Origin of the sequence: Streptomyces sp. NPDC093097 (assembly GCF_044754325.1) — a bacterium.
Classification (GTDB): Bacteria; Actinomycetota; Actinomycetes; order Streptomycetales; family Streptomycetaceae; genus Streptomyces.
Genome location: NZ_JBIVOW010000025.1, coordinates 1 through 115343, shown reverse-complemented (window position 1 = coordinate 115343; position 115343 = coordinate 1). Strand labels below are relative to the sequence as shown.

The window sequence follows — 115343 nt, the reverse complement described above, 5'->3', positions numbered from 1 at the left end:
GGGTCTGGCCGATGAAGTGGGACGGCCGCAGCCTGGTCTGCATGGCGCTGGCCTCGCCGGACGGGGAGGCCCTGCTGGAGGCGCCGGCCGCCGCGGTGTCGGCCTGGCTGGAGCGGACCCTGCGGCTCGTGCCGCCGGGCTCGGAGAGCGGCCACCTGGGCATCGACGCGGGGCTGAACGCGCTGCTCGCCCTGGCCTCCCGGGACGACGCCGGCCCCAACGGCCCCTGGCCGCTGGACGATTCGCCCGAACCGGGGGCGTGAGCGGTGGCCTCCTCTTCCTTACCCCCGCCCGCCCGCCGCGGCGGGGGCCGGCGCCCGGCACCGGGGCCGCACCGCCGCGCCGGGCCGCGGACCGGCTCCCGTCCGGCCGCCTCAGTCGCCGCGGTACGCCTCCAGCAGCCGCAGCCACACCTCGCTGATCGTCGGGTAGGCGGGGACCGCGTGCCAGAGGCGTTCCACGGGCACCTCCCCGGCGACCGCGACGGTCGCCGCGTGCAGCAGCTCGCCGACGCCGTGCCCGACGAAGGTGGCGCCCAGCAGCACCTCCCGGTCCAGGTCGACGACCATCCGGGCGCGGCCGCGGTAGCCGTCGGCGTACAGCGCCGCGCCGGCCACCGCGCCCAGGTCCTGGTCGACGACGCGGATCCGGTGGCCGGCGCGTTCGGCCTCCGCGGCGCTCAGGCCCACCGCCGCGGCCTCGGGGTCGGTGAAGACGACCTGCGGGACGGCGTGCCGGTCCGCGGTGGCGCTGTGCGCGCCCCAGCGGTCGGTCTCCAGGAGCGGCACCCCGCGGGCCCGGGCGGCGATCGCGGCGCCGGCGATCCGGGCCTGGTACTTGCCCTGGTGGGTCAGGAGGGCGCGGTGGTTGACGTCGCCGGCGCCGTAGAGCCAGCCGCCCGGCACGCCCGTCACCCGCAGGGTGTCGTCCACCTCCAGCCAGCTGCCCGGCGCCAGGCCGACGGTCTCCATCCCCAGGTCGTCGGTGTGCGGCGCGCGCCCCGTGGCGATCAGCAGCTCGTCGGCGACGATCTCGCCGCCCCCGCCCCCGTCCAGGACCACGGTGACCGGCCCGCCGGGCGCCTCCCGGCGCACCTCGCGCGCCGCCGTGCCCATCCGCAGCGCCACCCCCGCCTCGGCCAGCGACTCCGCCACCAGCTGCCCCACGAAGGGCTCCATACGGGGCAGCACCCCGCCCCCGCGCACCAGCAGCGTCACCGCGGCCCCCAGCGCCCGCCAGGCGGTGGCCATCTCGACGCCGACCACACCGCCGCCGATGATCACCAGCCGCCCCGGCACCGTCCCGGAGCTGGTGGCCTGGCGGCTCGTCCACGGCTTCGCCGCGGCCAGCCCGGGGACGTCCGGCAGCACCGCCCGGCTGCCGGTGCACACCGCGACCGCGTGCCGGGCGGTCAGCGTCCGTCCGCCGTCGACGGTCACCTTCCGCGGCCCGGCCAGCCGCCCCCGGCCGCGCACCAGGTCGATCCCCTTCCCCTCCAGCCAGCGGACCTGCCCGTCGTCCTTCCAGTACGAGGCGAACGCGTCACGGTGGGCGAGGACCTCGGGCGCGTCCAGCGGCCCGCCGACCGCGCCCTTCAGCCCCGGCACCCCGCGCGCCTCGGAACGGGCCGTGACCGGCCGCAGCAGCGCCTTGCTGGGCATGCAGGCCCAGTACGAGCACTCCCCGCCGACGAGTTCGTTCTCCACCAACACCGCGCTCAGGCCGGCGGCATGCACCCGGTCGGCGAGGTTCTCTCCGGTCGGCCCGCCGCCGAGCACGATCACGTCGTAGGTGTCGTCATGGCCCTCGCCCGCGGTCCCGCCGGCTCCGGTCGCTGCACTCGCTTCGTTCGCTGACATCGGCGCTCGCTCCCTGCTGCCCGTGGGGATGGGCCGGGCCGGGTCCCCGACCCCTCCCGCCATCGTCGGCCCCCGGCGGCCTCACCGCATCCGGCGTTCGACGGCCTCCTTCGCCTCCGCCAGCCCCGCACCGGTCGCCTCCCGGTAGACCTTGATCGCCGCGACAGTCTTCCCCTTGGCGAGCAGCACGTCCACCTCGGCCAGCTGCGGGTCCGCCGGCTCCTCGACCCCCAGCTGCGCCATCAGCAGGTCCACCTTCCGCTCCAGCCGGGCCAACCGCCGCTCCAGCGGCTTGGATCGGCGGTCGAAGGACGAGGCGAGCACGGCGACGGCCAGCACGAGAACGGCCAGCGAAGTGAAAGTGGTGGTGTCCATGACGGCAGCGTAGGCCGCCTGACCTGCGCGGGTCCCGCCGGCGGCGCACGCCGGTGCAGGGCGGCGACGGCGCGGCGGCCGGTCCCCGGCGGGCGCCGGAGCGCGCATCGGGGGGCGCGGACGGGCCCACACGGCGACGTCACCGCGGCGGGTGGTGTGCGCATGCCGACCGGGTGACGGCGGGCAGGGCCGCTGGCGGGTCGTGGGCCCGCTTGCTGCACTCGTCTACGGCCGCGCACGGACTCGGAAGCCGGCGCGGCCCGGAACGCAACGGCGGTGCAGTGGCGGCCAGTTGCTCACGTGCCACACCCGGAATCCGGGTCTCCGCGCCGATGCCGGAGCCCGTCGTAGCGTCCCGGCACGTCCCGTTGACCCATCTCACCACCACACCAGGAGGACTGGCATGAAGGCACGACGGGGCAGGAAGACGGCGGGCCGGCTGGCGGCGGCCGCCGCGGCAGTGCTCGTACTGGCCGGGGCGGCACCGGCGAGCGCGACGGCCGCGCAGGCACAGCCGGAACCGGAGCCCACCTATCGGTGCCTCCAACTGGAGCGGGGCCCCGAGCCGTACTCCGTCCTGGGCCAGGACTGCGAGGCGTTCCACGGCGCCCCGCTCCAAGGCCCCATCTACGGGAGGTTCCGCATCGAGAGCAACCGCGGGGCGGTCCACTGCGAAAAGCCCCCGAACCGCCGGGAGTCCGGCTTCGCGGCACTTCCGGACGAGGTCGTGGGCTGGCTCTGCGACGTCGACGAACTCCCCGGCGGGCCCGGCGACTTCCCCGGCGAGCCCGCCAGGTTCCCCCTGCGGTGACCCAGGGGCCTTGGCGTAGCGAGGGGGACGGCGGGGTGCCTGCCGTCCCCCTTGCGTGTGCCCTGGACCCGGATTCCCTTCCCGTACGGGCCGTACCCAAGGACACCAACGGCGCTCAGCGGTACGGTTCCTGATGTCCGAACCGGAACGGAGCCCGGCATGCCACGCCCTGATGACGACCACATCGGCGCCAGGATCGCGGACTATCGCAAGCTGCGTCAGCTCACACAGATCGGTCTCGCCCAGCGCGCCTTCCTCTCCCGCGGCACCATCGCCAAGATCGAGGCCGGGCTCACGCCCGCAACTCCCGGCGTGGTGGCCGCCATTGCCCGGGTCCTCGAAGTCGATCCGGCGGTGCTCAACGGTCAGCCGTATCTCTCCGAGCTGCGCCAGGACCGGCTGGACGGCATGATCGCCCCGCTGTCCGATGCCCTCGACCAGTACGATCTCGGGCCGGATCTGGACCTCGTCCCGCGCCCCCTCCACGTCGTGGCGGCCGAGGTGGAGGCGCTGTGCGCCCGTACCTGTGCCACGGAATACAAGGATGTCGGGTCCAGACTCCCCGGTCTGTTGGGCGAGTTGACGACCGCGTTCGGCGTGCTGCCGTCCGGGGGCGAGCGCCGCCGGACGGCGGCCTCGCTGGGCTGGTCGTACTGGGTCGCCTACGAGTTCGCGTACCGACTGGGCTATCAGCAGCTCGCCTCGATCGCACTGGAGCGCATGGGCTGGATGGCGGAGCAGGCCCAGGACCCCTTGTTGCTGGCGTTCCGGCTCGGCAAGCGCAGCAGCACCCTGTTGCGTAGGGGCAACAGCCAGCTGGCGCTGAAGGTGCTCGAACGCGGTCACAAGCTGATCGAGCAGCACGACGACGCGGGGTCGGTACCGGCCCTGGCGGTCTCCGGGAGCCTGCACCTCGCCGGCGCCATCGCCGCGGCGCAGGCGCGGAACGCGCCCCTCGTCGAGGGCCACATGGCGCTCGCCCGGGAGACCGCGCGCAGGATCGGCGGGGACGTACCGCACGTGTACTGGGCGTCGTTCGGCACGACCAATGTCGCCCACTTCGACGTGGCGACGGCGGTGGAGATGGGGCGGCTCGGCGAGGCGATGAAGGCGGCCCGCCGGCTCCGCTTCCCAGCTACCCACCCCCGGATGCGGGTGGGCCGCTACCATATCGAAATGGCCCGCGCCCACGCACAGATGGGGAAGCCCGAAGCGGCCGAACGGTCCCTGCACCGAGCGCGCGAAGTGGCGCCGCAGCAGGCCAGGTATCACCCGCTCATGCGCGAGACGATCGCCGTACTGGTACGCCGACAGCGCCGGGCACCGACGGGGCTGGCGTCACTGGCGGCGTGGGTCGGGATGTAGCGCGCGTCCGCCTCGGTTACGGCCGGAGTGTTCCCGAACGGGGAACACTCCGGCCGCCTTTCGTCGGCACGCTGGAAGCGGCGAAGACCCCCGCGACCGTGGTGGACGGCCTGGGGCGTGGACAACACCGAGAAGGAGCGCTGACATGACGCAAACTACCGCGAACCGCCGCCGCATCCACGGGGCGGTGGTCGCCGCATGACGGACCACACCGACCGCACGCCACGGCTGCTGCCCTGGACGACCCCGGACGGGAAGCCGTGCTATCTCATTCCCGGCAACGGCACCGGCCGCGTCTCCCGCCTCGCCGACCGGATCGAGGCCGAACAGCTCGGCTCCACCGCCGTCCTCATCGAGGAAGCGGAACGCATCCTGACCGAACGGGCCTGGACGCCCGGCGAACTTCACCTGCTGACCGTGGACTTGAAGGACTCCCTGGTCGCCACCTACCGCGTCGCCGAAAGCCGCGGAGCCCGCCTGCCGGTACCCGACGACGAACCCACCGACCCCGACGAGTTCGAAGACGGCCCCGGCAACCCTGACGAGGGGCCGGGGCGGTCGTAAGCCCTCAGCAGCAGCCTTGAAGTCGGGAACGGGCCCCTAGGGGCCCGAAGCCATGGGCACGACAGCGGCGGGCGCCCCCTTTGGGCCTAGAACAGCTTCCCCGGGTTGAGGATCCCCAGGGGGTCGAAGACCTGCTTGATGCCGCGGTGCAACTCCACGCCGTCGGGGCCGAGTTCGCGGGCGAGCCAGTCCTTCTTCAGGACGCCGACGCCGTGTTCGCCGGTGATGGTGCCGCCCAGGCGGAGGCCGAGGGCCATGATGGCGTCGAACGCCTCGCGGGCGCGGCGCTCCTCGTCGGGGTCGGCCGGGTCGAAGCAGACCAGCGGGTGGGTGTTGCCGTCGCCGGCGTGCGCGCAGACGCCGATGGTCAGGCCGTGCTCCTCGGCGACGGCGGCGGCGCCCTCCAGCATCGCGGCGAGCTGCGAGCGGGGCACGCAGACGTCGTCGATGAGCATCGCGGGCTTGATCTTCTCAAGGGCCGGGAAGGCCAACCGACGGGCCTGGAGGAGGAGTTCGGACTCCGTGGCGTTCTCGGCGGGGACGACCTCGGTGGCGCCGGCCGCCTCGCACAGCGCGCCGACCGCGGCGAGGTCGGCGGCCGGGTCCGGGGTGTCGAAGGCGGCCAGCAGCAGCACCTCGGTGGTCTCCGGCAGGCCCATCTGCGCCAGGGCGTTGACCGCGCGGACGCTGGTGCGGTCCATGAGCTCCAGCAGGGACGGGGTGTGGCCCTCGGCCATGATCCGGCAGACCGCCTCGCCGGCCGCCGTCACCGACCCGAACTCGGCGACCATGGCGAGCTGTTGGGGCGGCTCGGGCTTGAGGGCCAGGGTGGCGCGGACCACCACGCCCAGGCTGCCCTCGGAGCCGACGAAGAGGCGGGTGAGGTCGTAGCCGGCCACGCCCTTGGCGGTGCGCCGCCCGGTCCTGATCAGCCGGCCGTCGGCGAGGACGACCTCCAGGCCGAGCACGTACTCCGCGGTGACGCCGTACTTCACGCAGCACAGGCCGCCCGCGGCGGTGCCGATGTTGCCGCCGATGGTGCACATCTCCCAACTGGAGGGGTCGGGAGGGTAGGAGAGGCCGTGCTCGTTGACCGCGCGGGAGAGGACGGCGTTGACGACGCCCGGTTCGACGACCGCGACCCGGTCGACGGGGTCGATCTCCAGGATGCGGTCCATCTTGACCAGGGAGAGGACGATGCAGCCGTCGACGGCGTTGGCGGCGCCGGAGACGCCGGTGCGGGCGCCCTGCGGGACGACCGGGACGCGCAGTGCGGTGGCCGTCCGCATCACGTGCTGGACCTGCTCGACGGTGCGGGGCAGGACGACCACGGCGGGGGTGCCGGCGTCGCAGAAGTTGGCCGTGTCCCGGGCGTAGGAGCCGGTGACGTCGGGGTCGGTGAGCAGCACTTCCTCGGGGAGCCCGGCGCGCAGGCGTGCGATGAGGTCCATGCCCGTAGCCTCGCATCCGTGGGCCGTACACGGAAGATCGTGTACGGCCCACGGAAAGGCAGGGGTTGAGCGGGGGTCAATCGAGGCCGGCGCGCAGCGCCGTCTTCTGGGGGTGGAGGTCGGGTGACGGGCGGGCTACAGGTTGCCGCGGCGGTCCTGTTCGCGCTCGATGGCCTCGAAGAGCGCCTTGAAGTTGCCCTTGCCGAAGCCGAGGGAGCCGTGCCGCTCGATCATCTCGAAGAAGACGGTCGGGCGGTCCTGGACCGGCTTGGAGAAGATCTGGAGCAGATAGCCGTCCTCGTCCCGGTCGGCGAGGATCTTCAGCTCGCGCAGCTCCTCGATCGGGACGCGGGTGTCGCCGACCCACTCGCCGAGGGTGTCGTAGTAGGCGTCGGGGACGTCGAGGAACTCCACGCCGGCGGCCTTCATCTGGCGGACCGAGGCGACGATGTCGTTGGTGGCCAGCGCGATGTGCTGGACGCCGGGGCCGCCGTAGAACTCCAGGTACTCGTCGATCTGGGACTTCTTCTTGGCCAGGGCGGGCTCGTTGAGCGGGAACTTCACCTTCTTGCTGCCGTCCGCGACGACCTTGGACATCAGCGCCGAGTACTCGGTGGCGATGTCGTCGCCGACGAACTCCTTCATGTTGGTGAAGCCCATGACCTTGTTGTAGAAGGCCACCCACTCGTTCATCCTGCCGAGTTCGACGTTGCCGACGCAGTGGTCGATCGCCTGGAAGAACCGCTTGGCCGGAGGGGCGACGAGCGGCTCCACGGCGACGAAGCCCGGAAGGTAGGGGCCGTCGTAGCCGGTGCGCTCCACCAGGGTGTGCCGGGTCTGCCCGTAGGTGGCGATGGCGGCGCGGACGATCGTGCCGTGCTCGTCCTTGGTCTCGTAGGGCTCCGTGAGGCCCGTCGCGCCGTGCTCGACGGCGTAGGCGTACGCCGCGCGGGCGTCCGGCACCTCGATGGCCAGGTCGATGACGCCGTCGCCGTGCGCGGCCACGTGGTCGGCGAGGAAGCGGCCCCAGTCGGTGGTCGGCTTGATCACCGAGGTGAAGACGAAGCGGGCGCCGCCGGATTCCAGGACGTAGGAGGCCGTCTCGCGGCTACCGGTCTCCGGCCCCTGGTAGGCGACGCGCTTCATGCCGAAGGCGGTGGAGTAGTAGTGCGCGGCCTGCTTGGCGTTGCCGACGGCGAAGACGACCGCGTCCATCCCCTTGACCGGGAAGGGGTCCGCCTGCCGGGCCGTGCCGGGGGTGGTGGGCTGGGTGTGCATCGTGGTGTCTGCCATGCCCGCAGAGTCCCGCCGATCCACAAGGTGCGCAATAGTTCGTGCATTTGCTGGGCATTGTGTATAGCGCTTCGCGAGAGCGGGCGGACGATCTGTACATGATGACCATCGAAATCGGAGGTTTCAGCCATGGCGATCGATCATTTGGACGGGGCGCTGCTGGAGCTGCTCGCCCGGGAACCGCGGATCGGCGTCCTGGAGGCGTCCCGCCGGCTAGGGGTGGCCCGCGGGACGGTGCAGGCGCGGCTCGACCGGCTTCAGTCGAACGGAGTGATCAGGGGCTTCGGGCCGGACGTGGACCCGGCGGCACTGGGGTATCCGGTGACCGCGTTCGCGACCCTGGAGATCAAACAGGGCCAAGGCAACGACGTGCGGGCCCACTTGGCGGGCGTACCGGAGGTACTGGAGTTGCATACAACGACCGGACACGGGGACATGCTCTGCAGGCTCGTGGCGCGTTCGAACGCCGATCTCCAGCGGGTGATCGACCGGGTCGTGGGCTTTGATGGCATCGTGCGGGCATCTACGGCGATCGTCATGGAAAATCCGGTTCCGCTGCGCATCATCCCGTTGGTGAAACAGGCCGCGGGAGGGTAGGGCGGCGGGCGGCCGGTCCGCCGTCGGGGCGGGCCCGGGCGGTGAGGGACCGAGGAGGCGACGGATGGGCTTCTGGGACTACGTCGGCAGCCGGCACGTCCAGCTGCTGACGGACACGTATCAGCACGCCAGCGCGGTCTTCCAGTGCATGGTGATCGCGACGGTGCTGGGCGTCGCCGTCGGCGTCGCCACCTACCGCAGCGAATGGGCCGGCGCCCTCGCCACGACGACCACCGCGACGATCCTGACCATCCCGTCCCTGGCCCTGATCGGCCTGCTGATCCCGATCGTCGGCCTCGGTGTCGCGCCGACCGTCGTGGCGCTGACCCTGTACGGGCTGCTGCCGGTGGTCCGCAACGCCATCGTGGGGCTGCGCGGGGTGGACCCGGCGCTGGTGGACGCGGCCAAGGGCATCGGGATGTCGCGGGCCGCCCGGCTCTTCAGGGTCGAACTCCCGCTGGCCTGGCCGCCGATCCTCACCGGCATCCGCGTCGCCACCCAGATGCTGATGGGCATCGCGGCCATCGCCGCCTTCGCGTCGGGCCCCGGCCTCGGCAACGAGATCTTCCGCGGGATCGCCTCGCTGGGCAGCGCCAACGCGCTCAACCAGGTGCTCTCCGGGACGCTCGGGATCGTCGTCCTGGCCCTCCTCTTCGACGCCGCCTACGTCCTGATAGGGCGCCTGACCATATCCAGGGGGATCCGTGCCTGAGCCGTACCGGAGCGATCACGACGCGACGGAGGCGGCCGCGCGGCCGCCCGCCTCGACGGGTGCCGCCATCCGGCTGGAGAACCTGACGAAGGTCTACCCGGGCACTCCCGCCCCGGCGGTGGACGACGTCAGCATGGAGATCAGGGCGGGCGAGATCGTGGTCTTCGTCGGGCCGTCCGGCTGCGGGAAGTCCACCACGCTGAAGATGATCAACCGGCTGATCGAGCCGACCTCGGGACGCATACGGATCGGCGACGAGGACGTCACCACCATCGACCCGGTCCGGCTGCGCCGCAAGGTCGGCTATGCCATCCAGGCGTCCGGGCTCTTCCCGCACATGACCGTGGCGCAGAACATCGCACTGGTGCCGAAGATGACCGGCTGGTCCGCCGCCCGGACCAAGGAGCGGGTCGAGGAGATGCTCGACCTGGTGGGCCTGGACCCGGGCGAGTTCCGCCACCGCTATCCCCGCCAGCTCTCCGGCGGCCAGCAGCAGCGGGTCGGGGTGGCCCGGGCGCTCGCCGCCGACCCGCCGGTGCTCCTGATGGACGAGCCGTTCGGCGCCGTCGACCCGATCACCCGGGACCACCTCCAGGACGAACTGATCCGGCTCCAGCACGAGTTGCACAAGACCATCGTCTTCGTCACCCACGACTTCGACGAGGCGATCAAGCTCGGCGACCGGATCGCGGTGCTCCGCGAGCGCTCGCACATCGCCCAGTTCGACACCCCCGAGGCCATCCTCACCAACCCGGCGGACGACTTCGTCTCCGGCTTCGTGGGCGCCGGGGCGGCGCTCAAGCGGCTGAACCTGACCCGGGTGCGGGACGTCGAGGTGGTCGACTTCCCCACCGCGCAGGTCGACGACCCGCTCCAGTCGATCTTCGACCTGCTGCGCGACGGCGGCACCAACGAACTGCTGCTGCTGGACCGCGACCGCCGCCCGTACAAGTGGCTGCGCCGCGGCGACCTCTCGCGCGCCAAGCAGTCGCTGGCCCGGGCCGGCACCCTCGTCACCGACACCGTCACCCGGGACGCGACGCTGCGCGACGCCCTGGAGGCGGTGCTGACCGACAGCGCGGGCCGGGTGGCGGTCACCGGCCGGCGCGGTGAGTACACCGGTGTGGTCGACATGGAGACGCTGATGAACAACGTCCACGAACTGCTCGCGGCGGACCGGCTGGAGGCCCTGGAGCACCAGCACGAACTGCGGGCGCAGCGCGCCCACCGGACCCAGCTCGCCCAGGAGGGCCTGCACCGCGACGGCGGCCCGGAGGGCAGCGCCGGAGGCCGGATATGACCCCGGGCGCCTCGCCGGACGGCGGGGGCCGCAGCGGGCCGCCGGAGGGGCGCGCAGGGGTGCCGCTGCCGGGCGGCGCCCATGCCGCGGGGCGGGAGACGGCGTCGGAGGCCGCGCCCTTCCGTACCGCCGCGCCCGGCGGGCGCCGGATCAGCTGGCAGAAGTGGACGTTCATGCCCGTCTTCCTGACCGCGGCGCTGCTGACGACCTGGCTGTGGTTCCGCGGCGCCCCGCTGGACTCCATCGCCCACCAGGCCGTCGACGACGGCAAGGTGTGGCTGGCGCTGCGCCAGCACCTCCAACTGACCGCGGTCTCCACCGTCTTCGTGCTGGCGATCGCGATCCCGCTGGGCATCGCGCTGACCCGGCCGCGGCTGCGCCGGGCCACCCCGCTCGCCATGGCGCTGGCCAACCTCGGGCAGGCGATCCCCGCGCTCGGCCTGCTGGTGCTGCTGGTCATCTGGCTGGGCATCGGGGCCGGTTCGGCGATCGTCGGCATGGTGATCTACGCGGTGCTGCCGGTGCTGGCCAACACCATCGCCGGGCTGCGCGGCATCGACCCGACGCTGACCGAGGCGGCCCGCGGGATCGGCATGTCGCCGCTGGGCGTGCTGACCCGGGTCGAACTCCCGCTGGCCGTCCCGCTGATCCTGGCCGGGGTGCGCACCGCGCTGGTGCTGAACGTGGGCACCGCGACGCTGGCCACGTTCGGCGGGGGCGGCGGACTGGGCGATCTGATCTCGGCGGGGATCATCACCCAGCGGATGCCGGTGCTGGTCCTGGGGTCGGCGCTGACCGTGGCGCTGGCGCTGCTGGTCGAGTGGCTGGCCTCGCTGGCCGAACTGCTGCTGCGGCCGCGCGGGCTGGAGGTGGCGGTATGAGCACGCGGGGGCACCGCGGGCGGTGGGCGGCCGGTGCGGCGCTGCTGGCGGCCGCGCTGCTGGGGGGCTGCGGGCTGGTCAGCGGCAGCCCGCTGTCCGACGACGTCTCTCCCGGGACGGTCGGCCGGGGGCAGCCCCTCAAGGGCGCCCAGCTCACCGTCACGTCCAAGGAGTTCACCGAGAACATCATCCTGGGCCAGATCATGGGGCTGGTCTTCAAGGCGTCCGGCGCCACGGTCATCGACAAGACCAACATCCAGGGCACCATCGGCGCCCGCGAGGCGGTCCGCACCGGCACCGCGGACGGGATGTACGAGTACACCGGCACCGGCTGGATCACCCACCTCGGGCACACCACGCCGATCCCGGACCCGCAGAAGCAGTGGGAGGCGGTGCGGGACGCCGACCGCCGCAACGGCATCGAGTGGCTGCCGAAGTCCCGGCTGAACAACACCTACGCCCTGGCGCTGAACGCCGCCAACGAGCGGAAGTACGGGGTGCGCACCCTCTCCGACGTCGCCGCGCTGCTGCAGCGGAAGCCCGGCGCGGTCACCCTGTGCGTGGAGAACGAGTTCGCCACCCGCAACGACGGGCTGCCCGGGATGGCGAAGGCGTACGGCATGGACATCCCGTCCGGCAACGTCCGGCGGATGACCGGCGGCGTGGTCTACACCGAGGTGGCCAAGGGGACGTCCTGCACGTTCGGCGAGGTCTTCACCACCGACGGCCGGATCAAGGCGATGGGGCTGAGCGTCCTGAAGGACGACCGGCGCTTCTTCCCCAACTACAACGCCGCACCGGAGATCAACGCCGCCGCGCTGCGCAGGCACCCGCAGATCGCCGACGTCCTCGCCCCGGTCACCGCCGCGCTGGACAACGCCGTCGCCCAGAAGCTCAACGCCGAGGTCGACGTCGAGGGCCGGGATCCGCACGACGTCGCCAGGGAGTGGCTGATCCGGGAGGGCTTCATCAAGGAGGGCGGCGGCTAGGGCGTGTCGTCGAACCGGCGCCTGCCGTGCGACGCCTGGCACGCGCCCTCGGCTCAGTCGCCGCAGCTGGGCACCTTGCCGCCGGAGTTGAGGGCCTTGAGGGCGTCCACCGCGCCGCCCAGGGTGGTGACGGGGATCAGCCGCATCCCCTTGGGGAGCTCGGCGCGGGCGTCGGTGCACTCCTGGCGGGGGACGAGGAAGACCGTCGCGCCGTCGCGGTGCGAGGCCTGGGTCTTCAGCGCCACCCCGCCGACCGCGCCGACCGTGCCGTCGGCCTCGATGGTGCCGGTCCCCGAGACGACCCGGCCGCCGGTGAGGTCGTGCCCGGCGCCGTCGCCGACCATCTTGTCGACGATGCCCAGCGCGAACAGCAGGCCGGCGCTGGGCCCGCCGACGTCGGCCAGGCTCAGGTCGACCTTGACGTCCTTGGGGGACTTCCCGAGCCGGTTCAGCGCGGCCTGGGTGGCACTGTCCTGCGACTGCTTCATCTGCGCCGCGTTGTGCTCGGCGATCTCCTCGGTGTTCTTGCCCGGCGGGTAGACCGAGTCGCGCGGCATCACCGCCTCGTCGGTGCGGAACCAGGCCCGGACCACGTCCGGCAGGCGGATGGAGGCATCCGGCCCGGTGGCGGTGATCGAGGTCATCCGCAGCTGCCCGCTGGTGGCGCGGGTGGGCGCCCCGGAGATGGTGATCACCGGCTTGCCCTTGTCGTCGCCGAGGACGTTGGCCGTGACCCCCGGATACGCGAGGGCGTACGGCAGCGGAGCCAGGGCGGCGGTCACGAGCAGGGCAAGGACGAGGACGGTGCAGGCCAGCAGGGCGCGGGTGCGTGAGGACACCCCGCCAGCCTAATTGACCCCCGTCCCGTCCGTCCCGTGCGGCGCCTGAGGCACACGGCAGCGCCACAGGGCCCCCACACCGGGTACGTGAACGCCCGCGGGCCGCGACCGCCGGCGGCCGTCAGCGCAGCGCCTCGGCGACCTCCCGGGCCGCGTCCACCACCCGCGGACCGACCCGCTCCGCGACGGACTCCGTCAGTAACACCACACCGACGCTGCCCTCTATGCCGCTGACCCCGAGGAGCGGCGCCGCGGCACCGCTGGCGCCGGCCTCCAACTCCCCGTGCGTCAGGGCCAGTCCGGCGTCGTGGAGGCGGCCCTGGCGGGCCTTGAGGATGGCCCGGCCGGCGGCGCCGCGGTCCAGCGGATGGCGGAAGCCGGCGCGGTAGGCGACGTGGTAGTCGGTCCAGGTCGGCTCGACGACCGCGACCGCCAGCGCCTCGGTGCCGTCGACGAGGGTGAGGTGCGCGGTGGCGCCGACGTCCTCGGCGAGCGAGCGCAGCGCGGGCAGCGCGGCCTCCCTGACCAGCGGGTGGACCTGGCGGCCCAGGCGCAGCACGCCGAGGCCGACCCGGGCCCGGCCGCCGGCGTCCCGGCGCACCAGGGCATGCTGCTCCAGCGTGGCCAGCAGGCGGTAGACCACCGTGCGGTTGACACCGAGCTTGTGCGAGAGCTCGGTCACGGTCAGCCCGTGGTCGGTGTCGGCGAGCAGTTTGAGGACGCGCAGTCCCCGGTCGAGCGTCTGGGAGGTCTCCGCGGTCACGACGCCCCCTCCTGAAGTGAGTTGGCGGCGTCCGTACCCGGCGCGCTGCTCGTCCCGGAACAGCGCCCAAGAGCCGCCGGCCCTGTGCACCGGCTGCGCTCCGCGGCGGCGCTGCCACGGGGCGTGTGCGTGACCGGGACAGTAGCGAGCCGACTCCGGTCAGCGGAAGAGCGCGTCCAGAATCCGGTCCCTGGCGACCGGAACATCCACTTTCCTCCGCACCGCGAGAGCCTCCGGCAGGGGTTCGGATGCGCCACCGCGACCGGGGCGCACGCCCTCGGCCGCGGCTACCGGGCCGCCCGCCGGCGGCAGCCCTCCGACCGCCCCCGGGGCACGCCCCTCAGCGCATCCGGGTCGCCCACTCCCGCACCTTCTTGATGCGCTCGTTGAGCTGCCCGGCGGTGGCCTCCGCGCTCGGCGGGCCGCCGCACGTCCGGCGCAGCTCGGTGTGGATCACCCCGTGCGGTTTGCCGCTCTGGTGGACATAGGCGCCCACCAGCGTGTTGAGCTGCTTGCGGAGCTCCAGCAGCTCCTTGTGCGTGACCACCGGCCGCCGCTCGGCGGGGATTTCGAGCAGGTCCGCCTCGGTGTCCGGCCGCTTCCGGCTGTGCGCGATCTGCCGGGCCTGCCGCTTCTGGAGCAGCAGCTGCACCTGGTCGGGCTCCAGCAGCCCGGGGATGCCGAGGTAGTCCTGCTCCTCCTCGCTGCCCGCGTGCGCCTGCATGCCGAACTCGGCGCCGTCGTAGAGCACCCGGTCGAAGACCGCCTCCGACTCCAGCGCCTCGAACGAGAACTGCTCCTGCTCGCCGGTGTCCTCGTCCTGCTGCTTGTTCGCCTCGTCCAGCTCCTTCTCGGACTCGGCGTACGGGTCCTCCTCGCCGTCCTTCTTCGGCTTGTCGAGCACGTGGTCGCGCTCGACCTCCATCTCGTTGGCGAAGCCGAGGAGCGAGGGGACGGTGGGCAGGAAGACGGACGCGGTCTCGCCGCGCTTGCGGGACCGCACGAAGCGGCCCACGGCCTGCGCGAAGAACAGCGGGGTGGAGATCGTGGTGGCGTACACCCCGACCGCGAGGCGGGGCACGTCGACGCCCTCGGACACCATCCGAACCGCGACCATCCAGCGGTCGTCGGAATGCGAGAAGTCGTCGATGCGCTGCGAGGCGCCCGCGTCGTCGGAGAGCACCAGGGTCGCGCCCTGGCCGGTGATCTCCCGGATCAGCTTGGCGTACGCCCGGGCCTGCTCCTGGTCGGAGGCGATGACCAGCGCGCCGGCGTCGGGGATGCCCTTGCGGACCTCGGTCAGCCGCCGGTCGGCGGCCCGCAGCACGTTCGGCATCCACTCGCCGCGCGGGTCCAGCGCGGTGCGCCACGCCTGGGAGACGGCGTCCTTGGTCATCGGCTCGCCCAGCCGCGCCGCGATCTCGTCGCCGGCCTTGGTCCGCCAGCGCATGTTGCCGCTGTACGAGAGGAAGATCACCGGCCGGACGACGCCGTCGGACAGCGCGTTCCCGTAGCCGTAGGTGTAGTCGGCGGACGACCGGCGGATGCCGTCGTTGCCCTCCTCGTACGACACGAACGGGATCGGGTTGGTGTCGGAGCGGAACGGGGTGCCGGTCAGCGCCAGCCGCCGGGTCGCCGGCTCGAACGCCTCCAGGCACGCCTCGCCCCACGACTTGGAGTCGCCGGCGTGGTGGATCTCGTCCAGGATGACCAGCGTCTTGCGCTGCTCGATGCGGTTGCGGTGCAGCATCGGGCGGACCCCGACACCGGCGTAGGTGATCGCGATGCCGTGGTACTCGCGGCCCAACGGCCCGGCGCTGTACTCCGGGTCGAGCTTGATCCCGACCCGGGCCGCGGCCTCCGCCCACTGCTTCTTCAGGTGCTCGGTCGGCGCGACCACCGTCACCTGCTGCACGACGTGGTGGTGCAGCAGCCACGAGGCGAGGGTGAGCGCGAAGGTGGTCTTGCCGGCGCCGGGCGTGGCCACGGCGAGGAAGTCCCTGGGCTGGGTCTGGATGTACCGGTCCATGGCGCCCTGCTGCCAGGCACGCAGCTTGTTCGCGGTACCCCAGGGGGCCCGCCCCGGGAAGGCCGGGGACAGGTGATGGCTGTTGGTGGGGCTGGTGGTAGTCACGGTCTCCGTCGGCTGAGGTCGGCGATCGGCAACCGCGTCAGCCTACCGGTGACCCGCTTTCGGTCCGGCGCCGAACGCCCGCTCCCGGCCGGGGGTGGGAGCGAGGTCACATCGCGCGGACGCGGCCCCGGGCGCCGTTGCCGGGGCGCGTCCGACGGAGCGGCGCGGGCCCGGCTCCGGTCGCCACCGTGCCGCCGTCCGCCCGGCGGTCGCCGTGCCGTCGTCCGCCCGGCGGTCGCCCTCCCGTCGTCCGCCCAGCTGGTCACCGTCCCGTCGTCCGCCCAGCGGTCGCCCTGCCGTCGTCCGTCCAGCCCGTCAGCTTCCCGTCGTCCGCCCGGCAGACGGGAGCGTGCCGACGGGGCCCGGCTGGTCGGCGGCCTTCGGGCGCAGCCGGGCGGAGACCGCCACCCCCGCGGCCGCCACCGCCGCCATCGCCACGAAGACGGCCAGGAACGCCGCCGGGTGGCTCACCGCACCGGCGCCCGCGGGGGCGGCCGAGGCGGCGCCGGCCGCGGCGATCGAACCGCCGCCGAAGGCCACGAACAGCACCCCGCTGATGCCGACGAAGGTCACGTTGCCCAGCGCGTCGGACATCTGGAGGGACGAGGAGTTGCTGCCCGCCTCCTCCGGGCGGGAGAGCTTCAGCAGCAGTACGCCGCCGCTGGAGATGTTCAGCCCCATGCCGAACCCGCCGATCGTCCACGCCACGGCCACCGCCCAGACCGGCACCCCCTCGATCAGCACCAGCGGCACCAGCAGGATCGCCGTCCCCAGCAGGGCCATGCCCAGGCCCATCAGCCGCTCGCGGTGCGGATCCATCCGTGGCCGGCTCTGGACGTAGGAGCCGAGCGCCCAGGTCAGGCCGCCGCCGGTGAGCGAGAGCCCGGCCAGGGTGGCGGACAGCCCGCGCTGGGTGACCAGCAGCAGCGGGATGAAGCTCTCGGCGGCGACCAGCGCCCCGGCCGCCAGGCCCCGTATCAGCACCACCGACGGCAGCCCGCGGCCGGCCCGGAACGTGCCGCGGGGCAGCAGCCGCACGATGGCCGGGGCCAGCAGCGCCAGCCCGGCCGCGGCCGGCAGCAGCGCGAACCAGCTCGGATGCTGACCGGCGTACTGGAGCAGCGACGCGCCCACCGCGACCGCCAGCGCCAGCAGGCAGCGGCGGCTGCCGAGGATCTGCCGGACGCCGCCAGCCTGCTCCGGCGCGGTGCGCGGCAGCTTGCGCAGCGCCGGCAGCATCACCGCGAGCGGCAGGAGTATCAGCACCGGTATGGAGAGGAACACCCAGCGCCAGCCGGCCTGCTCGGTGATCGTCCCGGCGACCAGCGGCCCGACGATCACCGGCACCACCCAGGCCGCCGAGAAGGCCGCCATGACCGACGGCTGCAGCCGCTCGGGATAGCCGCGGCCGACGACCACGTACAGCGCCACGATCGCCAGGCCGCCGCCCAGCCCCTGGACGCCCCGCCCGGCGATGAACACGCCCATGGTCGGCGCCCCGCCGGCGATCAGCAGCCCGGCGCCGAACGCGGCGATCCCGCTGAACAGCGGCGCCAGCGGCCCGCGCCGGTCGCTCCACACGCCGGAGAGCGCCATCGCGAACAGGCTGGCCGTGAAGAACGCCGAGAAGGCGAAGGCGTACAGCCCGATGCCGTCGAGGGCGCGGGCGGCCACCGGCATCGCGGTGTTCACCGCGCTGGCCTCGAAGGCGATCAGGGAGACGACGGAGATGATGCCGAGGGTCAGGGCGCGGTGCTCCCGGCCGAGGACGCCGCCGGAACCGTCCGGCGGCGGGGCGCAGGCTCCGGGACCTGTGGCATCGGGGGCGGCGGAGCTGCCCGTCGTGGCGGGGGCGGCCGCGGCTGCGGGGCTCGTAGGGTCAGCGGTCATCGGGCCAGCGTAAGGGCCGTCGGCGGCTTGCGCCCCTGTCCAAGGTCGGGGGTCCCCTCGGCCGTCGGTCCTACGCCGCGGGCCGGCCCCGGCTCCCGCCGCGCCGCCCGGACCGCCGCGCCGCCCCGGACCGTCCGGCAAGCTGTCCGTATGCCGTACTTCCGCACCGCCGACGACGCCGAGCTGCACTACCGCGTGCTCGGGCCCGCCGGCTCCGCGCTGCCGCCCCTGCTGTGCCTGGCCGGCGGCCCCGGCCGGGACGCCGCCTACCTGGGGGACCTGGGCGGTCTGGCCGGCGGGCGGCAGCTGATCGTCCCGGACAGCCGCGGCACCGGCGCCTCCCCGGCCGCCACCGACCCGAGCCGGTACGCCTTCCCGCACCTGGCCGAGGACGTCGAGGCGCTCCGCGCCCACCTGGGCCTGGCCCGCTTCGCCCTGCTCGGCCACAACGCGGGGGCCACCGTGGCCCAGGCGTACGCCGCGGCCCACCCGGAGCGGCTGACCCACCTGGTGCTGGTCTGCCCCGGTTCCCGCCTCCAGGGCGAACTCCCCGACGACGCCCGGGAGATCTTCACCTCCCGGATGCACGAGGAGTGGTGGCCGCGGGCCGCGGTGGCGGTGCAGGAGCTGGCCGAGGCATCGGACCTGGCGGAGGTGCGCGAGCTGCTGTACACCGCGGCGCCGCTGGCCTACGCGCGATGGGAGGCGCCGCAGCGGGCCCACGCCGCCGCCGAGGGCGGGCAGTTGGGCCCCGTGCCGCGGGCCGGCTTCTGGCAGGGCGTGGCCGAGACGACCCGCGAGGCGGTGCTGGCGGGGCTGCGGCGGGTCGGCTGCCCGGTCCTGGTGGTCACCGGCGACCGGGACGCGGTCGCCGGGATGCGCGCCGGCGAACTCGTCGCCGCCGCCTTCCCCGACGCCCGGGTGCGCCCGCTGCACCTCGTCGGCCACTACCCCTGGGTGGACGAGCCGGACCTCTTCCGCCCACTGGTCGAGGAGTTCCTCCACACCTCCTGAGGCCGGCCGCCCGCCCATCTCCCCTCCATGAACCGCGTGTTGCAGCCTCATGGCAACCCGCCCGCACCTCTTGCCCGACCCCCCACCCGGCGCCCTAGAGTCGACAACGCACCGCACACCGGCCGTGTGCCCGAGTGGTTGAGGGACTCGCCTGCAAAGCGAGTTACGCGGGTTCGATTCCCGCCACGGCCTCCCTACGCGCAACGCCCCGACGCGCAGCGCGCGGGCGCTTCGGCGCAGCCACCCGGCGGCGGCCCCCACGGCCACGGGGACCGCCGCCGGGCGCACGGCCGCCCCGACTCGCCCGCCCCGCAGGGCCGTTCGCCGCCCTTCGCGCTCTCCCCCGTGCATATTGCTCGCCTCCGGCCCGCTCCCCCGCGACGGCGCTCTGCCGCCGATCGGACGTCCCGCCGGCCATCGGACCGGCGCCACGCGCGGATTCACGCGCTGGAAAACACCGTAGGTGACGGCACTGACAACGGCCGTGACGGAGAGTGAAAGCGCAGGTGGGGCGGCCGGGAAGGCCGGGGCCGGCGCATCGGGCGTGCCGCCGTGCGGACCGAGCGGCCCGCACGGCGCGGCGTCAGCGCGACGGCATCGTCACTGCGGCACCTGCGACATCTGCGGCATCTGCACCGGCTGCGCCACCGCCGCCTGCGGCCGGATCGGCAGCCGGCCGATCGGCCGGCCGGTCGCGGCGCGGACCGCCGACGCCACCGCGGCCGGCGCGGTCACCACCGGCACCGCACTGACCGGCTTGGCGCCGAACGGGGCGACCACGTCACGCTCCTCGACCAGCTTGACGATCCGGATGTCCGGGGCGTCCAGCGCGGTCGGCAGCGCATAGCCGGTCAGGTCGGGGTGGCGGACCTGACCGCGGCTGGTGCGGAGGTTCTCCATCAGCGCCGCCCCCAGGCCCTGGGTGACCCCGGCCTCGATCCGGGCCCGCAGCTGGCGCGGGTTGAGCACCCGGCCCACGTCCTGCGCCACGGTCATCTCCACCACCCGGACGGTGCCCAACTCGATGTCCACATCGGCGACACAGCGGATGGCGCAGAAGGCGAGCCCGACGAACGCGTCGCCCTGGCCGGTCTCGTCCAGCGGCTCGGTGGGGTGCGGCCGGCACTGCGCGGTGGCCCACAGCTCCTTGCCGTCCAGCGCCTCGGCGACGGTCGTGCTCAGCACCCCGTCGTACGAGGTGATCTTGCCGTCGGCGATCTGCAGCAGCTCGGTGGACATCCCGAACGTGTGGGCCAGCGGCTGGAGGAGCTGGGTGCGGACCATCTTCGCGGCCCGCTCGACGGCCCCGCCGGAGACCCAGGTGTGCCGGCCGTGGCAGGCCCGGCCGGCCGGCGGCTGGTCGGTGTCCACGCCCGCGACGTGCACCTCGTCGATGCCCAGGGTCTCCTGGACGATCTGCCGCGCCAGCGTGGCGAACCCCGAACCGGTCTCCACGGCGGCGCAGATGACGGTGGCGACCGAGCCGCTGACCTTGACGGTGGCGGTGGACACCTCGTCGGCGCCCTCCGCGCCGAGCATGTGCACCATGCCCAGCGCGTAGCCGACGCCGCGCCGGACCGCGCCCGGCTCGCCGGCGCCCTCCGGGCCGCCCGGCAGCAGCCACTCCGCCTCGGGGGTGTCCTTGGGCAGCTCGGGCAGCGGCGCCTCGGTGACGGCGCTCAGGAGCTCGGCGACCGGGGCGGGGCAGGTGACGGTCTGCCCGGTGGGCAGCAGATCGCCGGTGGCCATGAGGTTGCGCCGGCGGATCTCGTCCGGCTCCAGGCCCAGGTGCGCGGCGAGCTTGTCCATCTGGCCCTCGTAGGCGGCGCAGACCTGGAGCGCGCCCTCGCCGCGCAGATGGCCGGAGGGCGGGTTGTTGGTGCGTACCGCCCAGCCCTCGACGACGGCGTGCGGGACGACGTAGGGGCCGCAGGAGAACGAGACCGCGGCGGCCAGCGCCTCGGCGGAGGTGTCCGCGTAGGCCCCGGCGTCCATCAGGATCTGCGCCTCCACCTTGACCAACGTGCCCTCGGCGTCGGCGTGGTGCCGGTAGCGCAGCAGCGTGGGGTGGCGGTGGGCGTGCGTGAGGAAGGACTCCTCCCGGGTGGCAACCAGCTTCACCGGGCATCCCGTACGGAGCGCCAGCAGCCCCAGGGACAGCCCGACGCTGGGGTCCTCGCGGTCGGCGGTGGCCCCGGGCACGCCCGTCACCACGAGCTTGACCTGCTCCGGTGCCAGCCCGAGGGAGGCGGCGGCCAGATCGCGGTCGCCGTGCGGGTCGGTGGAGGCGGAGTAGATCTCCACCCCGCCGTCGGGGCGCGGCACCGCGAGCCCGGCCTCGGCCCCGATGGGCGCCGGGTCCTGGCGGCCGATGCGGTAGAAGCCCTCCACCATCACCTCGCCGATCGCCTCGGGGTCGCCGAAGCGGAGCGGGATGTGCCGGATGAGGTTGCCGTCCGGGTGCAACGGCTCGGCCTCGAAGGCGAGTTGGGGGTCGGTGACGGCCTCCAGGACCTCGTACTCGACGACGATCGCGGCGGCCGCCAGCCGGGCCGTGTCGGGGTGGTCGGCGGCCACCGCGGCGATCGGCTCGCCGTGGTAGCGGACCTCGTCCTTGGCGAACACCGGCCGGTCGGCCAGGCCCCGGCCGTACGCCTTGTCGCCGGGCACGTCCTCGTGCGTGACGACCGCGCGCACACCGGGCAGCTCCGTGGCGTGCCGGGTGTCCACGGACCGGATGCGCGCCCGGGGGTGCGGGGAGCGCAGCACCGCCGCCCACAACAGGCCCTCGGCCCACAGGTCGGAGGCGTAGGGGAAGGTTCCCTGGGTCTTGGCCGCCGCGTCGGCGGGCGTCAGCGAGACGCCCAGCCCGTGCGGCGGCCGTTCGTCGGGGACCTGGACGCCCGCCGCGGGCGTCGCGGTGGCGGCACCGGCGCCGTCAGTCGTACCACTCATGCCGAGACCTCGCTCCGCTCACTCATCCGGCGCCTCCCGGCTGCTGCTCCTGGTGGTGCGATGCCCCGTCCATCGGGTCGGAGGGACCCGCCTGGTGGGGGATGCGGGCGGTGTCGGCCGGCTCCTCCTCGGCAGCCGGCTCGGCGGCCTCGGCACGGGCCTCGACGACCTCGGCGACGGCGTCCAGGACGCCCCGGTAGCCGGAGCAGCGGCAGAGGTTGCCGCAGAGCGCCTTGCGGACCTCCAGCTCCGTGGGGGCGTGGTTGCCCTCCAGCAGGTCGTGGACGGTCATCGCCATGCCCGGTACGCAGAAGCCGCACTGCACGGCCCCTGAGGAGGCGAGCGCCTGCTGGACGTCGGAGGGGACGCCGTCGCGCGCGAGCCCCTCGACGGTGCGGACCTCGCTGCCGGCCGTGGTGGCGGCGGGCACCAGGCAGGAGGCGACCAGCCGCCCGTCCACCTGGACCGAGCAGGCCCCGCACTCCCCTTGGGAGCAGCCGTCCTTGGCCCCGGCCAGACCGAGCCGTTCGCGCAGCACGTACAGCAGCGACTCGCCGATCCAGGCGTCGGTCACCGGGCGGTCGGCGCCGTTGACGCGCAACACGTAGGAGACGGCGGGGTGTTCGTCGTGGGCGTCGTGGGCGTCGTGCGCGTCGTGGCCGTCGGGGACGGCCGGGGCGGCGGCGACGGGCTCCGGTTCGGGCGCCGGGTGCGCCGCGGCGGCCTCGGTATCGGGGGCGGCCGGCTCCACCGGCGACGGGTCCGCGGCGGGCGCCGGCTCAGCGGCGGCCGACTCGACAGGCGCCGACTCGGCGGGGACCGGTTCGGCAGGCGCCGGCTCGGCGGGGACCGGCTCGGCGAAGTCCGCGGCGGGCGCCTCCGGGAGACCGGGTTCCGCGGCGTCCGGGACGGCGGCCCCGGCGGCCTCCGGAGCGTCCTGCGGCGCCGCCGGCGCGGGCTCGGCATCCACGGCCTCGGCAGGCGCCACGGGGGCCGCTGAGGCCGCCGCAGCGGCGTGCTCGGCGTGCTCGACGGCCGCAGCAGGCGCGTTGGCGAGGTGCTCGGCGGGCGCCACGGGCTCGTGGGCACCATGCTCCGCGGGCGCCGCGGGCTCGTAGGCGACGTGCTCGCCAGGCGCCACGGGCTCATGGGGGACGTGCTCGCCAGGCGCCACCGGGCCGTTGGCCACGTGCTCGGCGAACTCGGCAGGCGCCGCGGACCCGTTGGCTGCGTGCTCGGCGGGCGCCACGGGCTCGTGGACGACAGGCTCGCCGGACGCCACCGGCTCGTGGGGGACGTGCTCGGCAGGCGCCACCGGGCCGTTGGCCGCGTGCTCACCGGGCGCCATGGACTCGTAGACGACGTGGTCGACGTGGCCCACGTGGTCGGCATGCCCGGCAGGCACTGCCGCCCCGTCGGCGACGTGCCCACCACCCGGCAGGCCGGGCCCGGCATCAGGAGCGACGCCGGCACCGACGCCGGCACCCGCTCCGGCGTCGACTGCGCCCCCCTGGCCCGTACCGACCGCGAACTCCCCCGTGGTGTCGGGCTGTTCGCCCTCCAGCACCGGGATCGACCATCCTTCGGCGGCCCCCGGGGCGGACGCCTCCGTGACGCCTTCCTGGCCGGCGGCCGCGTCCTCCTGGCGAGGGGCCGGCTCGGCCGGCGGCCACTGGGCCAGTGCGTCGGCGGGCAGCGACCAGTGGCCGGTCGCCCCGCCCGCGGCGGCGCCCTGCGCATACGGGTCGGCGGCGGGCGCCGGGTAGGGCCCGCCGGCCACGCCGCCCTCGCCGGGGCCGGCCGGCACGCCCGCGTCGGCGCCCCCGCTCGTGGCGGTCAGCCCGGCGGTGAAGTTCCAGTGGCCGGTGGCGCCGGTGTCCCCGGTGCCGCCCTGGTGCGCGGTCCCGTCGCCCTGGTACGGCGCGCCGGTGTAGCCGCCGTCCTGGTAGAACGCGGCGCCGCCGTGGCCGGTCAGCCGGTCGTCGCCGACGAGGTACTCGCCGGACTCCTCCAGGGTGTCGTCGCCCGCCGGGACCGTCCACGCGCCACCGGCCGCCTCCGGGCTGCCGGCGACCGGCCAGTGCACCTGCTCGCCGGCCCACGACTGCGTGCCCTGGGGCGCGTTGGCGTGATAGCCGGCGGACGGGTCCTGATGCTGTGCCGCCGGGTCGGCGTACCCGGCCGCGTGGTCGACGTAGCCGGCGGAGGGATCGGCGAACGGCATCGTCCAGTGCCCGGTCGCCGCGGGGTCGGTGCCCGCGGACGGCACCGGGGGCACGGGCGGGTGCGCGGGGAACGAGGCCGGCGGGGTGTAGCCGTGGCCGGGGGCGGCCAGCGGGTCCGTGCCCGGAGTGCGGTAACCGGCGCCGTACGCCTCGGTGGTGAAGCCTTCCGGCAGCTGGACGAAGGCGGTCGCCTCCGACTCGTACTCGCCGCCCGGCTGCAGCGGCTGCCAGCCGTGCTCCGGGTGCGGCTGCTGCGGATGCGGCTGCTGCGGGTGGCGGTTGTCTGCTTCGCTCACGAGAGCGCCCTCCCAAGTGCGCGGCGGGCCAGGGCTGCCACCGTACGGCGCAGGTGCAGTGCGGCCGGCGGCAGGGCCGCCGGTTCGGAGCCGTCCTGCGGCGGCACCGGGTCGGGGATGCAGGCGGCCGCCACGTAGTCGCCGAAGGCGGTCAGCGCCTCGGGGACCAGGCCGCGTTCGCCGTCCCAGTCGATGAGCGAGGCCACCCACTGCTCGGCCTCCAGGGGCCGCAGCGGCATGGCGGCGACCGCGCCGACCGCGCAGCGCACCGAGCGCCGGGCCGGGTCCAGGACCAGCGCGACGGAGGCGGTGGCGCGGCCGGGGCCGGTGCGGCCGGTGGCCTTGAGGAAGGTCTGCGGGGCGTGCAGCAGCGGCACCCGTACGAAGCCGACGAGTTCGCCGGGGCCGAGCATCTCGCGGCCGGTGAGCAGGTGGCTGACCGGGATCTCGCGGCGGGCGCCCCCGGGGCCGGCGACGATGACCGTGGCCTCCAGGGCGGCGAGCACCGGGAGGGTGTCGCCCGTGGGGGCGCTGGTGACGATGTTGCCGCCGAGGGTCCCGGCGTTGCGGATCTGCGGCGGGCCCGCCGCGCGGGCCGCCGCGGCCAACCCCGGGATCAGGGCGGCGAAGTCGGGGCGTCCCATACGGGCGTGGGTGAGGCCGGCGCCGAGCAGCGCATGCCCGTCCAGGTACTGCCAGCCGCGGATCTCGCTGATCCGGCCGAGGCCCACCAGACCCGCGGGTCTGAGGAGTCCGGCGTTGACCGCCGCCATCAAGTCCGTGCCGCCCGCGACGGGTACGGCGGCAGGCATGGCGGTCAGTGCCGCCACCGCCTCGTCGAGCGAGGCCGGCAACGTCACCGATTGCGACGCGTGCGGTGCGTGCGTGGTCAACCCAGCTGCCCCTTCCCCGGTGTCCCGGCAGTTCCGCTCCGCCGTACGGTACGTGCTCACAGCCCGGACGTGGCAACTCTGGCACATCTTCGCGAGCCCGGTGCGCGAGGGTCCGCGCAGGGGCGCACCGTCCGCGAGAGGGCGCTGGTCCGGTTTCGTCCGCCGGTTCCGGTGAACGGGCACCACCGTCCCAGGGTCCGGCCGGCCGGGCGCCCTCCTTGCCCGAGGGCTCACACGTTTGGGGGCGCCCCGTCGAAGGGGCGTCCGAGGATGCCGGGCCGCTGCTGCCAGGGGAGGGGGCCGCCGGGCGGGCGGTAGCCGACGCCGAGGGCGTCGAGGCGGGCGTAGTGGTCGGTCATCCGGTGGGTGAAGTCCTGGTAGTCGCGGGCCGGCGGGGCCGGCAACCGGGACCAGGCCACCTCGGCGAGCGCGGCCAGCCGCGGGAAGACCTGGTAGTCGAGGCGCTGCTGACTGTCCATCGCCTCGGTCCAGGCGTTGGCCTGGGTGCCCAGGACCCGCGCGGCCTGCTCGCGCGTCAACTCCGGCGGCACCGGCTCGAACCGGTAGACGTCCTCCAGGGTCCGCACGTAGCCGATCGGCACCGGTTCGTCGGGCGAGGCGTGCTGGCGGTGGTCCAGATACACCTGCTGCTCGGGGCACATGACGACGTCGTGGCCGGCCTTGGCGGCGGCGATACCGCCCGCGTACCCGCGCCAGGAGGAGACCACCGCCCCCTCCGCCAGGCCCCCTTCGAGAATCTCGTCCCACCCCACGAGCCGGCGGCCGCGTGCGGTCAGCCAGCGGTCGAAGTGGCGGACGAACCAGCTCTGCAACCCGTCCTCGCCGTCCAGCGACAGGGCCGCGATCCGGGCCTGGGCGGTGGGCGAGGCCCGCCACTGCTCCTTGGGGCACTCGTCGCCGCCCAGGTGGACGAAGCGGGACGGGAAGAGGTCGAGCACCTCCTCCAGCACGTGCTCGTAGAACCGCAGGGTGGTGTCAGTGGGCGCCAGTACGTTGGGATTCACGCCCCAGGTGTCCCAGACCTTCAGGGAGGTGGTGTCGATGACGTCGGTGTTGCCCAGCTCCGGGTAGGCCGCGATGGCGGCCTGCGAGTGCCCGGGGACGTCGATCTCGGGGACGACGGTGATCTGCCGCTCGGCGGCGTAGGCGACGATCTCGCGGAGGTCGTCCTGGGTGTAGTGGCCGCCGTGCGGGCGCGGGTCCCACAGCGGCGAGTGGCGGTGGCCCAGGCGGCTGCGCTCGCGCCAGGCGCCGGTCGCGGTCAGCCGCGGGTAGCGGCGGATCTCGATCCGCCAGCCCTGGTCGTCGGTGAGGTGGAGGTGCAGGACGTTCAGCTTGTGGGCGGCCATCAGGTCGAGGTAGCGCAGCACCCCCTCCTTGGGGAGGAAGTGCCGGGCGACGTCCAGCATCAGGCCGCGCCAGGCGAAGCGGGGGGCGTCCTCGATGCTCTGCTCGGGCAGGCCGGGGGCCCGCCCCGGGTCGAGCGGGGCGCGCCGGAAGGCGGCGGGGCCCAGGAGTTGACGGAGCGTCTGCGCGCCCCAGAAGACGCCGGCCGGACCGCCGCCGGTGAGGCGCACGCCCCAGCGGGCGTCGGCGTCGAGCCGGTAGCCCTCCGCCGGCAGGGTCTCGTCCAGGGCCAGCGCGAGGGTGTCCGGTGCCTCGGCGGAGCCGGGCGGCAGCGGGAGGGCGAAGGCGGCGCCGAGGGTGGCGCGCAGCCAGCGGGCGGTGTCCTCGGTGCCGGGGGCGGCGGCCAGCGCGGTCTGCGTGCCGAACCGCACGGTCCTGGGGCGGGTGCCGCCCGCGCCCAGGTCGCGGCTGAGCGGCGCCGGCACCAGACCCGTGGGGGAAGCGGTCTCCAGATCTGTCACGACGTCAGTCTTCACCGCGCCGCCGCGGGCGGAAACCAGACGACTGCGGGCGTTCCCCGGGCCGGTGCGCGCCGAGGCGGCGGGCCGGGCGGGCACGGCGACGGGCTCGGGCCCCTGCAAGGGACCCGAGCCCGTAAGGACCGCCGGCGCGGGGCCGCGGCGGCGACGCCGCATCGGCGCCGGGCCACCGGGGCGGCCGCGGCGCCCGGGGCGGTTACTTCTTGCCGCCGTCCTTGTCCTTGTCGCCACCGGCGCCCATGGACTCGAAGATCTCCTTGCACAGCGGGCAGACCGGGTACTTCTTCGGGTCGCGGCCCGGGACCCAGACCTTGCCGCAGAGCGCCACGACGGGGGTGCCGTCGAGCGCGCTCGCCATGATCTTGTCCTTCTGGACGTAGTGCGCGAAGCGCTCGTGGTCGCCGTCGCCGTGCGACACCTGCGGTGTCGGCTCTACGAGGGTCCCCGTACCTGCCCCGCGCTCGGGCTCAAGAGTGCTCATAACTGCCAAGGGTACTCACGCGCGCGCCGCCCCGGGAGCGTCGGCCCGTCACCAGGTGCACCACCAGCCCCAGGGCCGCGACCCCGGCCGCCGCCCAGGGCAGCGCGTCCGCCGCCAGCCCCGCCGCCAGGGCCAGCCCGCCGAGTGCGGAGCCGACCGCGCTGCCCAGATAGAGCGCCGAGTTGTTCAGCGCGAGGGCGACGGTGCCGCGCTCCGCGCCCACCTGGAGCAGCCGGTGCTGCTGGGGCACCTGGAACGCCCAGCCGGCCGCGCCCCAGAGCACCAGCGCGACCAGCGCGCCGGGCAGCGCCGCGCCCGCCAGCACCGGCAGCAGCGCCTGGGCCGCGACGATCACCAGCAGCACCCCGCCGGCCAGCATCCGCACCCGCCCGGTCCGGTCCACCAGCGGCCCGGCCAGCGCGCTCCCCAGCACCCCGCCGGCGCCCCACGCCCACAGGTACGGGGTGACCTCATGGACGCCGCCGGCCGCGGCCAGCACCGGCGCGAGGTAGGTGTAGAGGCCGAGGCTGGCCACCGCGCCGAGGAAGGAGACCGTGACGACCGGCGCCACCGCGCGGTCGGTGAGGGCCGCCAGCCGGGCCCGTACCGGGACGGCGGGGCCGGCGGGCACCTGCGGCAGCAGCGCGGCCAGGCCGCCGAGCGCGAGGGCGCCCAGCCCGGTGACGAGCCAGAGCGTGGCCCGCCAGCCGGTGTGCTCGGCCAGCAACACGCCGACCGGCACGCCCAGCACGGTGCCCGCGCTCATCCCGCCCATCACCAGGGCCAGCGCCCGGCCGCGCTGCTCCTCGGGCACCAGCGCGGCGGCGGCCGCGGTGGACAGCGCGGAGTAGACCCCGGCGCCGGCGCCCGCGACGATCCGGGCGGCCAGCAGCGTCCCCAGCGACGGGGCCAGCGCGGTCAGCGCGTTGCCGAGGGTGAAGACCGCCAGCGCGGCCAGGATCAGCAGCCGGGGCCGCGCCCCGGAGAGCAGTCCGGCGACCAGCGGCGCGCAGACCGCGTAGGCGAGCGTGAAGGCCGTCACCAGTTGGCCGGCCAGGGACAGCCGGGTGCCGACGTCCGCGGCGAGGACCGGCAGCAGCCCCGCCATCACATACGCGTCCAGGCCGAGGGTGAACGCCCCCAGCGTCAGCAGCCAGACCTTGCGCATCGCGCTCAACTCCCCTGGTCGGACCGGGGCCGGGGACCGTCCCCGGTCTCCGGGCGGACCGCTGCGGGGAAACGTAGGCAGTCTCCGGATGTCCGGGAAATGCCCGGCCGGAGCACTTATGCTCGGGCGGCATGAATGATGTCCGCGGCATCCAGGACGGCGAGGGGACCGCAGCGGGGCCCGCCCCCGGCGACGCCCGCCACGACGTCCACGCGCCCGCCGCCCGAGACGCCGACCCGCTCGCCGACCCGGCCCTCGACGGCGTCGAACTGCGGCATCTGCGCGGCTTCCTCGCCGTCGCCGAGGAGCGCAGCTTCACCCACGCCGCGGACCGGTTGCGGACCGGCCAGCCCGCCCTGACCCGCGCCGTCCGCGCCCTGGAGACCGCCCTCGGCGTCCGGCTGCTGGACCGGACGACCCGGCGGGTCGCCCTCACCGACGCCGGCCGCCGCCTCTACGCCGACCTCGCGCCGCTCCTCCCCCGGCTCGCCGCCGCGCTGCGCTCCCCGGCCGGGCCGGCGGTGCTGCGGCTGGGCTTCACCTCGCTGCTGCCGACCGCCTGCCACGCGCTGATCGCGGACTTCAGGGCGGCGACCGGGGCCGGGGTCGGGCTCGTCCGCCGGGACTCCCCGCTGGCCGGGCTGGAGACCGGGGAGTCGGACGTGGCGGTGCTGCGCGGCGAGGTGCCGCGCGAGGCCGGGCTGCGCACCGTCCTGCTGCTGACGGAGCCGCGGGTGGCCGCCGTGCCGCGCGCCGCCGCCCCGGGCGGGCTGGCCCACCGCCGGGTCCTGGACTGGGCCGAGCTGGCGGAGCTCCCCCTGGTGGTCAACACCGTCGCCGGCACCACCCGGCCCGAGCTGTGGCCCGCCGGCCGGCGCCCCCAACTCGCCTGCACCGCGGGCAACTTCGACGAGTGGCTGGAGGCGGTGGCGGCCGGGCACGGGGTCGGGGTGGCCCCGGAGCCGGTCGCCGAGCGGCATCCGCACCCCGGGATCCGCTACGTCCGGCTGAAGAACGCACCGCCGGTGCCCGTGCACCTCGCCCTGCCGGCCCGCGACGCCCACCCGCTGGCCGCGCGGTTCCTCACCCTGAGCGGCGCGCCCCGCCGCTGACCCGCGTCCCCGCCGCTACGACGCCACCGCCGGCACCCCGCCGCGGTCCCCGGCGCTCAGCCCCAGCTCCGCGGCGAGCGCCAGCGCCGCCTCCGGGCGGACCTCGTACCAGCAGTCCGGGCCGCAGACCGCGTCCAGCAGCGCGGCGACCTCCGGTGCGCCGACCCTGCGGGCCGTGGCGGCCTCGATGAACGCGCGGACCGCCGCGACGGGGTGCACCTCGGTCTCCATCAGGGCCACCAGATGCCCGGTGATCTCCTCGACCGCCGCGTCGTCGGGCGCCGCCCACCGCATCGCCATCGCCAGCCCGTCGTCCGGCATCTCGGCGGGATACGGGGCGCGGGCCCAGACACCGTCCTCGTACCAGTAGACGAAGCCGAGGAGGTTGCCCCGGGCGTCGTCGTGCAGCTGCGCCCAGGGCAGCCAGGCGGGGCCGCCGGCCAGGAGGTCGATCTGCCGGTCGCCGCTGTGGGTGTAGCTGCCGTCCGCGTCGTGGCCGCAGAGCAGCGCGCGGCCGTCCTCGTACACCCGCAGGCGCCACCAGTACGCGCCGCCGCCGTTCCAGCAGTGCAGCCCCTGCGGCCCGACGGTGTACTCGTCGCCGTCGTCGATGGCCGCGGCGGCCACCGCCAGCGTCGCGGCCCGTGCCCACACCTGTTCCGGATGGTCCAGGTCCCCGGGCACGCTCGGCCTGTGCATGGTGCTCTCCCCCGTCCGTTCGGCGCGGCCGCGATGGGGTGTCCCTCGCCCACCCGGAACCAAGGGCCCGGGAAGCGTCCGCGCAGCGTTCGTGCTAGGGGGAACGATAGCGACGAGGTCCGACAATCCCCCATGACAAAGCCGTCACAGAATGCTCCGGCAAGTGCCCGGGTGCACCACCCGGCGCGCGAGTACGGACACACGCCGCACGGCGGCGCCCCGAACGGTCCGCCGGCTCAGTTCAGCGACGGGTCGTCGGGGTAGGTCGCCACCATCGCCAGCTCGTTGCGCTGCCGGCGCAGCACGGCCCGCCACAGCTGCTCGGGGTCGGGCGAGGAGACGTCGCCCGGCTCGGACTCGACGACGTACCAGGCCCCCTCCACCAGCTCGTCCTCCAGCTGGCCGGGCCCCCAGCCGGCGTACCCGGCGAAGATCCGCAGGCTGCCGAGGACCGTGGCGAGGAGCTCCGGCGGCGCCTCCAGGTCCACCAGGCCGATCGCGCCGTGCACCCGGCGCCAGCCCAGCGGCCCACCCCCGGTGCCGGCGCCGTCCGCCGCGTCCGCGGCCTGCGGGAAGCCGCCGCCCGCGGAGTCCGGGGCCGCACCGCCGGCCCGGGTGCCGCTCCCGCCGGACGGGGCGCCCTCACTGGAGGCCCCACCGGGCACCACGGCCACCCCGAGTGCGGAGTCCAGAGAGACCGGGCCGCCCTGGAAGACCACCCCGGGCTCCCCGGCCAGCCCGGCCCAGGGGGCGAGGATGTCGGCGACGTCGACCGGTGTGGGGCGGTTCAGGATCACGCCGAGGGACCCCTCCGCGTCATGGTCGAGGAGGAGCACCACCGCGCGGTCGAAGTTCGGGTCGGCGAGCGCGGGGGTGGCGACGAGCAGCCGCCCTGTGAGCGAGGACACCTCGGTCATGGCCACATGATCCCGCACTTCCGGCCCGAAGGGGGAGCCGACGCCCGGACCCGCCGGGAGAGCAGGGCGGGCGTACGGCGGCAGGCCCCGGCGCACGAGACCCCGCCCCGGATGCCCCATTCGCGACATCCAACACGTTTGACGCAAAAGGCGATTACGAATCAAAGGCGGATCGTAGCGGAGCGTGTTGTGACAAAGCCATTACATGCCGCGGACCGGGAGACCGCCGCGGGCACCCCCTCGGCCGCCCTTACCATTTCCCGTGGCCCTGTCCGACTCCAGGAACGCGAGATCCATGACCGTCTCTACTGACGACGTACTGCTTGTCCACGGCGGCACCCCGCTGGAGGGCGAGATCCGGGTTCGCGGTGCGAAGAACCTCGTCCCGAAGGCCATGGTCGCCGCCCTGCTCGGCAGCGGCCCGAGCCGGCTGCGCAACGTCCCCGACATCCGGGACGTCCGCGTGGTGCGTGGACTGCTCCAGCTGCACGGCGTCACGGTCCGCCCCGGTGACGAGCCCGGCGAGCTGGTCCTCGATCCCTCGCACGTGGAGAGCGCCAACGTCGCGGACATCGACGCGCACGCCGGCTCCTCGCGGATCCCGATCCTGTTCTGCGGCCCGCTGCTGCACCGGCTGGGGCACGCCTTCATCCCCGGGCTCGGCGGCTGCGACATCGGCGGCCGTCCGGTGGACTTCCACTTCGACGTGCTGCGCCAGTTCGGCGCCAAGATCGAGAAGCGCGCCGACGGACAGTACCTGGAGGCCCCGCAGCGGCTCCGCGGCACCAAGATCCGGCTGCCGTACCCGTCGGTCGGCTCGACCGAGCAGGTGCTGCTGACGGCCGTCCTGGCCGAGGGCGTCACCGAGCTGTCGAACGCCGCGGTGGAGCCGGAGATCGAGGACCTGATCTGCGTGCTCCAGAAGATGGGCGCGATCATCTCCATGGACACCGACCGGACGATCCGGATCACCGGTGTCGACAAGCTCGACGGCTACACCCACCGCGCCCTCCCGGACCGCCTGGAGGCCGCCTCCTGGGCGTCCGCCGCGCTGGCCACCGAGGGCAACATCTACGTCCGCGGCGCGCACCAGCGGTCGATGATGACCTTCCTGAACACCTTCCGCAAGGTCGGCGGCGCCTTCGAGATCGACGACGAGGGCATCCGCTTCTGGCACCCGGGCGGCTCGCTCAAGGCCATCGCCCTGGAGACCGACGTCCACCCCGGTTTCCAGACCGACTGGCAGCAGCCCCTGGTGGTCGCCCTGACCCAGGCGTCGGGCCTGTCGATCGTCCACGAGACGGTCTACGAGTCCCGGCTGGGCTTCACCGAGGCGCTCAACCAGATGGGCGCGCACATCCAGCTCTACCGCGAGTGCCTGGGCGGCTCCGCCTGCCGCTTCGGCCAGCGCAACTTCCTGCACTCCGCGGTCGTCTCCGGCCCCACCAAGCTGGAGGGCGCCGACCTGGTCATCCCGGACCTGCGCGGCGGCTTCTCGTACCTGATCGCGGCGCTGGCCGCGCAGGGCACCTCCCGGGTGCACGGCATCGACCTGATCAACCGCGGCTACGAGAACTTCATGGAGAAGCTCGTGGAACTGGGCGCGAAGGTGGAGCTGCCCAACGGCGCCCTCCAGGACTGACCTCGCTCACAGGCTCCGGTCCGGGCCGCCGTCCCGGACGGCCAGGCTGACGGCCAGGCGCCGCAACGGTCGCGACTGCGAAGACCGTGCGGCGCCTTCGCCGTATCCGGGCCCCTTCCGCACGCCCCTGGGGCGCACCTGGAGGGCGTGCGGAAACGATGCCGGCATCCCCTCCGGACCGCCCCCCGGGGGCGACCCCATAGGCCCGTTCGCGAAACCCGTCCCGACCGTCGGATTTGCGGGTGCGAGGCGGCGTGAGAACGGCGCACGGGCGGGGCCCCGGGGCGCGGCGACCGCGGGCGGGGCCCGCTCGGCCCGCGGTCGAGCCCCTGAGCGCGGCATGGACGGGCATACGAGAAGGCGGCCACCCTCCAGGGAGGGTGGCCGCCTTCTATGCCGTGGGAAGGGCCTTACTTGCCCTTGGCGGCTTCCTTGAGCTTGGAGCCCGCGGAGACCTTCACGCTGTAGCCGGCCGCGATCTGGATCGGCTCACCGGTCTGCGGGTTGCGGGCGGTGCGAGCGGCACGGTGGGTGCGCTCGAAGGTCAGGAAGCCGGGGATGGTGACCTTCTCGTCACCCTTGGCGACGACCTCGCCGACGGTCTCGGCGAGCGCGGCCAGAACGGCGTCGGCGTCCTTGCGGGTCACCTCGGCGCGATCGGCCAGAGCGGCCACCAGCTCACTGCGGTTCATGTATGTACTCCCGTGTTCTTCTTGCCAATGCGGCGTGAGATCGAAGCCGATGCTGCCAGGGCCCTCGAACGGACCACGGAACGGGGTCCGTCCTTCAGCTCCCTCGCGCCTGAGGTCCCCCTGGACAATGTCCCTGGGAGAGCATCCTGCCCTCACCTGCGGCGGTAAAGCCAATCCGGCACCCCTGGAGGGTCATCCGCCACCCTATGGGTGGCGCACTGGGGGCCGATCCCGCGACGCGCCGTCTCAGGCACCCGTGGCGGCTGTCACAGCACCGCCCGCGGCCTTCGCCGCGTCCCGCACCGCGCCGGCCACCGCGCCAGCGACCTTCTCGTTGAAGACGCTGGGGATGATGTAGTTCGCGTTGAGCTCGTCATCCAGCACGACGTCGGCGAGCGCGCCGGCCGCGGCCAGCATCATCTCGGTGTTCACCGTACGCGACGCCGCGTCGAGCAGACCGCGGAAGACGCCGGGGAAGACCAGCACGTTGTTGATCTGGTTGGGGAAGTCGGAGCGGCCGGTGGCGACGACGGCGGCGGTCTGCCGGGCGAGAGCCGGGTCGACCTCCGGGTCCGGGTTGGCGAGTGCGAACACGATCGCGCCGTCGGCCATCTTGGCCACGTCGTCGCCGTCGAGGACGTTGGGGGCGGAGACGCCGATGAAGACGTCGGCGTCGACCACGGCCTCCTTGAGGGTGCCGGTGACGCCCTCGGGGTTGGTGTTGTCGGCGATCCAGCGCAGCGCCGAGTCGGGGTCGGCGTCGACCAGGTCGGGGCGGCCGGCGTGCACCACGCCGTGGATGTCCGCGACGACGGCGTGCTTGACGCCGGCGGCCAGCAGCAGCTTGAGGATGGCGGTGCCGGCCGCGCCGGCGCCGGACATCACGACCCGGACGTCCTCGATCTTCTTACCGACCACCCGCAGCGCGTTGGTGAGCGCGGCGAGCACCACGATGGCGGTGCCGTGCTGGTCGTCGTGGAAGACCGGGATGTCCAGGGCCTCGCGCAGCCGGGCCTCGATCTCGAAGCAGCGGGGCGCGGAGATGTCCTCCAGGTTGATGCCCGCGAAGCCGGGGGCGATGGCCTTGACGATCTCGACGATCGCGTCGCTGTCCTGGGTGTCCAGGCAGATCGGCCAGGCGTCGATGCCGGCGAAGCGCTTGAAGAGGGCCGCCTTGCCCTCCATGACGGGCAGCGCGGCCTTGGGGCCGATGTTGCCGAGACCGAGGACGGCGGACCCGTCGGTGACCACCGCGACGCTGTTGCGCTTGATGGTGAGCCGGCGGGCGTCCTCGGGGTTGTCGGCGATCGCCTGGCAGACCCGGGCGACGCCGGGGGTGTAGACCATGGAGAGGTCGTCGCGGTTCCGGATGGGGTGCTTGGACGACATCTCGATCTTGCCGCCGAGGTGCATCAGGAAGGTCCGGTCGGAGACCTTGCCGAGCGAGACGCCCTCGATGTTGCGCAGCTCGGAGACGATCTCCTGGGCGTGCGCGGTGGAGGTCGCGGCGATCGTGACGTCGATCCGGAGCTTCTCGTGGCCGGACGCGGTCACGTCGAGGCCGGTGACCGACCCGCCGGAGGACTCCACGGCCGTGGTGAGCTGGCTGACGGCGGTGCCGCTCGCGGGAACTTCCAGTCGCACCGTCATCGAATACGAGACGCTAGGCGCCGTTGCCATGACCGACTTCCTCTGCTTTCCCTGTTCTGGCTCTAAGCGGCTCCGGGTCCCAGGGGTGCCCGAGCCCGGAGCGTGTTGTCCGATCGTCCCACCTACCAGCCGGTACGCGTTAACCAGCGGGGCGACCAGCTACGTATTGCGGAAATTTCCTTCCACCATACGAGAGTTGGCCGGTTGAGCGGAACCCCTCCGCCACCCCGCACCGGTGCCGGGCGGGAAACGACCGCGGGCGCCTCTCCCGAAGGAGAGACGCCCGCGCCGTGTGGCTTATGACACCGACCCGCCATGCTCGCCTCGCGGCAAGTGGTCGCTCGTAGCGACGATGGTTGGGCCCGGGGGCTTGGATCGAGCCGGTGCCGTCACCAAGGCTAACAAACCATCCCGGCAAGCGAATCCCGTCCCGCGCGACCGATTTCACCACCGCTCGGATGGCAGCGCATCGCCGGTGGCGGCCGGCGGGACGGGACCCCGTGACCCCTAGTCGCGCAGCAGGTCCGGGACGCCGTCCTCGTCCGGGTCGTCCGGGGCGGCGGCGAGGACGGTCAGCTGCTGGGTGGCGCGGGTCAGGGCGACGTAGAGCACCCGCAGCCCGGCCGGGGACTCGTCGGCGATCTCGGCGGGCGAGACGACCAGGGTGGCGTCGTACTCCAGGCCCTTGGCCTCCAGGGAGCCGAGGGCCACCACGCGGTCGCCGAGCCCGGCCAGCCAGCCGCGCGCCTGCTCGCGGCGGCGCATCGCGACCACGACGCCGACCGTGCCCTCGACCTCGGCCAGCAGCCGCTCGGCCTCGGCGACCGTGGCCCGGGCCAGCGCGGCGTCGCCGTCCGCGCCGCCGACGACGCCGAAGCGCGGCTCCAGGCCCGTCGAGCGGACCGCCCGCGGCGCCGGGGTGCCGGGCATGGCGAGCGCCAGCACCTTGGAGGCCAGCTCGGCGATCTCGGCCGGGTTGCGGTAGTTCACGGTGAGCGTGAAGCGGCGGCGGGGACGGGTGCCGAGCGCCTCGTCGCGGGCCTCGGCGGCCTCGTCCGGGTCCGACCAGGACGACTGCGCCGGGTCGCCGACCACGGTCCAGGTGGCGTGCCGGCCGCGGCGGCCGACCATCCGCCACTGCATGGGTGTCAGGTCCTGGGCCTCGTCGACGATGACATGGGCGTAGTCGGCGCGTTCCTCCTCCAGCCGCTCCCGGCGGCTGCGGCCGGACGAGAAGCGGTCGGCGTAGGTGGTGAGCTCCTCCAGGCCGGTCAGCTGGTCCAGCGGATCGGCCTCGCGGGGGCGGGCCGGCCGGGCCGGGGCGCCCAGGATCTGCTGGAGCTCGTCCAGCAGCGCGACGTCGTGGACCGACAGCGGGCCGCGCCCGTCCTCGCCCGACCGCCGCAGCGAGCGGGCGAGTTGGCGGACCTCGCGGGGGTTGAGCACCCGGCGGGCCCAGCGGCCGAGGCGGCGCTCGTCGGCCATCGCGGCCAGTACACCGCGCGGGGTGAGCTCCGGCCACCAGGCGTCGAGGAACGCCTGGAAGTCCGGCTCGGTCAGGAGGTCCTCGTCGAAGCCCTGGCGGGCCTCGGCGACCAGCTCGGGGTCCGAGTAGCGGCGGGCGGCGCCGGACTTGGCCCACAGGGCGTCCAGGATGAGCCGGCGGGCGCGCGGGCGCAGCAGGTTGACCGGGGCGGTGCCGCCCAGGGCGGACTGGCGGATGGCGCGCAGCTCGGCCTCGTCCAGTTCGAGCCGGGCGCCGAACGCGACCACCCTGAGGCGGGTCGGCGTGGCCGGGGCGGCGGCCGGGGTGAGGTCGTCCAGGGACAGCTGGGCGTCCTCGGCGGGGCGGGCGCGCGGCGGGGCGGGCGGGGCCGCCGCCTCCAGCGCCCCGCGGGCCGCCTTGCGCAGCAGCTTGACCATCCGTGCCGAGCCCTTGACGCGGGAGACCGCCGGGGGATCGTAGGCGGTCGCCTCGGCGCCCTCGACGAGCGAGCCGAGCGCTCGGATGGCGACCTGCCCCTCCTCGCCGAGCGAGGGCAGCACGCCCTCGGTGTAGGAGACCAGCAGCGGGGTCGGGGAGACGATCAGGATGCCGCCGGCGTAGCGGCGGCGGTCCTGGTAGAGGAGGTAGGCGGCGCGGTGCAGGGCGACCGCGGTCTTGCCGGTGCCGGGGCCGCCCTCGACCTCGGTGACGGAGGCCGCGGGGGCCCGGATCACCATGTCCTGCTCGGCCTGGATGGAGGAGACGATGTCCCGCATGGTGTGGCTGCGGGCCCGGCCGAGGGCTGCCATCAGCGCGCCGTCGCCGACCGCCGGCAGCTCCTCGCCGTTCAGCGTCGCGGCGACCTCCGGGCGCATCAGGTCGTCCTCGACGCCCAGCACCTTGCGGCCCTTGGAGCGGATCACCCGGCGGCGGACGACCCGGCCGGGGGCGACCGGGGTGGCGCGGTAGAACGGCGCGGCGGCCGGCGCCCGCCAGTCGATGACCAGCGGCGAGTAGTCCGCGTCCAGCACCCCGAGGCGCCCGATGTGCAGCGTCTCGGCGATGGCGGCGCGGCCGTCCTCGATGGCGCCGTCGGCGGGCTCGACGGAGGTGAACGCGCCGTCCGGGCCCTTCTTGCCGTCCTTGCCCAGGAGCAGGTCGATCCGGCCGAAGAGGAAGTCCTCGTACTCGGAGTTGAGCCGGTGGAGATGGACGCCGGCCTGGAAGACCTGGGCGTCGCGCTCGGCGAGTGCGCCGGGCGTGCCGACCTGGCCGCGCTTGGCGGCGTCGTCCATCAGGAACTCGGCCTCGTGGATCTTCTCCTCAAGGCGCCGGTAGACGCGGTCGAGATGCGTCTGCTCGGCCTCGATCTCGCGGTCCCGAACGGAATCCGGCGCGTGGTCCGGTGCGTGCGTGGCGTTGTGCGCGGCCACCCAGGCCCCCTTCTGCTGTGCGTAGGGCAGCCGTCAACCGTACGCGAACCCGGGACGCTGCGCACCTGGTGGGACGCACAAAACTGCAGGGAGCGGGTCGGATGCCCGCGCACGCCGCGCTCCGGGCGGGTCCGGTCACGCGGAGCGCCCGGTCCGCCGCCGGTGCCGGGCCACCCGGGCGCGGTTGCCGCAGACCTCGCTGGAGCACCAGCGGCGGCGCCGGCCGCGCGAGGTGTCCAGGTAGACCAGCGAGCAGCCCGCGCACTGCCGGAGCCGGCCGCGCGCCACCGGGTCGGCGAGCAGCGCGACGGCGTCCCGGGCCACCGCCGCCAGCAGCCCGGCGCAGTCCGGCGGCGCGGCCAGGGCGCCGGCCAGCGCTCCGTCCGGGCCGCGGACGAGGTGCACCGCGGGCGGCGGGGCGGCGGCCGCGGAGTTCAGCTCGGCCAGGTCGGACGCGGCGGCCCGGCCGAGCAGTTCGGCGCGGACCACCCGGCCCAGCAGCTCGCGCAGCGCCCGGAAGCGGGCTACCCAGCGGGCGTCGACGCCGTCGAGCGGGGCGCCGGGCGGCACCACCGCGGCGCCGGCCAGCCAGGCGGCCAGCGGCGCGGGGCCGGTGAGCAGTTCGCCGGCGGCCGGCCCGGCGCCGGCGGTGGCCACCAGGTCCAGGCAGGTCCGCCCGCAGTCGAACCGGAAACCGTAGGGGACTGCCATGTGCCTGTCACTCCTCGGGAACGGACGCGGGGCCGCGGGAAAGAGGGCGGAGGGGGCGTACGGGAGCGTTCCCAGGGTGCCCGGCCGCGCCGCCCGCCGGAACCCCGCGTTGCCGGGCCGCACCGCGCACCGGCCGCCCGCACTCCGCCGCTCCTCCCGGACCCGCCTCGTCGGGAATGACTAGAAACGCGCTGTAGACCACGCGCGTAGACACCGCGCGTATACATCTGCTGTATAGTCCGGCGCCATGTCCTCTCCCCTGCTCAAGAACCGCGCCAGCCTGACCCACAAGCTCGGTTACGCGGTCCGCAACCCGGCCCGGATCGCCCCCTACGTCAAGCGCACCGCGCGCGACACCTGGCTGCGCCTGAAGCACCCCGACCACGTCGCGTACTACCGCGCGGTGATGGCCTCCGACGCCGGGCGCAGCCCGGAGGCCGCGGTCGGCAGCCGCAGCCACGAACGCTGGCTGGCCCTGGGCGAGATGCAGTTCGACTACCTCGTGGAGCACGGGCTGCAGCCCGAGCACCGGATGCTCGACATCGGCTGCGGCAACCTCCGCGCCGGCTGGCGCTTCATCGCCCACCTGGACGCCGGCAACTACTACGGCATCGACATCTCGCCGGACATCCTGATAGCCGCCAAGCAGACCCTGACGAGGTACGAACTCCAGGACAAGCTCCCGCATCTGACGATCACTCAGGATCTGAAGCTGGAGTTCCTGCCGACCGGACACTTCGACGTCGTCCACGCGCACAGCGTCTTCTCGCACTCGCCGCTGACCGTGATCGACGAGTGCCTGGCGCACGTCGGCCGGATCCTGGCGCCGGGCGGGTTCTTCGACTTCACCTTCGACCGCACCGAGGGCGCCGAGCACCAGGTGCTGCGGGAGGACTTCTACTACCGGACCGAGACGCTGCTGCGACTGGCCCGCAAGCACGGGCTGGAGGCGCGGTTCATGGAGGACTGGGAGACCCGGCCGCACGGCCAGTCCAAGATCCGGGTCAGCAATCCGGCGTGAGCAGGCGGCAGCCGGCACGCGAGCGGCGGGCGGCGGGCGGGCGGCGGGCGGCGGGCGGCACGCGAGCGACCGGCGGCCGCCCCGTAGGAGCGCGCGCCCCTCACGAAACCTCCGGCCGGCGCGGTACGGAGGCATGCGCCGAGTCACCGCGGCACACCCTCGGCGTACGAGGCGGGGGTGATGCGCCGCCATGCACCACGCGCCCCCCTCTTCACCCGTACGGGGTAGTGGCACGTGCCCCGGACACTGCCAGCCTTTTTATCCGACGCACGGAGTAACCAGCCCACCACACTCCGTCGCTGGTGCGGAGCCTCCTCCCGCACCGGTGGCGGCCGTTCGCCTCTGCCAGGGCGCCTCACCCGCCCCCGCAGGGATGCCGGGCTCCCCGGACAACCGGAAGGAAAGGGATGCGATGCACCGACCACCGCAGCGGATCACCGGCGGACGGTACGGCTCCTGACCTCCCCCAGCCACCCACTGGGCGGGGCGCCCCCAGCGGCAGCCGGGAGTGCCCCGACCGCCGCGCGATCCCCGCCGGGGCGCCTCCCCTGCCCCGGCGCCGAGGGCCGGTCCGGCCCCCCTGACGGCCGGCCGGCCCCGGGCCCGCCCACCCCGAGGCCAAGGAGCGGTACCCCGTGGATTTCCTGGTGTTCCCCGACCACCCCGTCGGCGACCGGCTCGCGGCCGGTCTGCCCCGGACCTCGGCCACCCGCACCGTCGCCCACCTCTCCGGCCGCCCCTGGATCGTCGGCCACTGGCGGCGCGAGGAGGTGGTGACCGCCCGGGTCGGCCCGCGCTGCGCGGTGCTCCTGGGCACCACCTCGGCCACCCCGGGCGCGCTGGCCCGGCTGCTGCACCGGCTGCGCGATCTGGACGACCTCGCCGAGCTCCGCCACGAACTCCCCGGCAGCTTCTTCCTGTTGGCCTGCATGGGCGCCGAGATCCGCAGCCGGGGCAGCCTCTCCGCGGTCCGCCGGCTGCACCGCACGGACCTCGGCGGCATCACGGTCCTGGGCAGCCGCCCGCAGGACCTGGCCGCGCTGGCCCGTACGGCGGCCGCCGCCGGGCTGCCCGGCGCGCCGCGCACCGGCGCGCTCGACGAGGAGGCGTTGGCCGTCCGGCTGCTCGCCCCCGGCGCCCCGCTGCCGCTCGCGCAGCGCACCCCCTGGCGGGCGGTGCACGCGGTACCGCCCGGCCACTGCGCCGCCCACGACCCCGCCGGCCGCTACCGCGAGCTGCGCTGGTGGCGCCCACCAGAGCCGGAGCTGCCGCTTCCGGACGCCGCCGAGGCGGTCCGGCAGGCCCTCAGCGCTGCGGTGCACGCCCGGACGGACCGGGCGGTCCTCAGCGCCGACCTCACCGGCGGCCTGGACTCCACCAGCGTCTGCTTCCTGGCCGCCCGCGACTCCACCGAGCTGATCACCACCGCCTGGGAGGGCCGCGATCCGGCCGACGACGACCCCTTGTGGAGCGCCCACAGCGCCTACCGCCTCAGCCGGGTCCGCCGGGCCGGCCGCCACCTCCCCCTCCCGTACACCGACGCCCCCACCTGGTACACCCCGCCCGAGCAGCCGGCGGACACCGATCCGGCCGGTCCGCTCGGCGCCGTCCGGGAAGCGGCCCGGCTGGTCCACCAGGCGCGGCTGGTCGCCGCCTTCGGCTCCCGGATGCACCTGGCCGGCACCGGCGGCGACGCACTGTTCACACCCCGGCCGCTGGCGCTCAACTCCCTCGCCCGCGGCGACGTCCGCGCCGCCCTCCGGCTGGCCCGCCGCGCCCGGCGGCTCGCCCCCTGGTCGCTGCCGGCCACCGTGCGCACCCTCCTCGGCGGCCGCTCCTACCCCCGCTGGCTGGCCGCCGGCGCCGACCGGATCGCCCCCGGCGCGCGCCGCCGCCCCGGCGGTGCGGACTGGGAGGACGTCCCGGCGATGCCGCCCTGGGCGCACCCGGACGCGGTCGCCACGGTCCGCCGGCTGCTGCGCGAGGCCGCCGCCGCGGCGCCCGAGCCGCTGGACCCGCTGCGCGCCCAGCACGAGGTGGCCGCCGCGGCGGTCCGTGCCGGCGCACGGGTGCGCGGCATCGACGCGCTGATGTCGGCGCACGGTGTGGCGTACGAGGCGCCGTTCCTGGACGACGCGGTGATCGAGGCGGCGCTGGCCGTCCGGCTCGCGGACCGGGTACCGGGCGGCGGCGAGCCGGTGCTGACCGCGGCGATGCGCGGCACCGTGCCGGGCCCGGTCCTGGGCCGTGGCGGCCGGCGCGCGCACAGCGCGGAGCTGCACGCGGGGCTGCGCCGCAACCGCCGGGCGCTGGCCGCACTGTGCGCCGACTCCCGACTGGCGGCGCTGGGCCTGATCCGCCCGGAGGCGCTGCGCCCGGTGCTGACGTCCCTGCAGCCGGACACCGGCGCACTGCGTCCGCTGGACCCGACCCTGGCCGCCGAGTTCTGGCTGCGCGCACTGCCGCCCCCGCAGGCGTACGACGCGCTGCCGGCGCCCGCCGCGCGGATGTCCGCCCCGGCCGCCGAGAACGGCTGAGCCGGGCCCGCGCCTGCCGGGCCGCGCCGGCTCAGCCGTTGGGCTCGGCGGGCGGGCCCATCCAGATCGTCGGCTCGCAGATGTTCATCCGGGTCTTCTTGCCCTTCTCGTCCCGGACCTTTATCACCTTCTGGTGGCGGTCCCGCGGCGCGCCCACCAGCACCTCGTCATTGCTGACCAGGCAGTCGGCGGGCGTGATGCCCGGCGCGTGGTCCTTGTAGCGCAGGTTGGTGGTGACGGTGCCGCCGCGCGCGAGGTCTATCGGCATGGTGTGGCCCTGCCCCTTGCCGTCCGACTCCGGCCCCTTGCCGACGTGGACCGCGAAGGTGGGGAAGCCGTTGAAGACACACGGCTGCGAGCCCTTGTTGACGACCGACAGCCGGGCCTCCCGATGGGTGCTGTGCGGCGCCGCCTTGAGGACGGTGACCTTCCAACCCAGGCTCTTGGTCCGGCAGTTGGCGTGCAGCGCCGCCATCCGCCCCGAACCGCAGCCGGTCAGTCCCAGCCCGGCGGTCACGGTCAAGGCGAGTGCGGCCATCGTCGTCGCGAGCACGGAACGTCGCTGCACGACTCCCCCCTGTTCCATCCGTTCGTCCTGTTCGCACACATCGTTCGCTCACGATGTCCTTCCGTAAGGAAGGTTTTTCGGCGCCTTTGGTTGCCTGCAACCCGAGGAGAGATATGCGTCACGTAAAGAGATCCGCTCAAGCGACGGCCGCGGACGGCCCGGCGCGCTCCCGGCGCACCGCGGATCTTACGGCCCCTCAGCGCCCGCAGCCGCCACGCCCATCGCCGCGGCGTCCGCCGCCGGCAGCCACCAGCCGCCGCGGGGCGGCGTCCGCCAGCCCTCCCGGGCCCCCAGGTCCCGGGCGGCGGCCCGCAGCGCGTCCAGCCCGGGATGCCGCAGCCCCCGCCGCCACACCATCCCCACCGGCGACAGCGGCACCGGCTCGACCACCGGCCGCAGCACCATCCCCGACACCTCGATGAACTCCATGCTCGCCAGCACCGACCAGCCGCGCTTGCGCACCACCCGCACGAACTCCTCCGCCCCCTCGATCTCCGGGAACGGCGCCGCCATCGCGATCCCCCGCCCCGCGAAGAGCCGCGCCGCCAGCTCCGTCCACTCCGCGGTGTGCGGATTCCCGGCGGCCGCGTAGAGCGTCTCGCCGGCCAGCCGGTGCAGCGGTACGGAGCCGGCGGCGGCCAACGGATGGTCCGCGGCCAGCAGCACCGCCATCGGCTCCAGCCGGACCGGCTGATGGCGGAGCCCGGCCCGGACCTCGGCCGGCAGCCCCGCGAACCGCCCGAACGAGACGTCCAGCCGCCCGGCCGCCAACTCCGCGGCGGCCCCGGCCAGTCCGCTGTGGAAGCGGGCGACCAGTTCAAGGCTGTCCGGCAGCCGCCGCCGGGCCTCCGCCAGCACCCGGTAGGCGGTGCCGACCGGCGCCCGCACGTCCACCACCAGCGGCCGCTCCGGCTCCGCCCGGAAGGCCGCGGCCAGTTCCTCGTGAGCCGCCAACACCCGGCGCGCGTACGGCAGCAGCCGCTCGCCCTGGGCGGTCAGCGCCACCTGCCGGGTGGTCCGGACGAACAGCTGCGCCCCCAACTCCCGCTCCAGCCGCCGGACATCGCGGCTGAGTGCCTGCTGGGCGACGTACAGCCGGGCGGCGGCCCGGGTGAAGTGCAGCTCTTCGGCGACGGCGGTGAACGCCCGCAGCAGCCGGGGGTCGGTGTCGTAGGGCACCGGCCCATCCTCACACCGGACACCGGCCGGCCACACCGCGTTTGCGCACTTCACGGACCCGGTCCCGGCACTCACACCACAGGTGCGTCAATCGTCCCGCGCAGGTGTTGGACGGCCGGCGGCCACCACCGCGACCGTGGACGGCATGATCCTCTTCCTGGCCGCCCGCCCCGTCACGCCGCCCGCCCGGCCCGCCCGCCGCCGCTCGCCCTACGCCCGGCTCTTCGCCGTCCCCGGCGCCCGCGCCTTCACCGCGGCCAACCTCCTGGCCCGGCTGCCGATGGGGATGCTGAGCGTCAGCGCGGTCCTGATGATCGCCGGCAGCCGCGGCTCCTACGCCCTGGCCGGGGCGGTCACCGCCACCGGACTCGCCGCGACCGCACTGGTCGGCCCCTTGACCGCCCGGCTCATCGACCGCCACGGCCAGGCCAGGATCGCCGTCCCCGCCACCGCCGTCGCGATCCTCGGCTCGCTCTCCCTGCTCCTGTGCGTCCGCTCCGGCGCCCCCGACTGGACCCTCTTCGCCTCCTACGCCGCCACCGCCACCACCCCCAACACCGGTGGGATGTCCCGCGCCCGCTGGGCGCACCTCCTCCGCGACGACCCGGCCGCCCGGCACACCGCCAACTCCTTCGAGCAGGCCGTCGACGAACTGTGCTTCCTGCTCGGCCCGGTCCTCGCGACGCTGCTGTGCACCTCCGTCGCCCCGGAGGCCGGCACCGCCACGGCGGCCGCCCTGCTGCTCACCGGCGTGCTGCTCTTCGCGGCCCAGCGCCGTACCGAACCGCCCGTTCTCCCGCCCGCCCCGGGACGCCCCCGCTCCCCGCTGCGCACCCGCGGCCTGCCGCCCCTCCTGCTCACCTTCCTCGCCACCGGCGCGGTGTTCGGCTCCCTGGAGGTCGTCACGCTCGCCTACGCCGACGCGCACGGCTTCCGCCCAGCGGCCGGCGGTCTGCTCGCCCTCCAGGCGGCCGGCTCCGGCGCGACCGGGCTGCTGCTCGGCCTGCTGCCCCCGGCGGCCCGGCCGGCCCGGCGCTTCCTGCTCTGCGTCGCCGCGATGGCCGCACTGCTGACGCTGCCGCTGCTGGCCGCCGCCGCGGCCGTCCCGGTGCTGCTCGCCGCGGCCCTGCTCACCGCCGGGACCGCCACCGCCCCGACCATGGTCACCGGCATGGGCCTGATCCAGTCCCGCACCCCGCCCGGCCGGTTGAACGAGGGGATGACGCTGGCGGTGACCGCGCTGCTGGCCGGGATCGCGGCCGGCTCGGCGACCGGCGGCTGGGCCGCGGAGCACCTGCCCTCCCCCACCTTCGGCTACGCCGTACCGACCGCGGCCGCCGCGCTGGCCCTCGCCATCACGGCGACGACCACGGCAATGGCTGCCCGGCGAACCTGAAGGACGGGCGGCCCCGAGTCCCATGGGGGTGCGGGTGGCAAGGCCCCCGCTACGCGCGGCAAAGCCGCGCAAAAACAACGAAGGCGACGCGGCCCGCGCTTTACGCGGGCACACGTCGCCTGTCGTCTTCGTGGAGATGGCGGGAATCGAACCCGCGTCCAACGGTGCGGAATCAGGGCTTCTCCGAGTGCAGTCCGCTGCGCTTTTCTCGGCCCCGGAGATCACACGGACAAGTCTCCGACGGGCCCAGTCACTGTTTGATTTCCTTCTGCACCCCGTGACCGGGTACAGAAGTGGAGTCCCCTAGCTGATGCCAGGATCCGGGTCGGGAACAGCCCCGGGCTGACACTTCGCAGGTCGCTACTTAGGCAGCGAGGGCGAAGGAATCGCGCTTGGTGTTGGCGATTATAGGTTTCGGCATGTGGTTTACGAGATCATTGCCGCTTCCTCGACTCGCTTCCCCTGCTTCGACATCCGCTGTCGAAACCGATCATCCCCATGTTTTCTTTTCAAGGTGGTGCCACACCCTCGCGGGGTGTGCACCCATCGTACGTGACCAACGCACGACGGTGCCAGCAGATTCCCGGCGGCCTTCCGCGAACCCGGTCCGGCCGCCGGTATGTCAGGCCCGCTGCCGGCGCCGGACCGCCGAGATCGCCCGATCCGTCTCGCGGCGGTCCTGCTTCTCACGCAGCGTCTGCCGCTTGTCGTACTCCTTCTTGCCCTTGGCCAGCGCGATCTCGACCTTGGCCCGGCCGCCCTTGAAATACAGGGCCAGCGGCACGATCGTGTGGCCCGTCTCCTCGGACTTGACCTCCAGCTTGTCGATCTCGACGCGGTGCAGCAGCAGCTTCCGCTTCCGCCGCGCACTGTGATTCGTCCAGGTGCCCTGTGCGTATTCCGGGATATGGACGTTGTGCAGCCAGGCTTCTCCGCCGTCGATCTGGACAAATCCATCCACGAGCGACGCCCGGCCCTGGCGCAGCGACTTCACCTCGGTGCCGCTCAGGACCAGACCGCACTCATAGGTGTCCAGAATGTGGTAGTCGTGCCGCGCCTTCTTGTGCTGCGCGACGAGCTTGCGCCCGTCGTCCTTCTCTTTGCCCTTGCCCTTGGTAGCCATAGTGCGGCCATTTTCGCACTACGTACCGGCCCCGAGGCCACTCAATACTGTGCGGGCCTGCTTTTCGGCGTGCTCCTCGACGAGGAGGTCCGGGGTGATGCCGGCGCCGTCCACCGCCCGGCCGGACGGGGTGCGGTAGTGGCCGACGGTCAGTTCCGCGACCGAACCGCCCGGGAGCCGGCTGGGCATCTGGACCGAGCCCTTGCCGAACGTCGGGGTGCCCACCACCACCGCCCGGCCGCGGTCCTGGAGGGCCCCGGAGAGCAGTTCGGCGGCGCTCATCGTGCCGCCGTCCACCAGCACCACCAAGGGGGTCCGGGTGTCGCCGGTGCCCTCGGCGTACAGGGCGCGCTGGTTGCCGTGCACGTCGTAGGTGGCGACCAGGCCGCCGTCGAGGAAGGCCGACGCGGTGGCGACGGCCTCGCTCACCAGGCCGCCGGTGTTGCCGCGCAGGTCCAGCAGCAGCCCGTCCCGCAGGTCCGCACCGGGCAGCGCGCGGCGGACCGCGGCCCCGGTGCCCTTGGCGAACGAGGTGATCTTGATGCGGGTCGGACCGCCGCCCGGGCGGTCCACGGTGACGTTCTCGGTGTGCAGCCGGGTGCGGCGCAGGGTCGCGCTCCAGTGGCGGGCGCCGCGCCGCAGTTCCAGTCGGACGGGGGTGCCGGCGGCGGAGCCCGCGACGTCCTCGCCGCGCAGCCGGCCGACGGTCTCGGTGACCGGCCGCCCCCGGACGGGCCGGCCGTCGACGGCGTCGAGCCGGTCGCCGACGGCGATCCCGGAGCGGGCGGCGGGGCCGCCGGGCTGCACCCGGGACACCGTGATCCGGCCGTCGTCCCGCTGCCGCACCCACAGCCCGACGCCGACGTAGGCGCCGTCCAACTGGTCCTGGAAATCCTCGAATTCACCGGGGGTGTAGACCGTCGACCAGCGGTCACCGCTGCGGCTGACGGCCTCGGCGGCGGCCTGCGCACCGGACTTGCCGTCCGCGACGGCCTGGGCGGCGGCCCGTTGGACGGCCGCCCGGTCGGCGACCGCGCCGCCGGCGGCGTACTCGTCGCCGCCGCCCCACGTGCCGGTGGCCGCGCCCGCGGCGAGCACTCCGGCGAGGAACAACGTCAGGGCCGCCCCGCGGCGGATGCGGCGGAGCCGGTCGTACGACCACGGGCCCGACATGCCGGTGAGTCTAGGCGACGAAAGGGCGCCGTACGGCGAGTTGACCGTACGGCGCCCTTGGCGAAGCTCACACCTTGAGGTACTTGCGCAGCGCGAAGAACGCGGCGAGCGCGGGCATCAGCAGCCCGATGAGCAGGACCAGCGGCAGCACCGCCAGGACGGAGTCCCAGCCGATGAAGTTGATCACCTGGATCTGCTTGGCCAACCACTGGTTGATCATGACGTACTTGCCGCCGACGAGCAGCACGCAGGCGAACACCGCGCCGATCAGGCCGGCGATCGCGGCCTCCATGATGAACGGCAGCTGGATGTAGAAGCTGGACGCACCGACCAGCCGCATGATGCCGGTCTCCCGGCGGCGGCTGAACGCCGACACCCGCACGGTGTTGACGATCAGCATCAACGCCACCACCAGCATCAGGCCCATGACACCCAGGGCCGCGTACCGCATACCGTCCAGGAGACGGAACAGCGGCTCGACGGTGTCCCGTTGGTCCTGGACCTGCTCGACACCGGGCCGCTCGGAGAACGCGGACTTGATGACGTCGAACTTCGTCGGGTCCTTGAGCTTGACCCGGAAGGACTCCGGCAGCTGGTCGGGCGTCACCAGACCGGCCACGGGGGTGTCCCCGAACTGCTCCTTGTAGTGCTTGTACGCCTGGTCGCTCGTCTCGTGCTCCACGTTCTGCACCAGCGGGAGCCGGTGCAGTTCGGCGAGGATGTCCTTCTTCTGCTGCTCGGTCGCCGCGCCCTTGGCGCAGTTGGCGGCCGACTCGGCGTCGTTCTTGTTGCAGAAGAAGATGGAGACGTTGACCTTGTCGTACCAGTAGCCCTTCATCGTGTTGACCTGATCGCGCATCAACAGCGAGGCGCCGAACAGGCTGAGCGAGAGGGCTACCGAGACGATGACGGCGAAGGTCATCGTGAGATTTCGGCGGAGACCGACGCCGATCTCCGACAGGACGAACTGGGCGCGCATCGCGTCCTTTCAGTGCTGGTAGCCGTACACGCCGCGCGACTGGTCGCGTACGAGCCGGCCCTTCTCAAGTTCCATGACCCGCTTGCGCATCTGGTCGACGATCTGCTGGTCGTGGGTGGCCATGACCACCGTCGTACCGGTGCGGTTGATCCGGTCCAGCAGCTTCATGATGCCGACGGAGGTCTGCGGGTCGAGGTTGCCGGTGGGCTCGTCGGCGATGAGCAGCAGCGGGCGGTTGACGAAGGCCCGCGCGATGGCGACGCGCTGCTGTTCACCACCGGACAGCTCGCCGGGCATGCGGTCCTCCTTGCCGCCGAGGCCGACGAGTTCGAGGACTTCGGGCACCGTCTTGCGGATCTGTCCGCGCGGCTTGCCGATGACTTCCAGGGCGAAGGCGACGTTCTGTCCCACCGTCTTGTTGGGGAGCAGGCGGAAGTCCTGGAAGACCGTCCCCACCTGGCGGCGCATCTGCGGCACCTTCCAGTTGGAGAGCTTGGCCAGGTCCTTCCCCAGAACGTGGACGGCGCCATGGCTGGCGCGCTCCTCGCGCAGGAGCAGTCGCAGGAAGGTGGACTTACCGGAGCCCGAGGAGCCCACCAGGAAGACGAACTCGCCACGCTCGATCTCCAGGGAGACGTCCCTGAGGGCGGGGCGGTTCTGCTTCGGGTAGGTCTTTGAGACGTTGTCGAATCGGATCACAGATGCACCACGGTCGACCTGGGTAGGGGCACGGGTTGCCGGTTACGGCTCCCGTCGGTGTGCGAGACCCTACGCGAACCTCGGGTGGGGACGAAGCCGCCGGCGGGGGTTGGTGGGTTTCTTCACGGCTCCTCCGGGACAAAAGGCGCACAATGCCGGGCGGGCAGCCGGACGCGATCGGCGGGGCGCGCCGTACCGCGGCGGACCTGGCACAGTGGTAGGGGGAACCCACCCGCCTCCTGGCGCGTTGGTCCAGTGAAGTAAGGAGGTCGCATGACGTACGACCGATTGGTGTGCGCCAACTGCGCGGCCCCTGTGAGCGAGGGCCGCTGCCCTGTGTGCCGGGCCAGCAGGGAACGGCTCCAGCAGCAAGCGGGCTTTTTCGGCCAGCTCAATCCCGTGGTGCTGGCGGCCCTGCTGGTCGCGCTGATCGCGCTCGCGGTGCTGCTCCGCCAGGCCGTCTGAGGGGCGCCGCCCTCCCGCGGCTCCGCTGAGTGACGGTGCCGCCGCGCAGGGTGCCGCCGCGGGCGCCCCACTCCCATGAACGCCCGAGGGGCCCGGGACGCCATGCGTCCCGGGCCCCTCGTCGTGTGCCGCGTCGGCGTCAGGCAGCCGCCGCGCCGCCACCGTTCTTGTTGATCAGACGGGGCAGGACCCGGAAGCCCACACCGCCGGCGATCATCGTCGCCGCGCCGATCAGCAGGAAGGTCGTGCCGGACGAACCGGTCTCGGCCAGCTGACCGCCCTTGGCCTGCTGCTTGGCCTGGCCCGGGGTGTCGACGACCTGCTCCTTGCCCTGGCCCGGCTGCTCGACCGGCTTGGAGCCCTCATTGTCGGTGCCGGTACCGGTGCTGTCGCCGCCGGTGCTGCCGCCACCGGTGGTGCTGCCACCGGAGTGGCCACCGGAGTTGCCGCCGCCGGTGGTGCTGCCACCGGAGTGACCGCCGGTGCTGCTGCCGCCGTTGGACTGGCCGCCGGAGTTCTGGCCGCCGTTGGACTCGCCGCCCGTGGACTGACCACCGGAGTTCTGACCGCCGTTGGACTGGCCACCGTTGGACTGACCGCCGGAGTTCTGGCCGCCGTTGGACTGACCACCGGAGTTCTGGCCACCGTTGGACTCGCCACCGGAGTTGTGGCCACCGGTGGTCTCACCGCCGTTGGACTCACCGCCCGTGGACTGACCACCGGAGTTGTGACCGCCCGTGGTCTCGCCACCGGTGGTCTCACCGCCCGTGGTCTCGCCGCCGGAGGTCTGGCTGCCGATCTCGCCACCGGTGGACTCGCCGCCGGTCGACTCACCGCCGGTGCTCTCGCCACCGGTGGAGTTGCCGCCGCCGGTCTCGTCGCAGAACAGGTGCAGCGGGTCGAGAATGTTGCAGTTGTCGCCGCCGCTCCGGGTCTGACCGGTCTCGGCGGCCGATGCCGCACCGGCCGCGGTGAGCGACGCACCGGCCGCGATCACCGCTCCGGCCGCAATGCGTGCCACGCGCAGCCGCGTCTTCTTCGTCATGTACTGCTACCCCCAGTAGCCGAACTCGTCATTGGAGCACCGCCGCACGGGGCAACGACCGATAGGGGCGTGCAGCCACGGCCCGCGACTGCGGGCGGGCCATTCGTCTCCCCGTTCCTACACGCGCCCCATGACACACGCATGCCGCATTCAGCCTTCCCAGTTCTCGGAACATCGTCAAGGGCGAATAAAGGCTCGACGCCCGAATTGCCATGAGCTGGGCGATACATGGACGTACGACTGTGACCTAACCGCCACAACAAAAGACAACTGCCTCCCCGAGGGAGGCAGTTGTCCGGGAACCGCGCGGGCCACCGCCCGCTTGCCGCCTACTTGGCCTGCTGCTCCTGCTGCTTGCGCCAGCGGATGCCGGCCTCCAGGAAGCCGTCGATGTCGCCGTCCAGCACACCCTGCGGGTTGCCGACCTCGAAGTCGGTCCGCAGGTCCTTGACCATCTGGTAGGGGTGCAGGACGTACGAACGCATCTGGTTGCCCCAGGAGTTGCCGCCGTCGCCCTTGAGGGCGTCCATCTTGGCCTGCTCCTCCTGGCGGCGCCGCTCCAGCAGCTTCGCCTGGAGAACGTTCATGGCGGTGGCCTTGTTCTGGATCTGCGAGCGCTCGTTCTGGCAGGAGACCACGATGCCGGTGGGGAGGTGCGTCAGCCGGACCGCGGAGTCGGTGGTGTTGACGCCCTGGCCGCCGGGGCCGGAGGAGCGGTAGACATCCACCCGCAGATCGCTCTCGTCGATCTCGATGTGGTCGGTCTGCTCGACGACCGGCAGCACCTCGACGCCCGCGAAGGAGGTCTGGCGGCGGCCCTGGTTGTCGAACGGCGAGATGCGCACCAGGCGGTGCGTGCCCTGTTCCACGGAGAGCGTGCCGTAGGCGTAGGGCACCTGGACGGCGAAGGTGGTCGACTTGATGCCGGCCTCTTCGGCGTACGAGGTCTCGTACAGCTCGGTCTTGTAGCCGTGGCGCTCGGCCCAGCGCAGGTACATCCGCTGGAGCTTCTCGGCGAAGTCGGCGGCGTCCACCCCGCCGGCCTCGGCGCGGACGCTCACCACGGCCTCACGGGCGTCGTACTCGCCGGACAGCAGGGTGCGGACCTCCAGCTCGTCCACCGCCTTGCGGACGTCGGTCAGCTCGCGCTCGGCCTCGGCGCGGGCGTCCTCGTCGTCCTCGGCCTCGGCGAGCTCGAAGAGCACCTCAAGGTCGTCGACGCGGCTGCGCAGCTCCTCGGCGCGGCGCAGCTGGCCCTGGAGGAAGGACAGCTGGCTGGTGATCTTCTGCGCGTTCGCCGGGTCGTCCCACAGGGACGGCGCCGCGGCCTGCTCCTCGAGCACGGCGACATCGGCCCTCATCTTGTCGAGGTCCAGGACGGCCTCGATCGACCCCATGGTCGAGGAGAGGGACTTCAGCTCTTCGGATACATCGACGACTGCCACGCACCCAGCCTAACGGCTACCACCGACAATCTGTCCCGGACCGGCTCCGGCGCCGGGGGCGCGGGCCGGCCCGGAGCGGACCCGCGCCGGCGCCCGCACGGGGTCCGGCGCAGGTCACCGGCCTATCGGGGCTGCTGCACGCCCGGGGTGGCGTGGTGCGGTTCGTCCTCGCCGCCCGAGGCCAGCAGCCCGCCGACCGCGAGCGCCACCACGACCGCGGCGGCCGCCACGCCCAGCTTGATCCGCCGGCGGCGCACCGCCTCCGGCGAGGAGCGGTGCCGGGCCGAACCCGCCCGGCGCTCCCCCGCGGCCCGCGGGGCGCGGGCGGTGCCGTGCGCGCCGCCGGCCAGCTCGTCCGGCGCGGGGACCCGCATGCTGGTGTGCGTCTCCCGGTTGGAGTCCGGCGTGGAGCCCTGCACCAGGGGGACGGCGCCGCGCGGCGGGCCCTCGGGGGCCGCCGGATAGCGCGCCTCCTGATGGGCCCCGGCGGGAGCGCTCTCCGGGTCGTCCGCCGGCTGCTCGTCATCGGGCTCGTCGATGTCCAGCGGCGGGATGCCGGCCAGGCCGGGCAGGATCTCGCGCAGCCGGGCGGCCAGCTCCGGGGCGCGCAGCCGGGAGGCGGGCGCCTTGGCCAGGCACTGGAGCAGCAGCTGCCACAGCTCGTCCGGGATGCCGGGCAGCGGGGCGACGCTCTCGGTGACGTGGCGGCGCAGCACCGCGCCCGGGTGGCCGCCCCCGAAGGGCGTGAAGCCGGCGAGCATCTCGTACAGGACGGTCGCCAGCGCGTAGACGTCCACCGAGGCGCGCGGCGGCAGCCCCTCGATGATCTCCGGGGCGAGGTAGTCGGGGGTGCCGATGACCTTGGTCGCCTTGGTGCGGCGGGGCGAGTCGACCAGGCGCGCGATGCCGAAGTCGGTGAGCAGCGCGGGGTGCGCGCCACCGGGGCCGAGCGGTCCCTGCATGTCCAGCAGGACGTTCTCCGGCTTGACGTCGCGGTGCACGATCCGGGCGGCGTGCGCGGCGGCGAGGCCGTCGGCGACGTCGGCGGCGATGGCGACGGCGGCCTCCGGGGCCAGTCGCCGCTCGCGCTCCAGACGGGTGCGCAGGTCGGTGCCGCGGACCAGGTCCATGACGAGCGCGAGGTCGGCGCCGTCGACGACGAGGTCGCGGACGCCGACGACGTGCGGGTGTTCCAGGCTCAGCAGCGCCGCCCGCTCCTGTACGAAGCGGCCGACGAGCTCCTGGTCGGAGGCGAGGTCCTCGCGCAACAGCTTGATGGCCACGGCCCCTTCGGGACCCTCGCCCAGCCATACCGTGCCGGCACTGCCGCGCCCCAGGATCTGGTGGGCGGTGTACCGGCTGCCGATCTTCCGTGCCAAGACTGCTCCGACGGGTCGGGCCCCCTAGCGTCCTGCGGGGGCTGAGGTTGGCGTCAAAGCTACGCGGGCACCGGAGAGTTCGGTGCCCCCCATGACGGCAACGTCACTTCTGTACGGGAATTCACCAGCCGGATGTCGACAAATCCATGATGTCGCCGGCGATCCCCCGTACGGACCGTCAGCCGCCGAGCTGCTGTACGAAGTCCTGGATCTGGCTGAAGACGTGCCCGACCTGCCCGAAGAAGCTCCGGCCCGTGCCGATCCACTGCTGGAGCGGGGTGAACTCCCAGACCAGCCAGCCCCCCACGAACAGCAGCAGCACCATGAACAGGCAGCCCTTCAGGCAGCCCAGACCGGGGATCCGCATCGGGTTGGCGCTGCGCCGGCGCGGCTCACGCGGGGGCCGGGGCTCCCGCGCGGGCGGCGGGGCCGGCTCGTAGCGCTGCGGCGGCGGCTCCTGGCGGCGCTGCGGGGCCGGTGGACGCTGCGGGGCCGGCGGCCGCTGCGGCGCGTACCCGGGCTGCTGCCCGGCGTACGGGGCCGGAGCCGGGGGCGGGGCCTGGCGGCGCTGCGGACGGCGGCGCAGCGGGTCGTCCTGCGGGTCCAGGTACTGCACCTGGGTCTGGTCGTTGCGGTCGCGGGCGGCCCGCAGCTGGGACTCCCACGGGTGCGGACCCTCGGGCTCCTGGGGGCCGACGGGCGAGCCCGCCGGCATCGGGGGCACCGGCGGCATGGCCCGGGTGGGGGCGGGGCCACCGGGGCCGCCGGGGCCGCCGGTGGACGGCAGCACGCTGGTCGGGGCGCCCGGGTCGTAGGAGGAGGCGTTGGTCGGCAGCACCTGGGTGGGCGCCGCGGCGCCCGTCTCCTGGGAGCCTTCGGTGCCCGGGACCGTGGCCGGGTCCGGGTCGGGGGCGAGCAGCGCGGCGACGCCCAGCGCCGCCTCGGCCTGCTCCGGGGTGGCCTGCGCACCGATGCCGGCCGCGACGGCGCGCAGCCCGCGCGCGAGGTTCTCGGCGCTCGGGCGCTCCTCGGGCCGCTTGCGCAGACAGCGCTCGATGATCGTCCACAGCGGTTCGGGGACCGAGGCGGGGCGCTGCGGCTCCTCGGCGAGGTGCCTGTGCAGCACCTCCAGGGCGGTCGCGCCGGCGAACGGCGGGCGGCCGGTCACCAGCTCGAAGAGCAGGATGCCGGCGCCGTAGATGTCCACCGCGGAGGTCTGCGGCTGGCCCTCGGCGGACTCCGGCGCCACGTAGGCGGGGGTGCCGACGAACTCGTGTGTACGGGTCAGCCCCGGGGAGTCGGCCAGCCGGGCGATGCCGAAGTCGGTCAGCATCGGGTGCATCTCGCCGCTGCCGTCCGAGCCGGAGAGCAGCACGTTGGCCGGCTTGAGGTCGCGGTGGACGACGCCGTCGGCGTGGCTGGCGGCCAGCGCGTCGGCGATCTGCGCGGTGAGCAGGGCGGCCGCCACCGGGCTGAACGGACCGCTGTCGCGGAGGTAGCGGTGCAGGTCGGGGCCGTCGACCAGGTCCATCACCAGCGCCAGCAGGTCGCCCTCGACGACCAGGTCGCGGGTGCGGACGATGTTGGGGTGGGTCAGCCGCAGCAGGACCGAGCGCTCCCGGAGGAAGCGCATCACCACATCGGCGTCGGACGCCAGCTCCTCCTTGAGGACCTTGATCGCGACCGTTTCGCCGGGCTCTCCCGGGACGGCGGCCTCGGCGCCGGCCGCCTCCCTCTGGCGGGCACGCCAGACGGTGCCCGTGGCGCCGCGTCCCAGCGGCTCCTCAAGCAGGTACTTGCTGCCTACCGGCCGCACGTCATGCGCTCCCTGATCGTGGTGGTCCTTGCTCTGGCCCGCTGGGTCGGCTCGCGGTCCGTCCGCCCCACTGTAGTGCCGTCGCACAAACCTCTCGGTTCGCCGGACGGAGCGGGCTTCTCGGGTAGACGCAGGGCGCGGACCGTTGGTTGCCCGGATTCCGGATGTGTCCCGGGCAAGGCCGGTACGGGGCGGCCGGCATCCGCCGCGGCGCGCCGGGAGCCGGCGGCCGGGGCCCGGGGACCGTCCGTCGGCGACCGCTTCCCTGGCGCCCGGTGAGCGAAATCGGCCGGTTCGCTGCGCGTAAGCAGGCGGTTTTGCGCCGGGCACCGACCAATCAAGATCATTAATGGGCGGTCGGCGGGCGTGTTGTCAGCGGCAGGTGCGAGGATGCATCCCAGCACGCACGCGGCGGGGGCGCGCGGTCACCGTCGCGACGTGCGTGGGACATGTCCGTGCCGACGTGCCCGGGGTGCGGTGGGGGGTGAGCGGAGCTCCTGCCGGATTCCCGGCAGAAGGGACCGTTGACGGCGATGCAGATCCGGCTGACCGTCCTCGGGCCGCGCAGCGGCCACACCACGCGGGCCTGCGACGTGCTCGTGACGGCCCCCGCCGGCACCGCCCTGGCGACGGTGGCCGGCTCGCTCGCGGCGGCCGTGGCCGGTTCCGGCGCGGACGTCGGCACCGCGAGCAGCAGCGCCGCGGTCGTGCTCTACGCCGGCACCGAGCGGCTCGACCCGCAGCGCGCGGCGCTCGGCGAGCCGCCCCTGATCGACGGCGCGGTGCTCTCCCTCCAGGGCCCCGGCCCCTCCCCGGCGCACGGCCTGCCGCACGGCTCCGCCCGGCTGCGCGTGGTCTCCGGCCCCGACGCCGGCGGGGTGCACCTGCTGCACGGCGGCCAGATCCGCATCGGCCGCTCCGCCGACGCCGACGTCCCCCTGGACGACCCGGACGTCTCCCGCCTGCACTGCGCGGTCACGGTCGAGCCCGACGGCTCGGTGTACGTGGCCGACCTGCGCTCCACCAACGGCACCGCCGTCGACGGCGTCGAGCTCGGCGACCGGGCCGTCCCGCTGCCGCCCGGCGCCCTGCTGCGCATCGGCGAGTCCGCCCTGCGCCTCCAGGCCCCGCCGCGCACCCCGGACCCGGCGCTGACCGCCGCCCCCGACGGGGAGGGCCATCTCCGGGTCGCCCCCGGACAACTCGCCCCCGGCGCCTCGCCCACCGGGGAGACCGCGGCGGGCGTGCTGTACGCCGGCGCCGACCACGCCCCCGCCGGCGGCTCGTACGCAGCCGGTGACGTCCCCCACCCGAGGACCGGCGGCAGCGGGCACGCCCCGGCGGCCCCCGGCAGCGGCAGACACCCCGCGGCCGCGCCGCCGGCCGGCCCGCCGACAGCCGGCCCGGACGATCGCGACGGCCGTTTCACCGGCGGTTCCGGCCGGCGGGACACCCCCCTGCGCGGCGTCCCCGACCCCGCGGCCCGTGCGCACGCCCCGGAGGGCACCGGACTCCCCGCCTCCGGGCCGGCCGCGGACGGCCTGTTCCCGCCCGCCGCCCCGCCCAGGCCGCTCCAGGACCCCAACCCCGCCGCCTACGGGCCGGCGCACGGATACGCGGCAGCCGAAGCGGAATACGGGGCGCGGACCGGGCACGAGGCCGCGGCCGGTCACGGCACCGCGCCCGCCGACGGACAGACCCACGGCGGGCAGCAGTCCCTGGTCCCGGCCGACCCGATGGCCCGTAAGGCGGGCCGGCGCGGCGGCATCGGCGCCTGGGCGCGCCGACTGGCCGGCGGCCGCCCCGTAGAAGAGGAGCAGGACCCGGCAGCGCAGTCCGCGGACGACGACGGGGCGGCCCCCGGGGACGCTCCGGCACCCCGGGCCGCCGGCGGCACCACGCCCCTCTCCGGCCCGGCCGCGGACCGGCGTTGGCCGGACGCCGCCGGCATCCTGCTCACCGCGCTCTGCCCCGGCCCCCTGCTCTGGGAGCGCGGCCCGGACCACCCGGACCTGCTCACCGTCCGCCTGGGGACGGCCGAGCGGGACGGCGGCCGCACCGCCGCCCCGGTCACCGTCGAGCTGCGCCGGGCCGGCGCCCTCGGGCTGGCCGGGCCGCGGGGGCGGCTCATCGGGCTGGCCCGGTCCGCGGCCGCGCAGCTGGCCGCGCTGCACTCCCCCGGGACGCTGGAGATCGTGCTGGTCAGCACCGACCGGGCGCGCCCCGTCGAGGAGCGGGTGGACGACTGGTCCTGGCTGGGCTGGCTGCCGCACGTCCGCCCGGCCCGCGGCCAGGACTGCCGGCTGCTGCTCGCCTACGACATGGAGCAGGCCGCCTCCCGTACGGCCGAGCTGGTGCGGCGGTTGGACGACGGCCCGCTGGGCCCCGGCTGGCCCAGCGCCGAGCGCGCCGAGGTGGCCGCGGTCGCCGCCCGCCACCGCGGGCCGTACACCCTGCTGATCGTGGACGGCGATCCCGGTTCGTCGGCGCTGCGCGAGACCACCGCCCGGCTCGCGGCGGGCGGCCCGGCAGCCGGTGTCCACGTCCTCTGCCTGGCCGAGACCCCGGCCGCCTCCCCCGCCTTCCCGCTGGCCGCGACGTACGAGGCGGCGCGCGTCGCCTCGCCCGCGTTCGGCGAGTGCGGGGCGGTGGCGGTGCTCAGCGGCGACGTCGCCACGGCGCTGCGGGTGGTCCAGCCGGGCTCCGGGCCGAACGGCACGGTCGCGACCGTGGACGCGGTCTCCGCCGCCTGGGCCGAGCGGTTCGCCCGGGCGCTGGCGCCCCTGCGGGAGACCGAGGCGCCCGGTCGGCCGGGCGGGTCCGCGGCGCCGCGCGCCGCCGTACCGCTGCCCGAATCGGCGCGTCTGCTGGACGAGTTGGGGCTGGCCCGCGCCACCCCCGCTTCCCTGATGGCCCGTTGGGCGGCCGCGCAGGACACCGACCGGCCCGGCGCCGCCGCGGTGCTCGGCGCCGGGCCGCACGGCCCCGTGGTCGCCGACCTCGCGGCCGACGGCACGCATCTGCTCGTCGAGGGCGCGGCGGCCACCGGCAAGACGGAACTGCTGCGTTCCCTCGCCGCGTCGCTGGCCGCTGCGGACCGCCCGGACCGGCTGTCGCTGGTCCTGGTGGACGGCACCGGCAGCGAGCGCGGCGAGGGCCTGCGGGCCTGTACGGATCTGCCGCACGTCACCACGCATCTGGCCGCCTCGGACCCGCTGCGGATGCGGGAGTTCGCCCAGGCGCTCTCCTCCGAGCTGAAGCGGCGCGCCGAAATACTGGCCGGCACCCCCTTCTCCGAGTGGCGCACCAAGCACCTCCCGGCCCCGCGCATCGTCGCCCCGCGCCGCTCCGCCGAGGGCAACCGCATCGCCGGGAGCAGCCGCGCCACCGAGGGCGGCTCCGCATCCACCCCCGCCCCCCACGTCCCGTCTGTCACCTCAGCCCCCTCCCCCTCATTCACAACGAGTAACGAATCACAGGAACAAACTACTCTCCGTAATCGTTGCCGTAATAAGGAAGAAGGCGGCGGCACCCCGGCAGACCTCGCGGCGGACCCCTCCCGCACGGGCACCCTGCGCCTGCGCCCCTCGCAGGACCACACCGCCCACCCCCCGCACCAAGCCCCGCACACTCGCCCCGGACGCCCCGGCCACCCCGCCGAGTCGCCCGACTCCCCGGCCACCGGCGCCGCGACCACCGGCCAGACGCCGGCCCACCGGCCGCCCGGCGCGACGTCGGCCCCGCCCGCGGCCGTGCCGGACGCCCCCGCGGCGGCCCCGATGCCCCGCCTCTTCGTCCTGGTCGACGACTTCGACGCCCTGGTCTCGCCGGCGCTGGGCAGCATGGGCCGGCCGGCCGCCGGTTCCGTGGTGCGCGCCCTGGAGGCGGTGGCCCGGGAGGGCGCGGCACTGGGCGTGCACCTGATAGCCGCGACCGGTCACCCGGACCGCACGGAAGGCACCGCGACCGCCGAACAGGCCGCCCTGCGCATCCAGTTGGGCACGGCCGCCGACCCGGCCGAGCCCGCGGCCCCCGGCTCCGAACCGGTACCGCCCGGGCGCGGGCGGCTGCACCGCGCGGCGGACGACACATCCGTCCCGTTCCAGGCCGGCCGGGTCACCGGCCGGATACCGCGCACGTCCACGCTCCGCCCGACCGTCGTGCCCCTGGAGTGGCCGCGGATGGGCGATCCGCCGGCCCGGCGCCCGCTCCGTGAGCTGGGCAACGGCCCGACGGACCTCGCACTGCTGGCCAGCGCGCTCCAGCGGGCGGCACAGTCCTCGGGCGCACCGGCGGGGCCGGCGCTGATGTGAGGCGTGAGCCTGAGGCGTGAGCGCGAGTCTGAGGCGTGAGCGTGGGGCGCGAGCCCGGTCCGTAACAGGCCCATCACGAAAGGGGTGTTGGCCTGGGGGGCGGTATTGCGGAGCCGGTGGTGGGGGCGTAGGACTGTCGCACGGCAGGCGCCCGCCTGTCACAGGTGCGATGGCGAACGGCGGCAGTCGGTGGCCATCGGCGGTGAGTGAGCGGCCGTGATCGTGACGATCACGGGGCAGCGCAGCGCAGTAGATACGTACAGCGCAGTAGATACGTGCAGTGCAGTAGGCACGTGCAGTGCAGTAGGCACGTGCAGCGCAGCAGGTACATGCAGTGCAGTAAGGCACGCTGTGGGGCACGTTCAGGCAGTGCGGTAGGGCACACAGGGCGCGGGAGCGCAGTAGGGCACGGCGCGGTCAGGCAGCGGTGCGGCACCGGTCGCTGCGGAGCACTCGGGATGTCGGGACGCGGCGCTCGCGCACGCGCGCACTCGCGTGGCATCGAACCATGATCATCAGCACCAGCGATATCAGTGCCACCACCAGTGAGATCCGCCATCGCGCCTTCAGTGCGGCGCACCACCAGCGACATCAGTGCAGTGCGCCGCCGGTGAGATCAGTGCCATGTGCGGGGCGGGGGTTCGTCCCGCGAGCCCGGGGTGAGGGCTCATGCGCGGAGTGACGGGGACTACGGAGGGGCTACGGGGATGCGCAGACGAGTCGACGGGACAGGCCGCGGAACCGACGGTGGGGGTACCGGCGGTGGGGGCACCGGCGCGTTCGGGCGGCGGGGTGCGCGGCCGCGGCGGGGTGCCGGGGTGTCGGCCGTCGCCGCGGTGCTGGCGCTCGGACTCGCCGGGTGTGGGAGTGGCAGTGGGGGCGGGGACAAGGGTGGTGGGGGTAAGGGCGGGGGTGGTGGGGATGCCGCGCCCACGGTGGCGTTGCCGAAGCTGAGCGGGCAGCGGTTGCAGGTGGCGGCCGTCTGGACGGGAGCGGAGCGGGACAACTTCACCAAGGTGCTGGCGGAGTTCGAGAAGCGCACCGGGGCGAAGGTCGACTTCGTGCCGAGCGGGGACGATATGGCCGGGTTCATCGGCTCCAAGATCGCCGGTGGTGGGCCGCCGGACGTGGCGCTGCTGCAACAGGTCGGGGTGCTGAACGAGTTCGCGGCGAAGGGGTGGCTCAAGCCGCTCGGGGCGGACGCCAAGGCGCAGTTGGCGAAGAACTTCAGCAAGGGGTGGCAGGATCTGGGCGCCCACAAGGGCACCGAGTACGGGGTGTACTTCAAGGCCAGCAACAAGTCGCTGGTCTGGTACAACGCCAAGGTCTTCGAGAACGCCGGGGTGTCCGAGCCGAAGACCTGGCCGGAGTTCCTCAAGGTGGCGCGGACGGTGTCCGATTCGGGCGTGGAGCCGGTCTCGGTGGGCGGGTCGGACGGCTGGACGCTGACCGACTGGTTCGAGAACGTCTATCTGTCGCAGGCGGGCCCGACGAAGTACGACCTGCTGGCGAAGCACCAACTCAAGTGGACCGATCCCTCGGTCACGCAGGCGCTGACCACGCTGGCGCAGCTCTTCGGCCACAAGGAGCTGCTGGCGGGCGGCAATGCGGGGGCGCTGCACACGGACTTCCCGACGTCGGTGACGCAGACGTTCAGCGGCGGGGACACCCCGAAGGGGGCGATGGTGTCGTCGGCCGACTACGCGGCGGCGGACATCGCGGAGACGAAGGCGAAGGTCGGGACGGACGCGAAGGTGTTCCCGTTCCCGGCGGTGGGCGCCAAGGCGCCGGTGGTGACCGGCGGGGACGTGGCGGTGGCGCTCAAGGACAACAAGGCGGCGCAGGCGCTGCTGACGTTCCTGGCGTCGACGGACGCGGCCAGGATCTGGGCGCAGGCGGGCGGTTTCGTCTCGCCCAACAAGGAGTTGGCCCCGTCGGCGTATGCCGACGACGTGATGCGGAAGATCGCCAAGGCGCTGATCGCGGCGGGCGACGGCTTCCGGTTCGACATGTCCGACCAGGCGCCCGCCTCGTTCGGCGGCAAGCCGGGGCAGGGCGAGTGGAAGGACCTCCAGGACTTCCTGAAGAACCCCAAGGACGTCGCGGGGACGCAGCAGCGGCTGGAGCAGGACGCGGCGAAGGCGTTCGGGCACTGAGCGGGGGACGCACGGCGGCGTGGCGGGCGTCGGGGCCGGGCGGGCCGGCCCGGGCGCCGCGCGCCGGCGTCGGCGGGCGTCCCGTGGAGCGGTGCGGGCCACCTCGATCGGGAGCGGGGGGATCGTCACGATGAGCGGGGCGCGGGCAGGGGCGGCGGGCGGGCCGCGGCGGCGCGGGGTGGCCGGGACGCGGCCGTGGGTCGCGGCGGTGTTCCTGCTGCCGGCGCTGGTGCTGCTGGGGGCGCTGGTGGTGTATCCCATCGGGTTCTCGGTGTACCGGAGTCTGTTCGACGCGTCCGGCAACGGCTTTGTGGGGCTGGGCAATTACGGTGCGATGTTCTCGGACGAGGGCATCCGGACGGCGTTGCGGAACAACGTGATCTGGGTGGTGGTGGCGCCGACGGTGTCCACCGCGCTGGGGTTGGTCTTCGCGGTGCTGACCGAGCGGGTGCGCTGGGGCACGGCGTTCAAGCTGGTGGTCTTCATGCCGATGGCGATCTCGATGCTGGCGGCCGGGATCATCTTCCGGTTGGTCTACGACCAGGATCCGCAGCGCGGGGTGGCGAACGCGGTGTGGGTGGCGGTGCACGACACGTTCGCCGAGCCGGCGCCGTTCCCGGGGGCGAAGCCGCGGCCGAACGGGGAGCTGCGGCCGTCCGGCGGCGGGGCGTTCACCACGCGGTCGGTGGCGCGGGTCGGGTCGCCGGTGGATCTGCCGCTGGTGGCGGTGCAGCCGCGGGACGTCCGGGACGCGAGGCCGGCGGTGGCCGCCCGGCCGCGGCCGGGGAAGGTCACGGGTACCGCGTGGCTGGATTTCACCCGTGGTGGTGGGGGGCGTCCGAACGTCATCGACCCGGGTGAGAAGGCGCTGGCGGGGCTGACGGTGGAGGCGGTGCGGGGCGGCCGGGTGGTGGCGTCGGCGGTGACGGCGGCGGACGGGACGTATGTGTTGCCGGCGGAGGCGGCCGGGGCGCGACTGCGGCTGCCGGCGGCGGACTTCGCGGCGGCGTACAACGGGGTGGACTGGCTGGGGCCGGTGCTGGTCACGCCGGCGATCATCGGCAGTTATGTGTGGATGTGGGCCGGTTTCGCGATGGTGTTGATCGCGGCGGGGCTGGCGGGGGTGCCGCGGGAGCTGCTGGAGGCGGCGCGGGTGGACGGGGCCAGCGAGTGGCAGGTGTTCCGCCGGATCACGGTGCCGCTGCTGGCGCCGGTGCTGGTGGTGGTGCTGGTCACGCTGATGATCAATGTGCTGAAGATCTTCGACCTGGTGTACATCATCGCGCCGGGCTCCAGTCTGCGGTCGGCGAATGTGCTGGCGTTGCAGTTGTTCCAGTCGTCGTTCGGGACGGATGTGGACGAGGGGCTGGGGAGTGCGATCGCCGTGTTCCTGCTGGTGCTGGTGGCACCGGTGATGTTCGTGAATCTGCGCCGGATACGGAAGGAGCGCCGTCGATGACCTCGCCGATCTCGGCCGTGGACGGGGCCGCGGTGCCGGCCGGTCGCGGGGGCCGCGGGCGGGGGCGGCCCGCGGCCGGCGGTCCGTCGCCGATGGCGCGGCTCGCGGCGCGCACCGGGGGTGGTGCGGTGCGGGTGTTCCTGGTGCTGGTGGGGCTGTTCTGGCTGATGCCGTCGGTGGGGCTGCTGATCTCGTCGTTGCGCAGTCCGGCGGAGATCGCCGAGTCGGGCTGGTGGCAGGTGTTCACCCGGCCCGCGCAGCTGACCCTCGACAACTACGGCCATCTGCTGTCGAACGGGAAGGTGATGGGGTCGCTGCTGACCACGGCGGCGATCACGGTGCCGGCGACGGTGCTGGTGGTGGTGATCGGGTCGCTGGCGGGCTATGCCTTCGCATGGCTGGACTTCCCCGGGCGGGACGGCTGGTTCATGGTGGTGGTGGGGCTGCTGGTGGTGCCGGTGCAGGTGGCGCTGATTCCGGTGGCGAAGCTGTTCGGTGCGGTGGGGCTGTTCGAGACGACGGCCGGGGTGGTGCTGTTCCACACGGCGTTCGGGCTGCCGTTCGCGGTGTTCCTGCTGCGGAACTTCTTCGCGGAGATCCCGCGGGAGCTGCTGGAGGCGGCGCGGCTGGACGGGGCGGGTGAACTGCGGCTGTTCACCCGGGTGGTGATGCCGCTGGGCGGTCCGGCGATCGCGTCGCTGGGGATCTTCCAGTTCCTGTGGGTGTGGAACGACATGCTGATCGCGTTGATCTTCGCGGACAGCGGGCATCCGCCGATCACGGTGGCGCTCCAGCAGGAGGTGCGGCAGTTCGGCAACAACATCGACGTGCTGGCGCCAGGGGCGTTCCTGTCGATGGTGGTGCCGCTGATCGTCTTCTTCGCCTTCCAACGGCAGTTCGTCTCGGGGGTGATGGCGGGCGCGGTGAAGTGACCGCGGGGCAGGGGCGGCGGTGCCGGGGCGGTGCGGGATCCGGCCGAAGCCATGACCGGAGCGGGAGACAACGCTCACCTTCCGTTCATGTTCCTCCCCCTACGATGGCGCCCGCTCCGTGAGGCGCACGGTGCGACCGGGGTTCCTCGTGGCGACCGCTTCGCCGTGCCGTGGCGGCGCCGAGGTCCGTTCCGCGTCCCCGGTGCCGCGCCGCGCCGTCGTGTCGTATCTCGCCACCGATTCCCGACCGTCTGGAGACGGAACCGCACATGACTGCCGCCACCGCAGACCAGAGTGCCGACCACCTGCCGCGTCCCACCCGGCTGTCCGAGGTCAAGGGCTGGTTCTTCACCGCCGATCAGCTGCTGTTCGACTGGTTCCTGCGCCATCAGCAGGACCGGTCGGTACCGGGCGACCTGCTCGAACTGGGCGCGTACATGGGCAAGAGCGCGATCTTCCTGGGGGCGCGGCTGCGTCCGGGCGAGCGCTTCACGGTCTGCGACCTGTTCGACTCGCCGGCCGAGGACGCGTCCAACTCCAAGGAGATGGCGAAGTCGTACGCGACCCTGACCCGGCGCGCCTTCGAGGCCAACTACCTGGCGTTCCATGAGGAGTTGCCGGTCATCGTGCAGGGGCTCAGCTCCGTGGTGAGCGAGCATGTCGCGCCGGACAGCGTGCGGTTCGCGCATATCGACGCGTCGCATCTGTACGAGCATGTGCACGGCGACATCCTGGCGGTGCGGGAGCTACTGCACGACCGCGGGGTGGTGGTGATGGACGACTACCGCGCCGAGCACTGCCCGGGGGTGGCCGCCGCGACCTGGCAGGCGGTGACGGGCCACGGGCTGCGTCCGATCTGCCTCACCGGCACCAAGTTCTACGGCACGTGGGGCGACCCGGAGCCGTACCGGAGCGCGCTCGCGGCGTGGGCGGCGGCCCGCGGCGACATCTGGCACGAGGTGCAGCAGGTCAACGGTGCGCCGCTGGTGCGGCTGAGCCCCAAGGGCGCGAAGGAGCCGGCGCATCCGGTGTCACGGCACCGGCCCGCGCCGTCGACGGAGACGGAGACGGAGACGGAGACGGAGACGGCGGCGAAGACGCGGCCGACGGCGCAGGCGCAGGCGCAGGCCGAGCGGCGGCCGGCCCCGGCGGCGCGTCCGCCGCGCGGGGTGCTGCAGCGGGTCGCGGCGGACGTGCTGCCGCCGCTGGTGACCCGGGCGCTGGTACGGGCCCGCGCGCGGTCGCGGGCGGCGCGCCGCTGAGGCGCGCGCCGGGCGGGTCGGCGGGGTGCGCCGGCCCGTCGCGGTGCGGCCCGGGGCGTCCGCGTCACCCCCGGGGCACCTGCCCTACCAGGACGAAGGAGTTGGCGCGCCAGAACCGCCCGGCGGTCCGCGGCAGCGGGTGGGAGTAGGTGCGCCGCACGGCCAGTCCGACGGCTTCGGCGAAGGCCCGCAGCAGGGTGAAGTCGGTGAAGCGGACGGGCTCGGGCCCGGCGCGGTGGCCGGCCTCCTGGGCGGTGATCAGCAGCACGCCGCCGCCGGGCCGGACGTAGGGGACGTAGGCGCGCAGCAGCTCCTCGACCTGTTCGTCGTCGAGGTGTTGCAGGACGTGGGCGGTGAGCAGCGCGTCGAAGGCGCCGGGGCGGGCGTGCGGACCGGCCAGGAAGGCGTCGGCGGTGTAGGCGGTCAGGCCGCGGGCGCGGCAGCGGGCGACGGAGTGCGGGTCGTGGTCGATGCCGACGCTGCCGGGGGCGCAGGCGGCGAGGGTGTCGCCGTCGCCGCAGCCGATCTCCAGGACGCGGCCGGGGCCGATCCGCCGCAGCTGCCGGGCGAACGGGGGCCGGGCGGCCAACAGGTGGGCCAGGCGGGCGCGTTCGGGGTGGGCGGGGAGCCGGAGGGTGGAGGCGGCCGGGGCGGTGCCGGTGGGGTGCGAGGTGTGGGCGGCGGGGGTGCCGGGGGCGGGGGCCGCGGTGTCGGGGCGGTCGGTGGCGGCGGAGCTGTCGGTTCGGCCGGGCATCGCGGGGCGGTCACCTTCCTGGTCGGCGAGCGGCGGGCGGGTGCCGGTGTCCGGGGCGCGGGCACCGGTCGCGCTGATCACGGTGTACGCCATCGCACGGTCCGGGCCGCACCGCCGCACCTTCGCCTCACCCTTTCAGCGCAGCGCCGGTGACCGGGTCGCCGATGGACGAGTTGAGGGACGAGTCGGCCGCATCGGCCTGTATGCGCCCCGGGGTTGGTCCCGTGGTCCGCCCGTCCGGAAAGGCTCGTCAAACCCATGAAGCCTCGGCTCACCGTCGTCGTCCCGGTCCCGCGCGGTGCGGGGGCCGCGCGCCATGTCCAGGAGTGTCTGGGGTCGGTGGCGGCCCAGACGCTGACGGAGCTGGACGTGCTCCTGGTGGACGACGGGCCGGCCAAGGGGCCCGAGGGGCCGCCGGCGGCGGTGCGGCGGGCCGCCGAGCGCGATCCGCGGTTCCGGGTGGTGCACCACACCGGCGGGGGCCGGGGCGGGGCGTGGAACTTCGGCGCCCGGCACGCCTTCCCGGACACCGCGTACCTGGCGTTCCTGGCGCCGGAGGACGTGCTGCTGCCGCGGGCGTACGCGGATCTGGTGGGGCTGTTGGACACCTCGGGGGCGGAGCTGGCGACCGGCAACGTCTACCGGCTGGGGCCCGGGGGCCGCAGTCAGTCGGCGGACCATCCGGCGCCCCGGGAGACGGTGCTGCGCACCCATGTCACCGAGGACCCGGCCCTGCTCGGCGACCGCCTCGTGGCGAACAAGGTGTTCCGCCGGGCGTTCTGGGACCGGCATCGCCTCGCCTTCCCCGAGGGCGAGGCGTGCGACGCGGCGGCGGTGGCGCTGCCCGCGCATGTGCTGGCGGAGGCGGTGGACGTGCTGCATGAGCACGTCTGCTACTGGCGGCTGCCGGAGGGGCCCGCGCCGCATCGGCGGCCGACGGCGCAGGCGGTGCGGGACCGGTTCGCGACGGTGGCGCGGATGCGGGCGCTGCTGGCCGATCCGGCGCGCGCGGCCTACGGCCGGCTGCGGGCGGCGTACGACCGGGCGCAGTTGACCGGGGGGCTGCTGGACCTGGTGGCGGCGGTGCCGGGGGCGGCGCCGGAGGTGCGGACGGCGTTCCTGGACTGTGCCCGGGACTTCCTGGCGCGGACCGATCCGCGGCTGCTGCGGGCGCTGCCGGTGGAGCTGCGGATGCGCTGGTATCTGGTCCGGGCGGGTCGACTGGCGGACGTGGCGGCCCTGTTGGGGCACGAGGCGCGCAATCCGGGCGGTTTCGCGGTGGCCGGGTCGCCGCTGCGCCGGCGGGCGGTGCTGCCCGAGCCGTCGCTGGAGCTGCCGGCGGGGGTGGTGCGGCTGGCCCGTACGGACTTCCCGGTGCGGGCGGAGGTGCGGGAGGCGGTGTGGCGGGGCGGGGTGCTGGTGCTGCGGGGCTGGGCGTATCTGCGGAACCTGCCGGCCGGGCGGCGGCACGGCTATCTGCGGACGGCGGTGCTGTCGTGCGGGCGGCGGCGGATCGTGCTGCCGGTGCGGACGGTGGCGATGCCGGAGGCGACCGCGGCGTCCGGGCAGGAGTTGCACTGCTACGACTGGTCGGGGTTCGAGCTGCGGGTGGATCCGGCGCGGCTGCGGCGGGGCGGACGGTCGGGGGAGGGGCCTTCGCACGGCGACGGCGACGGGCGGGCGGACGAGTGGCGGGTGGAGTTGCTGCTGGCGTCGGCCGGGGTGGTGGCGTCCGGGGAGCTGTGCGCGCCGGAGAGCGGGTCGGGGGCGGCGCCGTCCGCGTACGAGGGGGCGGACGGGACGGCGGTGGTGCCGCGGTATGCCGGCGGGCGGTTGCGGATCGCGGTGGCGCGCCGGGTGCGGCGGCTGGCGGGGCCGCCGGTGGTGGCGGGCGGGGCGCTGGAGCTGGCGGTGACCGCGCCCGGTCCGGCGCCGGTGGCGCTGCGGTTGACGCACCGCGGGACAGGGACGGTGGTGTCGTTCCCGGTGGAGGCGGCGGACGGGGATGCCGGGGGCGGGCGGTGTGTGGTGCGGGTGCGGTTGGACGCGCTGGACGCGGCCCGGCCGGCGCGGGACGGTGAGCCGGCCGCGGTTCCGCCGCCGCACACCGAGACCTGGCTGACCGAGCTGGTGCTGCCCGGCGGCGGTACCGACGCGGTGGTGTGCCCGGCGGGGATGGCGCCGGTGGCGCATCCGCTGCCGCACGGCCGGGAGGTGGTGGCGGTGGCCGCGCCGGCCGGGGAGCTGGTGCTGCAGGACCGGGTGCCGCAGGCGTCCGTGGACCGGGTGGTGTGGCGGACGGACGGGACGCTGCTGCTGGCGGGGGCGCTGCCGGATGCCGCGCCGGCCGCCTTGGAGCTGGTCCTCAAGCACGGTGCGCACGCCGCGGAGGCGGTCGTCCCGGCCGTGCACGACGAGGGGCGGTTCCACTGTGCGCTGCCGCTCGGGGCGCTGCCGTCGCTGGCCGGGGAGGTGCCGCTGCCGGAGGGCCGCTGGTCGGTGCATCTGCGGGAGCGGGGGGCGGCGGCCTCGCCCCTGGACGCGCCGGTGCGGTGCGCGCCGTCGGTGTTCGACGGGCTGCCGGCGTCGCGGACGGTGCGCGGCAAGCCGTTCACGTTGGACCGGGTGCGGCACGACGAGGTGTTCGTGGCGGCCGGTTCCGCGCTGCCGCCGGTCGACCAAGGTCCCTACCGGCGGCGGGTGCTGCGCGAGCAGCACTATCCGCTGCACCGCTCCCGTCCGCTGCGCGAGGCGGTGCTCTACAGCAGCTTCGGCGGCCGGGCGTACGGGGATTCGCCGCGGGCGGTGCATGAGGAGCTGGTGCGGCGGGGGTTGGACGCGGTGCATCTGTGGGCGGTGCGGGACGCGCAGACGCCGGTGCCGCCGTCGGCCCGGCCGGTGGTGGTGGGCAGTGCGGCGTGGCACGGGGCGCTGGCGCACAGCCACTGGATCGTCACCAACACCCATCTGCCGCGCTGGTTCGTGCGGCGGGCCGGGCAGCGGGTGATCCAGACCTGGCACGGGACGCCGTTGAAGCGGATCGGCGCGGATCTGGCGGGGACGCTGTGCGGGGGGCTGGCGCATCTGGCGCCGCGCCCGCGGCTGGGCCGCCAGTGGAGCGTGCTGCTCTCGCCGAACGCGGTGAGCACCCCGGTGCTGCGGTCGGGCCTGGGCTTCGGCGGGCGGCTGCTGGAGACGGGGCTGCCGCGGACCGATGCGCTGCACGCCGCGGACCGGGACGCGGTGGCCGCCGCGGTCCGCGCCCGCCTGGGGGTCCGGCCGGATCAGCGGGCGGTGCTGTACGCGCCGACGCCGCGGGACGATGTGGCGTACGACGCCTCGCACCACCGGCTGCATCTGCCGCTGGACCTGGACGCGGCGCGGGCGGCGCTGGGCGAGGACCATGTGCTGCTGGTGCGCAGCCATCCGCAGGTGCCGGACCGGTTGCCGGCCCACCACGCGCCGTTCGCGGTGGACGTGTCGTCGTATCCGGACGCCACCGAACTGCTGCTGGCCGCCGACGTCCTGGTCACCGACTACTCGTCGCTGGCGGCGGACTTCGCGGGCACCGGCCGTCCGATGCTGTTCCTCACGCCCGATCTGGCGCACTACCGCGACACCCTGCGGGGTTTCAGCGTGGACTTCGAGGCGCGGGTGCCGGGCCCGCTGCTGTCGTCCACGGGCGAGGTGATCGACGCGCTGGGGGACCTGCCGGCGGTGGCCCGGGCGAGCGCGCCGGCGTATGCGGAGTTCCGGCGGGCGTTCTGTCATCTGGACGACGGCGGGGCGGCGGGCCGGGTCGCGGATCTGGTCATGGAGTGAGCCGGCCGGCGGCGGGATAGGGGCGGGCCGGGCCGGTGGGCGGCGGCCGGATCGGCATCTCCCGGCGTCCGCGTCGTTACAGCTTGTATCGGCGTCCTTGCGGGGCGTCCGCGCGGGCGAACGGACAGGGGCCGACTGGTCAACAGACGGCAATGGGGCGGAAAAAGACGGTTCCCGGTGCAACCCCCTGGTGGATTTCCTCCTCCTCCCCAGAGGAACAGGGGTCCGAACCCGCTCGCGCACAGAGCTGCTGTCGACACGAAATGTAGATTTAGTGACTGTGAATGAAGCCCTTGGGTCACAGCCAGGGCCCATCCTCACGCCCACCGCTCAGGTCAGCATCGTCGTCATCGCGTTCAACGACGCCGGGCACGTGGCCGATGCGGTGCGCTCCGCGCTCGCGCAGGGCGAGGCGGTCGCCGAGGTGATCGCGGTGGACGACGCCTCCACCGACGGCACCGGCGCCGCCCTGGACGCCCTGGCCCGCACCGAACCGCGGCTGCGGGTGCTGCACCGCGGCGAGAACAGCGGCGGTTGCGGTTCCCCGCGCAACGACGGACTGCGGGCCGCCACCGGCGAGTTCGTGATGTTCCTGGACAGCGACGACGTGCTGCCGCCGGGCGCGGTGCCGGCGCTGCTGTCCGCGGCGCGGGAGCACCGGGCGCCGGTCGCCGCGGGCGCCTGTGTGCGCCGGGAGCTGCCGGCCCGCCGGGACGTGCCCTGGCAGCCCGGCCTCTACCGCGAACCGGCCGTGTACGGCAGCCCGGAGGCGGCGCCGCAGCTGGTCCGCGACACCCTCTGCGTCAACAAGCTCTACGCCCGGGAGTTCCTCACCGAGCACGGCATCGCCTTCCCCGAAGGCCGGTACCATTACGAGGACTTCGTCTTCACCGCCCGGGTCCTGGCCGCCGCCCCGAAGATCGCCACCGTCCCCGACACCGTCTACGTCTGGCACGTCCGCCGCACCGCCGCCAAGCAGTCGATCTCCCTGGACCGCAAGGACGTCGCCAACTGGCGGCAGCGCATCGAGGCGCACCGCACCGTCCTGCGCATCCTGAAGGACGCCGGGCGGTCGGGGCTGGCGCGGGCCGCCGCCACCAAGTTCCTCGACCACGACCTGCGGATGTACGTCCGCGAGTTGCACACCCGCGGCGCCGACTACCAGGGCGAGTGGTGGCGGCTGACCCGCGATCACCTGGCCTCGTTCGAGGAGGCCGAGCTGCGCGCCGCGCACGCCCCGGCCCGCTGGCTGGCCCGGGTGGTCCTGGCCGCGCCCGCCCCGCGCGACCTGGACCGCCTCACCCAGCTCGGCGCCCGCCCCGGCCGGCTGCTGCCGCCGTACGCGACGGGCCCCGACGGCGCCCCGGTGTGGTCGGCGGACCTGCCCGAGGTGCGGCTGGACGGTCTGGGCTCCGAGGACGGGGGGGACGCCGCGGACGAGGACGCGCCGGGCGTCAAGGCGTCGCCGCTGCTGCCGGTGGCCCTCGACGCCGAGCCCGTCCCGGGCACCGGCGGCGGGCTGCTGCGGCTCCGCGTCCACGACCTCTACGGCCGGCTGGCCGCGGCCGGCCCGGTCAGCGTCGACGTCACCATGCAGCGGCGCCGCGACGGCCGCCGCGGACCGGTGTACTCCGCCGCGCTCACCCCCACCGCCGACGGCACCGCCTGGACGGCGTCGGTGGCGCTCGATCTGGCCGGGCTCACCGAGCTGTCCGGGGCGCGCCCGGCCGACCCCGAGCCGTGGGATCTGGCGGCCCGGCTGACCTGCGCGGACGGCACCGTGATCGGTGCCGGTCTGCGGGCCGTGGGCGCCGGCCTGCGGCGCCGGGTGCTGCCCAACCGGCGCCATCTGGTGCTGCTCGCCCAGCCGTACGCGACCACCGGCGGCGCGCTGGCGCTGCGGGTGGCGTCCGGGCCGCGCAGCGTCTGGCGGATCGCCGCCCGCCGGCTGCGCCGCTGACCCGGAACCCTCGCCGCCTCGACCTGTCCCTCTGTCCCCCACCTAGGATTGGCGCTATGTCTTACTTGATCACGGGTGGTGCCGGTTACATCGGCTCCCATGTCGTAAGGGCCCTGCGGCAGGCCGGCGAGACGGTCGTCGTCCTCGACGACCTGACGACGGGCGTCCGCGCCCGGGTCCCCGAGGACGTGCCCCTGATCGTCGGCTCGACGCTGGACCGCGCGCTGCTGGACGCGACCCTCGCCGAGCACGGCGTCACCGACGTCGTCCACCTGGCCGCGAAGAAGCAGGTCGGCGAGTCCGTGGAGATGCCGCTGCACTACTACCGCGAGAACGTCCACGGCCTCCAGACGCTCCTGGAGGCGATGGCCGCCGGCGGCGTGCCCCGCCTGGTGTTCTCCTCCTCCGCCGCCGTCTACGGCATGCCGGACGTGGACCTGGTCACCGAGGACACCCCCTGCGTGCCGATCAACCCGTACGGCGAGACCAAGCTCGTCGGCGAGTGGATGGCGCGGGCGGCGGGCCGGGCCCACGGCATCAGCACCGCCTGCCTGCGGTACTTCAACGTCGCCGGCGCCGCCACCCCGGAGCTGGCCGACACCGGTGTCTACAACATCGTCCCGATGGTCTTCGAGCGGCTCACCCAGGGCGCCGCGCCCCGGATCTTCGGTGACGACTACGACACCCCCGACGGCACCTGCATCCGCGACTACATCCACATCGCGGACCTCGCCGACGCCCACGTCGCGGCCGCCCGCGCGCTGGCCGAGCCGGGCCCGGTGCGCGATCTGACCCTCAACATCGGCCGCGGCGAGGGTGTTTCGGTCCGCGAGATGGTCGATCTGATCGCCGAGGTCACCGGCCATGAGGGCGTGGTCCCGGAGGTCACCCCGCGCCGCGCCGGCGACCCGGCCCGGGTGGTGGCGTCCGCCGAGCGGATCGCCAAGGAGCTCGGCTGGCAGGCCCGCCACGACGTCCGCGACATGATCACCTCGGCGTGGGCCGGCTGGCAGCACCACCACCCGTAGGACCCGCCGTCCGCCGCCCGCTCCCGTACGAGGGGGCGGGCGGCGCGGCGTTTCAGGGCCGAACGACGGGCGCGCTCAGGGCAGTTCCAGCGCCGACCCGGGGTGGAGCACGACCCGTACGGGGCCGGTGCCGCCGTCGGGGGCGGCGGTCGGCGGGGCGAAGCGCGGGAACGCGCCGCCGCTGATCTGCAACCGCACCCGGTGCCCGGCGGCGAACCGATGCGCCGCCGAGCCCATCGGCACCACCGCCTCCCGCGGCTCCACCGCACCGCCGCGCACCCGCACCAGCCCGTCGCACACGTTCACCGACCGGCCCCGCGCGTCCACCTCGCACAGCCGCGCGAAGAGGTCGAAGGACCGGCCGCCGGGGGCGCCGTCCGCGGTGACCCGCCGGGCCGTCCGTCGCATACGGCTCCCCCGGCCGCGGCCCGCCGCGCGCCGGCAGCCGATCGGCCCGGCGCAGCCACCGCCGCAGCCGCAGCACCGCCCGCAGGAAGTCCCCGTTCCCCCGGTGCTGGTGGGCCATCCCGGTCCCCGACACCAGCGCGTTCTCCAGATGGAGCGCGCCGCCGCCCCGCCGGACGCGATCCGGCGGGGCGGCGGGGCGGCAGGGCGGACAGCCCAACGCGCGGGACGGCGGCCTCAGTTCGCCGGGCGCTGCCGCCAGGGGCGGACGAAGTCGTGCAGGGCCCGCCGCACGGACGGGGCGAGCGGCGCGTCGACCTCCGGGGCCCCGGCGGGGTGCAGCAGGTGGTCGACACCGGGCAGGACCCGCAGCCCGGGGCCGGTGGTGCGGGCCGCGGCCAGGGCTGACACCAGCGGCGGCACGGTCCGGCACGGCACGTTGGCGTCCGCCGTGCCGCAGGTGACGAGCGTGCGCGTGCCGGGCGCGACGCCGCGGGCCACCGACGGCGGGGAGAGCGCGTCGTCGCTGCGCACGAAGTCCGCGTTGACCGGCCCGAACATGCCGTCCAGCAGCGTGGAGAGGGCGGGCAGCAGCCCCGAGGTGTCCACCGGGCGCCCGGCGCGGAAGTCCGCGATGGCCCTGGTCACACCGCGCTTGTTCGTCTGCGCCTGGGACGCGGTGAGCTGCCCTGCCGCGACCGCCCGGTCCAGCAGGTCCGCCAGCTGGAAGTCGATCATGTCCAGCAGCCGCATGTCCTGCGGGGCGATGAGCGCGAGCCCGGCGGGCTTCGCCCCCGCCGCGCGGCCGACGAGCAGCGCCTGGAGCCCGCCCTCGCTGTGCCCGACCACGAGCGAGGCGCGCGGATCGGCCTCCGGCTGGGCGCGCAGGATGTCGTAGGCGGCCACCGCCTGCCGGGTGAAGGCGGCCATGTCGGGAGCGCCGGGCCGGCCGCCCAGGCCCGTCCGCCCGGTGCCGTACTTGTCGAACCGCAGGCTCATCACGCCGTCCTCGCCGAGCGCGTCCGCGAGGGCGGCGAGGGTGTGCGGGGTGAGCGCGGGCGGCTGGTCGCCGTTGCGGTCGGTCTGGCCGCTGCCGGGGAGCAGCAGCGCCGCGGCCAGCCGGCGGCCCGCCCGGTGGGCCGGGACGTGCACCGTGCCGTACGCCGTGGTGCCGTCCGCGGTGAACTGGACCTCGCGGTCCACGGCGGGTACGAGGGCGGCGGCCCGCGGGGCGGCGGACGCCCCGGTGGCGCCTAACGCCGGTCCGGCGGCGACGGCAACCGCCGCGGTGAGCGCGGCCAGCACCCGGGTGCGCCATGGGGAGCGCGAACGCATGGAGTCTCCCTGCGAGTTGAGGTGGGGAGGGAGGGAAGAGGGGCAGCCGGTGGTCTCCTGCGTGCCCCTGGTCACCCCCTCGCGACTTGTTCTAGAAGTTATAGAACAAGTCGAGGCCGTGCCGCTACGGGAAATGCGCCAAGGAAGCGGGCCGCCCCGCCGGGCAAAGGCACAACAGGGCGGCGGGACAGGGCAGTTCCACCGCGCCCCCCGGCCGGGCCGTTCCACCGTCGGAGGCGGAACGGCCCGGCCGGGGGCGGTCGTCAGCCCCGCCGGTCCGGCACGGTGAGCGTCAACGGGCCCGTGCCGTCGGCGGATCGGACCGGGAGTTCGCGGCGGAGGCCGCCCGCGGTCAGGCGCAGGGCGACCCGCCAGGTGCCCGGGGGGCCGCCGCGCAGGCGGGAGTGGGCGCGGTAGCGGTCGCCGGCGGCGCATTCGACGGTGGTGCGCAGGGCCACGGTGCGGGTGCCGTCCCGCAGCACGAACTGGAGGCCGGCGTCGGCGGGGCAGCCCGGGAGGGTCAGGCGGGCGGCGACGGTGGCGCGGCCGGTGCGGGTGCAGCCGGCCTCGCCGCGCAGATCGGCGCCGAGCGGGCGGCGGGCCCCGTCGTGGTCCAGGTCGAGGTGGAGATGGCCGTGCGGGGAGGAGCGGAAGAGGGCGGCGACGGTGGGGCCGGCGGGGCCGTGGCTGACGATGCGCGGGGCGGTGTCGGTGACCGGCCCGTCCGCCTCGGGGACCAGCCACGCCTCACGGCGGAGGGCGGGCACGGACGCCGGGCCCTCGGCGGCCGCCGCCTCCCCCGCCCCGTGCACCGCGACCCCGATCTTCAGCCCCCAGACGCCGTCCGCCAGCGGGGCGCCGCCGGCCGCGGTGGCCGGGTCGAGGGCGGCGTGCCAGGCGCCGTCGGGGCCGTAGGCGGCGGGGATGCGGTGGTGGGCGCCGCTGCGGTGGAGGACGAGGTCGACGGCGTCGGCGCCGGCGGTGCGCAGGGTGGCGGTGCCGCGGAGGTGGAGGACGCCGCCGACCCACCGGGCGCCGTCCAGACGCTGGTGCACCGCGATGCGGTCGGTGAGGTCGAACAGGGCGTCCGGCAGCGGGTGTTCGGGGTCGCGGAAGTGCGGATAGCCGGCGTAGGCGCGGCCGTCCTCGATGCGGGGCGGGGCGGGCGCGGCGGCGGAGTCGGCGCGGACGACGGCGGCCAGTTCGGCGTCGAGGCCGGCGCGCAGGCAGTGGGCGCGCAGCCGCAGGCCGGGCGGCAGGGCGGCGAGCACCCGGTCGGTGAGGTAGCGGTCGACGAGGGGGCGGGCGGCGTCGCGCATCGCGCGGCGGCCGGCCTCGTCGCGGGCGAGGTAGGGGGCCGCGAACGGCATGAGTATCTCGCCGTGGAAGTGGCGCACCAGCAACCGGTCGCGGGCCGGGCCGGGGGGCACCTCGGCCGCGAGACCGGCCAGGACGGTGCCGATGTAGGCGAGGTAGGCGGGCCAGTCCACGTCCTGGCGGGAGGCGTTGCTGTCGTCGTCCCGGCCGTGCAGGTAGTAGCAGTCGTAGTCGGCGAGGACGGAGACGACCTCGGCGCGCAGCAGGGCGGTGATGCCGAAGGGGAGGTCCTCGGCGAGCAGGCGGCCCTCGACGAAGCGCAGCGCGTGGCGCTCGACGAAGGAGCGGCGGAAGAGCTTGTAGGCGGCCAGGGTCCAGTAGACGGGCGAGTCGTGGAGCGAGACGCGGGGGCTGGTGGTGCGCAGGTCCACGGGGGCGCCGCGGCCGCCGGTGCCGACGATGCGGCCGTAGACGATGTCGGAGCCGTGCTCCTCGGCCATCGCGACCAGGCGCTGAAGGGCCTCGGGGCCGAGGTGGTCGTCGGAGTCGAGGAAGAAGACGTAGTCGCCGGTGGCGCGGTCCAGGCCGACGTTGCGGGGTCGGCCGGCGCCGCCGGAGGGCGGCTGGTGGACGACGGTGAGGTGCGGGTGGGTGGCGGCGGCCGCGTCCAGCCAGGCGCCGCTGCCGTCGGTGGAGCCGTCGTCGACCGCGATGACCTCGATGCGGTGCCGGTCGAGGGTCTGGGCGAAGACCGAGCCGAGGCTGCGGTCGAGATACCGCCGGGTGTTGTGGACCGGCACGATCACGGTGACGGTCGGTGCGGTGCGGGCCGGGCCGGAGCCGGCGGTGGCACCGGGGCGGGGTGCGGCGCCGGGGTGGTCCGGGCCGCCTGCGTCGTCGGGGTGGTGGGACACGGGAAGCGTGGCCTCCGTTCCTTTCTGCGGGTCCCCGCCCTACCCCGCCCCCTCCGGGGTAAAACGGACTAACGAGACATCAAGCCATATAACTCGTTCGCTGCCTGTCTGTGCGCGGACTGCGCGCCGACCGGGAAGGAGCGCGGTGAGCCCGACACCTTCCGCACCCCAAGAGGGGGCCCGGACCCGGGAGGTTGCCCGGACCCCACCCGACGCGACACGCGCCACACGCACGGGCCGGGCCTGGCGGCGCGGCGCCGCGCCCGGGCTCGCGGCGCTGCTGTCCATGGGGGCGTACTGCCTGGGCCTGGCGGCCTACGGCGGCTACCCGTTCGGGCCGCACTCGCGCGCCGTCAACGACCTGGGCAACCAGTTCGTCCCCTTCCACGCCCGACTGTGGGACCTGCTGCACGGCACCGCCAGCGGGGACCTCTTCTTCAACTGGGGCAGCGGGTACGGCGTCCCGTTCCTGGCGGACTTCGTCACGTATCTGATGAACCCGTTCTCGCTGCTGGCGGGGGTGTTCCCGCGGGCGCTGGTGGATCTGCCGGTGTTCTTGGTGACGCTGCTGAGCATCGGGCTGGCCGCGGCGCTGATGGCCGTCGCGCTGGGGCGGCTGCGGAGCGGTCCGGGCGCGCTGCGGGCGCTGCCGGCGGTGGGGTACGGGCTGTGCGCCTGGGTGCTCTACGACGGGCACGCCGACCCGATGTGGATGTGGGGGCTGGTCTCGCTGCCGCTGCTGGGGATCGCCGCGGACTGGTGCCTGCGCGGCGTCCACTGGGTCGCCGGGACGCTGCTGGTCGCGCTCGCCTGGGCCGGGAACTTCTACACCGCGGCGATGGCCACCCTGGCCACGGGGCTGGTGCTGGCGGTGCGGCTGCCGGTGGACGGCGTACCGGGCGGGCGGCTGCGGGCGGCGGGCCGGGCAGTGGCGATGGCGGCGACCGGGGTCGCGCTGGCCGCGCCGGTGCTCACGGTGACGCTGCGGGCCAGCCGGTCCGCACAGCCGCCGCCGGTGGCCGTGTACGACAGCGCGCCGCCGCTGCTGGACCAGTTGGGGCAGCTGCTGCCGGGCGGCGGGCACGGCGCGGTGCCGGCGCCGAACGTCTTCGTCGGGGTGCCGGCGCTGCTGCTGGTGGCCGCCTTCCCGTTCGTCCGGGCGGTGCCGGCCCGGGCCCGGATCGGCTGGTCGCTGCTGGCGGTGGGGATCGGCGCCTCGCTCGTGTGGGAGCCGACGATCCTGCTGTGGCACGGTCTGACGCTGCCCAACGGGAGCCCGTACCGGGCCGCCTTCGTGCTCAGCGGGGTGCTGGTGATGATCGCCTGGCTGGCGCTGGCGCACCGCCCCCGGGTGCGGGAGCTGGCCGCGGGGGCCGGGCTGGTCGCGGCGTTGCTGGGGTGCTGCCAGCTGCTGGGGACGGCGCGGCCGGCGGCCTGGATCCTGGTGGCCGGCGGGGGGACGGTGACCCTGGGGGCGCTGATGGCGCTGGCCCGCTTCCGGCAGCGGCCGCGGGCGCGCGCGGCGGCCACCGCGGCGCTGCTCTGCGCCGGCACGCTGGGCGCGGCGGGCACCGTGTTCGCCGTGACGGAGATGCGGGCCCGCGTCCCGTGGTTCCAGCCGAAGCTGACGATGTCGCAGGGGGCGCTGGCCGCCCGGCGGGGGCTGACCGCCCGCGACGCCTGGCCGCGCTCCCGTACGGACCCGGGCCCGCACGAGTTCGCCGACAACGACCCGCTGCTGCTCGGCGGCCAGGGCGGCGCGTACTACAGCAGCTATGTGCCCGCGGCGACCGCCCGGACGCTGCGCGGGCTGGGCGCCGGCTGGTACATCCGGGGCCGGCACACGCTCAGCTTCGAGGACCCGGTCGGGCGGGCGCTGATGGCGGTGAGCAGCTCCCAGATGCCGCCGCTGCCGGCCGGGCCGCGCGGCCGGTACACCGTGGTGCACAGCCGCCCCGCACCGCTGCTGACCGTGCGGCGCGGCCCGCTGCCGGGGCGTCGCGCCCGCCCGGACACCGTCTTCGCCCGCCAGGAGCAGGCGCTGGGCGCCCACGTGTACGAGGTGCCGCGCCTGGTGCCGGGGCCGGGCCCGGCACCGGAGCGGGCCCCGGGCGGCTGGCTGCTGCCGGACCGGCCGCTGCCCACCGCGGACGCCGACGCCGTGGCCGCGCAGGACACCGGGACGGCGTTCACCGCGCGGTGCACCCCGGGCAGCCTGGCGCTGTGGTACGCGCCGTGGTTCTCCGGCGAGGTCACCGGGCCCGGCGGCGCCTCCCGGGCGGTGGGCCGCTGGGACGTCACCGCCAATCCGCTGCGGCGGCTGGGCACCGTGCCCGCGGACGGGGTGGTGACGGTGCGGTTCGCCGGGCCGGGCCGCCCGTACGTGCCGGAGCGGGCCGTCGGCTGCCTCCCTCCGGGCCGGCTGGCCGCGGCGCTGCGGGCCCTGGAGGGGCCGGTCGGGCTCACCGCGGGCGGCCACGGGCTGACGGCGGCGCTGCGTCCGGGGGCCGCCGGGACCGCGGTGCTCGCCCTGCCGGCGGTGCCCGGATGGGGCTGTTCGGTGGACGGCGGACCGGACCGCGCCCCCGGGGCGCTCGGCGGGCTGCTGGCCGTCCCCCTGCCCGCCGGGGCGACCAGGCTGAGCTGCACGTACGCCCCGCCCGGTCTGGCACCGGGGCTGGCGGCCAGCGGGGCGGGGGCGCTGGCGGTGGCCGCGGTGGCCGGCGTCGCGCGGGTCCGCCGCGGTCGACGCCCCCTTCCCACCACGCGCCCGAATAGTGAGTTTCCGCCAGATTTGTAAAACTGCCCTTCAGGGGACGGCCGCCCAGCCGTCCCCCGCCGCCGGCGGAAAGGCCCGCCCATGAAGCTCTCCATCGTCGTCCCCTGCTACAACGAAGAGGCCGTGATAGGCCGATTCGACGCGGCACTGCGCGCGGTGCTGGGCGGCCTCGCCGTCGAGTACGAGCTGTGGTACGTGGACGACGGCAGCCTCGACGGGACCCTGCCCCGGCTGCGCACCCTCGCCCACCAGCACCGCGACACCACCCGGTACCTCTCGTTCAGCCGCAACTTCGGCAAGGAGCCGGCGATGCTGGCCGGCCTGAAGGCGGCCACCGGCGACGCGGTGATCCTCATGGACGCCGACCTCCAGCACCCGCCGGAGCTGATCGAGCGGATGCTCGACCTCTACCAGCTCGGCCACGACCAGGTCATCGCCCGGCGCAGCCGGGACGGCGACCGGCGGCTGCGCACCGCGCTCAGCCGCCTGTACTACCGCGCCGTCAACACCTGGATCGACGTCGAACTGGTCGACGGCGCGGGCGACTTCCGGCTGCTGTCCCGCAAGGCGGTGGACGCGCTGCTCGCGCTGCCCGAGTACAACCGCTTCTCCAAGGGGCTGTTCTCCTGGATCGGCTTCGACACCGTCAGCTTCGACTACCGCAACGCCGCCCGGGAGGCCGGCGAGACCAAATGGCGCCTGGGCTCCCTGGTCAACTACGGCATCGACGGCATGATCTCGTTCAACTGCCGCCCGCTGCGCGCCGCCATCTACGCCGGGCTGAGCCTGGCGCTGCTGGCCGTCCTCTACGCCCTGTGGGTCATCGGCGCGGCCGTCGCCGGCGGGGTCACCGCGCCCGGCTATGTGACGCTGGTGGCCATCATCGTCGGACTGGGCGGGCTCCAGATGGTGATGCTCGGGCTGATCGGCGAGTACATCGGGCGGATCTACTACGAGACCAAGCGGCGGCCGCACTTCCTGGTCAAGGAGAGCGACGGCGCCGCGCCCCACCCGGCGCCCGCGCCGGCGCCCCCGGGGACCACCGCCGTCGGCCCGCGGTCGCGCTGATGCGCGGTCCGTTCGCGGCGGTGCCCTGGGGCCAGGTGGTCCGGTTCACGGTGGTCGGCGGCGTCAACACCGCGACGTTCTACGCCTGTTACCTGCCGCTGCACCGGCTGCTGCCGTACTTCGCGGCGTACACCGCGGCGTTCACCCTCAGCCTGGTCGGCTCCTTCTTCCTGAACACCTACTTCACCTACCGCACCCGCCCCACCTGGAAGAAGTTCCTGCTCTTCCCGCTGACCCAGGTCACCAACTACGCGGTGCAGAGCGCCGGTCTGGTGGCGCTGGTGAGCTGGCTGGGGGTGAGCAGCACGGCGGCGCCGCTGGCCGCGGCGCTGCTGGCGCTGCCGGTCACCTTCGTGGTCTCCCGGCGGATCCTGCGGCCGCCGGCCCGCCGGCGCGACGCCGCCGGTCAGCCCGAGCCGCCGGTGCGCTCCGGCGGGCCGGCCTGACCCCGCCACCCCTGGAACGGCGCGGTCTGCCCGGCCTTGCGCTGCCGGGCCGCGTACAGCCGGCCGTCGTTGCCGAGCGCGACCAGCACCGCCCGCCCGGCCACGTCGTGCGCCACCCCGGCCGCCGCCGAGTGCGGCAGTCTGCAGCGCTGCCAGGGCTTGGGCGCGGCCTGCGCCATCGCCACCCGGATGTCGCCCGCGTCGTCCCGGGCGGCCAGTACCATCCGGTCGCCGCGACCGGCCGGCGCCAGCGCCACCCGCCCGTAGCCGCCGGCCCGTTCGCATTGCCCGGCCACCCGCCAGTTGCCGAGCGGCCGCTGCCGCTCGGCGATCAGCACCCGCGCGGACTCCGACCGCCGGTAGGCGATCCGCACCAGGCCCCCGGCCAGCGGGACGATGCTGACCGGCCCGCCCGGCTCCGGCAGCCCGGTGATCGCGCCCGGCCGGGGCGCGGCCCCCGGCTCCTTGGACACCCAGTGCTGCACCGACCGGACGGTGGGCGCGACCAGGTGGACCAGACCGTCGGAGTCCACACAGGCGTCGATCCCGTCCACGATCTGCGGCGACGCCCTGAGGGTGCCGATGCCGGCCGGGCCCTCCAGCCGGTCCCAGTCCGACCACTGCCCGCCGTGCGGCCCGCTGCGGTGGCCGATCCCGCCGTCCCAGGTCCGTACGAAGAGGTGCACGGTGCCGTCCGGGGCGGCCACCGCGGCCGGGAAGCCGATCTCCAGCGACCGGACCGGCTCCGGGTCCGGGGAGCCCAGCGACTCCCACGGCCCGAAGGCGGGCACCCCGCCCCGGCCGGTGCCGTCCTGCCGCGCGGTGACCAGTTCGCGGCGGTGCGCGGTGCCGGGCCCCGGCAGGACCGTCCGGGAGGCGAACAGCTGCAGGGTGCCGTCCGGGTGGCGCACCACGTGCAGCTGGCCCTGGAGCAGGTCCCCGCCGACCCGGACCGGGGCGCCGAACCGGCCGCTGCCGGGCCGGGTCTCGGCCCAGCAGTACGCGGCGCCGGACAGCACCGCGAAGGCGGTCAGCCGCCCGTCCCGGGCCGGCCGCAGCCAGGCGTTGGAGCCGGGGGCGCGCAGCCGGGTGCTGCGGGTCCAGCTGCGCGGGCTGCCGTTCAGGGCGGTGCCGCCGACCTTGCGGTCGCCGCAGCCGGCCGGGTCGGCGCAGTGGCGGTGGTCGGCCCAGCCGTAGACGTCCAGCGTCGCGGCCTTGTGGCGGACGGTGGAGCGGTCCAGGTCGCCCGGCAGCACGCCGAGTTCGTAGCCGAGGTAGTTCTCCACGACGGTGGGGGCGGGGCGGGCGCGGCCCCAGTAGCGGGCCAGTGCCGCCTGGGTGAAGTGGGCGGAGGCGGTGTGGTCCTGGTGGTCGAAGTAGCGCAGGCCGGCCAGCCGGGGGTCGGGGGCGGGCAGCGGCTTCTTGTCGGAGTGCACCGCGTTGGGGTCCAGGGTGCGGACGACGGTGGGCCGGACCCAGTCGAGGACCGCCGCCAGGGTGTCGGTGACCTGGTCGCGGGTGTAGCGGAACTGCCGCCGGACGGGGGTGCCTTCGGGGCGCAGCGTGGGCAGCGCGTCGATCACCCCGAGCCAGAGGCCGCGCAGGCTGGTGGCGCGCGGCTGGTAGACCGCGCGCGCCTCGACCAGCTCCAGGAAGACCAACTGGTGCTGCGGGGCGGCGCGCAGGGTCTGCACCTCCACCTGGAAGCCGGGGAGCAGGCTGCGCGCCTGGGCGTCCCAGACGCTCTCCCGGTCGCCGGTGGCCATCTGGGCGTGCGCGGCGAGCAGCCCGTTGACCCGGGCCCGGGCGAACGCCGGCCGGTCGGCCACCACGCGGTCGTGCAGGGCGGTGTGGCCCAGGGCGTTGCGGCCGTCGGACTCGCCGCCGGTCAGGCAGACCGTGACGGTCCGCGCACCGCTGCGGATGGCCTGCTCCAGCCCCGGGTTCATGAAGAACAGCCCGTCGTCGGGGTGCGCGATGACATGCAGGAACACCTGCTCGGCCGGCACCTCGGCGGACTCCTGCTCACGGGCCGGCGGGGGCGGGCGGGTGCCGTCCGGGGAGAGCCAGGCCCACACCCCGGTGCCCGCGGTGCCCGCGAGAAGGACACCGCCGGCGGTCTGCAGCAGCCGGCGGCGGGACAGCGACGGACCCGACGGTCCGGACCGGGGCACGTCCCCAGTATTTGCGGGCGGCGCCCATCCCGCGCGACCGAAATGCCCCCGTTCACTCGTCTTTTCTCCGGACGCTGCGGAACTTCCGGGCGATCGTGCGGAACCTTCCGGGTGAACGCCCGTCAGAAGCCGCGCGGCGCCGCGGGGACGTCGGCCCGCCGCGCCTACTCCGCGCCCAGCGCCGCCGTCACCGACCCCGCCAGCGCGTCGAGGTATCCGGCGGGCACCTCGTCGCGAACCACCAGCAGCCGCCAGTACAGCGGCCCGGTCAGCAGGTCCAGCGCCAGTCCGGAGTCCACGTCGGCGGGCAGCTCGCCGCGCTCCACCGCCCGCGCCACCATCGCCGCCGCGACGCCCTCCTGACTGCCGTGCAGTGCGGCCTTCAGCGCCGCGGCCAGCTCCGGGCTGCGCGCCGCCTCGGCCAGCAGGTCCGGGATGATCTGCGAGGCCATCGGGTGCCGCAGCGCCCGGGCGGCGACCTCCAGCAGCATCCGGACGTCACCGCGCAGCGATCCGGTGTCCGGGGCCGGCAGCCCCGCCGCGGCCACCGCCGACACCACGTCCAGGACCAGGTGCAGCTTGGAGCGCCAGCGGCGGTAGACGGCGGTCTTGCCGACCCCGGCCCGCCGGGCGATGCCCTCGATGGACATCCGGGCGAAGCCGACCGCGGCCAGTTCCTCGAAGACCGCCGCTCGGATCGCGGCGGTCTTGTCCTCCCGCAGCACGGCGGCGCCGGCCGGCGCCCGGCGCGCCCCGGTCGCCGCCGGGCCTGACTGACTCTCGGTGCCGTCTTTTGCCATGCCTTGATCCTAGCGGCACGACGCTACGGTTGCGTTTCGACGTGCGGCCGCTCTACTGTCGGCGTCACGACGATACGGACCCGTTCCATCGTCGCGCCGGACTCTGACGTCCCCGTGACCGGACTGGCGACGTCCCCGTACGCAAGCGAAAGCGGCCCCATGCCCCAGACCCTCGCTCCGCCGGCCCCCGCCCCGGCCCCGGCCCCCGCCGGGCCGCCCGGCTCCGGCACCGCACCCGACCCGGAGCTGCGCGCCCTGGCCGAACGCCACGGGCTCACGGTGAGCGGCGCCCGCCCCTCGCTGTTCGAGTACACCCGCCAGCTGTGGCACCGGCGGCACTTCATCACCTCGTTCGCCACCGCCAAGCTCACCGCGATGTACACCACCGCCAAGCTCGGCCAGCTGTGGCAGGTGATCACCCCGCTGCTCAACGCCGGCGTCTACTACTTGATCTTCGGCGTGCTGATCGGCACCCGCAAAGGCGTCCCGGACTACATCCCGTACCTGGTCACCGGCGTCTTCGTCTTCACCTTCCTGCAGAACTCGGTGATGGCCGGCACCCGGGCGATCTCCGGCAACCTCGGCCTGGTGCGCGCCCTGCACTTCCCGCGCGCCTGCCTGCCGATCTCGTTCTGCCTGGCGCAGCTCCAGCAACTGCTGTACTCCATGGCCGTGCTGGTGGTCATCCTGCTGGCCTTCGGGCAGGTGCCGACCGGGTCCTGGCTGCTGGTCCTCCCGGCGCTGACGCTCCAGTTCGTGTTCAACACCGGCCTGGCGATGGTCATGGCGCGGCTCGGCGCGCGGACCCCGGACCTGGCGCAGCTGATGCCCTTCATCATGCGGACCTGGATGTACGCGTCCGGCGTGATGTTCAGCATCAACCTCATCGTCCAGGGCAAGCACCTCCCGCAGATCGTGGTGGTGCTGCTGAACGGCAACCCCGCCGCGGTCTACATCGACCTGATGCGCTTCGCCCTGATCGACAGCTTCACCAAGCACCAACTCCCGCCGCACGTCTGGGCGTTCGCGGCCGGCTGGGCGCTGCTCGCCGGGGTCGCCGGCTATGTGTACTTCTGGAAGGCCGAGGAGCGGTACGGACGTGGCTGAGCACAGGGACGGCGTCCAGCCGACGGAGGCGGCCCAGGAGCGGGTCCCGACCGTGATCGCGGACGAACTGCACATCGTCTACCGGGTCTACGGCACCGGCGCCGGAAAGGGCAGCGCCACCGCGGCGCTGGGCCGCATCATCCGCCGCGGCCCCGCCACCGGCGTGCGCGAGGTGCACGCCGTCAAGGGCGTCTCCTTCACCGCCTACAAGGGAGAGTCGATCGGCCTGATCGGCTCCAACGGCTCCGGCAAGTCGACCCTGCTCCAGGCCATCGCCGGGCTGCTGCCCGCCGAGCGCGGCACGGTCTACACCCACGGCCAGCCCTCGCTGCTGGGCGTCAACGCGGCGCTGATGAACGACCTGACGGGCGAGAAGAACGTCCTCCTCGGCGGCCTGGCGATGGGCATGAGCCGCGAGCAGGTCCGCGAGCGCTACGACGGCATCGTCGACTTCTCCGGCATCAACGAGAAGGGCGACTTCATCTCGCTGCCGATGCGCACCTACTCCTCCGGTATGGCGGCCCGGCTGCGGTTCTCCATCGCGGCCGCCAAGGACCACGACGTGCTGCTGATCGACGAGGCGCTGGCCACCGGCGACCGCACGTTCCAAAAGCGCTCCGAGGCCCGCATCCGCGAACTGCGCGAGGAGGCCGGCACGGTCTTCCTCGTCAGCCACAACAACAACTCCATCCGCGACACCTGCGACCGGGTGCTGTGGCTGGAGAAGGGCGTCCTGCGCATGGACGGCCCCACCGACGAAGTCCTCGCGGCGTACGAGGAGTTCACAGGGGCATAGCGGGCATCCCGCCCGTCCGGCGTCTGCGGACGGGCGCCGCGGCACCCCGGCCCGTTACGGGCCCCGCTCCCCCACCCCGACGCACAAAGCGCCGGACGGGCCTCGCCCCGTCCGGCGCTTTGTGGAGGCAGGGGGCGGACGCCGCTCGGCGCCCGCCCCGCCCCGCGTCAGCTGTGCGTGCGCAGCAGCGTCCGCATCGTCCGCATGGCCACCGAGAGGTTCGCCAGGTCGAACCCTTCGGATCCGTGGATCTCCTCCAGCGTGGCCCGCGCCCGCGTCAGGATCGCCGTGTTGGCTTCCTCCCACGTCGTGAACCGCTCCTCCGGCGTCGCGGAGCCGTTGCCCACCGACAGCACGTCCGAGGTGAGCGCGGCGTGCGCGGCGAAGAGGTCCTCGCGGATGGAGGCCCGGGCCATCGACTGCCAGCGGTCGTTCCGCGGCAGCTCCAGGATGCGGTCCAGCAGCTGGTTGATCCGCAGCCGGTCACCGAGGTCGTAGTAGACCTCCGCGACGGCCAGCGGCTCCTTGCCGGTGCGGTCGGCGATGGCGACGATGTCCAGCGCCGGGAAGACCGAGGAGAAGCCGGCGACCTGGACGGCCAGCGGCTCGGGCACCCCGGCGTCGGTCAGCTCCTCCAGGATCGTCTGGTGCCACTCCAGGGCGCCGCCCTGGAGCAGCTTGGGCAGCTGGGCCCAGACCTGCGCCACCCGCTCCGAGAAGAAGTCGATCGTCCCGGACAGCTCCAGCGGCTGGCGGCGGTTGTTGAGCAGCCAGCGGGTGCCGCGCTCGACCAGCCGGCGCGAGTGCAGCCGGATCCGGGTCTGGACGTCGGCCGCCACGACGTTGTCGAGCGCCTCGACGTCGTCCCAGACCTGGTTGAGGCGGAAGATCGCGCGGGCCGCGGTGTGCGCCCGGACGACCTCCTCCAGCGACGCGCCGGTCTCCTCCCGCATCCGGTGCAGGAAGCTCGTCCCGCCGGTGTTGACGGTGTCGTTGACCAGCACCGTGGTGACGATCTCGCGGCGCAGCGCGTGCCCGTCGACCTGGCCGGCGAAGTCCTCCCGCAGCGCGGTCGGGAAGTAGGCGTGCAGCAGGTGCTGGAGGTAGGGGTCGTCCGGCAGCCCGGTCTTGATCAGCGCGTCGGCCACCGTGATCTTGGTGTAGGCGAGCAGGACCGCGGTCTCCGGCTGGGTCAGACCGCGCCCGGCGTTCAGCCGCTCCCGGATCTGCCGGTCGCTGGGCAGGAACTCCAGCGCCCGGTCCAGGTGCCCGTCGCGCACCAGGCGGCGCATGAAGCGCTGCTGGGCGTTGAGCATGCTGGAGGACTGGGCGATGGCCAGCGCCAGCGCGGTGTTCTGCGCGTAGTTGTTGCGCAGCACCAGCGCGCCGACCTCGTCGGTCATCTGCGCCAGCAGCTTGTTGCGCTGCTTGACCGTCATGTCGCCGTCGGCGACGACGGAGTTGAGCAGGATCTTGATGTTGACCTCGTGGTCGGAGGTGTCCACACCGGCGCTGTTGTCGATCGCGTCGGTGTTGATCTTCCCGCCGGCCGCGGCGAACTCGATCCGGCCCAGCTGGGTCAGGCCGAGGTTGCCGCCCTCGCCGACCACCTTGACCCGCAGGTCCTCGCCGTTGACCCGGATCGCGTCGTTGGACTTGTCGCCCACGTCGGCCTGCGACTCCGTCGACGCCTTGACGTAGGTGCCGATGCCGCCGTTCCACAGCAGGTCGACCGGGGCCTTGAGGATGGTCTGCATCAGCTCGGCCGGCGTCATCTTCTTCACGCCGGGCTCGATGCCGAGGGCGGCCCGCACCTGCGCGTTGATCGGGATGGACTTGGCCGACCGCGGGTGCACCCCGCCGCCCTGCGAGAGCAGTTCGGTGTTGTAGTCCGCCCACGAGGAGCGCGGCAGCTCGAACAGCCGGCGGCGCTCGGCGTACGAGGTCGCCGCGTCCGGCTTGGGGTCGAGGAAGATGTGCCGGTGGTCGAAGGCGGCCACCAGCCGGATGTGCTCGCTGAGCAGCATGCCGTTGCCGAACACGTCACCGGACATGTCGCCGACGCCGACGACGGTGAAGTCCTCGCTCTGGGTGTCGTGGCCCAGCTCGCGGAAGTGCCGCTTGACCGACTCCCAGGCGCCGCGGGCGGTGATGCCCATGCCCTTGTGGTCGTAGCCGGCGCTGCCGCCGGAGGCGAACGCGTCGCCCAGCCAGAAGCCGTAGGACTCGGCGACCTCGTTGGCGATGTCGGAGAAGGTCGCGGTGCCCTTGTCGGCGGCGACCACCAGGTAGGTGTCGTCCTCATCGTGCCGGACGACGTCCTTGGGGGGCACGACCTCGCCGCCGACGAGGTTGTCGGTGATGTCCAGCAGACCCGAGATGAAGGTCTTGTAGCAGGCGATGCCCTCGGCCAGCCACGCGTCCCGGTCCTGCGCCGGGTCCGGCAGCTGCTTGCCGACGAAGCCGCCCTTGGCGCCGACCGGCACGATGACGGTGTTCTTGACCATCTGCGCCTTGACCAGGCCGAGGATCTCGGTGCGGAAGTCCTCCCGCCGGTCCGACCAGCGCAGACCACCGCGCGCGACCTTGCCGAACCGCAGGTGGACGCCCTCGACGCGGGGCGAGTACACCCAGATCTCGAACGCCGGGCGGGGCGCCGGCAGATCGGGGATGGCCTGCGGGTCCAGCTTCATGGACAGGTACCGGTGCCGGTTGCCCGCGCTGTCCTTCTGATAGTGGTTGGTGCGCAGGGTCGCCTTGATGACGGTGAGGAAGGCGCGCAGGATGCGGTCCTCGTCCAGGGAGGCGACCTGGTCCAGGGCGCCGTCCAGCTCCTCCAGCAGCCCGTCGATCAGCTCGGTGCCCGCGCGCTGCCGCTCCGGGGACATCCGCGCCTCGAACAGCGAGACCAGCAGCCGGGTGGTGTGGACGTTGTTGGAGAGGGTGTCCTCCATGTACGTCTGGCTGAAGGTCGAGCCGGCCTGCCGCAGGTACTTGGCGTAGGCGCGGAGCACCATCGCCTGGCGCCAGTCGAGACCGGCGCGCAGCACCAGCTTGTTGAAGTTGTCGCTCTCGGCGGCACCCGTCCACACCGCGGTGAACGCGTCCTGGAAGCGCTCGCGGGAGTCGTCGCCCGAGACGTGCTCGGGCATCCGCAGGCCGAAGTCGTAGATCCAGGCGAGGGTGGCGTCCGCGCGGCGCAGCTCGTGCGGGCGCTCGTCGACGACCTCGACGCCCAGGCGGTTCAGGCCCGGCAGCACCTTCGACAGCGAGACCGGCTCGCCCCGGCGGTAGATCTTGAAGCGGCGCTCACCGGGGCCGGCGTTGACCGGCTCGTAGAGGCTGACCGAGAAGTCCCGGCCGGGCTCCTCGGTGAGCTTCTCCAGGTGCGTCAGGTCGGCGACCGCGGCGCGCGGGCTGTTGTCGGCCTTGTAGCCCTCGGGGAAGGAGTGGGCGTAGCGGCGCAGCAGCTCGGCGGCGCGCTCCTCGCCGACCTCGGCGGTCAGCGCCTCGGCGAAGCCGTCGGCCCAGGAGCGGGCGGCCTCCACCAGCCGGGCCTCGATGCGGTCCACGTCCGCGTCGGTGAGCTCGGGCAGCCGCGTGCCCGGTTCGACGCGGATGAGGAAGTGCAGTCGGGACAGGACCGACTCGGTGTTCCAGGCGGTGAAGTCGACGCTGGTGCCGCTCAGTTCCTCCTTGAGGATGTCGATCAGCCGCAGCCGCACACCGGTGGTGTAGCGGTCCCGCGGGAGGTAGACGAGGGCGGAGTAGTAGCGGCCGTACTCGTCCTGGCGGAGGTAGAGCCGCAGCCGGCGGCGCTCTTGGAGGTAGAGCACGCTGGTGGCGATGGACCGCAGCTGGTCGGGCGGGGTCTGGAACAGCTCGTCGCGCGGGTAGGTCTCCAGGATCTGGAGCAGGTCGCGGCCGTCGTGGCTGTTCGGGGTGAAGCCGGCGCCCTCCAGGACCTCGGCGACCTTGCGGCGGATCACCGGCACCCGGCGGACGGACTCGGTGTACGCCGCCGAGGAGAACAGGCCCAGGAAGCGGCGCTCCCCGATGACGTTGCCCGCCTTGTCGAACTTCTTCACCCCGACGTAGTCGAGGTAGGAGGGGCGGTGCACGGTGGCGCGGCTGTTGGCCTTGGTGAGGATCAGCAGCTTGTGCTCGCGGGCCTTGGCGCGGGCGTCCGCGGGCAGCCGGTTGAAGGACGGCGAGACCGGGTGGCCGGCGTCGCTGTCCCGGTGCTGCGGGTCGGAGCGCAGAATGCCCAGGCCGGTGCCGGGCACGGCGGACAGGACGTCCTCCTCGGCGCCGTCGTCACCGGGCGCGGAGGCCAGCTCGTACTCGCGGTAGCCGAGGAAGGTGAAGTGCTCCTCGGCGAGCCAGCGCAGCAGCTCGCGGGCCTCCTCGACCTCCTGCTCGCGGATGTCGTCGGCGATCGGCTCGCCGGGCAGCTCCTCGGAGATCCGCAGCGCGGCGGAGCGCATCTTGTCCCAGTCCTCGACGGCCTCGCGGACGTCGGAGAGCACCCGCAGCAGATCCGCGGTGATCTGCTTGAGGTCGTCCTTGTCGGTCTCCCGGTCGATCTCGACGTGGATCCAGGACTCGGTGACCGCGTCGTGCGGCTGCTCGGCGGCCTTGCCGCGGCTCTTGCCGCGGGCGTCGCCGTTGCTGTCGAGGATCTCGATCAGCTTGCCGGTGACGTCCCGGCGGACGATCACCTGCGGGTGGATCACGACATGGATGCCGCGCCCCTGCCGCGAGAGCTCGTTGGTGACCGAGTCGACCAGGAACGGCATGTCGTCGGTGACCACCTCGACGACGGAGTGGCTGCACGTCCAGCCGTTCTCCTCGACGGTCGGGGTGTGCACCCGCACGTTCGCGGTGCCCTGGGGGCGGTGCTCGGCGAGGCGGTAGTGGGAGAGCGCGGCGCCGAAGACGTCGACCGGGTCGCGGTCGGCGAGGTCCTCGGGGGCGGTGTGCAGGTAGTAGCGCTGGAGGTATCCAGCGAGGGTGTCCGGGTCCAAGGAGCGGACCGGGGTGCCCCCGGCCGGGCTGCTCTCACCTACCCGGGCGGCCCTCGCAAGCAGCTCGTTCTTGGCTTCGTCCAGCTTGGTCTGCATGTCCTCTGGCTCCTGTCGCGCGCCGTTGCGTGACGTTGTGGAAAAACGTGGAAAAGGCTGCAAAAGCCGCACAACGCCACCGCGACGCGGGGTGTCCTGTCGCTGTCGACGCTATGCCGCGATGGGGAAAGGCCGTGCCGTCGTCGACGAGTTTTGATGAAGTCGACATGGAATGGCGGCCGCAACGGTCAGCGGTCGCCCGGTCACGGTGGTGTCCCGGGCGCACAGCGGGGGCCTTGCCACCCCCGCGGACTATCGCGCTGATCACGATGCAAGGCTATCGCTCCCGGCAAGTGCCCGGTTATGCGCCGTGCACGTAAATCCACACCTCTAACTTAGACCTTCTGGACAACGCGTCGCCGGGGTGCCGTATGCGTAGGCCCCCTACGGGAGCCGGTACGGCGAACCTGCGCACCGGACGCCCGATGGGGGGACGCGTGAGCTCGGGGGCCTAGCGGGACGGCCGCGAGCCGGCGAGCTCCTCGGCGACCTGCACGGCCTCGGCGAGGCTGTCCACCACCGGCGCCCCGGTGACCGCCAGGCTGCGCCGGCTGTGCGACCCGCCGGTGTAGAGCACCGCATGGGCACCGGCGTCCCGCGCCGCGACCGCGTCGTCGACGGCGTCGCCGATCACCACCGTCCGCCCCGGGTCGACGCTTTCCAGGCCCGCCAGATGGCGCACCATGTGCGCGCTCTTGGACCCTCCGGACGGTCCCGTGCGGCCCTCGACCCGCACGAAGCGCGGCGCGATGCCCAGGCCGCTGACCAGGGGTATCAGCTCGTCGTGGCCGAACAGGCTGAGGATCGACTGGCTCCGCCCGGCCGCCTGCCAGGACTCCAGCAGCGTCTCCGCGCCGTCGGCCAGCCCGCATCCCACCCGGTGCGCGGTGTAGTGCCGCTGGAAGGCCGCGTCCATCACCAGCCACTCGGCCTCGGTCGGCAGCCGACCCATCAGCCGCTCGTAGAACCGCGGCACCGGCACGCAGTACAGCTCGCGGTAGCGCTCCAGCGTGATCGGCTCCAGGCCGATCTCCGCGAAGGCGGAGTTGGTGGCCGCGATCACGGCGTCGATGTCGTGGAACAGGGTGCCGTTCCAGTCCCACACGATGTGCGCGGCGGGCTTCCTCATACTGTCCCCGGTCCTTCCCCCACATGCGATGGCCATGAGAAAAACCGTACCCGGCGCCGCTGACAACGACGCCGGGGCGGGGCGTGCGCCCACCGCGCCGGGCGTCACCCCAGCAACTGCGGGATCTCCTGCACCCCGAACCACATCAGGTCGTGGTCCTCGGCACCGTCGACGGTGAACTGCGCGTCGTCGTCGCCGAGGTCGGCCGCGCCCAGCGCCGCCGCGGCCGCCGCCACGTCCTCCTCGGCGTCCGCGGAGTCCACGTGCACCGCCGCGGCCTTCGCCAGCGGCACCGGTCCGGCCAGCCGCACCTCGCCCAGCGCGGACTGGTCCAGGCCGCGGTCCGGGTCCACCGCCGCGCTCCGCTCCGGCACGTCCACCGCCACCACGACGCGCCGCCGGGGCACCTCCGGATGCCCGGCCAGCAGCCGCAGCGAGGCCTGTGCCGCGCGGTTCAGCGCCGCGTACTCCAGTTCCTCGATGTCGTCCGAGACGTACCACTCCCGCAGCGCGGGCGTGACGGCGTACGCGAGCAGCGGGCCGGCCCCCAGCTCACCGCTCTCGTGCACCGCAGCGAGCCCGGAAAGTGTCAGGGGGACGTAGACGCGCATAACAGCCGCTCTCGCTAGATCCAGAACAATGCCCCGCCAGCATACGGCCGCGCGTCCCCCTTCGTGCCGCCCGCGCCCGCCCCGAACCGCCCGGCTGCGGACCCGACGCCACCCCGGCCCCGCCCCGCGATTCCGGGCCCGTGCCACGGACGGGTGAATTTCGGCGGCCCCGTCGTCGCCGGCCGCGCGCCTTGCCGCCGCCGACACCGGCCGCCAGGATCCCCACCACAAGCTACCGCCCGGTAATCACCCCGGGTCCGGCATGAGGGGGCACCGCGATGACCGACACCACCCGCGAGCACACCGCGCCCACCGGCGCCACGGCGCACGACCGCCGAACCCCGGCCGCCGCAGCGCCCCCACGCCCGCACCCCGGCAGCCCGACACCGGCCGCCCCCGCCGCCGACGGCCCGACGGCCGCCCCGACCGTCCCCCGGCCCCGCCGCTCCCCCGACGCCCCGGCCGACCCCGGCACCGCCACCCCGCCCGGGCCCGGACCCGCCGCCCCGCGGCGCACCGCCTCCCCGGGCCGCCGCGGCAGCCGCCGCCCCAACGGACCCGCGGGCCGCGGCCCCGGCGCCTCCGGCAACCGCGGCCCCACCCGCACCCCGTACCTCGCCCGCACCACCACAGAGCGCCGCCCCGCCCACCCCGGCGGCACCGCCCCGGCCCCGGCCCCGCTCCCCACCCCCGGCGCCCAGCGCCGCGCCCACGAGAACCGGCCCCACTTCTGGTTCGCCCACCAGCTCCTGCTCACCCTGAGCGGCCAGCGCCCCGTCCACGCCCTCCTCGGCCACACCCTCCCCGCCGCCTACGACCGGCTCGCCGAACTCGCCCCGCTGTCCCCGCTGCGCCCCTATGTCGCCCCGGGCCTGCGTGCCCCCGTCCCGGCCCTGCACGCCTGCGGCCTGTGCCGCCCCGGCGAAGGGATCATCGAGGCGTTCGCCCGGATCACCACCGGCGCCCGCCTGCGCGCCCTGGCGTTCCGCCTGGAGCGGGGCGCCGACGCCCGCTGGCGCTGCGCCGCCCTCGACATCGGGCCCCTCCCGTAGGGCCCGGCCCGGACAGCGCGAAGGGCGCCCCGGCCGGTATGGCCAAGGCGCCCTCGCATCACTCTCCGCCTGGGAGCGACCGCCTACTTCTTGCGGCGCCGCCCCGCGCTCTTCTGCGCCTTGCGGCGCTCCGCGCGGGTCAGCCCGTCGGCCTCCGAGCGGGCCGGCCCGTCGCTGACGAAGTCGCCCTCGACGACGCTCCCGTCACCGTCGACCTTCGGCGCGGTGAAGTGCAGCCGGTCGGGACGCTGCGGCGCCTCCAGGCCCTTGGCGTGGATCTCCGGGCGCCCCGCGCCGGCCGCCGCCGGGACGGCCTCCTCGCCGCCCTGCTCCGACTGGGCATGCTCGGCGGACTCCGCCACCGGGACCTCCTCGACCTGCTGCTCCACCTGGACCTCCAGGTTGAACAGGTAGCCGACGGACTCCTCCTTGATGCCCTCCATCATCGCGGTGAACATGTCGAAGCCCTCGCGCTGGTACTCCACCAGCGGGTCCTTCTGGGCCATCGCCCGCAGGCCGATGCCCTCCTGGAGGTAGTCCATCTCGTAGAGGTGCTCACGCCACTTGCGGTCCAGGACGGACAGCACCACGCGCCGCTCCAGCTCCCGCATGATCTCCGAGCCGAGCTGCTCCTCGCGGGCCGCGTACTGCTCGTGGATGTCGTCCTTGATGGCGTCGGCGATGAACTCGGAGGTCAGGCCCGCACGGTCGCCGGCCTCCTCCTCCAGCTCCTCGATGCCCGCCTTGACCGGGTAGAGCTGCTTGAACGCGCCCCACAGGCGGTCCAGGTCCCACTCCTCGGCGAAGCCCTCGACGGTCTCCGCCTGGATGTAGGCGTCGATGGTGTCTTCCATGAAGTGCTTGACCTGGTCCTGGAGGTCCTCGCCCTCCAGGACGCGGCGCCGCTCGCCGTAGATGACCTCGCGCTGGCGGTTGAGGACCTCGTCGTACTTCAGGACGTTCTTGCGGGTCTCGAAGTTCTGCTGCTCGACCTGCGACTGGGCGGAGGCGATCGCCCGCGTCACCATCTTGTTCTCGATCGGCACGTCGTCGGGCACGTTGGCCATCGCCATGACCCGCTCGACCATCTGGGCCTTGAACAGCCGCATCAGATCGTCGCCCAGGGAGAGGTAGAACCGCGACTCGCCCGGGTCGCCCTGACGGCCGGAACGACCGCGCAGCTGGTTGTCGATCCGGCGCGACTCGTGCCGCTCGGTGCCCAGGACGTAGAGCCCGCCGAGCTCCTTGACCTCTTCGAACTCCGCCTTGACGGCCGCCTCGGCGCGCTCCAGGGCGGTGGGCAGCGCGGCCGCCCACTCCTCGACGTGCTCCACCGGGTCCAGCCCCGCCTGGCGCAGCTCGGTCTCGGCGAGGTCGTCGGGGTTGCCGCCGAGCTTGATGTCCGTACCGCGGCCGGCCATGTTGGTGGCGACCGTCACCGCGCCCTTGCGGCCCGCCTGGGCGACGATCGTCGCCTCCCGGTCGTGCTGCTTGGCGTTGAGCACCTCGTGGGCGATGCCGCGCTTCCTGAGCTGCTGCGAGAGGTACTCGGACTTCTCGACCGAGGTGGTGCCGACCAGGATCGGCTGGCCCTTCTCGTGCTTCTCCGCGATGTCCTCGACGACCGCGTCGAACTTCGCGGGCTCGGTGCGGTAGATCAGGTCCGCCTGGTCCTTGCGGACCATCGGGCGGTTCGTCGGGATCGGGACGACGCCGAGCTTGTAGATCTGGTGGAACTCCGCGGCCTCGGTCATGGCCGTACCGGTCATGCCGGAGAGCTTGCCGTAGAGGCGGAAGAAGTTCTGGAGGGTGATCGTGGCGAGCGTCTGGTTCTCGTCCTTGATCTCCACCCCCTCCTTGGCCTCGATGGCCTGGTGCATGCCCTCGTTGTAGCGGCGGCCGGCGAGGATACGGCCGGTGTGCTCGTCGACGATCATGACCTCGCCGTCGATGACGACGTAGTCCTTGTCGAGCTTGAACAGCTCCTTGGCCTTGATCGCGTTGTTGAGGTACCCGACCAGCGGCGTGTTGACCGACTCGTAGAGGTTGTCGATGCCCAGCCAGTCCTCGACCTTGCCGACACCGGACTCGTGGATGCCGACGGTGCGCTTCTTCTCGTCGACGTCGTAGTCGCCGCTCTCCTCGACACCGCGCTGCGGGTTGGCCGGCTCGCCCCGCTTCAGACGCTGCACCAACTTGGCGAAGTCGCCGTACCACTTGGTGGCCGAGTCCGCCGGACCCGAGATGATCAGCGGCGTACGGGCCTCGTCCACCAGGATCGAGTCGACCTCGTCGACGATCGCGAAGTTGTGGCCCCGCTGGACCAGTTCGTCCTGCGACCACGCCATGTTGTCGCGCAGGTAGTCGAAGCCGAACTCGTTGTTGGTGCCGTAGGTGATGTCGCAGCCGTACTGCTCGCGGCGCTGGGCCGGCGTCATGTCGGCCAGGATGCAGCCGACGGTCAGGCCCAGGAACTTGTGGACCCGGCCCATCAGTTCGGAGTCGCGCTCGGCCAGGTAGTCGTTGACCGTGATGAGGTGGACGCCCTTGCCGGACAGCGCGTTCAGATACGCCGGGAGGGTACCGACCAGGGTCTTGCCCTCACCGGTCTTCATCTCCGCCACGTAGCCGAGGTGCAGGGCCGCGCCACCCATGAGCTGGACGTCGTAGTGCCGCTGGCCGAGCACCCGCTTGGCGGCCTCGCGGACCGTGGCGAACGCCTCGGGCAGCAGGTCGTCGAGGGTCTCACCGTCGGCGAAGCGCTGCTTGTACTCATCGGTGAGCGCCCGCAGCTCGGCGTCGGAGAGGGCCGCGAAGTCCTCCTCGATGGAGTTGACCTGGCCCGCGATGCGGTGCAGCTTGCGCAGGATCTTTCCTTCGCCTGCACGCATGATCTTCGTCAAGACGGACACTAGGGCTGGTCTCCTTGCCGGTCGGGCCTGCACGGTCGAGTGCGCGGGCGCGGCATGTTTCCAAGGGGGCAGGCCCCGCCGCAACGGCCATCGTAAAGGAGGACGCTGTCCGGCTGGGAGGTCCGCCGCAACCGAGCCCGCCGACCCCTCGCCACGTCAACGCACGAGCCCGCGAGAAGGTGCCGGAAATCTTTCCGCCCGGCCGCCGCGCACGCCCCCGGGCCCCGGCCTCCCGCAGCGCCCCGGAAACCGCTCGCCCCGCACCTCTCGGCCCAGCAGACTCACCGCATGAAACCCGTCACCCTGACCACCGACCGCCTCCTGCTGCGCCCCTTCGAGCCCTCCGACGCGCCCGCGGTCCACACGGCCTGCCAGGATCCCGACATCCCCCGCTGGACCAGCGTCCCCACGCCGTACACCCGCGGCGACGCGGAACGGTACGTCGGCACCGTCGCCCCCGAGGGCTGGCGGGACGACACCTCCTACACCTTCGCCGTGGTCACCCGGGACGACGGGATCCTCGTCGGCTCCATGGGCCTGGTGCGGATCGCCCTGCTGCGCACCCCGGAGCGGCAGGCGGAGCTCGGCTACTGGACGGCCAAGGAGCACCGCGGCAGGGGATACACCGCGGAGGCGGCCCGTACGGTGACGCATTGGGCCTTCCGTGACCTGGGCGTGGAGCGCCTGGAGTGGCTCGCCGAGGCAGGCAACCACGGCTCCTGGGCGGTCGCCCGCTCCGTCGGCTTCCAACGGGAGGGCACCCTGCGCGCCAAGCTGGTGCGCGGCGGCATCCGCCGGGACCTGTGGATCGGCTCGCTGCTCCCCTCCGACCTGCTCCCGGAGCCCGCCGACTCCGCCGCCGACCACGCCCAGGACCCGACGCCGTATCTCCCGTACCCCCGCTGACCTGCGTGGACATCGTGATTTCCGGGCGTTGTCAGTGCCCGCACCTACGCTGTGCGCCATGACCACAGTGACGCAGCGACAGCCCTCGCCACCATCTGTGACCACGCTCTCCGCCGACGAGGCCCGGCGGATGGCGCTGCGCGCCCAGGGCCTGCTCGGCGCCCCGGGCCGCCGCGGCGCCACAGCGGCGCGAAGCGCCTCCGCTCGGGGCAGCGGGCGACCGGACGGCGTCCGCGGGATGCTGCGCGGCCTGGGCGCGGTGCAGCTCGACACCATCTCGGTGCTCGCCCGCTCCCACGAGCTGGTCCCCTACGCCCGCCTCGGCGCGGTCGGCCGCGCGGCCGTCGAGTCCGCCTACTGGTCGGCAAGCCCCGCCGACGGCTCCCCGGCCCGCCCGCACAGCTTCGAGTACTGGTCGCACGCGGCCTGCATCCTGCCCATCGAGGAATGGCCGCACTTCGCCTTCCGCCGCCGCGCCCGACGGGCCAAGGGCCACCGCTGGCATGTCATGAAGGACTCCGCGCGCTCCTGCGCCGCCGTCCTGGACCGCCTCAAGGCCGACGGCCCGCTCACCACCTCCCAGCTGGGCGGCGGACGGAACGGCGGCGAGTGGTGGGACTGGTCCGAGACCAAGATCGCCGTGGAGTGGCTGCTGGACACCGGCGAGGTGGTCTGCACCGAGCGCCGCGGCTGGAAGCGGGTCTACGACCTCGCCGAGCGCGCCGTCCCCGCACCGCTGCTGCACGACGACCTCGACGACACCGAGTGCATACGACGCCTGGTCGCCCAAGCGGGCGCCGCGATGGGCGTGGCCACCCGTGCGGACCTGGCCGACTACCACCGTCTCAAGGGCGAGCAGGTGGACGCGGTCATCGAGGGCACCGGGCTGGTTCCGGTGGCGGTCGAGGGCTGGTCCAAGCCGGCCTGGGCGGACCCCGAGGCGCTCGCCGCCCCGCCCCGCGGACGGCACCGCACGACCCTGCTCTCCCCGTTCGACTCCCTCATCTGGGACCGCCCGCGGACCGAGCGGATCTTCGACTTCACCCACCGCCTGGAGGCGTACGTCCCCAAGTCCCGGCGGATACACGGCTACTTCGCGATGCCCCTGCTGGCCGGCGGCAAGCTGATGGGCCGCGTCGATCCGGCCCGCGAGGGCGCCACCCTGGTCGCTCGCCAGCTCTCCCTCCACGGGCCCAAGGCCGTTGGCCCCATGGCCCAGGCCCTGCGCGAGGCCGCGACGTGGGTGGGCTGCGACAGCGTCCGCGTCGAGCGCTGCGACGACCCGCGGCTGGCCGCCGCCCTGCAGACCGAGCTCACCCGCACCGACGAGCCGGACACCGGCACGGCGGAGAGCGCCCGGCAGGGCACCGCGGACTGATCCGCACGGCCCGACACCGGTGGGTCCGGGGCCTTCGCCCCCGGGCTCACCGGATTTCGAGGATCTTCTCCCGCATCGCATAGACCACGGCTTCCATCCGGGAATGCAGCTGGAGCTTCTCCAGGATGTTGCGCACGTGGTTCTTGACGGTGTTCTCGGAGATGAACAACTCCTTGGCGATATCGCGGTTGTTCATGCCCGTGGCAACGAGTTTGAGGACCTCCAGCTCACGGTCGGTGAGCCGGGGCGCCGGCACCAGACGGCGCTCGTCGGTGCGCTGGATCATCGACTTGAACTCCGTCAGGAGCTTGGACGCCATCGACGGGCTGATCTGCGACTGCCCGTCCGCGACGGCCCGGATCGCGGTGGCCACCTCGTCGGTGGAGATCTCCTTGAGGAGGTAGCCGGTGGCGCCGGCCTTGATCGCGTCGTAGAGGTCGGCCTCCTCGTCGCTGATCGTCAGCATGATGATCTTCGCGCTGGGTGCCACCTCCTTGATGGAGGTACATGCCTCGATCCCGCCGCGCCGGGGCATCCGCACATCCATCAGCACGATGTCGGGGAGCAGGTCGGCGGCCTTGTCGACCGCCTCCGCACCATCGCCCGCCTCGCCGACGACCTGGATGTCCTCCTCCTGCGCCAGCACGATCTCCAGGCCGCGGCGGAAGAGCGCATGGTCGTCCACGACGAGGACGCGGATCGGCTCCTTGCGCGGCACCCGCGCGGCCGTGTCCCCGTCATCGGCCCCCACACCGCAGACATCACCGTCGGCGTCACCCCGCGCGGGCCCGAAACTCTCCCCCATGGTTCCTCCCCGTCAACTACTCGGCCGAAGGCCAGAGCTTGGATATAAGGCTGGTTGACAACAGCCCTTTTCGGCCGGCCCGATCAATGCCATACGACCGTCTCCCCGGCATGTCGCCTTTTCGTGCCCACATACTCCCCGGCTGGCACAAACACTATACGGCTTCAACTCCAGCCCTCCGCAGGCACGATGGTGCCCCCGGGCGTACGCCGGGGGCACCTCACGGGTGGGGGTCAGCCGCCCAGTGCGCCGCCTGCGCCGCCGGGCGATTCCTCTCCGAACGCATCGGAATTCAAGTGGATGACGCCGTAGTCATAGGCGTGCCGCCGGTAGACGACACTCGGCTGCTTGCTCTCGGCGTCGACGAAGAGATAGAAGTCGTGACCGACCAACTCCATCTCGTAGAGCGCCTGGTCGAGCGCCATCGGCGCGGCGGAGTGGGTCTTCTCCCGGACGACCACGGGCCCTTCGCCCTGGATCTCCAGCGACCCCATCCGGGTGGTCGGCACCTTTTCCCGCTCCGCGGCTTCCTCCGCGGCCGTCAGGCCATGGCCGTTCAGCCGTGCCGCATCGGGGACGGTGATCGCGACCTCGCTCGCCGGGATGCGTCCATTGCCACGGCGCGAGTGACGCTTGTCGTTCTGTTTCCGCAGGCGCGCCTCCAACTTGGCCGTGGCCAGGTCCAGTGCGGCGTACGGGTCGGCTGCGGCCGCCTCGGCCCGGACCACCGGGCCACGGGAGCGGAGGGTGATCTCCACTCGGTCGGAACGGTCGGCCTGCCGCGGGTTGGGCTCCTTGGACACCTCGACGTCCAGGCTGATTGCCTTGCCATCGAGCTTCTGGACTTTGTCCAGCTTCAGCTTCTCGGCCACGTGCTTGCGGAACCGCTCGGGCACCTCGGTCTTGCGGCCCTTGACGACGATGTCCACGCAGAACTCCGTTCCCGGATCGCCCCGCTCAGCAAGCGGAGCAGCTCCTTCTTGCACCAGGCCCCGGTGAGTGCCGGAGCCTCGGACTGGCGACTTTCACCTCCTCCTCCCCCGGGGACAAGGTCTCCACTCCCACGATTTCAGGGTCGACGGAAAACCCCGAAAAGCATGCATCACGACATCCGAGGCAAAGCGTCTGCCAAGTCCTCACAACCGAACATAGCTCTACTGGACGGGTGTCGGCACCCCCTCGCCGCGACCAGCTCCGTTTGGGTGAAAATCGCCGCTCACTACCAGCAACGACAGGCGGCCTTGCGCAGTTCCCCTTGTTCCCCGCGGCAGGGAGGCGCCGACGCCCGGACAGGCGGTACGGCACCACGGCAGGCCGGCCGGACAGCGCCATGGGAACGTCCACGCTCGCCGGCAGGAGCCTGCCCCCGTGAGGCGTTCTGCCGGAGTGCGCGCGTCGACCCGACTCCCGGCAAGCCGCGGCGGTCGCTTCGGGGTTCGTATTCGGGGTTCGTAGGGGACAGCCTCTTCGCCCCCCGCCGGGGACGGCCTTCTCAGCTTCCCTTGAAAAGGAAAGAACTGCGGGGTGCGGCCACCACGGCGGCCCCCACCACCCGGCCCCCGGACACCCTGACCGCCCGCGCCGCCTCGGCGAGCGTGGCCCCCGTCGTCACCAGATCGTCCACCAGCACCACCGGCACGCCCGTCAGCAGCCTCTGGGCCGCTCCCGGCACCTCCAGTGCACCCGCGACGTTCAACAGCCGCTGCCGGGCAGCCAGCCCCGCTTGGTCGGCTACCGCACGGCGCTGCCGCAACACCGTCAGCACCCGCACACCGCCGCCCGCCCGCCGCAGCTCGGCGGCGGCCGCCCACGCGATCCTGCGCACGGGGTCGTGACCGCGTCCGGCCACGGCCTTCCGGGTCGAGGGCACCGGCACCAGGAGGAGGGGGCCGCCCCCTCCCCCCACCCCCCGCACCGCTCCCGCCAGCACGGCCCCCAGCGGCACGGCCAGCCGCAGCGCGCCGCGTTCCTTGTGCGCCAGAAGCACGGCCCGCACCGCGTCGGCGTACGGCGCACCGGCCCACACCCGCGGCAGCCCCGCGGGCACCGGCCACGGCCGCACCCGCCCGGCGCCGCGCCCGCCGCGCCACAGCGCCCGGCGGCACGCCGCACACAGCTCCGTACGCGGCTGGCCACACCCCGCACAGTCCACCGGCAGCACCAGGCCCGCCAGCTCTCGCCACATCCCCCGCATGACTCCACTGTCGCGTTCCGCGCGCCGGGCCGCCACCCCTGTGGATAACTCCGCGGACGAGGCGGCGACCAGCACAGATGCCACGCTGAGCGGCCCCGGCACGGGGCCCCGGACGCGGCGGGCGCCCCAACCGCGCGGGCCCGGCATCAGGTCCACCCGAGCCGAGCCCCTACGCCCGGCGCGGGCGGAGCCGACCCGCGGCAGGCACGGCCGGAACGGCCCGGGACGGCGTCCCGGGCCCTCACCCGGGATAGACCGGCGCCGTCCCGTCCTTGGCCACCGTCTTCCAGTTGGCGTCCGGAGGGAGCCGCACGATGCCCTCCGTGGCGTCCGCGATCAGCGGGCGGGTCTCGTCCTCCGAGGCCGCCACCGCCTTGACGCCGTTGACGCCGGGCAGCGTCTGCGCGTCGGACGCCGAGCCGTCGGTCTCCATGAACTGCATCTGCTGCACCCCGCCGGCCTCCCGGCCGACGACCACCAGCCGGCTGCCGCCCGCCCAGGAGGCCGCCACCACGTCCTCCAACTGCGGCGCGATCGGCCGCAGTTCCTGCACCGACAGCGTCGGATGCAGGGAGGTGCCGTCCCGTTCGACGCGGCCGAGCTGGAGCGTCGTACGGCCCTTGTCCTCCACCAGGATCGCGATCCTTATGCCGTCCGCGGCCACCTTGATCGCCTTGATCCGCCGCCCGCCGAGGCCGGGCACCGCGACCTGCTCCGCGTCGCCCTTCCCCTCGCGCATCCGCAGCAGCCGCGAACCGTGCGCGTCGCGGTCGGCGATCCACAGATCGCCCAGCCCGTCCCAACTCGGCGCGGTCAGCCCCTCGTCGGCGCTCTTGCCCGCGCCGGTGCTGGTCAGCAGCGGCGCTCCGCGTTCGGCGCCGTCCTCCAGCCCGGCCACGTACAGATACCGGCCGTCGGCCGACACGCCCGCCGCCGTGGTCTCCTTGCGCGAGATGGCGACCGAGCGCAGCGGGGTCTTGCCGGTGCCGAACGGGCCGTGCACCGGCATCGGTTCGGTGGCCGCGTCCGGCATCGCCACGACGCGGTGCTGGGCGTCGATGAAGTACTCCCTGCCGGAGCGCCCGTTGTGGCCCGGCGCGGCGAAGTCCCGGTCGGCCTGATCCTGGGTCAGCGCGCACAGCGAGTTGCCGCTGGGGTCCTGGAGCTCCACCTCGCTGATCTTCGAAGCCCGCGTCATGTCCTGGACGGTGAAGAAGAGTTGAGCCGCCATCCGCTTGCACTGGGCGGTGTCGGTGTTCACCGCCTGCTTGCTGAGCTTGACCCGGAGGCCGTTGCTGTCGTCCAGCGACAGGTCACGGGAGGCCAGCCGGGTGCCGGGCGGGAACGCCGAACTCGTCACCCGGTTCAGCCAGTCGGTGGGCCCGGTGAGCAGCGCCTCCACGCTGGAGGTGATCGGTTTTATCCGCTGCCGCAGGTAGACCGGGTCGGCGACGAGGACGTTCTTGCCCGCCTTGGGGTCGTCGGACTCGGACTTGTAGGACGCGAAGTAGTACTTGTTGACGGAGCGGTAGATGCGCTGGAAGTCGGGCTGGCCCAGCACCAGTCCGTCGGGCAGCCGGTCGATGCGCCACTGGTCCCCCTCCTTGATGAGGTGGATCGTCTCGCGGTACGGCTTCTCCTCCGGGGTGTAGGCGTGGTTGGCGTCCACCGTCGCGACCTGGCTGCCGGAGAGCGCGACGGTGTAGCCGTTGGCGTCCTCGCGGCTGGACTGGGTCTCCGGCTCGGACTTGGGCCGCTCCTGGAGCACGTTGGTGACCACGAACGGGCGCCAGGTCTGCTTCGCCGACTTGGCCAGGTACATCCTGGCCGTGCGGAAGTCCGCCTCGTCGCTGGTGGTCGCGTCGAGGAAGCTGCGCACGATGTTGGTGGGCTGGGCGCCGACCGACGGGGGGACGCCGTAGACCCGCACCTGCGAGTCCCCGTCGGCACGCGGGGACTGGTCGACCGCCATGACGTCGCCGCCGTCCGGCATCGAGGCGCAGCCGGCCAGCAGCGCCCCCGCGCAGCCCAGCAGGACGGCCTGGCGCCCCGCCCGCCCCGTGCGTGCGCCCCCGGCGCCCTGCGGCATCAGCCGGCGCAACGGTGCGGTGTGCGCCGCGCGCATCTCTCCGTGCTCAGCGCCCACGCCGCCCGCCTTCCCGCTCCACGCCGCCTTCGGTCTCCCGTCCCGGGCGGCCGCCCGGCACGCCCTCGTCCGGTATGCCGTCGCCCGACACCTCGTCAGGTGTCCCGTCGTCGGCGCGTGCGCCCTCGGTCTTCGGTACGGACCGTTGCGGGAGCAGCGCGCGGGAGCGGCCGGGAGGCAGGGCCGCCCGGGCCGGTGCGGGCCGGGTCAGGGCGCGCTGTTCACCGGTACGCGGCTGCGGCGGGACGGTGGTGGGCGTGCGGCCCGCCCGGGGCCGCCCGTCCTCGTCCAGGCCGCGGTTGCGCCGTGAGTCCTCCGGCTCCAGGGGTATCGGGGAGCCGCGCAGCGTCTCGCCGGCCGTGCAGGGCAGCGTCAGCCGGAACTGGGAGCCGCCGCCCGGCTCGCCCCACGCCTGGAGCCAGCCGCCGTGCAGCCGGGCGTCCTCGATGGCGATGGAGAGGCCGAGCCCGGTGCCGCCGGTGGTACGGGCCCGCGCCGGATCCGCGCGCCAGAAGCGGTTGAAGACCCTGGTCGCCTCGCCGGGCTTGAGGCCGACGCCGTAGTCCCGGACCGCGACGGCCACCGCGCCGTCGCTGCGGCCGCCCGCGGACGCGAGCCGGACCACGACGTCGCGGCCCTCGCCGTGCTCGACGGCGTTGACGACGAGGTTGCGCAGGATCCGCTCGACCCGCCGCGGGTCGGCCTCAACCATGACGGGGTGCTCGGCGCCGCGCACGACGATGCGGCCGCCCTTGCGTTCGGCGAGGGGTTCGGCGCCCTCGATGACGCGGCCGACCACGTCGCGCAGGTCGACCGGTTCGGCCTCCAGGGCCGCCGCGCCCGCGTCGAACCGGCTGATCTCCAACAGTTCGGCGAGCAGCGACTCGAAGCGGTCGAGCTGGCCGCGCAGCAGCTCCGCCGAGCGCGCGGTGGCCGGATCGAACTCGTCCCGCACCTCGTGGATGACGTCGGCGGCCATCCGTACGGTCGTGAGCGGGGTGCGCAGTTCGTGCGAGACGTCGGAGACGAACCGCCGCTGCATCCGGGACAGTTCCTCCAACTGCTGGATCTTGAGCTGGAGGTTCTGCGCCATCTTGTTGAAGGACTCGCCGAGCCGGGCGATGTCGTCCTCGCCGGTGACCTTCATCCGTTCCTGGAGGAGGCCGGCGGCCAGCCGCTCGGAGATCCCCGCGGCCATCCGCACGGGGGTGACGACCTGACGCACCACCAGCCAGGCGATGGCACCGAGCAGGATCACGACGAAGACCCCGGCGGTCGCCAGCGTCCCCGTGACGAGCTTGAGGGACTCCGCTTCCTGACTGAACGGGAAGAGGTAGTAGAGCTGGTACTGGTTGCCGTTGATGTCGTTGAGCCGCTTGCCGATGATCAGCGCCGGCATGCCGTCGTCGGACCCGATGCGCTTGATCTGGGTGTACCGGCGGAACGTCCCGGGCTTGCTGTCCAGCTTCCGCCGCAGATCGAGGGGGACGCTGCGCTCGGGGTCGACGTCACCGGAGGCGCGCGGTCCGCGGGTGCCGGGCGTGGCGTCGCCGAACGGCTCGTCGGAGTCGGAGCTGAGGGCGACGACCGAGAACACGCCCTGTCCGCCGCTGGCGAGCTGCTCGACGAGGCTGGTCAGCCAGGTCGCGGAGTCCTGGGTGCCGCGGCTGGTGGTGCGGTTGCTGTCGTCGGTGCGGTTGTCGTCGCCGCCGTCGGCCAGCTTGCGGGCGACCTCGAAGCCGCCGACGGCCTGGCTCTGGGCGGCCTGCGCCTTGGCGGTGAGCAGCCCGTTGCGGACCTGGCCGACGACCACGACGCCGAGCAGCAGGACCACGGCCAGCGACATCAGCAACGTGGTGGCGACCACCCGCAGTTGGATATTGCGCCGCCACAGCCGCAGCGCGGGCAGCAGCGGCCGCCGCACCCACCGGCTGAAGAGCCGCAGCAGGGGATGGACCGGCCCGCTCACCGCACCGTCGGGCAGCAGTTGCCCGCCGCGCAGCAACCGCGCCGCCAACCGATCCGAAAAGGACATATCACCCGCAGGACCGACGGTGCGACCCCGTTGTCCCTCGGGGGCCGCACCGTCCCGGGTCATCTCAGCTGGGCCCGGCCTTGTAGCCGACGCCGCGCACGGTCACCACGATCTCCGGCCGCTCCGGATCCCGCTCGACCTTGGAACGCAGCCGCTGCACATGGACGTTGACGAGCCGGGTGTCCGCGGCGTGGCGGTAGCCCCAGACCTGCTCCAGCAGCACCTCGCGCGTGAACACCTGCCACGGCTTGCGCGCCAGCGCCACCAGCAGATCGAACTCCAGCGGGGTCAGCGCGATCGACTGCCCGTCCCGCTTCACGGAGTGCCCCGCCACGTCGATGACCAGGTCCCCGATGGCCAGCTGCTCGGGCGCCGGCTCCTCCGAGCGCCGCAGCCGCGCCCGGATCCGGGCCACCAGCTCCTTGGGCTTGAACGGCTTGACGACATAGTCGTCCGCACCGGATTCGAGGCCGACGACCACGTCCACCGTGTCGCTCTTGGCGGTCAGCATGACGATCGGTACGCCCGACTCGGCCCGGATCAGCCGGCACACCTCGATGCCGTCCCGTCCGGGCAGCATCAGGTCGAGCAGCACAAGATCGGGCTTGGTCTCGCGGAACGCAGCGAGCGCCTTGTCGCCGTCCGACACGAACGACGGTTCAAAGCCCTCGCCGCGCAGCACGATGCCGAGCATCTCTGCCAGTGCGGTGTCGTCGTCGACGACCAGGACGCGTCCCTTCATTCGGCCATCATCCCATTACCTGATCGTGACTCTCTCCATCGTGAGGCGGAACACACGTCCGCCAACCGCTCCCGGGTCACCGGCGACACCACCCCGGCCTCCGTGACGATCGCCGTCACCAGCTCCGCCGGCGTGACGTCGAAGGCCGGGTTGTAGGCCGGCGCGCCCTGCGGCGCCACCGGAATCCCGCCGCCGGCCTCCGCTCCCGTACCCCGCAGGTACGGCAGGGAGAACTCCGTCACCTCACGGCCTGCTCGCTGCTCCACCTCGATGGCAGCCCCCTCCTTCGTCTCCAGGTCCACCGTGCTGGTCGGTGCCACCACCACGAACGGAACACCATGGTGGCGCGCGAGCACCGCCAGGGGGTAGCTCCCGACCTTGTTGGCCACCGCGCCGTCCGCCGCGATCCGGTCGGCCCCGATGAGCACCGCGTCCACCTCACCGGCGGCGAACAGCGACCCCGCGGCCCCGTCCGCCAGCACCGTGTACGCGATCCCGGCGCGCGCCGCCTCATAAGCGGTCAGCCGCGCCCCCTGCAGCAGCGGCCGGGTCTCGTCCACCCACAACCGCCGCAGCTCACCCGCCCGGTGCGCCGCGAGCGCAACGGCCAGGGCGGTCCCCTCTCCCCCGGAGACCAGGGCGCCCGTATTGCAGTGCGTGAGGATCCGGTGCCCGCCGCCCGGCAGCAGCTCGCCGAGCAGCGCCAGCCCGTGCTCCGCCATGCGCGTACTGGCCGCCGCATCCTCCGTGTGGACGGCCCGCGCCTCGGCCAGCGCGGCCCCCGCGGCGTCCTGCGGAGCGGCGCCGCCGGCCGCCGACCGGCGGTACGCCGCGGCCGTACGCCGCACGCCGTAGCCGAGGTTGACCGCGGTCGGCCGGGCGTGCGCCAGCGCCTCCGCGGCCTCCTCGACGTCGGCCCCCCGCACCGCGGCCAGCGCAACGCCGTACGCACCCGCGATGCCCAGCAGCGGCGCCCCGCGCACGGCCAGCGTCTGGATCGCCCGCACCAGCGCCGGTACGTCCGCGCAGACCAGTTCGACCTCCTCCGCCGGCAGCCGGGTCTGGTCGAGGAGGACCACGGCCGGGCCCTCGGGCAGTTCTTCCCAGCGCAACGACGGGATCGCGAGCGGCTCGGCGCCCGCCTCCGGTTCTTCGTGCCGATCAGCCATTCCCCCAGTCTGCCGTCGGCCGCCCACCGAGCAGAAGGTCGCCCTCCTTGAAGGGCACGGGTACAGAGCACCACCGACCATGACACGATGACTGACACCGCGGACCCCGGACCCCGGCCGCCGCCTCGGCGGACGGGCAGCACGAAGGAGCGACGATGAACAACTCTCCGGGCTGGGCCTCGCCCGGATCCTCCCCCTCCGAGCAGCCGGACCGCGGCACCCCGGAGCAGCCCGCCCAACCGCCCGCTGCGGAGGACCGCCCCGGCCCGTCCAACCAGACGGCCCCGCCGAACTGGTCCAACAACCAGCCGCCCCCGGGCCAGTGGACGGCCCCAGCCGGCATCCCCGGCCAGGGCGGCCGGAGCGGCCAGGGCACCGGCGACCGCACTCGCGCCTCGTCCGGCCAGGCCCGCGGCGGCTGGACCACCCCGCCGGGCCCCGGCACGCAGGGCTCCTGGGGCGGCGGTCCCGGCTGGAACGGAGGCTGGGCAGCGATGCCGCCCGCCGCCAAGCCCGGTGTCATCCCGCTGCGCCCGCTGGGCGTCGGCGAGATCCTCGACGGCGCGGTGGCCACCATGCGCGCCCATTGGCGCACCGTGCTCGGCATCTCGCTGATCGTCGCGGTCGTCTCGCAGACCGCCATCACGCTCGTCACCGGGCTGTGGTTCCCCGGTCCCACCACCCGCACGAGCCTCGACGACGGCTCCGCACCGCCGCTGCGCCAGCTCGTGAGCGATCTGGGCGACTCCCTCACCGGCTCCGTCATCACCACGGTCATCGGGCTGCTCGCCACGATCATCGCCACCGGCATGCTGACCATGCTCGTCAGCCGGGCGGTGCTGGGCCGCCCGGTGTCCGCGGGAGAGACGTGGCGCGACGCCCGTTCCCAGCTCCCGCGGCTGCTCGGCCTGCTCGTCCTGCTTCCCCTGCTCGTCACCGTCGTGTTCGCGATCGGTCTGGCCCCGGGCCTCATCGTCACCGCCAGCGGCCCGATCGGCATCGGCCTGCTCATCACCCTGCTCGGCATGCTGGCCGCCGCCTGCGTGAGCATCTGGCTGTGGGTCCGCTACAGCCTCGCCTCCCCGGCACTGATGCTGGAGAAGCAGGGCGTCATCGCCTCCATGCGCCGCTCGGCCAAGCTCGTCCGGGACGCCTGGTGGCGGGTGCTGGGCATCCAGCTCCTGGCCTACCTGCTGATCGTCATCGTCGAGTTCATCATCCAGATCCCGGCCACCCTCATCGCCTTCCTGATAGGCGGCCAGAGCCTCATGGACTGGGCGAACGGCACCAGCGACTCCACCGGCTGGCCGTTCCTGATCACGATGGGCATCGGCGCGGTCATCAGCTCGACGATCGCCCTCCCGATCAGCGCCGGGGTCACCGCGCTCCTCTACGTCGACCAGCGCATCCGCCGCGAGGCACTCGACCTCGAACTCGCCCGCGCCGCCGGCCTCCCCGGCTACGGCCCCGAAGCCACCGCCACCCCGGCCCCCAGGACCGCCCCCGACGCCACCCCGGGCGCAACGTTCGTCACGACACCGGCCGCTGACGCCCACTCCACCCAGTCGGCCACCGGCCCGTCGCAGCCGACAGCCCCTCAGCCAACGACCGCTCAGCCGACGAGCGTTCAGCTGACGAAGCCCCACCCCGTCGAGGGCGAGAGCACGGCGCAGGACGCGACGGCGCAGCACACGACCGAGCCGGCCACCGGCGGGACGTCCGACGCTCCCGTGGCGCCCCCGGAGCCGTCCACCGACATCCCCGGCCCGCGCCCGACCGACACCACGCCGGGAAGCTGATGCGGTGACCACAGGGGGGAAGATCACCGCACTCGCACGTCTCACCGTGCTCTCTGACGGCGACACACCGGTACGGATCTCTCGCGTCCCCGCCCGTGAGGCGGCGGAGCGCGAGCTGTCCGATCCCCGGTACCACCAGCACGACCCCAACCTGATCCAGCGCGCCCTGAATTGGCTGTGGGACCGCGTCGGCGAACTCTTCGACACCGCCACCGGCGCCACCCCGGGCGGCTGGGTCGGGCTCATCGCCCTCGCCGCGTTCGTCCTGCTGCTGCTCGTCGCGCTCCGGCTGCGGCTCGGCGCGGTGCGCCGCACGCCGACCACGCGCGGCGCGCTCTTCCCCGATACGCCCCGAACCGCCGCCGAACACCGCTCGGCCGCCGACCGGCACGCGGCCGAGGCCCGCTGGAACGAGGCCGTCCAGGACCGGATGCGCGCCCTCGTCCTGAGCCTCGAAGAGCGCGCCCTGCTCACCCCCGGCCCCGGCCGCACCGCCGACGAGGCCGCCGCCGAAGCCGGCCTGGTCCTCCCCGCATACGCCGGGCAACTGCGCACGGCGGCCCGCGCCTTCGACGACGTCGCATACGGCGGCCGCCCCGGTACGGAACGGACGTACGCCCTCCTGGCCGACCTCGACACCGAGCTCCAGCACGCCAAGCCCCACCTGGCCACCGCCCCGGCCGGGAGCCGCGGATGACCACAGCCACCGCCACCGCGTCCCCCAGCCGCACCGCGCACCGCCTGTGGACCCGCTCCCGGGGAATCCTCCTGGGGCTGCTGCTGCTCGTCATCGGCGGACTGATCCTCGCCGCGCTGCGCTCCGACGAGCAGCACGGCCGGCTCGACCCCCGCTCCGCGGACCGGACCGGCAGCCGGGCGCTCGCCCAACTCCTGGCCGCCCACGGCGTCACCACGCACATCGTGACCACCTCCGAGGAAGCCGCAGCCGCGGCCGGCCCGCACACCACCCTCCTCGTCACCACCCCCGACGTCCTGACCACCGATCAGCTGACGGGCCTCCACACGGCGACCGCCCACCTCCCCGGCCGCACCGTCCTGCTCACCCCCGGCGCCACCCCTCTCCAGGTCTTCGCACCCACCGTCCAGCCCCAACCCCAGATCGGCAACGCACCGCGCCTGCCCGGCTGTTCGCTGCCCCCGGCCCGCCGCGCGGGCGATGTCCTCCTGGGCGGTATCCGCTACGCCACGACCGCCTCCGCGGCCGACCAGTGCTACGACGCCGGCGGCTACCCCACCCTGCTGCGCCTCCCGGCAACTCCCAAGGGCCGCGACACGATCCTCCTCGGCTCCGCCGACTTCCTCTACAACCGCCACCTCGCCGAGCACGGCAACGCCTCGCTGGCCCTTCAACTCCTCGGTGCGCACAAGCATCTGATCTGGTACCTCCCCTCCGTCAGTGACCCGTCCTCCACTGCCGCGGACGACCAGCCCGGCTTCTTCGGCCTCATCCCCTCCGGCTGGCGCTGGGCACTCCTCCAACTCACCCTCGCCGCCCTGTGCGCGGCCCTGTGGCGCGCCCGCCGACTCGGCCCCCTGGTACCCGAACGGCTCCCGGTCACCGTCCCGGCCGCCGAAACCACCGAGGGCCACGCCCGCCTCTACGAACAGGCCCATGCCCGCGACCGGGCCTCGGCCGTCCTGCGCTCGGCGACCCGCAGCCGACTCGCGCCCCTCCTGGGCGTGCCGGCCGCACACGCCCACACCCCCGACGTCCTCCTCCCGGCCGTCCACACCCACCTGGGTGCCGCTTCCCTGGCCACGACCGATCTCCAGGCCCTGCTGTTCGGCCCCGCTCCGGCGGACGACAAGGCCCTGGTGCACCTGGCCGACCAACTCGACACCCTCGAAAGCTCGATCGTTTCCCAAGAGAGGCACGCACCCCGTGAGCACCCCGACCGCTGACCGCGCCCGAGCCTCACTTGAGGAACTGCGCACCGAGATAGCCAAGGCCGTGGTTGGCCAGGACCCCGCCGTCACCGGGCTCGTCGTCGCGCTGCTCTGCCGCGGTCACGTACTCCTCGAAGGCGTCCCCGGTGTCGCCAAGACCCTGCTCGTCCGCGCCTTGTCGACCGTCCTCGAACTCGACACCAAGCGCGTCCAGTTCACCCCCGATCTGATGCCCAGCGACGTCACCGGTTCGCTGGTCTACGACACCCGCAACGCCGAGTTCTCCTTCCAGCCGGGCCCGGTCTTCACCAACCTCCTGCTCGCCGACGAGATCAACCGCACGCCGCCCAAGACCCAGGCGTCCCTGCTCGAAGCGATGGAAGAGCGCCAGGTGACCGTCGACGGCACACCGCGTCCGCTCCCCGAGCCGTTCCTCGTCGCCGCAACGCAGAACCCCATGGAGTACGAGGGCACCTACCCCCTGCCCGAGGCGCAGCTCGACCGCTTCCTTCTGAAGCTCACGGTGTCGCTGCCCGCCCGCCAGGACGAGATCGACATCCTCACCCGTCATGCGGCCGGCTTCAGCCCACGCGACCTGAACGCTGCGGGGCTTCGCCCCGTCGCCTCCGCCGCCGACCTCGAAGCGGCCCGCGCCGCGGTCGCCAAGACCTCGGTCTCCCCCGAAGTCACCGGCTACATCGTCGATATCTGCCGTGCCACTCGCGAATCCCCCTCGCTGTCCCTCGGCGTCTCCCCCCGAGGAGCCACCGCGCTGCTCTCCACCTCACGCGCCTGGGCCTGGCTCACCGGCCGCGACTATGTCACGCCTGACGACGTCAAAGCCCTGGCTCTCCCCACCCTCCGGCACCGCGTCCACCTCCGGCCCGAGGCCGAGATGGAAGGGGTCACCGCCGACTCCGTGATCAACGCCGTGCTCGCTCATCTCCCCGTCCCCCGCTGAGGCGAGACCGTGGCCCTCACCGGACGCACCGCTCTCATCTCCGCACTCGGAGCCCTGGCCGTGGGCTTCGTCCTCCCCAGCTGGCTCGGGATCCTCACCGTCCAACTCACCTTGCTGATAGCAATCGTGTGCGATCTGGCACTCGCCGCGCCAGTGCGAAAGCTCCATTTCACCCGAACCGGTGACACAAGCGTTCGACTAGCGGGGGAAGCCCAGATTCACCTCACTGTCACCAACCCGGACCGCCGCCCCCTGCGCGCCCAGCTCCGCGACGCCTGGCCCCCCAGCTCCTTCCGCCCGGGCGACGACACCCCCGCGTCCCGCCACACCCTCCGTGTCCCGGGCGGCGAACGCCGCCGCCTGACCACCACGCTCCGCCCCACCCGCCGCGGCGACCACCACGCCGTCCGCGTCACGGTCCGCTCCTACGGCCCCCTCGGCCTGGCCGCCCGCCAAGGAAGCCACCACGTCCCCTGGACCCTGCGCGTCCTGCCCCCCTTCACCAGCCGCAAGCACCTCCCGGCCAAACTCGCCCGGCTCCGCGAACTCGACGGCCGCACCAGCATCCTGACCCGCGGCGAGGGCACCGAGTTCGACAGCCTCCGCGACTACACCCCCGGCGACGACACCCGCTCCATCGACTGGCGCGCCACCGCCCGCCGGAAGAACGTCGCCGTCCGCACCTGGCGCCCCGAACGCGATCGCCGCATCCTCCTCGTCCTGGAAACCGGCCGCACCTCGGCCGGCCGCGTCGGCGACATCCCCCGCCTCGACGCCTCGATGGACGCCGCCCTGCTCCTCGCCGCCCTTGCCTCGCGCGCCGGCGACCGCGTCGACCTGCTCGCCTACGACCGCCGGGTACGCGCGTCCGTACAGGGCCGCACCGCACGTGACCTGCTTCCCGCCCTCACCGACGCCCTCGCCCCTCTCGAACCGGAGCTCATCGAAGCGGACGCCCGCGGCCTGGCAGCAACCATCCACCGCCATGCCGCACGCCGTTCCCTCATCGTCCTCTTCACCGGCCTCGACGCGGCCCCCATGGAAGAGGCCCTGCTCCCCGTCCTCCCCACCCTCGCCCAGCGCAACGAACTGATCGTCGCGGCCGTCGCCGATCCCCGCATCGAAGAGATGGCCGCCGGCCGCCACACCCCACAGGCCGTCTACGCAGCCGCCGCCGCAGAACAAACCCGCGCCGCCCGCCGCCGCACCGCCGACCGCCTCCGCCGCCACGGCATCACCGTCATCGACTCCACCCCGCCCCACCTGGCCCCCGACCTCGCCGACGCCTACCTCTCCCTGAAATCCGCCGGCCGCCTCTGACCACACCCTCCCCCCGGTCAGAAAGAGCACAGCAGACCAGATACAGGCGCGCCCCTTTCCTCAATCAGGCTTCGCCCGCCACCCCATGACTACTGCGCCCCATGCATGGCGGTCGAGGTGACCTGCGTGGCTCTCTGGTACATGCAGGGGGAATGCCCAGACGCGGGCGTTGGGCATTGTTGGCTGCGCATAACTCGTGTGGGGTGGAAGTGGGTCAGACATCCGCGAGCCTCATCGCCGCGTTCCTCCCTGCCCCACCTCAACACGGACTCAATAAGACACAAACACAAAAAAGCTCCGTCCCCCGAGACGAATCTCGGGGAACGGAGCTTTATCAAAAGGAGTTCGGCGGCGTCCTACTCTCCCACAGGGTCCCCCCTGCAGTACCATCGGCGCT

General features: G+C 74.0%; 84 protein-coding genes, 1 tRNA gene and 1 other RNA gene (1 of these 86 running past the window's edge). 38 read left to right on the top strand and 48 right to left on the bottom strand.

Going from position 1 to position 115343, the window contains the following annotated elements:
- Positions 1-263 carry the 3' portion of an SsgA family sporulation/cell division regulator gene (locus tag ACIQE0_RS32640; protein WP_384105459.1) on the top strand. 214 nt of this gene lie to the left of the window's left edge, so 263 of the gene's 477 nt are visible here — the last part of the coding sequence; its start codon lies off the left edge, out of view; the stop codon is at positions 261-263.
- Positions 264-374: 111 nt separating this feature from the next.
- Here the strand turns inward: ACIQE0_RS32640 and ACIQE0_RS32635 are convergent, their stop codons facing one another.
- Both ACIQE0_RS32635 and ACIQE0_RS32630 read right to left on the bottom strand, forming a co-directional pair.
- A complete protein-coding gene (locus tag ACIQE0_RS32635; RefSeq protein WP_366332681.1) occupies positions 375-1859 on the bottom strand; it encodes an NAD(P)/FAD-dependent oxidoreductase in 1485 nt (494 codons plus the stop codon).
- Positions 1860-1940: 81 nt separating this feature from the next.
- Complete coding sequence (locus tag ACIQE0_RS32630) at positions 1941-2234, bottom strand: hypothetical protein (RefSeq protein ID WP_366332679.1); 294 nt, start codon at positions 2232-2234, stop codon at positions 1941-1943.
- A 403-nt stretch (positions 2235-2637) separates the two neighbouring features.
- Here ACIQE0_RS32630 and ACIQE0_RS32625 point away from each other — a divergent pair, with 403 nt between their 5' ends.
- From ACIQE0_RS32625 to ACIQE0_RS32615, 3 genes are all read left to right on the top strand, one after another.
- On the top strand, positions 2638-3045 hold the full coding sequence (locus ACIQE0_RS32625; protein WP_402338812.1) for a hypothetical protein: 408 nt from the start codon (positions 2638-2640) through the stop codon (positions 3043-3045).
- Between the two features lie 159 nt (positions 3046-3204).
- The gene (locus tag ACIQE0_RS32620; protein ID WP_402338811.1) at positions 3205-4410 is read left to right on the top strand and encodes a helix-turn-helix domain-containing protein; all 1206 of its coding nucleotides are present in this window, start codon (positions 3205-3207) and stop codon (positions 4408-4410) included.
- A gap of 198 nt (positions 4411-4608) precedes the next feature.
- Positions 4609-4974 (top strand): hypothetical protein, encoded by a 366-nt coding sequence (locus ACIQE0_RS32615; protein ID WP_366332673.1) that lies wholly within the window; start codon positions 4609-4611, stop codon positions 4972-4974.
- Between the two features lie 86 nt (positions 4975-5060).
- Here the strand turns inward: ACIQE0_RS32615 and ACIQE0_RS32610 are convergent, their stop codons facing one another.
- Both ACIQE0_RS32610 and hppD read right to left on the bottom strand, forming a co-directional pair.
- Positions 5061-6425, bottom strand: a complete 1365-nt coding sequence (locus ACIQE0_RS32610) for an FAD-binding oxidoreductase (RefSeq protein ID WP_402338810.1) — start codon at positions 6423-6425, stop codon at positions 5061-5063.
- Positions 6426-6560: 135 nt separating this feature from the next.
- A complete protein-coding gene (hppD, locus tag ACIQE0_RS32605) occupies positions 6561-7718 on the bottom strand; it encodes a 4-hydroxyphenylpyruvate dioxygenase (RefSeq protein WP_366332669.1) in 1158 nt (385 codons plus the stop codon).
- Between the two features lie 129 nt (positions 7719-7847).
- On the opposite strand from hppD, the gene ACIQE0_RS32600 reads away from it, so the two are divergent.
- The 5 genes from ACIQE0_RS32600 (at position 7848) to ACIQE0_RS32580 (ending at position 12197) form a co-directional block, all read left to right on the top strand.
- Positions 7848-8315 carry an Lrp/AsnC family transcriptional regulator gene (locus ACIQE0_RS32600; protein WP_366332667.1) on the top strand — a complete coding sequence of 156 codons (468 nt, stop codon included), beginning with the start codon at positions 7848-7850 and terminating at the stop codon, positions 8313-8315.
- Positions 8316-8379: 64 nt separating this feature from the next.
- Positions 8380-9027 (top strand): ABC transporter permease, encoded by a 648-nt coding sequence (locus tag ACIQE0_RS32595; RefSeq protein WP_366332665.1) that lies wholly within the window; start codon positions 8380-8382, stop codon positions 9025-9027.
- On the top strand, positions 9020-10327 hold the full coding sequence (locus ACIQE0_RS32590; RefSeq protein WP_366332664.1) for a betaine/proline/choline family ABC transporter ATP-binding protein: 1308 nt from the start codon (positions 9020-9022) through the stop codon (positions 10325-10327). Before ACIQE0_RS32595 ends, ACIQE0_RS32590 begins: the two co-directional genes overlap by 8 nt.
- Positions 10324-11208, top strand: a complete 885-nt coding sequence (locus ACIQE0_RS32585; RefSeq protein ID WP_402338809.1) for an ABC transporter permease — start codon at positions 10324-10326, stop codon at positions 11206-11208. Before ACIQE0_RS32590 ends, ACIQE0_RS32585 begins: the two co-directional genes overlap by 4 nt.
- Entirely contained in the window at positions 11205-12197 is a 993-nt protein-coding gene (locus ACIQE0_RS32580; protein ID WP_402338808.1) for a glycine betaine ABC transporter substrate-binding protein, read from the top strand. The genes ACIQE0_RS32585 and ACIQE0_RS32580 overlap by 4 nt, the downstream gene beginning before the upstream one ends.
- A gap of 53 nt (positions 12198-12250) precedes the next feature.
- Here the strand turns inward: ACIQE0_RS32580 and ACIQE0_RS32575 are convergent, their stop codons facing one another.
- From ACIQE0_RS32575 to ACIQE0_RS32560, 4 genes are all read right to left on the bottom strand, one after another.
- Entirely contained in the window at positions 12251-13036 is a 786-nt protein-coding gene (locus tag ACIQE0_RS32575) for a S16 family serine protease (RefSeq protein WP_366332658.1), read from the bottom strand.
- Positions 13037-13157: 121 nt separating this feature from the next.
- Positions 13158-13799 (bottom strand): helix-turn-helix domain-containing protein, encoded by a 642-nt coding sequence (locus ACIQE0_RS32570; protein ID WP_366332656.1) that lies wholly within the window; start codon positions 13797-13799, stop codon positions 13158-13160.
- A 340-nt stretch (positions 13800-14139) separates the two neighbouring features.
- Positions 14140-15933 (bottom strand): DEAD/DEAH box helicase, encoded by a 1794-nt coding sequence (locus tag ACIQE0_RS32565; protein WP_366332654.1) that lies wholly within the window; start codon positions 15931-15933, stop codon positions 14140-14142.
- Between the two features lie 315 nt (positions 15934-16248).
- Positions 16249-17823 carry an MFS transporter gene (locus ACIQE0_RS32560; protein ID WP_402338807.1) on the bottom strand — a complete coding sequence of 525 codons (1575 nt, stop codon included), beginning with the start codon at positions 17821-17823 and terminating at the stop codon, positions 16249-16251.
- Between the two features lie 150 nt (positions 17824-17973).
- On the opposite strand from ACIQE0_RS32560, the gene ACIQE0_RS32555 reads away from it, so the two are divergent.
- Both ACIQE0_RS32555 and ACIQE0_RS32550 read left to right on the top strand, forming a co-directional pair.
- Positions 17974-18837, top strand: coding sequence for an alpha/beta fold hydrolase (locus ACIQE0_RS32555; RefSeq protein ID WP_402338806.1), 864 nt, complete (start codon positions 17974-17976; stop codon positions 18835-18837).
- Between the two features lie 120 nt (positions 18838-18957).
- Positions 18958-19029, top strand: a tRNA-Cys gene (locus ACIQE0_RS32550).
- Between the two features lie 408 nt (positions 19030-19437).
- Here the strand turns inward: ACIQE0_RS32550 and ACIQE0_RS32545 are convergent.
- The 6 genes from ACIQE0_RS32545 to ACIQE0_RS32520 form a co-directional block, all read right to left on the bottom strand.
- Complete coding sequence (locus ACIQE0_RS32545; RefSeq protein ID WP_366332648.1) at positions 19438-21792, bottom strand: xanthine dehydrogenase family protein molybdopterin-binding subunit; 2355 nt, start codon at positions 21790-21792, stop codon at positions 19438-19440.
- Between the two features lie 22 nt (positions 21793-21814).
- Positions 21815-24313, bottom strand: a complete 2499-nt coding sequence (locus tag ACIQE0_RS32540) for a 2Fe-2S iron-sulfur cluster-binding protein (RefSeq protein WP_402338805.1) — start codon at positions 24311-24313, stop codon at positions 21815-21817.
- The gene (locus tag ACIQE0_RS32535; protein WP_366332644.1) at positions 24310-25206 is read right to left on the bottom strand and encodes an FAD binding domain-containing protein; all 897 of its coding nucleotides are present in this window, start codon (positions 25204-25206) and stop codon (positions 24310-24312) included. Before ACIQE0_RS32535 ends, ACIQE0_RS32540 begins: the two co-directional genes overlap by 4 nt.
- Before the next feature lie 230 nt (positions 25207-25436).
- A complete protein-coding gene (locus tag ACIQE0_RS32530) occupies positions 25437-27095 on the bottom strand; it encodes a beta-N-acetylhexosaminidase (protein ID WP_366332642.1) in 1659 nt (552 codons plus the stop codon).
- Positions 27096-27309: 214 nt separating this feature from the next.
- Positions 27310-27594 carry a DUF3039 domain-containing protein gene (locus ACIQE0_RS32525; protein WP_026247947.1) on the bottom strand — a complete coding sequence of 95 codons (285 nt, stop codon included), beginning with the start codon at positions 27592-27594 and terminating at the stop codon, positions 27310-27312.
- Positions 27581-28762 carry an MFS transporter gene (locus ACIQE0_RS32520; protein WP_402338804.1) on the bottom strand — a complete coding sequence of 394 codons (1182 nt, stop codon included), beginning with the start codon at positions 28760-28762 and terminating at the stop codon, positions 27581-27583. Before ACIQE0_RS32520 ends, ACIQE0_RS32525 begins: the two co-directional genes overlap by 14 nt.
- 131 nt (positions 28763-28893) lie before the next feature.
- Between ACIQE0_RS32520 and ACIQE0_RS32515 the strand changes: the two genes are divergently transcribed.
- On the top strand, positions 28894-29874 hold the full coding sequence (locus ACIQE0_RS32515; RefSeq protein WP_402338803.1) for a LysR family transcriptional regulator: 981 nt from the start codon (positions 28894-28896) through the stop codon (positions 29872-29874).
- Positions 29875-29889: 15 nt separating this feature from the next.
- Here the strand turns inward: ACIQE0_RS32515 and ACIQE0_RS32510 are convergent, their stop codons facing one another.
- Together ACIQE0_RS32510 and ACIQE0_RS32505 are read right to left on the bottom strand one after the other, a co-directional pair.
- A complete protein-coding gene (locus ACIQE0_RS32510) occupies positions 29890-30573 on the bottom strand; it encodes a hypothetical protein (RefSeq protein WP_366332636.1) in 684 nt (227 codons plus the stop codon).
- Between the two features lie 236 nt (positions 30574-30809).
- Positions 30810-31490 (bottom strand): YqgE/AlgH family protein, encoded by a 681-nt coding sequence (locus tag ACIQE0_RS32505; protein WP_402338802.1) that lies wholly within the window; start codon positions 31488-31490, stop codon positions 30810-30812.
- A gap of 295 nt (positions 31491-31785) precedes the next feature.
- Between ACIQE0_RS32505 and murA the strand changes: the two genes are divergently transcribed.
- The gene (murA, locus tag ACIQE0_RS32500; protein WP_366332632.1) at positions 31786-33132 is read left to right on the top strand and encodes a UDP-N-acetylglucosamine 1-carboxyvinyltransferase; all 1347 of its coding nucleotides are present in this window, start codon (positions 31786-31788) and stop codon (positions 33130-33132) included.
- A 410-nt stretch (positions 33133-33542) separates the two neighbouring features.
- Here murA and ACIQE0_RS32495 read toward each other — a convergent pair whose 3' ends face one another.
- The 4 genes from ACIQE0_RS32495 to ACIQE0_RS32480 form a co-directional block, all read right to left on the bottom strand.
- Positions 33543-33824: an HU family DNA-binding protein gene (locus ACIQE0_RS32495; protein ID WP_004951951.1), complete on the bottom strand. Its 282-nt coding sequence runs from the start codon at positions 33822-33824 to the stop codon at positions 33543-33545.
- Positions 33825-34070: 246 nt separating this feature from the next.
- Positions 34071-35504 (bottom strand): NAD-dependent malic enzyme, encoded by a 1434-nt coding sequence (locus ACIQE0_RS32490; RefSeq protein WP_366332630.1) that lies wholly within the window; start codon positions 35502-35504, stop codon positions 34071-34073.
- Positions 35505-35981: 477 nt separating this feature from the next.
- Positions 35982-38393 (bottom strand): HelD family protein, encoded by a 2412-nt coding sequence (locus tag ACIQE0_RS32485; RefSeq protein WP_402338801.1) that lies wholly within the window; start codon positions 38391-38393, stop codon positions 35982-35984.
- Between the two features lie 135 nt (positions 38394-38528).
- Positions 38529-39104 (bottom strand): CGNR zinc finger domain-containing protein, encoded by a 576-nt coding sequence (locus ACIQE0_RS32480; RefSeq protein WP_402338800.1) that lies wholly within the window; start codon positions 39102-39104, stop codon positions 38529-38531.
- Positions 39105-39351: 247 nt separating this feature from the next.
- Between ACIQE0_RS32480 and ACIQE0_RS32475 the strand changes: the two genes are divergently transcribed.
- Complete coding sequence (locus ACIQE0_RS32475) at positions 39352-40125, top strand: class I SAM-dependent methyltransferase (RefSeq protein ID WP_402338799.1); 774 nt, start codon at positions 39352-39354, stop codon at positions 40123-40125.
- A 635-nt stretch (positions 40126-40760) separates the two neighbouring features.
- Positions 40761-42662, top strand: coding sequence for an asparagine synthase-related protein (locus ACIQE0_RS32470; RefSeq protein WP_402338798.1), 1902 nt, complete (start codon positions 40761-40763; stop codon positions 42660-42662).
- A gap of 31 nt (positions 42663-42693) precedes the next feature.
- On the opposite strand, the gene ACIQE0_RS32465 is transcribed toward ACIQE0_RS32470, so the two are convergent.
- Positions 42694-43230: a DUF4232 domain-containing protein gene (locus tag ACIQE0_RS32465; protein ID WP_366332620.1), complete on the bottom strand. Its 537-nt coding sequence runs from the start codon at positions 43228-43230 to the stop codon at positions 42694-42696.
- Between the two features lie 186 nt (positions 43231-43416).
- The gene (locus tag ACIQE0_RS32460; RefSeq protein WP_402338797.1) at positions 43417-44409 is read right to left on the bottom strand and encodes a LysR family transcriptional regulator; all 993 of its coding nucleotides are present in this window, start codon (positions 44407-44409) and stop codon (positions 43417-43419) included.
- A 145-nt stretch (positions 44410-44554) separates the two neighbouring features.
- Here ACIQE0_RS32460 and ACIQE0_RS32455 point away from each other — a divergent pair, with 145 nt between their 5' ends.
- Positions 44555-45805, top strand: a complete 1251-nt coding sequence (locus ACIQE0_RS32455; RefSeq protein ID WP_402338849.1) for an MFS transporter — start codon at positions 44555-44557, stop codon at positions 45803-45805.
- 128 nt (positions 45806-45933) lie between these two features.
- Here the strand turns inward: ACIQE0_RS32455 and ssrA are convergent.
- The 5 genes from ssrA to ftsE form a co-directional block, all read right to left on the bottom strand.
- Positions 45934-46303, bottom strand: a transfer-messenger RNA (tmRNA) gene (gene ssrA, locus ACIQE0_RS32450).
- A 124-nt stretch (positions 46304-46427) separates the two neighbouring features.
- Positions 46428-46928, bottom strand: coding sequence for an SsrA-binding protein SmpB (smpB, locus tag ACIQE0_RS32445; protein ID WP_366332616.1), 501 nt, complete (start codon positions 46926-46928; stop codon positions 46428-46430).
- 18 nt (positions 46929-46946) lie between these two features.
- On the bottom strand, positions 46947-48101 hold the full coding sequence (locus ACIQE0_RS32440; RefSeq protein WP_402338796.1) for a S41 family peptidase: 1155 nt from the start codon (positions 48099-48101) through the stop codon (positions 46947-46949).
- 67 nt (positions 48102-48168) lie between these two features.
- On the bottom strand, positions 48169-49080 hold the full coding sequence (ftsX, locus tag ACIQE0_RS32435; protein ID WP_366332613.1) for a permease-like cell division protein FtsX: 912 nt from the start codon (positions 49078-49080) through the stop codon (positions 48169-48171).
- Positions 49081-49089: 9 nt separating this feature from the next.
- Entirely contained in the window at positions 49090-49779 is a 690-nt protein-coding gene (gene ftsE / locus ACIQE0_RS32430) for a cell division ATP-binding protein FtsE (protein ID WP_100604605.1), read from the bottom strand.
- Between the two features lie 273 nt (positions 49780-50052).
- On the opposite strand from ftsE, the gene ACIQE0_RS32425 reads away from it, so the two are divergent.
- Positions 50053-50244 carry a hypothetical protein gene (locus ACIQE0_RS32425; protein WP_274915448.1) on the top strand — a complete coding sequence of 64 codons (192 nt, stop codon included), beginning with the start codon at positions 50053-50055 and terminating at the stop codon, positions 50242-50244.
- 139 nt (positions 50245-50383) lie between these two features.
- Here the strand turns inward: ACIQE0_RS32425 and ACIQE0_RS32420 are convergent, their stop codons facing one another.
- The 4 genes from ACIQE0_RS32420 to ACIQE0_RS32405 form a co-directional block, all read right to left on the bottom strand.
- Entirely contained in the window at positions 50384-51289 is a 906-nt protein-coding gene (locus ACIQE0_RS32420) for a hypothetical protein (protein ID WP_402338795.1), read from the bottom strand.
- Positions 51290-51618: 329 nt separating this feature from the next.
- On the bottom strand, positions 51619-52734 hold the full coding sequence (gene prfB, locus ACIQE0_RS32415) for a peptide chain release factor 2 (RefSeq protein ID WP_366332606.1): 1116 nt from the start codon (positions 52732-52734) through the stop codon (positions 51619-51621).
- Between the two features lie 122 nt (positions 52735-52856).
- Entirely contained in the window at positions 52857-54113 is a 1257-nt protein-coding gene (locus ACIQE0_RS32410; protein WP_402338794.1) for a serine/threonine-protein kinase, read from the bottom strand.
- A 178-nt stretch (positions 54114-54291) separates the two neighbouring features.
- Positions 54292-55929: a serine/threonine-protein kinase gene (locus ACIQE0_RS32405; RefSeq protein ID WP_402338793.1), complete on the bottom strand. Its 1638-nt coding sequence runs from the start codon at positions 55927-55929 to the stop codon at positions 54292-54294.
- A gap of 533 nt (positions 55930-56462) precedes the next feature.
- Between ACIQE0_RS32405 and ACIQE0_RS32400 the strand changes: the two genes are divergently transcribed.
- The 5 genes from ACIQE0_RS32400 to ACIQE0_RS32380 all read left to right on the top strand — a co-directional run bounded on the left by ACIQE0_RS32400 (position 56463) and on the right by ACIQE0_RS32380 (position 66051).
- On the top strand, positions 56463-60242 hold the full coding sequence (locus tag ACIQE0_RS32400; RefSeq protein WP_402338847.1) for an FtsK/SpoIIIE domain-containing protein: 3780 nt from the start codon (positions 56463-56465) through the stop codon (positions 60240-60242).
- 818 nt (positions 60243-61060) lie between these two features.
- A complete protein-coding gene (locus tag ACIQE0_RS32395; RefSeq protein WP_402338792.1) occupies positions 61061-62398 on the top strand; it encodes an ABC transporter substrate-binding protein in 1338 nt (445 codons plus the stop codon).
- Between the two features lie 130 nt (positions 62399-62528).
- Positions 62529-63857: a carbohydrate ABC transporter permease gene (locus ACIQE0_RS32390; protein ID WP_402338791.1), complete on the top strand. Its 1329-nt coding sequence runs from the start codon at positions 62529-62531 to the stop codon at positions 63855-63857.
- Positions 63854-64789 carry a carbohydrate ABC transporter permease gene (locus ACIQE0_RS32385; protein ID WP_402338790.1) on the top strand — a complete coding sequence of 312 codons (936 nt, stop codon included), beginning with the start codon at positions 63854-63856 and terminating at the stop codon, positions 64787-64789. The genes ACIQE0_RS32390 and ACIQE0_RS32385 overlap by 4 nt, the downstream gene beginning before the upstream one ends.
- A gap of 269 nt (positions 64790-65058) precedes the next feature.
- Positions 65059-66051 carry a class I SAM-dependent methyltransferase gene (locus ACIQE0_RS32380; RefSeq protein ID WP_402338789.1) on the top strand — a complete coding sequence of 331 codons (993 nt, stop codon included), beginning with the start codon at positions 65059-65061 and terminating at the stop codon, positions 66049-66051.
- Positions 66052-66115: 64 nt separating this feature from the next.
- On the opposite strand, the gene ACIQE0_RS32375 is transcribed toward ACIQE0_RS32380, so the two are convergent.
- Positions 66116-66898 (bottom strand): class I SAM-dependent methyltransferase, encoded by a 783-nt coding sequence (locus ACIQE0_RS32375; protein WP_402338788.1) that lies wholly within the window; start codon positions 66896-66898, stop codon positions 66116-66118.
- Positions 66899-67063: 165 nt separating this feature from the next.
- Between ACIQE0_RS32375 and ACIQE0_RS32370 the strand changes: the two genes are divergently transcribed.
- The 3 genes from ACIQE0_RS32370 (at position 67064) to galE (ending at position 73615) form a co-directional block, all read left to right on the top strand.
- Positions 67064-70627 (top strand): CDP-glycerol glycerophosphotransferase family protein, encoded by a 3564-nt coding sequence (locus ACIQE0_RS32370; RefSeq protein ID WP_402338787.1) that lies wholly within the window; start codon positions 67064-67066, stop codon positions 70625-70627.
- 280 nt (positions 70628-70907) lie between these two features.
- Positions 70908-72587 (top strand): glycosyltransferase, encoded by a 1680-nt coding sequence (locus tag ACIQE0_RS32365; RefSeq protein ID WP_402338786.1) that lies wholly within the window; start codon positions 70908-70910, stop codon positions 72585-72587.
- 56 nt (positions 72588-72643) lie between these two features.
- Complete coding sequence (gene galE, locus ACIQE0_RS32360) at positions 72644-73615, top strand: UDP-glucose 4-epimerase GalE (RefSeq protein ID WP_384102505.1); 972 nt, start codon at positions 72644-72646, stop codon at positions 73613-73615.
- A gap of 75 nt (positions 73616-73690) precedes the next feature.
- Here the strand turns inward: galE and ACIQE0_RS32355 are convergent, their stop codons facing one another.
- The 3 genes from ACIQE0_RS32355 to ACIQE0_RS32345 all read right to left on the bottom strand — a co-directional run bounded on the left by ACIQE0_RS32355 (position 73691) and on the right by ACIQE0_RS32345 (position 77586).
- The gene (locus ACIQE0_RS32355) at positions 73691-74023 is read right to left on the bottom strand and encodes a CocE/NonD family hydrolase C-terminal non-catalytic domain-containing protein (RefSeq protein ID WP_366332587.1); all 333 of its coding nucleotides are present in this window, start codon (positions 74021-74023) and stop codon (positions 73691-73693) included.
- Positions 74024-74257: 234 nt separating this feature from the next.
- Entirely contained in the window at positions 74258-75355 is a 1098-nt protein-coding gene (locus ACIQE0_RS32350) for an alpha/beta fold hydrolase (protein WP_402338785.1), read from the bottom strand.
- A 263-nt stretch (positions 75356-75618) separates the two neighbouring features.
- Complete coding sequence (locus ACIQE0_RS32345; protein ID WP_402338784.1) at positions 75619-77586, bottom strand: glycosyltransferase; 1968 nt, start codon at positions 77584-77586, stop codon at positions 75619-75621.
- A 145-nt stretch (positions 77587-77731) separates the two neighbouring features.
- Between ACIQE0_RS32345 and ACIQE0_RS32340 the strand changes: the two genes are divergently transcribed.
- Genes ACIQE0_RS32340 through ACIQE0_RS32330 form a run of 3 tightly spaced genes read left to right on the top strand, consistent with a single transcriptional unit; the run spans position 77732 to position 81879 of the window.
- The gene (locus tag ACIQE0_RS32340) at positions 77732-80386 is read left to right on the top strand and encodes a YfhO family protein (RefSeq protein ID WP_402338783.1); all 2655 of its coding nucleotides are present in this window, start codon (positions 77732-77734) and stop codon (positions 80384-80386) included.
- A gap of 60 nt (positions 80387-80446) precedes the next feature.
- On the top strand, positions 80447-81433 hold the full coding sequence (locus ACIQE0_RS32335; RefSeq protein ID WP_366332579.1) for a glycosyltransferase family 2 protein: 987 nt from the start codon (positions 80447-80449) through the stop codon (positions 81431-81433).
- Positions 81433-81879: a GtrA family protein gene (locus ACIQE0_RS32330; protein WP_366332577.1), complete on the top strand. Its 447-nt coding sequence runs from the start codon at positions 81433-81435 to the stop codon at positions 81877-81879. The genes ACIQE0_RS32335 and ACIQE0_RS32330 overlap by 1 nt, the downstream gene beginning before the upstream one ends.
- Here the strand turns inward: ACIQE0_RS32330 and ACIQE0_RS32325 are convergent.
- A complete protein-coding gene (locus tag ACIQE0_RS32325; RefSeq protein ID WP_366332575.1) occupies positions 81840-84053 on the bottom strand; it encodes a PIG-L family deacetylase in 2214 nt (737 codons plus the stop codon). The genes ACIQE0_RS32330 and ACIQE0_RS32325 overlap by 40 nt on opposite strands.
- Positions 84054-84217: 164 nt before the next feature.
- A complete protein-coding gene (locus ACIQE0_RS32320; RefSeq protein ID WP_366332572.1) occupies positions 84218-84853 on the bottom strand; it encodes a TetR/AcrR family transcriptional regulator in 636 nt (211 codons plus the stop codon).
- A gap of 159 nt (positions 84854-85012) precedes the next feature.
- On the opposite strand from ACIQE0_RS32320, the gene ACIQE0_RS32315 reads away from it, so the two are divergent.
- Together ACIQE0_RS32315 and ACIQE0_RS32310 are read left to right on the top strand one after the other, a co-directional pair.
- Positions 85013-85960 (top strand): ABC transporter permease, encoded by a 948-nt coding sequence (locus ACIQE0_RS32315; RefSeq protein WP_366332570.1) that lies wholly within the window; start codon positions 85013-85015, stop codon positions 85958-85960.
- Positions 85917-86756, top strand: coding sequence for an ABC transporter ATP-binding protein (locus ACIQE0_RS32310; protein ID WP_402338782.1), 840 nt, complete (start codon positions 85917-85919; stop codon positions 86754-86756). The genes ACIQE0_RS32315 and ACIQE0_RS32310 overlap by 44 nt, the downstream gene beginning before the upstream one ends.
- Before the next feature lie 167 nt (positions 86757-86923).
- Here the strand turns inward: ACIQE0_RS32310 and ACIQE0_RS32305 are convergent, their stop codons facing one another.
- The 3 genes from ACIQE0_RS32305 to ACIQE0_RS32295 all read right to left on the bottom strand — a co-directional run bounded on the left by ACIQE0_RS32305 (position 86924) and on the right by ACIQE0_RS32295 (position 93619).
- Positions 86924-91879: an NAD-glutamate dehydrogenase gene (locus tag ACIQE0_RS32305; RefSeq protein WP_366332566.1), complete on the bottom strand. Its 4956-nt coding sequence runs from the start codon at positions 91877-91879 to the stop codon at positions 86924-86926.
- Positions 91880-92330: 451 nt separating this feature from the next.
- A complete protein-coding gene (locus tag ACIQE0_RS32300; protein ID WP_366332564.1) occupies positions 92331-93008 on the bottom strand; it encodes an HAD family hydrolase in 678 nt (225 codons plus the stop codon).
- 104 nt (positions 93009-93112) lie between these two features.
- Positions 93113-93619 (bottom strand): DUF6912 family protein, encoded by a 507-nt coding sequence (locus ACIQE0_RS32295; RefSeq protein ID WP_366332562.1) that lies wholly within the window; start codon positions 93617-93619, stop codon positions 93113-93115.
- 278 nt (positions 93620-93897) lie between these two features.
- Here ACIQE0_RS32295 and ACIQE0_RS32290 point away from each other — a divergent pair, with 278 nt between their 5' ends.
- Positions 93898-94671 carry an Rv3235 family protein gene (locus tag ACIQE0_RS32290; protein ID WP_402338781.1) on the top strand — a complete coding sequence of 258 codons (774 nt, stop codon included), beginning with the start codon at positions 93898-93900 and terminating at the stop codon, positions 94669-94671.
- A gap of 83 nt (positions 94672-94754) precedes the next feature.
- On the opposite strand, the gene secA is transcribed toward ACIQE0_RS32290, so the two are convergent.
- Positions 94755-97583, bottom strand: coding sequence for a preprotein translocase subunit SecA (gene secA, locus ACIQE0_RS32285; protein ID WP_366332558.1), 2829 nt, complete (start codon positions 97581-97583; stop codon positions 94755-94757).
- A 288-nt stretch (positions 97584-97871) separates the two neighbouring features.
- Between secA and ACIQE0_RS32280 the strand changes: the two genes are divergently transcribed.
- Together ACIQE0_RS32280 and ACIQE0_RS32275 are read left to right on the top strand one after the other, a co-directional pair.
- Positions 97872-98489: a GNAT family N-acetyltransferase gene (locus ACIQE0_RS32280; protein ID WP_402338780.1), complete on the top strand. Its 618-nt coding sequence runs from the start codon at positions 97872-97874 to the stop codon at positions 98487-98489.
- Positions 98490-98547: 58 nt separating this feature from the next.
- A complete protein-coding gene (locus ACIQE0_RS32275; protein WP_402338779.1) occupies positions 98548-99867 on the top strand; it encodes a winged helix-turn-helix domain-containing protein in 1320 nt (439 codons plus the stop codon).
- A gap of 46 nt (positions 99868-99913) precedes the next feature.
- On the opposite strand, the gene ACIQE0_RS32270 is transcribed toward ACIQE0_RS32275, so the two are convergent.
- The 7 genes from ACIQE0_RS32270 to mtnA form a co-directional block, all read right to left on the bottom strand.
- The gene (locus ACIQE0_RS32270; protein WP_366332552.1) at positions 99914-100672 is read right to left on the bottom strand and encodes a response regulator transcription factor; all 759 of its coding nucleotides are present in this window, start codon (positions 100670-100672) and stop codon (positions 99914-99916) included.
- A 233-nt stretch (positions 100673-100905) separates the two neighbouring features.
- Positions 100906-101601, bottom strand: coding sequence for a ribosome hibernation-promoting factor, HPF/YfiA family (gene hpf, locus ACIQE0_RS32265; protein WP_402338778.1), 696 nt, complete (start codon positions 101599-101601; stop codon positions 100906-100908).
- 563 nt (positions 101602-102164) lie between these two features.
- Complete coding sequence (locus ACIQE0_RS32260) at positions 102165-102866, bottom strand: ComF family protein (protein ID WP_402338777.1); 702 nt, start codon at positions 102864-102866, stop codon at positions 102165-102167.
- 241 nt (positions 102867-103107) lie between these two features.
- Complete coding sequence (locus ACIQE0_RS32255) at positions 103108-105012, bottom strand: LpqB family beta-propeller domain-containing protein (protein ID WP_402338776.1); 1905 nt, start codon at positions 105010-105012, stop codon at positions 103108-103110.
- Positions 105002-107110, bottom strand: a complete 2109-nt coding sequence (gene mtrB / locus ACIQE0_RS32250; protein ID WP_402338775.1) for an MtrAB system histidine kinase MtrB — start codon at positions 107108-107110, stop codon at positions 105002-105004. Before mtrB ends, ACIQE0_RS32255 begins: the two co-directional genes overlap by 11 nt.
- 1 nt (position 107111) lies before the next feature.
- A complete protein-coding gene (gene mtrA / locus ACIQE0_RS32245; protein WP_018542117.1) occupies positions 107112-107789 on the bottom strand; it encodes a two-component system response regulator MtrA in 678 nt (225 codons plus the stop codon).
- On the bottom strand, positions 107786-108958 hold the full coding sequence (gene mtnA, locus ACIQE0_RS32240; RefSeq protein ID WP_402338774.1) for an S-methyl-5-thioribose-1-phosphate isomerase: 1173 nt from the start codon (positions 108956-108958) through the stop codon (positions 107786-107788). The genes mtrA and mtnA overlap by 4 nt, the downstream gene beginning before the upstream one ends.
- A 155-nt stretch (positions 108959-109113) precedes the next feature.
- Here mtnA and ACIQE0_RS32235 point away from each other — a divergent pair, with 155 nt between their 5' ends.
- The 5 genes from ACIQE0_RS32235 to ACIQE0_RS32215 are packed head-to-tail and all read left to right on the top strand — an operon-like array spanning position 109114 to position 114946.
- Entirely contained in the window at positions 109114-110757 is a 1644-nt protein-coding gene (locus tag ACIQE0_RS32235) for a hypothetical protein (RefSeq protein ID WP_402338773.1), read from the top strand.
- Between the two features lie 4 nt (positions 110758-110761).
- Positions 110762-111454 (top strand): DUF4129 domain-containing protein, encoded by a 693-nt coding sequence (locus tag ACIQE0_RS32230; RefSeq protein ID WP_402338772.1) that lies wholly within the window; start codon positions 110762-110764, stop codon positions 111452-111454.
- Positions 111451-112680 (top strand): DUF4350 domain-containing protein, encoded by a 1230-nt coding sequence (locus tag ACIQE0_RS32225; RefSeq protein WP_402338771.1) that lies wholly within the window; start codon positions 111451-111453, stop codon positions 112678-112680. The genes ACIQE0_RS32230 and ACIQE0_RS32225 overlap by 4 nt, the downstream gene beginning before the upstream one ends.
- Positions 112661-113626: an AAA family ATPase gene (locus ACIQE0_RS32220; protein WP_402338770.1), complete on the top strand. Its 966-nt coding sequence runs from the start codon at positions 112661-112663 to the stop codon at positions 113624-113626. Before ACIQE0_RS32225 ends, ACIQE0_RS32220 begins: the two co-directional genes overlap by 20 nt.
- A gap of 9 nt (positions 113627-113635) precedes the next feature.
- On the top strand, positions 113636-114946 hold the full coding sequence (locus ACIQE0_RS32215; protein ID WP_402338769.1) for a DUF58 domain-containing protein: 1311 nt from the start codon (positions 113636-113638) through the stop codon (positions 114944-114946).
- Positions 114947-115343: the final 397 nt, after the last annotated feature.

What these genes read in the sequence shown, in the direction of transcription:
- ACIQE0_RS32290 (WP_402338781.1), top strand. Translation starts at nt 93,898, where the DNA reads ATGACCGACACCACCCGCGAGCACACCGCGCCCACCGGCGCCACGGCG.
- ACIQE0_RS32390 (WP_402338791.1), top strand. Translation starts at nt 62,529, where the DNA reads ATGAGCGGGGCGCGGGCAGGGGCGGCGGGCGGGCCGCGGCGGCGCGGG.
- ACIQE0_RS32275 (WP_402338779.1), top strand. Translation starts at nt 98,548, where the DNA reads ATGACCACAGTGACGCAGCGACAGCCCTCGCCACCATCTGTGACCACG.
- ACIQE0_RS32545 (WP_366332648.1), bottom strand. Translation starts at nt 21,792, where the DNA reads ATGAGTGGTACGACTGACGGCGCCGGTGCCGCCACCGCGACGCCCGCG.
- ACIQE0_RS32320 (WP_366332572.1), bottom strand. Translation starts at nt 84,853, where the DNA reads ATGGCAAAAGACGGCACCGAGAGTCAGTCAGGCCCGGCGGCGACCGGG.
- ACIQE0_RS32420 (WP_402338795.1), bottom strand. Translation starts at nt 51,289, where the DNA reads ATGACGAAGAAGACGCGGCTGCGCGTGGCACGCATTGCGGCCGGAGCG.
- ACIQE0_RS32555 (WP_402338806.1), top strand. Translation starts at nt 17,974, where the DNA reads ATGCCGTACTTCCGCACCGCCGACGACGCCGAGCTGCACTACCGCGTG.
- ACIQE0_RS32385 (WP_402338790.1), top strand. Translation starts at nt 63,854, where the DNA reads ATGACCTCGCCGATCTCGGCCGTGGACGGGGCCGCGGTGCCGGCCGGT.
- ACIQE0_RS32560 (WP_402338807.1), bottom strand. Translation starts at nt 17,823, where the DNA reads ATGACCGCTGACCCTACGAGCCCCGCAGCCGCGGCCGCCCCCGCCACG.
- ACIQE0_RS32425 (WP_274915448.1), top strand. Translation starts at nt 50,053, where the DNA reads ATGACGTACGACCGATTGGTGTGCGCCAACTGCGCGGCCCCTGTGAGC.
- ACIQE0_RS32260 (WP_402338777.1), bottom strand. Translation starts at nt 102,866, where the DNA reads ATGCGGGGGATGTGGCGAGAGCTGGCGGGCCTGGTGCTGCCGGTGGAC.
- ACIQE0_RS32625 (WP_402338812.1), top strand. Translation starts at nt 2,638, where the DNA reads ATGAAGGCACGACGGGGCAGGAAGACGGCGGGCCGGCTGGCGGCGGCC.
- ACIQE0_RS32525 (WP_026247947.1), bottom strand. Translation starts at nt 27,594, where the DNA reads ATGAGCACTCTTGAGCCCGAGCGCGGGGCAGGTACGGGGACCCTCGTA.
- ACIQE0_RS32635 (WP_366332681.1), bottom strand. Translation starts at nt 1,859, where the DNA reads ATGTCAGCGAACGAAGCGAGTGCAGCGACCGGAGCCGGCGGGACCGCG.
- ACIQE0_RS32370 (WP_402338787.1), top strand. Translation starts at nt 67,064, where the DNA reads ATGAAGCCTCGGCTCACCGTCGTCGTCCCGGTCCCGCGCGGTGCGGGG.
- smpB (WP_366332616.1), bottom strand. Translation starts at nt 46,928, where the DNA reads ATGGCTACCAAGGGCAAGGGCAAAGAGAAGGACGACGGGCGCAAGCTC.
- ACIQE0_RS32305 (WP_366332566.1), bottom strand. Translation starts at nt 91,879, where the DNA reads ATGCAGACCAAGCTGGACGAAGCCAAGAACGAGCTGCTTGCGAGGGCC.
- ACIQE0_RS32585 (WP_402338809.1), top strand. Translation starts at nt 10,324, where the DNA reads ATGACCCCGGGCGCCTCGCCGGACGGCGGGGGCCGCAGCGGGCCGCCG.
- ACIQE0_RS32495 (WP_004951951.1), bottom strand. Translation starts at nt 33,824, where the DNA reads ATGAACCGCAGTGAGCTGGTGGCCGCTCTGGCCGATCGCGCCGAGGTG.
- mtnA (WP_402338774.1), bottom strand. Translation starts at nt 108,958, where the DNA reads ATGGCTGATCGGCACGAAGAACCGGAGGCGGGCGCCGAGCCGCTCGCG.
- ACIQE0_RS32520 (WP_402338804.1), bottom strand. Translation starts at nt 28,762, where the DNA reads ATGCGCAAGGTCTGGCTGCTGACGCTGGGGGCGTTCACCCTCGGCCTG.
- ACIQE0_RS32310 (WP_402338782.1), top strand. Translation starts at nt 85,917, where the DNA reads ATGTGTACTTCTGGAAGGCCGAGGAGCGGTACGGACGTGGCTGAGCAC.
- ACIQE0_RS32355 (WP_366332587.1), bottom strand. Translation starts at nt 74,023, where the DNA reads ATGCGACGGACGGCCCGGCGGGTCACCGCGGACGGCGCCCCCGGCGGC.
- ACIQE0_RS32330 (WP_366332577.1), top strand. Translation starts at nt 81,433, where the DNA reads ATGCGCGGTCCGTTCGCGGCGGTGCCCTGGGGCCAGGTGGTCCGGTTC.
- ACIQE0_RS32375 (WP_402338788.1), bottom strand. Translation starts at nt 66,898, where the DNA reads ATGGCGTACACCGTGATCAGCGCGACCGGTGCCCGCGCCCCGGACACC.
- ACIQE0_RS32610 (WP_402338810.1), bottom strand. Translation starts at nt 6,425, where the DNA reads ATGGACCTCATCGCACGCCTGCGCGCCGGGCTCCCCGAGGAAGTGCTG.
- ACIQE0_RS32515 (WP_402338803.1), top strand. Translation starts at nt 28,894, where the DNA reads ATGAATGATGTCCGCGGCATCCAGGACGGCGAGGGGACCGCAGCGGGG.
- ACIQE0_RS32300 (WP_366332564.1), bottom strand. Translation starts at nt 93,008, where the DNA reads ATGAGGAAGCCCGCCGCGCACATCGTGTGGGACTGGAACGGCACCCTG.
- ACIQE0_RS32225 (WP_402338771.1), top strand. Translation starts at nt 111,451, where the DNA reads ATGACCACAGCCACCGCCACCGCGTCCCCCAGCCGCACCGCGCACCGC.
- ACIQE0_RS32350 (WP_402338785.1), bottom strand. Translation starts at nt 75,355, where the DNA reads ATGCGTTCGCGCTCCCCATGGCGCACCCGGGTGCTGGCCGCGCTCACC.
- ACIQE0_RS32315 (WP_366332570.1), top strand. Translation starts at nt 85,013, where the DNA reads ATGCCCCAGACCCTCGCTCCGCCGGCCCCCGCCCCGGCCCCGGCCCCC.
- ACIQE0_RS32440 (WP_402338796.1), bottom strand. Translation starts at nt 48,101, where the DNA reads ATGTCGGGCCCGTGGTCGTACGACCGGCTCCGCCGCATCCGCCGCGGG.
- ACIQE0_RS32620 (WP_402338811.1), top strand. Translation starts at nt 3,205, where the DNA reads ATGCCACGCCCTGATGACGACCACATCGGCGCCAGGATCGCGGACTAT.
- ACIQE0_RS32335 (WP_366332579.1), top strand. Translation starts at nt 80,447, where the DNA reads ATGAAGCTCTCCATCGTCGTCCCCTGCTACAACGAAGAGGCCGTGATA.
- hppD (WP_366332669.1), bottom strand. Translation starts at nt 7,718, where the DNA reads ATGGCAGACACCACGATGCACACCCAGCCCACCACCCCCGGCACGGCC.
- mtrA (WP_018542117.1), bottom strand. Translation starts at nt 107,789, where the DNA reads ATGAAGGGACGCGTCCTGGTCGTCGACGACGACACCGCACTGGCAGAG.
- ACIQE0_RS32235 (WP_402338773.1), top strand. Translation starts at nt 109,114, where the DNA reads ATGAACAACTCTCCGGGCTGGGCCTCGCCCGGATCCTCCCCCTCCGAG.
- mtrB (WP_402338775.1), bottom strand. Translation starts at nt 107,110, where the DNA reads ATGACCCGGGACGGTGCGGCCCCCGAGGGACAACGGGGTCGCACCGTC.
- ACIQE0_RS32600 (WP_366332667.1), top strand. Translation starts at nt 7,848, where the DNA reads ATGGCGATCGATCATTTGGACGGGGCGCTGCTGGAGCTGCTCGCCCGG.
- ACIQE0_RS32595 (WP_366332665.1), top strand. Translation starts at nt 8,380, where the DNA reads ATGGGCTTCTGGGACTACGTCGGCAGCCGGCACGTCCAGCTGCTGACG.
- galE (WP_384102505.1), top strand. Translation starts at nt 72,644, where the DNA reads ATGTCTTACTTGATCACGGGTGGTGCCGGTTACATCGGCTCCCATGTC.
- ACIQE0_RS32630 (WP_366332679.1), bottom strand. Translation starts at nt 2,234, where the DNA reads ATGGACACCACCACTTTCACTTCGCTGGCCGTTCTCGTGCTGGCCGTC.
- ACIQE0_RS32380 (WP_402338789.1), top strand. Translation starts at nt 65,059, where the DNA reads ATGACTGCCGCCACCGCAGACCAGAGTGCCGACCACCTGCCGCGTCCC.
- ACIQE0_RS32280 (WP_402338780.1), top strand. Translation starts at nt 97,872, where the DNA reads ATGAAACCCGTCACCCTGACCACCGACCGCCTCCTGCTGCGCCCCTTC.
- ACIQE0_RS32480 (WP_402338800.1), bottom strand. Translation starts at nt 39,104, where the DNA reads ATGGCAGTCCCCTACGGTTTCCGGTTCGACTGCGGGCGGACCTGCCTG.
- ACIQE0_RS32505 (WP_402338802.1), bottom strand. Translation starts at nt 31,490, where the DNA reads ATGACCGAGGTGTCCTCGCTCACAGGGCGGCTGCTCGTCGCCACCCCC.
- ACIQE0_RS32455 (WP_402338849.1), top strand. Translation starts at nt 44,555, where the DNA reads ATGATCCTCTTCCTGGCCGCCCGCCCCGTCACGCCGCCCGCCCGGCCC.
- murA (WP_366332632.1), top strand. Translation starts at nt 31,786, where the DNA reads ATGACCGTCTCTACTGACGACGTACTGCTTGTCCACGGCGGCACCCCG.
- ACIQE0_RS32400 (WP_402338847.1), top strand. Translation starts at nt 56,463, where the DNA reads ATGCAGATCCGGCTGACCGTCCTCGGGCCGCGCAGCGGCCACACCACG.
- ftsX (WP_366332613.1), bottom strand. Translation starts at nt 49,080, where the DNA reads ATGCGCGCCCAGTTCGTCCTGTCGGAGATCGGCGTCGGTCTCCGCCGA.
- ACIQE0_RS32270 (WP_366332552.1), bottom strand. Translation starts at nt 100,672, where the DNA reads ATGGGGGAGAGTTTCGGGCCCGCGCGGGGTGACGCCGACGGTGATGTC.
- ACIQE0_RS32510 (WP_366332636.1), bottom strand. Translation starts at nt 30,573, where the DNA reads ATGCACAGGCCGAGCGTGCCCGGGGACCTGGACCATCCGGAACAGGTG.
- ACIQE0_RS32615 (WP_366332673.1), top strand. Translation starts at nt 4,609, where the DNA reads ATGACGGACCACACCGACCGCACGCCACGGCTGCTGCCCTGGACGACC.
- ACIQE0_RS32580 (WP_402338808.1), top strand. Translation starts at nt 11,205, where the DNA reads ATGAGCACGCGGGGGCACCGCGGGCGGTGGGCGGCCGGTGCGGCGCTG.
- ACIQE0_RS32490 (WP_366332630.1), bottom strand. Translation starts at nt 35,504, where the DNA reads ATGGCAACGGCGCCTAGCGTCTCGTATTCGATGACGGTGCGACTGGAA.
- ACIQE0_RS32295 (WP_366332562.1), bottom strand. Translation starts at nt 93,619, where the DNA reads ATGCGCGTCTACGTCCCCCTGACACTTTCCGGGCTCGCTGCGGTGCAC.
- ACIQE0_RS32475 (WP_402338799.1), top strand. Translation starts at nt 39,352, where the DNA reads ATGTCCTCTCCCCTGCTCAAGAACCGCGCCAGCCTGACCCACAAGCTC.